105 protein-coding genes and 1 riboswitch (1 of these 106 only partly in view) are annotated in these 115,343 nt (G+C 51.1%); of the genes, 70 read left to right on the forward strand and 35 right to left on the reverse strand.

All coding sequences use genetic code 11. From position 1 onward, the window contains the following. The 3 genes from eat to fumC form a co-directional block, all read right to left on the reverse strand. On the reverse strand, positions 1-245 hold the start of the coding sequence (gene eat / locus ACYVAM_RS20020; RefSeq protein ID WP_461070257.1) for an ethanolamine permease. It extends 1,090 nt beyond the left edge of the window; only the first 245 of its 1,335 coding nucleotides appear in the window; it begins with the start codon at positions 243-245; the stop codon falls past the left edge of the window. Positions 246-396: 151 nt separating this feature from the next. Beyond that, positions 397-1,566 carry a toxin-antitoxin system YwqK family antitoxin gene (locus tag ACYVAM_RS20025; RefSeq protein ID WP_461070259.1) on the reverse strand — a complete coding sequence of 390 codons (1,170 nt, stop codon included), beginning with the start codon at positions 1,564-1,566 and terminating at the stop codon, positions 397-399. Positions 1,567-1,670: 104 nt separating this feature from the next. Further along, positions 1,671-3,071, reverse strand: coding sequence for a class II fumarate hydratase (gene fumC / locus ACYVAM_RS20030; RefSeq protein ID WP_461070261.1), 1,401 nt, complete (start codon positions 3,069-3,071; stop codon positions 1,671-1,673). A 205-nt stretch (positions 3,072-3,276) separates the two neighbouring features. On the opposite strand from fumC, the gene parS reads away from it, so the two are divergent. The 5 genes from parS to ACYVAM_RS20055 all read left to right on the forward strand — a co-directional run bounded on the left by parS (position 3,277) and on the right by ACYVAM_RS20055 (position 6,597). Next, positions 3,277-3,717: a type II RES/Xre toxin-antitoxin system antitoxin gene (parS, locus tag ACYVAM_RS20035; protein WP_046574544.1), complete on the forward strand. Its 441-nt coding sequence runs from the start codon at positions 3,277-3,279 to the stop codon at positions 3,715-3,717. A 3-nt stretch (positions 3,718-3,720) separates the two neighbouring features. Next, a complete protein-coding gene (locus tag ACYVAM_RS20040; protein ID WP_461070264.1) occupies positions 3,721-4,170 on the forward strand; it encodes an RES family NAD+ phosphorylase in 450 nt (149 codons plus the stop codon). 79 nt (positions 4,171-4,249) lie between these two features. Further along, positions 4,250-4,666 (forward strand): helix-turn-helix domain-containing protein, encoded by a 417-nt coding sequence (locus tag ACYVAM_RS20045; RefSeq protein ID WP_461070266.1) that lies wholly within the window; start codon positions 4,250-4,252, stop codon positions 4,664-4,666. Positions 4,667-4,737: 71 nt separating this feature from the next. Further along, positions 4,738-5,502, forward strand: a complete 765-nt coding sequence (locus ACYVAM_RS20050; RefSeq protein ID WP_461070268.1) for an SDR family oxidoreductase — start codon at positions 4,738-4,740, stop codon at positions 5,500-5,502. A gap of 237 nt (positions 5,503-5,739) precedes the next feature. Continuing rightward, positions 5,740-6,597, forward strand: coding sequence for a dienelactone hydrolase family protein (locus ACYVAM_RS20055; protein ID WP_461070270.1), 858 nt, complete (start codon positions 5,740-5,742; stop codon positions 6,595-6,597). Positions 6,598-6,864: 267 nt separating this feature from the next. Here the strand turns inward: ACYVAM_RS20055 and ACYVAM_RS20060 are convergent, their stop codons facing one another. From ACYVAM_RS20060 to zwf, 4 genes are all read right to left on the reverse strand, one after another. Then, entirely contained in the window at positions 6,865-7,086 is a 222-nt protein-coding gene (locus tag ACYVAM_RS20060) for a hypothetical protein (RefSeq protein WP_461070272.1), read from the reverse strand. Between the two features lie 68 nt (positions 7,087-7,154). Then, positions 7,155-7,880 carry a 6-phosphogluconolactonase gene (pgl, locus tag ACYVAM_RS20065; protein ID WP_461070274.1) on the reverse strand — a complete coding sequence of 242 codons (726 nt, stop codon included), beginning with the start codon at positions 7,878-7,880 and terminating at the stop codon, positions 7,155-7,157. A gap of 44 nt (positions 7,881-7,924) precedes the next feature. After that, positions 7,925-8,263, reverse strand: a complete 339-nt coding sequence (locus ACYVAM_RS20070) for a cupin domain-containing protein (RefSeq protein ID WP_461070276.1) — start codon at positions 8,261-8,263, stop codon at positions 7,925-7,927. 197 nt (positions 8,264-8,460) lie between these two features. After that, the gene (zwf, locus tag ACYVAM_RS20075) at positions 8,461-9,960 is read right to left on the reverse strand and encodes a glucose-6-phosphate dehydrogenase (RefSeq protein ID WP_461070277.1); all 1,500 of its coding nucleotides are present in this window, start codon (positions 9,958-9,960) and stop codon (positions 8,461-8,463) included. A 129-nt stretch (positions 9,961-10,089) separates the two neighbouring features. On the opposite strand from zwf, the gene rpiB reads away from it, so the two are divergent. The 7 genes from rpiB (at position 10,090) to ACYVAM_RS20110 (ending at position 17,677) form a co-directional block, all read left to right on the forward strand. Further along, on the forward strand, positions 10,090-10,521 hold the full coding sequence (gene rpiB, locus ACYVAM_RS20080) for a ribose 5-phosphate isomerase B (protein ID WP_461070279.1): 432 nt from the start codon (positions 10,090-10,092) through the stop codon (positions 10,519-10,521). A gap of 11 nt (positions 10,522-10,532) precedes the next feature. Next, positions 10,533-12,299, forward strand: a complete 1,767-nt coding sequence (locus tag ACYVAM_RS20085; RefSeq protein ID WP_461070281.1) for an ABC transporter ATP-binding protein — start codon at positions 10,533-10,535, stop codon at positions 12,297-12,299. A gap of 113 nt (positions 12,300-12,412) precedes the next feature. Beyond that, positions 12,413-14,545, forward strand: a complete 2,133-nt coding sequence (locus tag ACYVAM_RS20090; protein ID WP_461070283.1) for an FUSC family protein — start codon at positions 12,413-12,415, stop codon at positions 14,543-14,545. Between the two features lie 160 nt (positions 14,546-14,705). Next, complete coding sequence (locus ACYVAM_RS20095; protein WP_461070285.1) at positions 14,706-15,323, forward strand: 3'-5' exonuclease; 618 nt, start codon at positions 14,706-14,708, stop codon at positions 15,321-15,323. A 4-nt stretch (positions 15,324-15,327) separates the two neighbouring features. Continuing rightward, on the forward strand, positions 15,328-16,443 hold the full coding sequence (locus ACYVAM_RS20100; protein ID WP_461070287.1) for a helix-turn-helix domain-containing protein: 1,116 nt from the start codon (positions 15,328-15,330) through the stop codon (positions 16,441-16,443). Between the two features lie 102 nt (positions 16,444-16,545). Then, entirely contained in the window at positions 16,546-17,055 is a 510-nt protein-coding gene (locus ACYVAM_RS20105) for a hypothetical protein (protein WP_461070289.1), read from the forward strand. 25 nt (positions 17,056-17,080) lie between these two features. After that, the gene (locus ACYVAM_RS20110; protein WP_461070291.1) at positions 17,081-17,677 is read left to right on the forward strand and encodes a YceI family protein; all 597 of its coding nucleotides are present in this window, start codon (positions 17,081-17,083) and stop codon (positions 17,675-17,677) included. Positions 17,678-17,880: 203 nt separating this feature from the next. Here ACYVAM_RS20110 and ACYVAM_RS20115 read toward each other — a convergent pair whose 3' ends face one another. From ACYVAM_RS20115 to ACYVAM_RS20130, 4 genes are all read right to left on the reverse strand, one after another. Continuing rightward, on the reverse strand, positions 17,881-19,032 hold the full coding sequence (locus ACYVAM_RS20115; RefSeq protein WP_461070293.1) for a site-2 protease family protein: 1,152 nt from the start codon (positions 19,030-19,032) through the stop codon (positions 17,881-17,883). A 79-nt stretch (positions 19,033-19,111) separates the two neighbouring features. Next, positions 19,112-19,777, reverse strand: coding sequence for an HAD family hydrolase (locus tag ACYVAM_RS20120; RefSeq protein ID WP_461070295.1), 666 nt, complete (start codon positions 19,775-19,777; stop codon positions 19,112-19,114). A 260-nt stretch (positions 19,778-20,037) separates the two neighbouring features. Beyond that, complete coding sequence (locus tag ACYVAM_RS20125; RefSeq protein ID WP_461070297.1) at positions 20,038-21,006, reverse strand: acetyl-CoA carboxylase carboxyltransferase subunit alpha; 969 nt, start codon at positions 21,004-21,006, stop codon at positions 20,038-20,040. Between the two features lie 64 nt (positions 21,007-21,070). Continuing rightward, positions 21,071-22,516, reverse strand: coding sequence for an MBL fold metallo-hydrolase RNA specificity domain-containing protein (locus ACYVAM_RS20130; RefSeq protein ID WP_461070299.1), 1,446 nt, complete (start codon positions 22,514-22,516; stop codon positions 21,071-21,073). A 134-nt stretch (positions 22,517-22,650) separates the two neighbouring features. On the opposite strand from ACYVAM_RS20130, the gene dacB reads away from it, so the two are divergent. Then, a complete protein-coding gene (dacB, locus tag ACYVAM_RS20135; protein ID WP_461070301.1) occupies positions 22,651-24,213 on the forward strand; it encodes a D-alanyl-D-alanine carboxypeptidase/D-alanyl-D-alanine endopeptidase in 1,563 nt (520 codons plus the stop codon). 60 nt (positions 24,214-24,273) lie between these two features. Here the strand turns inward: dacB and ACYVAM_RS20140 are convergent, their stop codons facing one another. From ACYVAM_RS20140 to ACYVAM_RS20155, 4 genes are all read right to left on the reverse strand, one after another. After that, complete coding sequence (locus ACYVAM_RS20140; protein ID WP_046574576.1) at positions 24,274-24,735, reverse strand: response regulator; 462 nt, start codon at positions 24,733-24,735, stop codon at positions 24,274-24,276. After that, positions 24,692-26,167, reverse strand: coding sequence for a sensor histidine kinase (locus ACYVAM_RS20145; RefSeq protein WP_461070304.1), 1,476 nt, complete (start codon positions 26,165-26,167; stop codon positions 24,692-24,694). Before ACYVAM_RS20145 ends, ACYVAM_RS20140 begins: the two co-directional genes overlap by 44 nt. Before the next feature lie 55 nt (positions 26,168-26,222). Beyond that, entirely contained in the window at positions 26,223-26,762 is a 540-nt protein-coding gene (gene hslV / locus ACYVAM_RS20150; protein WP_461070306.1) for an ATP-dependent protease subunit HslV, read from the reverse strand. A 78-nt stretch (positions 26,763-26,840) separates the two neighbouring features. Beyond that, positions 26,841-27,320, reverse strand: coding sequence for an Lrp/AsnC ligand binding domain-containing protein (locus ACYVAM_RS20155; RefSeq protein WP_461070308.1), 480 nt, complete (start codon positions 27,318-27,320; stop codon positions 26,841-26,843). A gap of 657 nt (positions 27,321-27,977) precedes the next feature. Between ACYVAM_RS20155 and lepA the strand changes: the two genes are divergently transcribed. Continuing rightward, positions 27,978-29,765, forward strand: a complete 1,788-nt coding sequence (lepA, locus tag ACYVAM_RS20160) for a translation elongation factor 4 (RefSeq protein ID WP_461070310.1) — start codon at positions 27,978-27,980, stop codon at positions 29,763-29,765. A 64-nt stretch (positions 29,766-29,829) separates the two neighbouring features. On the opposite strand, the gene ACYVAM_RS20165 is transcribed toward lepA, so the two are convergent. Next, positions 29,830-30,246: an OsmC family peroxiredoxin gene (locus tag ACYVAM_RS20165; RefSeq protein ID WP_461070312.1), complete on the reverse strand. Its 417-nt coding sequence runs from the start codon at positions 30,244-30,246 to the stop codon at positions 29,830-29,832. A gap of 135 nt (positions 30,247-30,381) precedes the next feature. On the opposite strand from ACYVAM_RS20165, the gene ACYVAM_RS20170 reads away from it, so the two are divergent. The 12 genes from ACYVAM_RS20170 to ACYVAM_RS20225 all read left to right on the forward strand — a co-directional run bounded on the left by ACYVAM_RS20170 (position 30,382) and on the right by ACYVAM_RS20225 (position 46,571). Then, positions 30,382-30,975: a Crp/Fnr family transcriptional regulator gene (locus tag ACYVAM_RS20170; RefSeq protein WP_461070314.1), complete on the forward strand. Its 594-nt coding sequence runs from the start codon at positions 30,382-30,384 to the stop codon at positions 30,973-30,975. A gap of 575 nt (positions 30,976-31,550) precedes the next feature. Further along, positions 31,551-31,832, forward strand: a complete 282-nt coding sequence (locus tag ACYVAM_RS20175; protein ID WP_461070316.1) for a hypothetical protein — start codon at positions 31,551-31,553, stop codon at positions 31,830-31,832. Between the two features lie 142 nt (positions 31,833-31,974). Continuing rightward, on the forward strand, positions 31,975-34,974 hold the full coding sequence (locus tag ACYVAM_RS20180) for a SusC/RagA family TonB-linked outer membrane protein (RefSeq protein ID WP_461070318.1): 3,000 nt from the start codon (positions 31,975-31,977) through the stop codon (positions 34,972-34,974). 19 nt (positions 34,975-34,993) lie between these two features. Then, complete coding sequence (locus tag ACYVAM_RS20185) at positions 34,994-36,334, forward strand: RagB/SusD family nutrient uptake outer membrane protein (protein ID WP_461070320.1); 1,341 nt, start codon at positions 34,994-34,996, stop codon at positions 36,332-36,334. 23 nt (positions 36,335-36,357) lie between these two features. Beyond that, positions 36,358-37,245 (forward strand): cyanophycinase, encoded by an 888-nt coding sequence (locus ACYVAM_RS20190; RefSeq protein WP_461070322.1) that lies wholly within the window; start codon positions 36,358-36,360, stop codon positions 37,243-37,245. Between the two features lie 208 nt (positions 37,246-37,453). Beyond that, positions 37,454-38,800 (forward strand): DoxX family protein, encoded by a 1,347-nt coding sequence (locus tag ACYVAM_RS20195; protein ID WP_461070324.1) that lies wholly within the window; start codon positions 37,454-37,456, stop codon positions 38,798-38,800. A 12-nt stretch (positions 38,801-38,812) separates the two neighbouring features. Further along, a complete protein-coding gene (locus tag ACYVAM_RS20200) occupies positions 38,813-40,519 on the forward strand; it encodes a hypothetical protein (protein ID WP_461070326.1) in 1,707 nt (568 codons plus the stop codon). 78 nt (positions 40,520-40,597) lie between these two features. After that, positions 40,598-42,052, forward strand: a complete 1,455-nt coding sequence (locus ACYVAM_RS20205; protein WP_461070328.1) for a phytoene desaturase family protein — start codon at positions 40,598-40,600, stop codon at positions 42,050-42,052. A 112-nt stretch (positions 42,053-42,164) separates the two neighbouring features. Continuing rightward, complete coding sequence (locus tag ACYVAM_RS20210) at positions 42,165-42,908, forward strand: OmpA family protein (RefSeq protein WP_461070330.1); 744 nt, start codon at positions 42,165-42,167, stop codon at positions 42,906-42,908. Between the two features lie 86 nt (positions 42,909-42,994). Next, positions 42,995-43,750 (forward strand): oxygenase MpaB family protein, encoded by a 756-nt coding sequence (locus ACYVAM_RS20215; protein ID WP_461070332.1) that lies wholly within the window; start codon positions 42,995-42,997, stop codon positions 43,748-43,750. Between the two features lie 164 nt (positions 43,751-43,914). Beyond that, positions 43,915-45,312 (forward strand): L-serine ammonia-lyase, encoded by a 1,398-nt coding sequence (locus ACYVAM_RS20220; RefSeq protein ID WP_461070334.1) that lies wholly within the window; start codon positions 43,915-43,917, stop codon positions 45,310-45,312. A gap of 191 nt (positions 45,313-45,503) precedes the next feature. Further along, positions 45,504-46,571, forward strand: coding sequence for an AI-2E family transporter (locus ACYVAM_RS20225; RefSeq protein ID WP_461070336.1), 1,068 nt, complete (start codon positions 45,504-45,506; stop codon positions 46,569-46,571). A gap of 93 nt (positions 46,572-46,664) precedes the next feature. On the opposite strand, the gene ACYVAM_RS20230 is transcribed toward ACYVAM_RS20225, so the two are convergent. The 3 genes from ACYVAM_RS20230 to ACYVAM_RS20240 all read right to left on the reverse strand — a co-directional run bounded on the left by ACYVAM_RS20230 (position 46,665) and on the right by ACYVAM_RS20240 (position 50,984). Then, on the reverse strand, positions 46,665-47,858 hold the full coding sequence (locus tag ACYVAM_RS20230; RefSeq protein WP_461070338.1) for a hypothetical protein: 1,194 nt from the start codon (positions 47,856-47,858) through the stop codon (positions 46,665-46,667). 135 nt (positions 47,859-47,993) lie between these two features. Further along, the gene (locus tag ACYVAM_RS20235) at positions 47,994-50,540 is read right to left on the reverse strand and encodes a PspC domain-containing protein (protein WP_461070340.1); all 2,547 of its coding nucleotides are present in this window, start codon (positions 50,538-50,540) and stop codon (positions 47,994-47,996) included. Between the two features lie 36 nt (positions 50,541-50,576). Next, complete coding sequence (locus tag ACYVAM_RS20240) at positions 50,577-50,984, reverse strand: PadR family transcriptional regulator (protein ID WP_461070342.1); 408 nt, start codon at positions 50,982-50,984, stop codon at positions 50,577-50,579. Between the two features lie 347 nt (positions 50,985-51,331). Between ACYVAM_RS20240 and ACYVAM_RS20245 the strand changes: the two genes are divergently transcribed. The 8 genes from ACYVAM_RS20245 (at position 51,332) to ACYVAM_RS20280 (ending at position 55,991) form a co-directional block, all read left to right on the forward strand. Beyond that, entirely contained in the window at positions 51,332-51,523 is a 192-nt protein-coding gene (locus ACYVAM_RS20245) for a hypothetical protein (RefSeq protein WP_461070344.1), read from the forward strand. A gap of 102 nt (positions 51,524-51,625) precedes the next feature. Continuing rightward, a complete protein-coding gene (locus ACYVAM_RS20250) occupies positions 51,626-52,546 on the forward strand; it encodes a helix-turn-helix domain-containing protein (RefSeq protein WP_461070346.1) in 921 nt (306 codons plus the stop codon). A 71-nt stretch (positions 52,547-52,617) separates the two neighbouring features. Further along, positions 52,618-53,082: a hypothetical protein gene (locus ACYVAM_RS20255; RefSeq protein WP_461070348.1), complete on the forward strand. Its 465-nt coding sequence runs from the start codon at positions 52,618-52,620 to the stop codon at positions 53,080-53,082. Positions 53,083-53,090: 8 nt separating this feature from the next. Then, complete coding sequence (locus tag ACYVAM_RS20260; RefSeq protein ID WP_461070350.1) at positions 53,091-53,417, forward strand: DUF3817 domain-containing protein; 327 nt, start codon at positions 53,091-53,093, stop codon at positions 53,415-53,417. A 546-nt stretch (positions 53,418-53,963) separates the two neighbouring features. Continuing rightward, a complete protein-coding gene (locus tag ACYVAM_RS20265; protein WP_461070352.1) occupies positions 53,964-54,512 on the forward strand; it encodes a DUF4468 domain-containing protein in 549 nt (182 codons plus the stop codon). Positions 54,513-54,539: 27 nt separating this feature from the next. Then, positions 54,540-54,830 (forward strand): osmoprotectant transporter permease, encoded by a 291-nt coding sequence (locus ACYVAM_RS20270; protein WP_461070354.1) that lies wholly within the window; start codon positions 54,540-54,542, stop codon positions 54,828-54,830. Between the two features lie 71 nt (positions 54,831-54,901). Next, on the forward strand, positions 54,902-55,321 hold the full coding sequence (locus tag ACYVAM_RS20275) for an Imm63 family immunity protein (RefSeq protein ID WP_461070356.1): 420 nt from the start codon (positions 54,902-54,904) through the stop codon (positions 55,319-55,321). Between the two features lie 61 nt (positions 55,322-55,382). Beyond that, entirely contained in the window at positions 55,383-55,991 is a 609-nt protein-coding gene (locus tag ACYVAM_RS20280; RefSeq protein ID WP_461070358.1) for a hypothetical protein, read from the forward strand. A gap of 9 nt (positions 55,992-56,000) precedes the next feature. Here the strand turns inward: ACYVAM_RS20280 and ACYVAM_RS20285 are convergent, their stop codons facing one another. Next, positions 56,001-56,423, reverse strand: coding sequence for a hypothetical protein (locus ACYVAM_RS20285; protein WP_461070360.1), 423 nt, complete (start codon positions 56,421-56,423; stop codon positions 56,001-56,003). A 24-nt stretch (positions 56,424-56,447) separates the two neighbouring features. Between ACYVAM_RS20285 and ACYVAM_RS20290 the strand changes: the two genes are divergently transcribed. The 4 genes from ACYVAM_RS20290 (at position 56,448) to ACYVAM_RS20305 (ending at position 58,464) form a co-directional block, all read left to right on the forward strand. Further along, positions 56,448-56,780, forward strand: coding sequence for a hypothetical protein (locus ACYVAM_RS20290; protein ID WP_461070362.1), 333 nt, complete (start codon positions 56,448-56,450; stop codon positions 56,778-56,780). Between the two features lie 32 nt (positions 56,781-56,812). Then, positions 56,813-57,058 (forward strand): hypothetical protein, encoded by a 246-nt coding sequence (locus ACYVAM_RS20295; RefSeq protein WP_461070364.1) that lies wholly within the window; start codon positions 56,813-56,815, stop codon positions 57,056-57,058. Positions 57,059-57,131: 73 nt separating this feature from the next. Then, a complete protein-coding gene (locus ACYVAM_RS20300; protein WP_461070366.1) occupies positions 57,132-57,821 on the forward strand; it encodes a hypothetical protein in 690 nt (229 codons plus the stop codon). 76 nt (positions 57,822-57,897) lie between these two features. Then, positions 57,898-58,464, forward strand: a complete 567-nt coding sequence (locus ACYVAM_RS20305) for an antibiotic biosynthesis monooxygenase (protein ID WP_461070368.1) — start codon at positions 57,898-57,900, stop codon at positions 58,462-58,464. Between the two features lie 8 nt (positions 58,465-58,472). Here the strand turns inward: ACYVAM_RS20305 and ACYVAM_RS20310 are convergent, their stop codons facing one another. Next, on the reverse strand, positions 58,473-58,925 hold the full coding sequence (locus ACYVAM_RS20310) for a RidA family protein (RefSeq protein ID WP_461070370.1): 453 nt from the start codon (positions 58,923-58,925) through the stop codon (positions 58,473-58,475). Positions 58,926-59,072: 147 nt separating this feature from the next. After that, on the reverse strand, positions 59,073-61,550 hold the full coding sequence (locus ACYVAM_RS20315; protein WP_461070372.1) for a sialate O-acetylesterase: 2,478 nt from the start codon (positions 61,548-61,550) through the stop codon (positions 59,073-59,075). Between the two features lie 288 nt (positions 61,551-61,838). On the opposite strand from ACYVAM_RS20315, the gene ACYVAM_RS20320 reads away from it, so the two are divergent. The 4 genes from ACYVAM_RS20320 to ACYVAM_RS20335 all read left to right on the forward strand — a co-directional run bounded on the left by ACYVAM_RS20320 (position 61,839) and on the right by ACYVAM_RS20335 (position 65,877). Beyond that, positions 61,839-63,566 (forward strand): M14 family metallopeptidase, encoded by a 1,728-nt coding sequence (locus ACYVAM_RS20320; protein WP_461070374.1) that lies wholly within the window; start codon positions 61,839-61,841, stop codon positions 63,564-63,566. 62 nt (positions 63,567-63,628) lie between these two features. Beyond that, positions 63,629-64,618: a helix-turn-helix transcriptional regulator gene (locus ACYVAM_RS20325; RefSeq protein WP_461070376.1), complete on the forward strand. Its 990-nt coding sequence runs from the start codon at positions 63,629-63,631 to the stop codon at positions 64,616-64,618. A gap of 79 nt (positions 64,619-64,697) precedes the next feature. Continuing rightward, positions 64,698-65,090 carry a RidA family protein gene (locus ACYVAM_RS20330; protein WP_461070378.1) on the forward strand — a complete coding sequence of 131 codons (393 nt, stop codon included), beginning with the start codon at positions 64,698-64,700 and terminating at the stop codon, positions 65,088-65,090. A 163-nt stretch (positions 65,091-65,253) separates the two neighbouring features. Beyond that, a complete protein-coding gene (locus ACYVAM_RS20335; RefSeq protein WP_461070380.1) occupies positions 65,254-65,877 on the forward strand; it encodes a YdeI/OmpD-associated family protein in 624 nt (207 codons plus the stop codon). Positions 65,878-65,884: 7 nt separating this feature from the next. Here the strand turns inward: ACYVAM_RS20335 and ACYVAM_RS20340 are convergent, their stop codons facing one another. Continuing rightward, complete coding sequence (locus ACYVAM_RS20340; RefSeq protein WP_461070382.1) at positions 65,885-68,905, reverse strand: sensor histidine kinase; 3,021 nt, start codon at positions 68,903-68,905, stop codon at positions 65,885-65,887. 213 nt (positions 68,906-69,118) lie between these two features. Between ACYVAM_RS20340 and ACYVAM_RS20345 the strand changes: the two genes are divergently transcribed. The 19 genes from ACYVAM_RS20345 to ACYVAM_RS20435 all read left to right on the forward strand — a co-directional run bounded on the left by ACYVAM_RS20345 (position 69,119) and on the right by ACYVAM_RS20435 (position 87,302). Then, complete coding sequence (locus tag ACYVAM_RS20345; protein ID WP_461070384.1) at positions 69,119-70,207, forward strand: glycoside hydrolase family 5 protein; 1,089 nt, start codon at positions 69,119-69,121, stop codon at positions 70,205-70,207. A gap of 287 nt (positions 70,208-70,494) precedes the next feature. After that, positions 70,495-71,415 (forward strand): hypothetical protein, encoded by a 921-nt coding sequence (locus ACYVAM_RS20350; RefSeq protein ID WP_461070386.1) that lies wholly within the window; start codon positions 70,495-70,497, stop codon positions 71,413-71,415. 81 nt (positions 71,416-71,496) lie between these two features. Further along, a complete protein-coding gene (locus ACYVAM_RS20355) occupies positions 71,497-72,408 on the forward strand; it encodes a Clp protease/crotonase-like domain-containing protein (protein WP_461070388.1) in 912 nt (303 codons plus the stop codon). A 12-nt stretch (positions 72,409-72,420) separates the two neighbouring features. Continuing rightward, positions 72,421-72,852, forward strand: a complete 432-nt coding sequence (locus tag ACYVAM_RS20360) for a GPW/gp25 family protein (RefSeq protein WP_461070390.1) — start codon at positions 72,421-72,423, stop codon at positions 72,850-72,852. A 3-nt stretch (positions 72,853-72,855) separates the two neighbouring features. Next, complete coding sequence (locus ACYVAM_RS20365) at positions 72,856-74,721, forward strand: hypothetical protein (protein WP_461070392.1); 1,866 nt, start codon at positions 72,856-72,858, stop codon at positions 74,719-74,721. 12 nt (positions 74,722-74,733) lie between these two features. Continuing rightward, a complete protein-coding gene (locus ACYVAM_RS20370; RefSeq protein WP_461070394.1) occupies positions 74,734-75,663 on the forward strand; it encodes a hypothetical protein in 930 nt (309 codons plus the stop codon). A gap of 17 nt (positions 75,664-75,680) precedes the next feature. Beyond that, positions 75,681-76,838, forward strand: coding sequence for a hypothetical protein (locus tag ACYVAM_RS20375; RefSeq protein ID WP_461070396.1), 1,158 nt, complete (start codon positions 75,681-75,683; stop codon positions 76,836-76,838). A 66-nt stretch (positions 76,839-76,904) separates the two neighbouring features. Then, positions 76,905-77,825 carry a hypothetical protein gene (locus ACYVAM_RS20380; protein WP_461070398.1) on the forward strand — a complete coding sequence of 307 codons (921 nt, stop codon included), beginning with the start codon at positions 76,905-76,907 and terminating at the stop codon, positions 77,823-77,825. A 22-nt stretch (positions 77,826-77,847) separates the two neighbouring features. Continuing rightward, complete coding sequence (locus ACYVAM_RS20385) at positions 77,848-80,391, forward strand: ATP-dependent Clp protease ATP-binding subunit (protein ID WP_461070400.1); 2,544 nt, start codon at positions 77,848-77,850, stop codon at positions 80,389-80,391. Positions 80,392-80,394: 3 nt separating this feature from the next. Further along, positions 80,395-80,697, forward strand: a complete 303-nt coding sequence (locus ACYVAM_RS20390) for a PAAR domain-containing protein (protein WP_461070402.1) — start codon at positions 80,395-80,397, stop codon at positions 80,695-80,697. 45 nt (positions 80,698-80,742) lie between these two features. Beyond that, entirely contained in the window at positions 80,743-81,189 is a 447-nt protein-coding gene (locus ACYVAM_RS20395; RefSeq protein WP_461070404.1) for a hypothetical protein, read from the forward strand. A 22-nt stretch (positions 81,190-81,211) separates the two neighbouring features. Beyond that, entirely contained in the window at positions 81,212-82,582 is a 1,371-nt protein-coding gene (locus ACYVAM_RS20400; protein WP_461070406.1) for a DUF5458 family protein, read from the forward strand. Between the two features lie 38 nt (positions 82,583-82,620). Then, positions 82,621-83,001: a type VI secretion system tube protein TssD gene (gene tssD / locus ACYVAM_RS20405; RefSeq protein WP_461070408.1), complete on the forward strand. Its 381-nt coding sequence runs from the start codon at positions 82,621-82,623 to the stop codon at positions 82,999-83,001. A gap of 28 nt (positions 83,002-83,029) precedes the next feature. Beyond that, positions 83,030-83,575: a type VI secretion system tube protein TssD gene (tssD, locus tag ACYVAM_RS20410; protein ID WP_461070410.1), complete on the forward strand. Its 546-nt coding sequence runs from the start codon at positions 83,030-83,032 to the stop codon at positions 83,573-83,575. 55 nt (positions 83,576-83,630) lie between these two features. Further along, on the forward strand, positions 83,631-84,032 hold the full coding sequence (gene tssD, locus ACYVAM_RS20415; protein ID WP_461070412.1) for a type VI secretion system tube protein TssD: 402 nt from the start codon (positions 83,631-83,633) through the stop codon (positions 84,030-84,032). Positions 84,033-84,050: 18 nt separating this feature from the next. After that, positions 84,051-84,602 carry a type VI secretion system tube protein TssD gene (gene tssD, locus ACYVAM_RS20420; RefSeq protein WP_461070414.1) on the forward strand — a complete coding sequence of 184 codons (552 nt, stop codon included), beginning with the start codon at positions 84,051-84,053 and terminating at the stop codon, positions 84,600-84,602. Between the two features lie 3 nt (positions 84,603-84,605). After that, positions 84,606-84,977, forward strand: coding sequence for a type VI secretion system tube protein TssD (gene tssD / locus ACYVAM_RS20425; RefSeq protein ID WP_461070416.1), 372 nt, complete (start codon positions 84,606-84,608; stop codon positions 84,975-84,977). An 18-nt stretch (positions 84,978-84,995) separates the two neighbouring features. Continuing rightward, positions 84,996-85,502, forward strand: a complete 507-nt coding sequence (tssD, locus tag ACYVAM_RS20430; protein ID WP_461070418.1) for a type VI secretion system tube protein TssD — start codon at positions 84,996-84,998, stop codon at positions 85,500-85,502. Positions 85,503-85,505: 3 nt separating this feature from the next. After that, positions 85,506-87,302 (forward strand): type VI secretion system Vgr family protein, encoded by a 1,797-nt coding sequence (locus ACYVAM_RS20435; protein ID WP_461070420.1) that lies wholly within the window; start codon positions 85,506-85,508, stop codon positions 87,300-87,302. Between the two features lie 9 nt (positions 87,303-87,311). On the opposite strand, the gene ACYVAM_RS20440 is transcribed toward ACYVAM_RS20435, so the two are convergent. Continuing rightward, positions 87,312-88,073, reverse strand: a complete 762-nt coding sequence (locus tag ACYVAM_RS20440) for a TssN family type VI secretion system protein (RefSeq protein WP_461070422.1) — start codon at positions 88,071-88,073, stop codon at positions 87,312-87,314. A 271-nt stretch (positions 88,074-88,344) separates the two neighbouring features. After that, positions 88,345-88,571, forward strand: a riboswitch (cobalamin riboswitch). 156 nt (positions 88,572-88,727) lie between these two features. On the opposite strand from ACYVAM_RS20440, the gene metE reads away from it, so the two are divergent. Both metE and ACYVAM_RS20450 read left to right on the forward strand, forming a co-directional pair. After that, positions 88,728-91,055 (forward strand): 5-methyltetrahydropteroyltriglutamate--homocysteine S-methyltransferase, encoded by a 2,328-nt coding sequence (gene metE, locus ACYVAM_RS20445; protein ID WP_461070424.1) that lies wholly within the window; start codon positions 88,728-88,730, stop codon positions 91,053-91,055. Between the two features lie 70 nt (positions 91,056-91,125). Next, positions 91,126-91,479 (forward strand): hypothetical protein, encoded by a 354-nt coding sequence (locus ACYVAM_RS20450; RefSeq protein ID WP_461070426.1) that lies wholly within the window; start codon positions 91,126-91,128, stop codon positions 91,477-91,479. A gap of 147 nt (positions 91,480-91,626) precedes the next feature. Here ACYVAM_RS20450 and ACYVAM_RS20455 read toward each other — a convergent pair whose 3' ends face one another. After that, complete coding sequence (locus ACYVAM_RS20455) at positions 91,627-94,785, reverse strand: TonB-dependent receptor (protein ID WP_461070428.1); 3,159 nt, start codon at positions 94,783-94,785, stop codon at positions 91,627-91,629. Positions 94,786-95,224: 439 nt separating this feature from the next. Between ACYVAM_RS20455 and ACYVAM_RS20460 the strand changes: the two genes are divergently transcribed. The 4 genes from ACYVAM_RS20460 to ACYVAM_RS20475 all read left to right on the forward strand — a co-directional run bounded on the left by ACYVAM_RS20460 (position 95,225) and on the right by ACYVAM_RS20475 (position 101,033). Further along, positions 95,225-97,849, forward strand: a complete 2,625-nt coding sequence (locus ACYVAM_RS20460) for a DUF7133 domain-containing protein (RefSeq protein ID WP_461070430.1) — start codon at positions 95,225-95,227, stop codon at positions 97,847-97,849. Between the two features lie 284 nt (positions 97,850-98,133). Continuing rightward, positions 98,134-99,087, forward strand: a complete 954-nt coding sequence (locus tag ACYVAM_RS20465) for an SMP-30/gluconolactonase/LRE family protein (RefSeq protein WP_461070432.1) — start codon at positions 98,134-98,136, stop codon at positions 99,085-99,087. Between the two features lie 252 nt (positions 99,088-99,339). Continuing rightward, on the forward strand, positions 99,340-99,537 hold the full coding sequence (locus ACYVAM_RS20470; protein WP_461070434.1) for a hypothetical protein: 198 nt from the start codon (positions 99,340-99,342) through the stop codon (positions 99,535-99,537). A 140-nt stretch (positions 99,538-99,677) separates the two neighbouring features. Next, positions 99,678-101,033, forward strand: coding sequence for a glycoside hydrolase family 2 TIM barrel-domain containing protein (locus tag ACYVAM_RS20475; RefSeq protein WP_461070436.1), 1,356 nt, complete (start codon positions 99,678-99,680; stop codon positions 101,031-101,033). Here ACYVAM_RS20475 and ACYVAM_RS20480 read toward each other — a convergent pair. Next, a complete protein-coding gene (locus ACYVAM_RS20480) occupies positions 101,030-103,585 on the reverse strand; it encodes a glycosyltransferase (RefSeq protein ID WP_461070438.1) in 2,556 nt (851 codons plus the stop codon). The two genes, ACYVAM_RS20475 and ACYVAM_RS20480, sit on opposite strands and share 4 nt — an antisense overlap. A 292-nt stretch (positions 103,586-103,877) precedes the next feature. Then, positions 103,878-104,354: a DUF3347 domain-containing protein gene (locus ACYVAM_RS20485; protein ID WP_461070440.1), complete on the reverse strand. Its 477-nt coding sequence runs from the start codon at positions 104,352-104,354 to the stop codon at positions 103,878-103,880. 202 nt (positions 104,355-104,556) lie between these two features. Between ACYVAM_RS20485 and ACYVAM_RS20490 the strand changes: the two genes are divergently transcribed. The 3 genes from ACYVAM_RS20490 to ACYVAM_RS20500 all read left to right on the forward strand — a co-directional run bounded on the left by ACYVAM_RS20490 (position 104,557) and on the right by ACYVAM_RS20500 (position 106,288). After that, on the forward strand, positions 104,557-105,087 hold the full coding sequence (locus ACYVAM_RS20490) for a DUF4269 domain-containing protein (protein WP_461070442.1): 531 nt from the start codon (positions 104,557-104,559) through the stop codon (positions 105,085-105,087). Positions 105,088-105,172: 85 nt separating this feature from the next. Then, positions 105,173-105,745, forward strand: coding sequence for a Crp/Fnr family transcriptional regulator (locus tag ACYVAM_RS20495; protein ID WP_461070444.1), 573 nt, complete (start codon positions 105,173-105,175; stop codon positions 105,743-105,745). Positions 105,746-105,841: 96 nt separating this feature from the next. Then, the gene (locus tag ACYVAM_RS20500; protein WP_461070446.1) at positions 105,842-106,288 is read left to right on the forward strand and encodes a carboxymuconolactone decarboxylase family protein; all 447 of its coding nucleotides are present in this window, start codon (positions 105,842-105,844) and stop codon (positions 106,286-106,288) included. Between the two features lie 223 nt (positions 106,289-106,511). On the opposite strand, the gene ACYVAM_RS20505 is transcribed toward ACYVAM_RS20500, so the two are convergent. From ACYVAM_RS20505 to ACYVAM_RS20540, 8 genes are all read right to left on the reverse strand, one after another. Next, entirely contained in the window at positions 106,512-106,904 is a 393-nt protein-coding gene (locus ACYVAM_RS20505) for a hypothetical protein (protein ID WP_461070448.1), read from the reverse strand. An 83-nt stretch (positions 106,905-106,987) separates the two neighbouring features. After that, positions 106,988-108,952: a hybrid sensor histidine kinase/response regulator transcription factor gene (locus tag ACYVAM_RS20510; protein WP_461070450.1), complete on the reverse strand. Its 1,965-nt coding sequence runs from the start codon at positions 108,950-108,952 to the stop codon at positions 106,988-106,990. Between the two features lie 119 nt (positions 108,953-109,071). Then, positions 109,072-109,479, reverse strand: coding sequence for a hypothetical protein (locus ACYVAM_RS20515; RefSeq protein ID WP_461070452.1), 408 nt, complete (start codon positions 109,477-109,479; stop codon positions 109,072-109,074). Positions 109,480-109,708: 229 nt separating this feature from the next. Beyond that, positions 109,709-111,070 carry a hypothetical protein gene (locus ACYVAM_RS20520; RefSeq protein ID WP_461070454.1) on the reverse strand — a complete coding sequence of 454 codons (1,362 nt, stop codon included), beginning with the start codon at positions 111,068-111,070 and terminating at the stop codon, positions 109,709-109,711. Positions 111,071-111,167: 97 nt separating this feature from the next. Beyond that, positions 111,168-111,563, reverse strand: a complete 396-nt coding sequence (locus ACYVAM_RS20525) for a hypothetical protein (protein ID WP_461070456.1) — start codon at positions 111,561-111,563, stop codon at positions 111,168-111,170. 64 nt (positions 111,564-111,627) lie between these two features. Beyond that, the gene (locus ACYVAM_RS20530; protein ID WP_461070458.1) at positions 111,628-112,446 is read right to left on the reverse strand and encodes a DUF4190 domain-containing protein; all 819 of its coding nucleotides are present in this window, start codon (positions 112,444-112,446) and stop codon (positions 111,628-111,630) included. Between the two features lie 180 nt (positions 112,447-112,626). After that, positions 112,627-113,262 carry a response regulator gene (locus ACYVAM_RS20535; RefSeq protein ID WP_461070460.1) on the reverse strand — a complete coding sequence of 212 codons (636 nt, stop codon included), beginning with the start codon at positions 113,260-113,262 and terminating at the stop codon, positions 112,627-112,629. A gap of 37 nt (positions 113,263-113,299) precedes the next feature. Beyond that, the gene (locus ACYVAM_RS20540; protein WP_461070462.1) at positions 113,300-115,261 is read right to left on the reverse strand and encodes a tetratricopeptide repeat-containing sensor histidine kinase; all 1,962 of its coding nucleotides are present in this window, start codon (positions 115,259-115,261) and stop codon (positions 113,300-113,302) included. Positions 115,262-115,343: the final 82 nt, after the last annotated feature.

Here is a 115,343-nt window from a genome sequence, read left to right on the forward strand (position 1 = left end):
TGCAGGGCGTAGGCAAACGGCCCACCCGCATTCGGAATGGCCGTTGTGAGTTCGGTGAAGCTAAAAATAAACGTAAAATAAAGCAGGGTAATAAACAACGTAGCCAGCAACAGTCCTACGGTTCCAGCGACTCCCCAACCATAATTCCAGCCGAAGTATTCGCCGGAAATGACTAGTCCCACGCCAATGGCCCATAAATGAACCGGGGTCAATGCCTTTTTTAGTGCCGGAGATTCGTTAGCCATTGAGGTTGTGTAGCGTTGTTCACGGACAATGAAGAAATGTCAATCCGCTAAAAGTAAAAACAAAAAGCGATCAGCCAATAAATAGCCGATCGCTTTTTGCAACTGCTCTCCGATTGTAGTTAAAGGATTAGGCAATAAGTCTAAACTTGCCTTACTTTTTCCCATCGTTATAGTGTTTTTCTTCCAGAACTGTCTCTATACCGTTCTTAATGAGTGTTCGTCGTATCAGTCTCCCCTTTCGATCATTATAAAATCCTCTTTGGGTTCCGTCTTCGCTATAATCAATTTCTACCAGCGTTTGCCTAGTTGAACCATATGGCTGAGACTCAACCCTCTCAGAGAGACTAGTCATCTGAATAAGCCCATTTTCCCGGAAGCGAGTTACATAGTCAATGCCTTTATCGGGCAAACTAATTGTTTCAAGCATTATTCGTCCGGTGCGGTAATAACTTTTACTATATAACTGGTGGCCCTGTTGATCATACAGAGTAGTATTTAATAATTGATGACCGCCGTACAATCGCTGTGTAGAATCCAATGATTGTTGATACATATCGCTTAACATCCTTAATGTCGGGAGATATGTCTTGCTTTCATACCAACTCTGGCTGGTATCAACCAGCATACCTCTGCTATATTTTTCTTTATGTGCTACATGTCCATCATCAAACCATTTTTCGGCAACGCCCTCTTTCAACCCATGTACATACGTTTCACGCCCCCATAATTGACCATTCGGATACCAGTATAGTCGCTCCCCTTCATATTTACCCAGTGTATAGAACGCTGATGTTTCTTTTTGTCCGGTTGGGTAGAAAGATTCAACACGTCCGTTTCTAACAATATCCGGTTTTACGTTAAATGCCTTGCGAAGACGGTTTATTGCGGCATCACCAGAATCGTCAGCTAAATCACGCTTGCCATCCTGGTCTCGATATTGAAACGAGTAATTGCAAGAAAATACAGTAGCATAATCCTGTGAATCATTCACGAATATCACCCATTCCTGGCCCGGTCGCAAGCCAATATCGCACGAGGTCTTATACCCACCCATGAGTAGTGTATCAGGCAAGGGGGCCTTATAGTTTTCTAGTATATCAACCGTGAACATAGCTAGATCACTATACTGATGGTCTTTTTGGGTTTGTGCAGGTATTGAAAATGGAGCAAATGTTTTAATTTTAACGAAGGCTATGTATTTATACTTTTTATACGTGGCCTCATTTAAAGGATCGTAATTACTGCAATAACACGCAAAAACAGACCCACCGTGTAGGACTAATAAACTGATAACGATCCTACTCCATAAGGTTGATTTCATGGCTCATACATCTTTGATAGTCGTTCAAATCAAAGAAAAGTATGGGTAAATAAAAAGGCCGGAAGAACTAACTTCCGGCCTTTATTAAATTTTAGAGGAATGATTTACTCAATCTTTCCTACCATATCTTCCGGTTTCACCCACTCATTGAACTCCTCTTCCGTCAGGTAGCCAAGTTTGAGGGCCGTTTCTTTCAGGGTAGACCCGTTTTTGTGGGCCGTTTGGGCAATTTCAGCAGCTTTGTAATAGCCGATCTTCGTATTCAGGGCGGTTACCAGCATCAGCGACGAATCGACGTGCTTCTTAATGTTCGCTTCGATGGGCTCGATGCCTTCCGCACACTTGTCGTTGAACGACACACAAACGTCGCCGATGAGCCGGGCCGAATGCAGGAAATTGTAGATCATAACCGGTTTGAACACGTTCAGCTCGAAATGGCCGCTCATGCCCCCAATGTTGATGGCTACGTCGTTGCCCATTACCTGCGCAGCGACCATCGTCATGGCTTCGCTTTGGGTAGGGTTTACCTTACCCGGCATGATCGACGAACCCGGCTCATTGTCCGGAATGTGCAGTTCGCCGATACCCGCGCGCGGGCCGCTCGACAACATGCGAATATCATTACCGATTTTCATCAGGCTGGCGGCTACGGTTTTCAACGCACCGTGGGCTTCCACAATGGCATCGTGGGCGGCAAGCGCTTCAAACTTATTTTCGGCCGTGATGAAGGGCAAACCCGTAACCGCAGCAATGTGCTTAGCCACGTTCTCGGAATAATTCAGGGGCGTGTTGATGCCGGTTCCCACCGCGGTGCCACCCAGAGCTAGTTCGCTCAGGTGAGCCAGCGAATTGTTAATGGCGCGCAGACCATGATCGAGTTGCGAAACATAGCCCGACAGCTCCTGCCCTACCGTCAGTGGCGTCGCATCCATGAAGTGCGTCCGTCCGATTTTGACGATGTGCATGAACTGCTTTGACTTGGCGGCCAGTGTGTCGCGTAGCTTAGTAATGCCCGGAATCGTTACGTCGACCAGGATCTTATAGGCGGCAATGTGCATCGCCGTCGGAAACGTATCGTTCGACGACTGCGACTTGTTTACATCATCGTTGGGGTGCAGAAATTTTTTCTCGTCGGCGAGTTGACCACCATGCAGAACGTGTCCGCGATAGGCAATCACCTCGTTTACGTTCATGTTCGACTGGGTACCGGAACCGGTCTGCCACACGACGAGGGGAAACTGGTCATCTAGCTTTCCGTCCAGAATTTCGTCGCAGGCCTGCCCGATCAGGTCGCTTTTTTCCTGCGTCAATGTACCCGCGTCGAGGTTGGTCAGGGCGGCTGCTTTTTTCAGGTAGGCAAACGCCCGGATAATTTCGCGGGGCATTTTATTGATATCCTGAGCAATTTTAAAGTTCTCGATCGAGCGCTGGGTCTGGGCGCCCCAATAAACGTTGGCCGGCACCTGTACCTGGCCCATCGTGTCTTTTTCGATACGGTATTCCATGAATAAAGAGTAAAAGAGTGTGAGAGCGAACGAGCGATTTAGAGAGACGACGGGTTTCGCTCAGTCAAATTTCGCTCGCTCACTCGGTAATAGGACTGCAAAGGTAGAACTGAAAAACAATTCTCGCCTATCGTTTTGGGTTGAACTGAATTCTTACCTTTAGCCTATTGTTATCATTTAACAGGAACAAAACTATCAAATTACTATGCAAGTATCCATTCCTCAAATAATGACTGCTCTGGGGGGAGAATCGGTTGTAAAGCGACATGTAGAAAATACGTTTGACTTAATTGACTTGGTCAATGAAGGCTTGCCAATGCAATCAGTCAAGTTTTTGCAAGACAGGCTTGGCTTTTCGAACCGTACAATGAGCCATTTATTAGCCATTTCTGAAAGTACCTATCAGCGTCGAATTAGGGCCAAGTCATCTTTAACTAAAGATGAAACCGAAAAAGCTATTTCCCTCTCAGAACTCTACGCCAAAGGGATCGATATTTTTGGTAGCTCAGAAAAATTCCACTATTGGTTAGACAATCCTAACTACGCGCTGGGAAATCGAAAACCTGTCGATTTACTGGACTCAACTATTGGACGCCAGGAGGCAATGGAAATCTTATTTCGCATCCAATACGGTATTTATTCATAGACCATGCGATTATATCGTTTCTCGCCAACCGCTTTTGCGAACGATCTTAGCGGCACCGGTGGCCTCTACAGTGCTGGGCGATGGAATCGTAAAGGAACCAGAATTTTGTATACGTCAGACTGTGTCTCGCTCGCAAAACTTGAGCTACTGGCCAACTCGACAACATTACCGGATAACCTTATGTTAGTAACCCTTGAGGTTCCGGAGGATGCTACCTGTTTTAACGTTCCGCTAGGCACGCTCCCTACAAATTGGCGAGCAATTCCATACCGTTCTGAATTGGCTGTAATCGCGGAACAATGGCAGAAAGCAATGGCCTATTGGCTTTTGCAAGTCCCATCCGTTCATTCCCCAACTGAGTTCAATTATCTTCTCAATCCGCTTCACCCCGAGCACAAAACACTTAAATTGATTAGCGTTGAACCACATTCGTTTGACCCAAGGCTGAAATAAGCTCAGGAGTATTGGTCTATACGATCTAAAATCGAGTAAAAACGGTTAGTATTGACGAAAAGGCCAAACGGACTTCAGTATGCCTCCTTACAAACTACCTCAGAAAATAGCGGCTCGTCAGCACGAAATAACGGCTGATTTTCTACGCATCATCGACCGGCATCTGGCCGATATTGTCGACGGTCGTGTGTTGGACATGTACGAAATCCGGGATATTGCCGACGAGATGAACATCCACCCAACGCACCTAAGCAACACCATTAAACTGACAACCGGCAAAGCGCCCTGCTTCTTTTTTGAAGAAAAGATCATGGTCATTGCCCGGGCCATGTTGCAGGAAAACCAACGCTCTATCGCCAGCATTGCCACCACACTCACCTTCGATCCATCCAACTTCACCAAGTTCTTCAAACGGTTTCAGGGCCTGACGCCCAAACAGTATAGGGAATCGATTTTGCAGGAAGAATGGGCAAAAACTGAACTGCTCACCATTTAATCTGAAGCTGTCACCATAACCCGACGGGTTATAAGCCCCAATTTTGTGTCATCATATTTGAACACAAGACGATGGCAACTGAAAACAAAATTGCGTTAGTGACCGGCGGTAGCCGGGGTTTGGGCAAAAACATGGCCCTCAGTTTGGCAAAAAAAGGCATTGGCGTCGTGCTGACGTACTTTAGCAAACAGGACGAGGCCCAGGCCGTCGTGGCTGAAATAGAAGCCCTCGGCCAGAAAGCCGTGGCCCTGCAACTTAACGCCAGCGATGTCCGAAGTTTCGACACGTTTTATGGACAGCTAAGTAGCGCCCTGCAGAACACATTTTCGGCCGGTCACTTCGACTTTCTGATCAACAATGCTGGTACGGCCGCGTATGCGTCGTTCGCCGATACAACAGAAGAGCAGTTTGACGAGATGGTGACTATCCATTTGAAGGGTGTTTTCTTCCTGACTCAAAAAGCCCTGCCCCTACTCAACGACGGTGGTCGGATCATCAACATTTCAACAGGGCTGGCTCGCTTTGCCACGCCAGGCTACTCAGCCTACGCCAGCATGAAAGGGGGAGTCGAAGTCTTCACCCGATACCTGGCCAAAGAGCTGGGCGAACGGGGAATCGCTGTCAATGTAGTCGCTCCAGGGGCTATCGAAACAGATTTTGGCGGGGGCCTTGTGCGGGATAACACTCAGATCAACAGCCAAGTGGCCTCGGTTACGGCGCTGGGTCGCGTTGGTCTGCCCGATGACATCGGCGGGGTGGTCGCATTTCTGTGCACCGAGGAAGCCCGCTGGATCAACGCGCAACGGATTGAAGTTTCGGGCGGTATGTTTTTGTAATGCCGGTCTTTTAAGGTAACCCGATTATTTGGGAGATCATCAGCCAGGGTCTGTGTCCGCACAGACCCTTTTTTTATTCAGTAAGCAGTCAGGCTGACGCATAGGGATATGTGAGGACATAGGACCCGTGAAATACAAATACGCTGACGTACGATTTTGATAACCGGCGTTGAGCGCGTTTGTATTTCCGTGAACGATTCGTCAGTTTTACGGGATAAGCCTTTAACCAGATGACTCATGGATCAACGCATTATTAATCTCTTCGACGAATACACACACAAACCGCTAAAACGGGACGATTTTCTGAAGCGACTGGCGCAGCTAACGGGCAGTATGGCCGCAGCATTAACCGTTTTACCGCTTCTGGAAGTCAACTATGCGCATGCCGAAACGGTACCTAAACAGGACGATCGTATCAAAACAGAGTCGGTTACATTTCCTGGTTCAGACACGACCATGAAGGGGTATCTGGCCCGGCCAACAGCGGCCGGGAAGTACCCTTCCGTCGTGGTCATTCACGAAAACCGGGGCTTGAACCCGCACATCGAGGACGTAACCCGCCGATTGGCGCTGGCCGGCTTTCTGGCCCTGGCCCCCGATGCTCTTTCTGCTTCAGGCGGAACACCGGCTGACGAAACGCAGATGCGCGAACTTTTCGGTAAACTAGATGCCCAGAAAACCCGTGAGAACTTCGAGAAAGCGCTCGATTACCTTAAAACACGTCCCGAAAGCAATGGTAAAGTAGGGTGCGTAGGTTTCTGCTGGGGCGGTGCCATGGCCAACCAGCTCGCGGTTCATTACCCTGACCTCAAAGCCGCGGTCCCCTTCTACGGTCGCCAGCCCGATGCCGCCGATGTTTCTAAAATAAAAGCAGCCGTACAACTCCATTACGGCGGTCTCGATGAGCGCATCAATGCCGGAATTCCCGCTTACGAAGAAGCCCTGAAGAAAGCAGGCGTTCCCTACGAACTATATGTGTATGAAGGCGCTCAGCACGCATTCAATAACGACACCGCGCCCACCCGCTATAATGAAGCCGCTGCCAAATTAGCTTGGGAACGGACAACTAAATTCTTAAAAACGAAACTGGCTTGATGAACCAGCCACTGGCCAATTAATCATAAACACTAACAAGTCAACCGCCATCAGCTTATCAACCGGTAGCCTCATCAGCCACTGCATACAGGCTATGGGCCATTGGGTTAGTACATTTATCGTTATCCAATGGCTTCTAGCACAATTTTTTATCTGTCTTTATCAAAAATAGTAGCCAAAAAATTGGTAGTACTGAAAATTAAGCCATTACGGTGGGTTACTTTCTTCCGTATGGTGTATTAACAATGTATAAATCTACTAACTACTTCAATTCACCAACGACATGGCAAAATCTGCTTTTTTCTTCCTGTCAATGATGGCTTTGGCCACGGCCTGCTCCAGCTCGAAAACAGAATCAACTACATCGACAACGACTGTATCAGACAGCACGTCTATGATGAGCGACTCCACCAAGATGATGAGCGACTCTTCATCGACAATGATGAGCGATACCACGAAGAAAGATTCTATCAAATAGTCTCTTTTCATACGCCTTATACTGACGAAGCCCCTCAACATTGAGGGGCTTCGTCAGTATAAGGCGTACGAGAATGAACTTATTTTTTCAACAGAGCTGCCGCTTTTTCATCGACCAGCCAGACAAGCTCCCCGTCAACCGGCTTGATTACCTGCGACGGGTATTTATCCGGATTATAGTCTCCTTCGAGTACTTCTTTTAACGGTTCCGCTTTTTTAGGACCGGCCACCAGAAAGGCGACACACGAAGCCCGATTCACGATGGGTGCTGTCAGTGTCAGCCGATACATGTCCTGCTGGGTCAGGAAATAAGCGTCGGTCCAGGCCGTTGTTTCGTGGATAACCTCGGTGCCGGGGAATAAAGAAAGCGTGTGCCCATCGTCACCCATGCCCAGCAGAACGAGGTCGAAAGAGGGTCCCGTAGCACCAAAATAGTCGTGCAGAATCCGGTCATAGTCAGCGGCAGCCGCGTCGGGTTCGAGGTCCGTACGCCAGACATGAATCTGCTCTTCGGGTGTGTAGACATGCCCAAGCAGGGTATCATACGCCATACCCGCATTGCTTTGCTCATCGTCGATGGGCACATAGCGCTCATCGCCCCAGAAAACATGCAGTTGAAGCCATGGAATCTGGTCAACATAGGGAGCCTTTGCCAATAACTCGTGTAGCGCTTTGGGCGTACTTCCTCCCGACAGGGCAATCGTGAAGCGGTCCTGTTTTTTAAGGACGTCTTTTATACGTTTTGTAATGAAATCAGCCGCAGCATTGGCCAGATCGGCCGGATTCTTTTTTATAATGAGTTGCATAGCAGACATTTCAGCTATCGCTCAAAATACTGAGCAACAGGATATTAGACGAAATCTTCACGCATAGGTGTAAACACATCGACCAGCACACCAGCCTCTTCACAAACGGCTCCATGCCAGACATTGGGTGGAATATAATAAGCATCTCCCGCCCGAACGGTTCGCGTTTCATCACCGATCGAGATGGAAAATGCACCGCTGGCCACGTAGCTCATCTGGGTATGAACATGGCTATGGGCCGCGCCAATACCACCCGTTTCAAAGGCGACCTTAACCATCATCAGGTTCGCATCATAGGACATGATTTTGCGTTTCACGCCTTCAGCTACCTGTTCCCACGGCAAGCTTTGGTCATCAACAAATAGGGTAGCGAGTTGGGACATGGGTTACGGTTTGTAGTTTGCAGTTTACGGTTGGCTAACGAATGAGTGGTCCGTGTCCCCACGGACCACGGAGAGATTGGGACCTGTGTTGTGGTTTGTCGTTTACGGTTTGTAGTTGGCTCTATCTAGGATCTGTATCCCCACGGGCCACTCATTCGTCAGCCAACCATAAACGACAAACCACAACCCATTAACGTCTACTTCATCATCCACTGAAAGCCGTCTTTCTCAACCAGTTGCTGAGCCGCGTCGGGACCCCACGAACCGGGTGCATAGTTTGGAAAATCGACGGTGTCGGATTCCCAGGCTTCCAGAATTGGGGTAACTACTTTCCAGGCGGCTTCAACCTGATCGGCGCGCATAAACAGCGTAGCGTCACCCGTCATCACATCCAGCAAGAGTGTTTCATATGCTTCCGGCTCCTGCTCTTCATAGGCTTCTTTATAACTGAATACCATTTCTACGGGGTCGATAGCGAGGGTTTGGCCCGGCCGCTTGGCCTGAAACCGCAACCGAATGTCCATGGCCGGTTGAATGCCGATCGTCAATTGGTTCGACGACCAATTTTCGGTGGCTTCGTCGGGGAAAGCGTAGTTTGGAGCGGGTTTGAACTGAATATTGATGACCGTTGCTTTTTCAGGAAGCGACTTGCCGGTACGCAGGTAAAACGGGACATCTTCCCACCGCCAGTTGTCGACAAATAACTTGACAGCGGCAAAGGTTTCCGTTTTCGAATCGGGCTTGACGCCTTCCTCTTCGCGGTAGCCGGGAATGGCTTTCCCGTCTTTCTGACCGGGTCCATATTGTCCCCGAACGGCTACATCCTTCACCTGCTCGGGCTTGATCCGGCGAATGGCATTCAATACATCCACTTTTTTGTTTCGAACCTCATTGGCGTCGAACGAAATGGGCGCTTCGGTGGCTACCATACAGAGCATCTGGAGCAGGTGATTCTGGATCATATCCCGCAGTGCCCCCGACCCTTCGTAATAACCGCCCCGCCCTTCGAGGCCTACCGTTTCGGAAGCGGTGATTTGCACGTATTCGACATAGCGCCGGTTCCAAATCGGCTCAAATAGCGAGTTGGCAAACCGAAGGGCTAGAATATTCTGAACCGTTTCTTTCCCTAAATAGTGGTCGATCCGATAAATCTGCTCTTCGGCAAACAGGCCACCCAAGAGTGTATTAAGCTCCTGCGCCGTTTTAAGATCGTGCCCGAAAGGTTTTTCAACGACAATCCGAACGCGTGATTTATCACAGCAGAGTTCGAGTTTACCCAGGTTGGTCGCAATGCCGGGCACCAGTTGGGGCGCTACGGCCAGATAAAAGACAATGTTGGCCGGGCCGCCCCATTCGCCTTCTTTTTTGGCGACGAAGTCAGTTAGTTTCGAGTAAGCGCCTGCATCACCCGCATCCATTTGCAGGTAAGAGATGGCTTTCGAAAATGACCCCCATGTGGTTTCCAGGTCGTCTTTTCGGCGGGAAAACGATTGTACGCCTTCGAGCAACCGCTCCCGAAACGATTCATCTGTATACTCGCTTCGACCCAATCCAACCACCGCGAACTGGTCTGACAGGTAATTATCAAGCGACAGATTATAGAGTGCGGGGGTCAGTTTGCGGAGATTCAAATCTCCGCTGCCACCAAAGATAAATAAGATCGTTGCCGATGGGCGCTGATTAGTAGCTGGAATCATAGTCAGTAGTATTGACGGGCTGCAAATTACCGCCAGTCTGTTTTCCGAACAAGTTTACTCCGTTAAGGTTTCATCTTAGCACATGATTCTGCTACTTTTGGCTGTTGTTTTACTTCCTATCGTTTACATATGAAAATTGCCATAGGCTCCGATCACGCTGGTTTCCGTTACAAAGAAGCGATCAAACAATTTCTCACAGGTCTGGGACACGAGGTTATTGACAAGGGCACGTATGCCGAAACGCCCTCCGTCGATTATCCACTTTTCATCCGTCCCGTTGCCGAAGCTGTTGCAGCCGGCGAAGTTGAGCGGGGCGTTGTACTGGGTGGTTCAGGCAATGGAGAAGCCATTATGGCCAACCGCATCAAGGGTGTGCGTTGCGGCCTGTGCTGGAACGAAGAGTCGGCCCGATTGTGCCGCCAGCACAACGACGCCAACGTCATATCCATTGGCGAACGGATGATGAGCGAAGAGACAGCCCTTAATCTGGTAAAAATCTGGCTCGATACACCCTTCGAAGGCGGTCGGCACCAGGCTCGTATTGAGGAGCTTGATCGGTAATTGATTCGACCATGCTGATACTCTGGAATTACCTGAAACCGTACCGCTGGCTGGCCGTGCTGGCGTTAGCGTTGGCGGGTGTTGCCCAGATATTGGCTCTGGTCGACCCCATTATCTTCGGTAAGCTTATCGACGAATACGCAACCAACCCTGGTCAGAAAACCGATACGCAAAAGATCAACGGAGTCTTGTTCCTGCTGGGAATAGCCGTTGGCGTGGCTCTGTTGTCCAACATAACGAAGGCTTTTCAGGAATACACCACCCGGTTGGTGGTTCAGAAATTCGGTACCGACATTTTTAATGACGGGCTCAAACAGACGCTTCGATTGTCATACCAGGAATTTGGCGATCAAAGCAGCGGAGCGACGCTCTCGATTTTACAGAAAGTCCGTACCGACACCGAGAAGTTCATTAATGCCTTCGTGAACATCCTGTTTTCGTCGCTGGTCGGCATTGGCTTTCTAATCTGGTACGCCGTTACGAAACACTGGGCGCTGGTTCCGGTGTTTCTGATCGGCGTCTTGCTGCTGGGTGGCCTGACGGGTTTGCTTAGTACACAGATCAAAACGACCCAGCGGTCGATCAACCGCGAAACAGCCCTGTTATCGGGTGTCATTACCGAGTCGCTCCGCAACATTGAACTGATCAAAAGCTTAGGCCTGACGTTTCCGGAAATCAGACGATTGAAAGTTCAGACCGGGCGCATCTTCGACCTGGAAATGTTTAAAGTGAAACGGGTTCGGCTGCTCTCGTTTTGGCAAAGCACAACCCTGAATATCCTCAAACAATCGGTTCTGTTTACGCTCCTCTGGCTCATTTTCCGCCATGTGTTAAGCACCGGCGAGCTGATTTCCATGCAGTTCATTTCAGTCGCCATTTTCAATCCGCTCCAGGAACTGGGCAACATCATTCTGGCGTATCGCGAAGCCGAAGCGGGCCTCCATAGTTTTGACAAGTTGATGCAGAAACCCATCGAACGAAATCCGGAATCACCCATAGTCGTTGGACCTTTGGAACGATTACGCTTCGACGACGTGGTTTTCCGGCATAATGGCGCGGGTCAGAATGCCATTGACGGCGTGTCGTTCGAAGCCGGGCTGGGCGATACCATTGCGTTTGTAGGACCGTCCGGTTCCGGGAAGTCCACGATGGTCAAGCTGCTGGTCGGGCTTTACCGGCCCGTTGGCGGGGAAATTTATTACAACGACATTTCCACCAAAGACATTCGGTTTAATCCCATGCGTCGCCAAATCGGGTTTGTTACTCAGGATACGCACCTATTTGCCGGAACCATCCGCGAAAATCTGTTATTCGTCAAACCCGATGCTACCGAAGCCGAAATGCTCGACGCGCTGGACAAAGCCGCCTGCGATCACCTGCTGGCTCGTTCGGCCGATGGGCTCGACACACAAATTGGCGAAGGTGGCCTAAAAATGTCGGGGGGCGAAAAGCAACGGCTGTCCATTGCCCGCGCCCTGGTTCGGCACCCGCGGCTGCTGATTTTCGATGAAGCTACGTCGGCGCTCGATTCACTAACTGAAGAAGAAATTACGGATACCGTTCGGAGTGTATCAGCTCTGAATGAGCAGATTACTATCCTGATTGCTCACCGGTTGTCGACTATCCTGCACGCCAACACCATCTTTGTGCTGGAGAAAGGCAAAATTGTCGAGATGGGTAGTCATGATGTATTGGTTGCCCAAAAAGGCCTATATTATGCCATGTGGCGGCAACAGATCGGCGAACGCCGAACAAGCCTGACAACCGCCGGGCACTAAGAACGGCCCGCGTTTAACAGCATAGACGTTGATAAACAGCGGACTACAATTACTGATCAGACCACAAAATCGCGGCCCGGCTTTTAGGCCAATACCTGATAGGAAGTTTCTTTATGAACAAGCGTGGTCGGCAGGTCAGTTATTTTCTGTCCAGCCAGTATTTTTCTGATGGTTTGCGCATAACGCTGTCCATTCTGTTGCCTTCTTTACTGCTCGCTCAGTTCGGACAGCTTCAGGCGGGCATGGCCATGTCGCTGGGGGCGCTGAACGTCAGTTTGAGCGACGCGCCAGGCCCGGTCATGCACCGACGCAATGCGATGGCCATCAGTGCCTTAATCAGCTTTTCAGTAACGTTCATAACGGGTTTCGCCCGGATGCACCCATACATTTTAGGCGTTGAGCTATTCCTGTTCAGTTTTTTCTTCTCCATGTTTGCCATCTATGGCAGTCGCGCAACATCCGTCGGGACAGCAGCCTTGCTCATCATGATCCTGATGATCGACCGGCCACTCGACGCGCGGGGTGTCGTACATGAGAGTACGTTAGTGCTGGCCGGGAGCGTCTGGTACAGTACCATCAGTTTGATAGCGTCGCGGTTGCAGCCGTATCGGTTGGCACAGCAGGCGTTGGGGCAATGCATTCATGAGATCGCCAAACTGATGGCCATTAAAGCAGACTTTTACGATACCAGTACCCAGTTGGACGATGACTATCGCCGACTGATTGCCCAACAAGTCGATGTAAGCGAAAAACAGGACGCGGTGCGGGAAGTGTTGTTCAAGAGTCGGCGTATTGTTACCGAATCCACAAGAACAGGCCGGTTATTACTCCTTACGTTTGTGGATGTAGTCGATTTGTACGAACAAATTATTGCCATGTATTATGACTATTCCGATATCCGCGAGCGTTTTGGAAAGTCGGGCGTACTGGATGAAATTTCCCGCTCCATTCGGCGGTTGTCGGTCGAGCTGGATCACATCGGTTTAGCCATTCAGTTGCCCGTACCGTTTCACAGGCCTGTTCACAACAGGCCTGAACTGGAAAACCTGAAACGCAGCATCGACGCCATCAGCGATCAGGATGGTAGTACCCTCGTACTCAAAAAAGTGCTGGTTAGTTTACGAACAATCAGCCAGCGGGTCAGTACGCTGCAAAAAAACCTGGCCTCCACGAAACTGAACCCCGTCGACAACGAAGCCATGGAATATGGCCGGTTTGTTTCGCATCAGGAAATCGACCTGAAATCATTTCTGGATAATCTGACCTTCAGTTCCTTAACGTTCCGTTATTCGATACGGGTAGCGATTGCCATGCTTCTGGGGTTTATCATTACCAAACTACTGCCCTACGGACACCATAGTTACTGGGTGCTATTAACGATTTCCGTTATTCTGAAACCCGCTTTCAGCCTGACCAAACAACGAAATATCCAGCGGATCAGCGGCACACTGGCCGGCGGCATCCTTGGTGTTCTTGTGTTAACTTTTTTCCCCAACAAGTACGTACAGTTCAGCTTTATGGTCCTATTCATGCTGGGCACCTACAGCGCCCAGCGGATCAATTACATCGTTATGGTGATCTGCGTAACTCCTTTTGTGCTCATTCTCTTTAGCTTTCTGGGTGTAAGCTATCTGGGCGTTGCCGAAGAGCGTTTTTTCGATACATTGCTGGGGGGAATTATTGCTCTGGTGGCAGGCTATTCCTTTTTTCCGCAATGGGAGTCCGATCAGTTGATCAAACCTATGAAAGCCATTCTGCACGCCAACATTCGGTATTTGCAGTTACTGCTCGATAGCCTTTCGGGTGGAAAGATCAGTATGATTGAGTACAAGCTGGCCCGCAAGGAAGTATATGTCACATCGGCGAACCTGTCGGCGGCTTTCGAGCGAATGCTGTCTGAACCCAAACATAAACAGCGGAATGAGAAGCTTATTTACGAATTTGTCGTCCTGAATCACATTCTCTCGGCCAATATCGCTACGATCACATCGGCTCAATTGACCGCACAGCCTACGGTTTACCCAACCACATTGTTGCGCCCGGTCAAACGGGCTCTGTTTACGCTGACTGAAAGTCTGCGCCGTTTAGGAACAACAACCGAACGAACTCTTCAGGATTCACCCACTTCGTCAGTGCCTTCCCTTGTTATCGACACGCCAACCGACCCACTATTGAGCGACCAGTTAGCATTTATTCAACAGATTAGCAGTGATATCGGAAAACTGGTGGAGCGGGTTGACAAATAAAAAATCCCCGGTAGGTTAGCTACAGGGGACTTTTCTGGTTTGTTATAGGGTAAACGCCATTAAGGCCTGATTTGTTCCAGCATCGAAAAACTATCAAATAGTTTTTCGATTTATAATTGACTTTTTTAGACTTCATTCTACCATATTAAAGCTTAAAAATATGCCTTACTTAGTTCTTGACCTCGAAATGACGGGACCCGAGCCTGATTACAACGAGATCATTCAGATTGGTGCTGTCTTATTCGACGATAACTGGGTTGAGAAAGGCACTTATCTAACAAATGTGTATCCGGAGAATAAGGAAGCCTTTTCTTCCTCTTCCGAAAAGATTCATAACTTGTCACTGGCTGAGCTGGAAGATGCTCCGATGATTTATGACGTACTGCCCGAACTGGAAGAGTGGATTTGTACGCAACTTGGTCTTCGCGTGCCCAAAGGACAGCTGGACCGAACCCCGTTTTTACGTGATGTGATCATCTGCGGTCAGAGCGTTATAAACGACATTAACTTTCTCAAAGAGGCTTACCGCTATGAGAAATTGAAATGGCCCTATTCGCGCGTCTTACTTGATTTGCACACGCTGGCTTATTTTAGCTTCCGGGTTTTAAAAGCGAACGGACAAAAAGTACCGGATCGGCTGAGCCTCACGGCTATTGCCGGTTATTTTGGGTTCACCCGCGAAGATGGCTTCCATAATGCGCTGGAAGATGCGGTGCTGACGGCCAAATGCCTGAAAAAAGTCTTTAAACTGGCCGACGAGATGAAACTAATTGGCTAACCGCATGCAGATCCGCTTCGCGTTTGAAGTAATTTTGGCGTTGTCCATCATCAATATCGGTTTTTTTTCGGCCGGGCTGCTTTGGTTTACCCATTATAATCGGCTGGCTAATCGATTTCTTGCGGGGTTGATGGCGGCCATTTCCTGCTGGCAAATCGATGGTTTCTTCCGGGTATCGGGCCTGTACAGGCAAAATGCAGACCTGTATTTTCTACCCATTTTTTACTCGTTCGCCTTTGGCCCGCTTATTTATTTTTATGTCAAGAGCCTGACGAACAGCAATTTCCGTTTTGAGCGCAAACACGGATTGCATTTTCTGCCGGTTGCCATTCAGGCCGCGCTTTATCTCTTTCTTACGGGCCAGTCCTACGAATTTCGGAACTGGTTTTGGGCCACGATTCACTATCCATATACCTACAGCATCGAATTCGACGGCACCTGGCTCTCCTTGCTAATCTACCTGCTTTTATCCTTACGTCTACTCCGGAATTATGGCCGTTATGTACAGGAAAATTTCTCGGAAACCAGCCAATTGACTTTGCGATGGCTCCAGGTTTTACTGGTGATCTTAGCTGTGGTATGCGTCCAATGGGCTGTTGAGCTTGTTCTGCGCGATGTTTTTCATTCGTTTTACCAGTATGACTATTCATATTGGCTGCTTTGTTTGCTCCTGATTGTGTTGGGCGTGGCCGGTTTGAAACAAGGCAACTTAGCTAATGTGCACTTCAAGAACGATGCCGTAGCCGGTATGCCCCTTAGTCCCATCAAAGTAGCCGTGGACGTAAATCCAGACCACGTTGCGCGCATTCGTCAGGCTATGGATAATGACAAATTATACCTCAACCCCACCCTGACCTTAACCGAACTTGCCCAGCATGTTGATCTGAACCCTAAAGTTGTTTCGCAGGTCATCAATGCCGGTATTGGCAAGTCGTTCAATGATTTTGTGAACGACTACCGGGTCAGTGAAGTAAAGCAGCGGTTGCGGTCCAATGACCTGGCCCGACTTACCTTACTGGGTATTGCCCTGGAATCGGGATTCAATTCCAAAACGACTTTTAACCGGATCTTTCGTCAGCATACCGGGCAATCGCCAAGCGAGTTTGCTCAGCCCGACTAAGCCCAAATCATCCGTTGGGACGCCCCAATCCTTTTCTGGGGCGCTTGGGGCCCCTTGAGCCGCCACCTTTGTATCGTTCAAACGAACCAAACACGTTCAACGATGCGCTCATTTCTTCTTCTCACAACTCTCGTCACCGGCCTGCTCATGGGCCCAATGGCTACCGCACAGCGCCGGGATTCCGGCTGGTCCGACAAAAGTCGGCTATTGCCCGACAAGCTCCGGTCTTTACCGGTTGGACTTACGCTCTGGCACACCAACAACCCCTGCGTTCCTACGCTGGAAGGCGATACCTATTACTGGAAACATTCCACAATGGTTCGCGCCGAAGTGAGCGACCTCGAACTGGTCGAAGCGGGTAGTTTTATCTGGTACGATTCAACGGGATGGCATCCGAATATGCAGTATGACACCAACCTGTTTGCAGAAAAATTTAACTGCCCCAGCGGAAAATTAAAGAGTGGGCAAACCTATACGTTCGGCAAGAACTGGCGATTCGGCAAGCAAGCTTATGGGGGCGACGCGCTCTGGTACATTATTGCGCGGGATCGCTCGGGAAAATTGTACAAAGGTTACGGCCTGATCGAGACAGAAGGAAACCTCATCAAATAGTCATTCCATCAAACCAGATACATACATGAAAACGCTGACAAACATCATCTCCGCCTTTATTTTCGTACTTACCTTATCAATATCAGTTCGGGCGCAGTCCCAATCGTTCAGCATTGACACCGACGCCAGTAAGCTTACCTGGACGGGTTACGCTGAAGTGGGTTCATGGGCACCCACTGGCACGCTCCGCCTGTCCAGGGGACAGGTAACCCGAACGGGCAACCAGATCAGCAGCGCTACAATGACCATGGATATGACCAGCATTCAGCACGAAAACGACCGATTACAGACGCACCTTCGGGATGAAGCGTTCTTCGATGCAGCTCGATTCCCAACGGCCACGTTTGTGTTACGGTCGCTGTCGGGTACGGTGGCTACGGGACAACTTACTCTAAAAGGTATTACAAAGACGGTTTCATTTCCCGTTACCGTTGGTCAGGATGGCACCGGTCTGCGCATCAAGGGCCGGGCGCTCATTGATCGAACCCAGTTCGGCATTCGGTATAATTCGACAAGTTTCTTTGCCGATCTGGGTGATCAGGCGATCAAAAACGAATTTGCCTTAGCGTTCGATGTCCTTGCCAAACCGGTTACATCCGCCAAACGAAGCGCTACCCGGTAAAATAGCTTCAACTTGGGTTGCGAGGAGTCCCAGAGGAACTTAATGTTTATAGAAAGGCCACCTGGAGACGCTTTGATCGCTATGCGATCAGACAACAGTACAGTTAGATCGCTACGCAACCAAAGCTCTCCCCAAGCTATCTTTTCTAAAAACATGTGATCGCTAACGCGGCCGTACTGGTGTACTGTGGACTTGAGGTAGGCTTAATAAATGAACGGACGTGGGCTAAAGCACAGGACAAAAACAACCAGTGCCAGCCAGCCCAGTAATTGCCGCTTGAGATTAAGGGGTTCTTCCAGTTCAGTTTCTGGATGATAAATCCCCAGGAAACGCCCCAATACGAAGGCAAACGCCAGAAATCCCGAATACCCTTCTATATCTGGGCGCGCCCAGACAACTACCAGCTGAGTAGCCACCACACTAAGGGTAATGATCAGGGACGTCATCCGGTTTTCGCTGATTCGTGAAAAAGCCAGGTACAGGAAACCAATGTAGAGGCCAAAGTTACCCAATTCGGAGTAAAAAGCCTCGTCGGTTTGTACGGCAAAATCGCTGGGTTTAAACATACCTAATCCGGCATAAAACGCAAAGACCGTAAACAGGACAGGCGACACCCACTGAAACCGTTTGCGGCCAATGAGTGCATACAGAATGTGGCCACCATCCAGCTGCCCAATGGGAATGAGGTTCAGCGACGTAAAAAACAATGCCAGATAGCCCGCCATCAGATACGGATAATGAATCATCTCGTACGGGTGCGGTATTCGGGCAGGGTCAGCTACGTGATTCTTGAAAAAGTTAAAGAGCAGATTATCGCCAAGAGCTAGCGGAGAAACGCCTTCGGGCAGGTTTTGATAGGCATAACGACCGTAATCGAGTCCCCATTTCTGATATTCCGGGTGAATGGTAAAGATGAATTCGGGCGGTGGCAAATGGGTGAAACCGTACCACAGCACGACCAGCGCCAGAACAAACCCGGCCAGTGGACCAGCAATGCCAATATCGAAGTATTTCTGGCGGCTGTTGATGTAATCTTTAATCCGAATGAACGCCCCCAGCGTACCGATACTTTGCCCAATGCCAATCCACAAGGGGATATAATAAGGCAAGGTGACCCTGACATGGTTGGCTTTGGCCGTAAAATAATGGCCAAATTCATGAACGGTCAGAATGGCCAGAAAGGGAATCGAAAAATTAAATCCGTCCACAAACTCCGCCCAGCCGAGCGTTTTCATACCCTCGATTGGAATGAATAACCGGCCAAACATCCACTCGGCTCCCGCCATAGTGGTCGTAATCAGGGTAATTAAAAAAAGACCTCCGTGGAGGAGGTAGGTACGGGTACGTGGGCTCATTTATGATGTAGAGTGTATGTGATGGCTGTAGGCTATCGGATGTATCGCTGGAAACGTATATATCCGATAGCCTACATCATTATACATCTTTTAAATAGTCTAATATGGTCAACGGTGGCTGAACATGTACGGCCTGAATACCTAACCCGGCAGCAGCCTTGATGTTCGCAGCGTTATCGTCAAAAAAAGCGGTTTCTTCGGCAACCAGTCCGCCCTCAGACAGTACATGCTGGTAGATTTCGGGCGATGGTTTTGCCAGACGAACCTCGTATGAATAAAACACCCGTTCGAAAAGTTCCTCCAGCGATGGCTGGCCCATGCCAGTCAACACGCTATTCACTTTCCGGATGTGAATTGGACTGGTGTTGCTCAGCAGAAACAACCGATAACCCGCCTTCAATTGCTTGATCCGTTCGATGCGCTCAATCGGTAAATCGAGAAGAATCGTATTCCAGGCGGTATCGATTACTTCGTCGGCCCACTGATCGGACGATACCGTTTCAGCACCGGGCTCGCTGGCCCGATTTTTCAACAATGTTCGCACATGCGCCCGGAAAGCATCATCATCGATGAGGCCGGTTTCATATTGCCCAACGATGTCGTGTTGCATCCAAAGTTCCCGTACCTGCTCTTCGGGCAGGTTGGCCAGCATGGCAAAGTTTCGAATGGGAGCGGTCAGATCGATCGGGATGATCACATCGCCGAGGTCGAAGATAAGGTTTTTGAGCGTTGATGTATTGAGCATAACCTGCACGTATGGCGTCGGTTCGGGCGTTGCGTGAACCGGAAGCCAAAGATAACGTTAGATTTGCAGACAAACGGTGAAACAGGATGGCAAAGTTGACAGTAAAGAACGTCGGCCCGATTAAGGAGGCTGAGGTAGAGGTGAAAAACATACCGTATTCATCGACCCGCGACAAACGCTTTGCCTGAACGAAAGAAGCCGCTGAGAATCTCCCGGCGGCTTCTTTCTTAACTCTACGACCAATTTGTGGGGGCCGGCACTTATTCCAGAACGACACCCATTTCGCAGAATTTGTCGATGCGCTGATTGATACGCTCCTGCGGGTCGATGGCGTTTAGCTGTTCGATCGTATCTAATATGACCTTTTTCAGTTGGTTGGCCATGGCCTGATGGTCATTGTGCGCCCCGCCAAGGGGTTCTTCCACAATGTCATCGACCAGTTTATTCAGTTGCATGTCGCGGGCCGTCAGCTTCATGGCTTCGGCCGCCTGTTCTTTAAAGTCCCAGCTACGCCAGAGAATGGTCGAACAGTTTTCGGGCGAAATAACGGAGTACCAGGTATTTTCGAGCATAAGCACTTTGTCGCCGATTGCAATACCCAACGCGCCACCCGAAGCGCCTTCGCCAATGACGATGCAAATAACGGGCACCGTCAGCATGAACATTTCTTTCAGGTTGCGGGCAATTGCTTCACCCTGACCACGCTCTTCGGCTTCCAGACCCGGAAACGCACCGGGTGTGTCGATCAACGTAATAATCGGTTTGTTAAACTTTTCGGCCAGTTTCATCAGGCGAAGGGCTTTCCGATAACCTTCGGGGTTGGGCATACCAAAATTCCGGTACTGGCGCTGTTTGGTATTCCGGCCCTTTTGCTGACCGATGATCATCACCGTTTGGCCTGGTTCGCCGGGGCGTCCCAATTCGCAGAAACCGCCTACCATCGCCGGATCGTCGCGAACAGTGCGGTCGCCGTGCAGTTCGATAAACTGGTCGCACATGAGCGAAATATAATCGAGCGTATACGGGCGATCTGGATGACGCGATAATTGAACGCGCTGCCAGCGGGTAAGATTCTGAAAAATTTCCCGTCGCAGTTTATCGATGCTCTGCTCCAGCACGTTAACCGCTTCACTGACGTCTACATTGCTGGTTTGCGCTAATTTCTTAGTCTCCTCCAGCCGTGCTTCGAGGTCAGCAATGGGCTTTTCAAAGTCAAGATATGTTCTCATGTATACTAATGACCGGGTCGCCGGTACGATTATGACTGATGAGGTATACCTCATCAGTCACCATTTATAAGTCAAAGCGTTCGCCCTTTTTCGGGATAATAACCTGTGGGAAGCCTTCTTCGGCCAGTGTGGCCTTAAACGACTCCATGCTCTCGTACTCGCCGTGAACGAGGAAGATATTTTTGAGCGTTTCGGGCGACTGCATACGCACAAAGTTGATCAGGTCGTTCCGGTCACCGTGACCGCTGAATACGTCGATCTTTTCGACGTTAGCCAGCACCTGATGGTCCGTCCCTTTGATACTGAGTGTTTGTTGTCCATTCAATAATCGCCAGCCAAGCGTTCCTTCGGCACAATAGCCAATAATCAGAATCGTCGCATACGGATTACTAATGTTTTCGGCCACGTGGTATTCGACCCGACCGCCCTGCACCATGCCCGACGAGGAAATGATAATGCAGGGTTCACCAAAATTAGAGACGGCTTTACTCGCCTTCGATGATTCCAGAAATTGAAAATTCTGAAAATCGAACAACGTTTCATTTTCCTTATAAAACTCCCTGGCCTCCTTATTTAGCATGCTGATGTGCTGCATGTAAATTTTGGTACTCTCAAATCCCATCGGGCTATCCGAAAATACCCGGATAGGCGGGAAATTCCGTTCCGTATAAAGCCGGTTGAGCGTATAAAGCAGCGCCTGCGTCCGGCCAACACTGAACGATGGAATGATGAGCCGCCCCGGAATGTCGATGCAGGTGCGCTGAATAATATCAGCCAGCGCATCTTCGGGCGTCATCAGGTTCTCATGAAGGCGATTGCCGTATGTGCTTTCACAAACCAGGTAATCTACGGCGGGCACCGTAGCCGGATCGACCAGCAGCGGGTAGTTTTTCCGGCCAATGTCTCCCGAAAAGCAAATGCTTTTTCGTTCGCCATTTTCTATCACGTTGATCACAATGTGCGCTGCGCCGAGTAAGTGTCCCGCCGGAATGAAGGTCACATCGACGCCATCGGCAACCCTGAACTTGCGGTTGAAGCCAATAGGCACAACATTCTCCATCGTCTCCCGAACCTGTTTATCTAAAAACAAGTCTTTCTGCAATTGCACCTGCCGATCTTTTACCCGCTGTTTTTTGCTGGCATTCAGTTCGTTGATGCGTTTTTGATTGAGCGATGCTGAATCTTTGAGCAGCACATTCGTCAGGGCGAATGTTGGTTCGGTACAAAGTATCTGACCTTCGTAGCCTTCTCGAAATAAATTGGGCAGATTACCTGAGTGATCCACGTGAGCGTGGGTCAGCAGGACCAGATTTATACTTGATGCCTCAAACGGAAAAAATCCCGGATGAGTAACGGCGGGGGGTGTTTGACCGTTTGAATTGGCCTCTTGTGGCCTAGAGCGTTCCAGATCGGAACCACAGTCAATCAGGATGCGGTAATCATCCTCCAGTTCCAGCAGATACATACTGCCAGTTACCTGACGGGCCGCCCCCAAAAATGATAATTTCATGCGTGCAACTTTAACTATTCGGTGTCGTTTATTCGATATCTTAGGATAGGTGCTTTTAACGCAAGTTGGGTGGCGCAAACTTCGTAAGTTTGCAAAAGTACGAAATACCCTTCGAATCGCCTAACTGTTCCTTAATGCGCTTTATTCCCCATTTTCGGGCTTGCCTCCCATTTGTTTTGGTAGCTAGCCTGCTCACTTTTTTTCCTTTTTCACCTACTCTCTCCCAGCCCCGGCAAGCAACCGATTCGCTGGCTATTCAGCAACTGCTCAGGCAGGTAGAAACGTTCCAGGGGAGCCCGGCTGTTCGGTACGGGACTGTGTCGCTGTCCGTTCGGCGCGTGCGTGATGGGGAAGAAGTTGTCAGCTATAATGCCCGAATGAGCCTGCCATCGGCCTCTACATTGAAACTTATTACGACGGCGACAGCCCTGGCCGTGTTGGGCCCCAACTATACCTACGCGACAAATCTTGAATACGATGGCACGATAAAAGACAGTGTATTGACCGGTAATATATACATCCGGGGCACCGGCGACCCCTCCCTGGGAAGCTGGCGATTTCCGGCTTATTATGATTTGCCAGCCCTACTCAAGAACTGGTCAGACGCGGTTCGCACGGCGGGCATTCGAAAGATTCAGGGCATGGTTGTGGGCGATGCTAGTTTATATGAGGACCTGACAACGCCCGGCACCTGGCCATTTGGTGATTTGGGAAATTATTACGGCGCCAGCTTAAGTGCGCTGAACATAAATGAAAACCTGTTTCGCGTATTTTTCAGACCAGGGAAATCCGTTGGCGCACCCGCCAGTGTGCTGCGCACGGACCCGCTGCTCCCCTACCTCGCCTTTCGAAACACCGTTACGACCGATGCCGCCAATACCGGCGATCAGGTGAATATTTATGGGTCGCCGTTTATGAATCAGCAATGGCTGACCGGCAAAGTCCCCCTGGGCGAACCAGCCAACGAGTTCAGTGTGAAAGGCTCCCTGCCCGACCCCGCTTTTTTTGCCGCTTTTGCGCTTCAAAATCAGCTTATACAGGACAACGTATCGATCAGCAGTCCGGCCGTATCGGAAGGGGGCGGGTTACCCAAAACGGTTGTGTCAACCGGCAAACGAACGCTGCTCAATCAACATAAGTCCCCGTTGCTAACCGAATTGATCCAGCAGACAAATTACCAGAGCATCAATTTATACGCCGAAGCTTTTCTGCGAACAACCGCGCTGGCATTAACGAAGCCCGTCCGGTCGATGGAGGCTAGTGTGGATGCCTTGACGGCCTACTGGAAAAGCAAAGGGGTTGATCTGAACGGGTTTCGAATCCGGGATGGCAGCGGCCTTTCGACCGTAGGTGCCCTAACGGCGGATAACATGACCGGGATTCTCAGCGCCATGGGTCGGGAGAAAGTTTTCCCCCAATTCTATGAAACGATTCCGATTGTCGGGCAAACCGGAACCGTACGAACGCTGGCTCGCGGAACAGCCGCAGCGGGAAACATTCGGGCCAAGAGTGGTTCCATCGAGGGCGTTCGTGCCTATGCGGGTTACTTCACGGCTACGGACGGCGAACGCATGAGTTTTTGTGTGCTGGTCAATAAATTTACGCCTGGCCAGAACCGCGCCGTAACCAACGCGCTGGAAAAGATTTTCGTCAATCTGGTCGGGCTGACTGGAACGAGTGAACGAGCGAAAGAATAAACGAGCGAAAATGGCTGGTGTCAGCATTTGACTCGTTCACTCTTTCGCTCGTTCTCCTTTTTACTCGTCTTCCGAGTGTTCGCAAACGGTTACCACATTGAACCAGTACTGGCCAATGGCTTTGGTCACTTCGCTCAGCCGCTGAAAGGTTGGTGGTTTTGTGATAAAGCTGTTGGCACCGTTAAAATAAGATGTTTCAATGTCATCTTTGGCATCCGACGTGGTCAATACCAGAATAGGAATATGACGGAATGCATCGTTCGATTTAATTTCCCGCAGGGCCTCCCGGCCATCTTTGCGAGGCATGTTCAAATCAAGTAATATGAGTTCAGGCAGCGTATGAGCTGCTCCTGCATACCGCCCTTCATAGCGCAGAAAATCCAGTAAGTCTTCGCCATCTTCAGCAAATGAAATACGGCTTGCGGGATAATGCTGATGAAATGCCTCCCGGGTGAGGTAACGGTCGTCTTCGTCGTCGTCAACCAGCAGGATATGAATAGGTTTCTGAAGTTGGTCGGTCATACTGTTGTTGTGATTGGCTTTCTGGTAAAACGACTACAAACGTGGTGCCTGCATTTGGTTGGCTGCGGGCCGTAATGTAACCGTGGTGATACATAACAACGCGCTTGCAAATGGCCAGTCCAATACCGGTCCCTTCAAAAGCACTTTTGCCATGTAATCGCTGAAAAACTTTAAAGATGTGGTCAACATATTTCTCCTCAAACCCAATTCCATTATCCTCGATGGTAATTTCGAAATAATTTCGGCCGGGTATTAATCCGGTATAACACTCGCCATCGATGGCCTGAACGCCAATCCGAAGTAGCGGTTGAACATCAGACCGGACAAACTTCAAGGCATTGGAAATCAAGTTATTGAACAAATGATCCATTTGACTGGCAATACCTTCGATAATGGGCAAATTACTCACTTCCAGCCGAACATCTAACCCTTTGACCCGTAGTTCCTGATCATCCAGAATCCGCTGCACAATGTCACTCAGCGAAACCGACTCAAAATTCTCCCGGTGGCTGGAAATACGGGAAAAATTCAACAGGTCCTTTATAAGTTTGGACATGCGCTCGGCCGAATTCGAGATTTTGCCCATAAACAGCATACTATCGGCATCGAACAAATTACCGTATCGATCCGTAATTAAATTAGCAAAAGACTGAATTTTACGCAACGGCTCCTGCAAGTCGTGGCTTGCTACAAATGCAAACCGCTCCAGTTCTTCATTCGAGGCTTCCAGTTGTCGAATCTGGCCTCTTAATTGAGATTCATACGCGCGCAACTGGTCTTCAGTCTCCTGCCGGTGGGTCAACTCCTGCTCCAGCAACCGATAGAGAACAACTAATGTTAAGAAGGTTAGCAGCGATAAGGCGGCAATAATAATAAGCGTATTCCGAAAGGATCGATCGGCCTGCCGGTTTCGTACATCCATTAATGTTTGCTCCGTTTCGACCATCAAAGCTACATGGGTTCGCAGCAAATCCATTCGGTGTTTACTTTCCTTATTAAGTACCAAACTGCCCGGTTCTGAAAGCTTCGTCTTTAAAGGAGACGTTGTAATGGCCAGCTTGTCTTTGATGAGCTTCTCCAGCAGAAATCGACGTCGAATCTGAACACGATTATCGGTAGTCAGGTTTCGTAATTTGCTAATTTCTGCGGGCAATACCCGAAGCGCGGTTCGATAAGGCTCCAGATAGGTAACGTCATTCGTTATCGTGTAGCCTCTTGAACTGGTTTCAACATCCTTGATTAACGAGAGAATGTTATTGAGAACCTGGATAACTTCATAGGTGTGGCGAACCTGTTTTGTATCGTCACCATACCGGATATAACTGTAGAACGAGATGGTAAATCCTGAACCAATCAACACCATAGCCACGACAAAGCCCATCGCTATGCGACGGTTCATGAGCAATGAGCCAATTACGTTCACTTTCTGCATACCGTAGAGTTAATCAGTGACAAAGATAGACAACGAACACAGGAGCTGTCTCTTTTTACAACGTTTCAACAACCAAATTATGGTTGGTATAGATACATACATCTGCAGCAATGTGCAGGCTCTCACGAACCATTTCTTCGGCCGACAGGCCCGACGCATGTTTCTTCAGGGCTAACGCTGCCGACTGTGCATACATACCACCAGAGCCGATGGCGGCTACATCAGCATCAGGCTCAATTACGTCGCCAGTACCCGACACCAGCAAGAGGTCATCTTTGGAAGCGACAATTAACATGGCCTCCAGTTTACGAAGGTAGCGATCCGTCCGCCAGTCTTTCGCCAGTTCAATAGCGGCCCGTTTAAGGTTTCCACCATAGGCATTGAGCTTTTCTTCGAAACGTTCGATCAGCGTAAACGCGTCGGCGGTAGACCCGGCAAAACCAGCCAGCACTTTTCCGCCCATCAGTACGCGCACTTTACGAACATTGCTCTTGGCAACGGTATTGCCCATCGTAGCCTGCCCATCGGCACCAAGCGACACCTGGCCGTTGTGCCGAATGCCGACTACTGTTGTTGCATGAATTTTGGGTTGCATGAATTATAATTTGTTGATATGTATAACACCAAGTCTGTGGGTTGTAGTTCGTCGTTGCATTGATCGACGACTGACAGCCTACAAACTGTTTTCCGAAAAGGGAATAGGCCGGTTTACGCTCTCTTCGAGCGAAATAAATGTTTCGGTGCGCTGAATGCCACTTACTTTCTGAATTTTATCGTGCAGCACTTCGCGCAGGTGTTGGGTGTCCCGGCAGACAATCTTGGCAAAGATGCTGTAGATACCGGTTGTATAATGGACGTTGACAACTTCCGGAATTTTTTCCAATTGCCGGGATACCTCTTCATACAACGAGCTCTTGTCGAGGTAAATGCCCAGGAAGGCACTAATGTCCCAGCCGAGCTTCGCGTGGTCGATGACCAGTTGCGATCCACGAACAATGCCCATCTGTTTCAATTTGTTCATCCGAACGTGAACCGTACCGCCTGACACGAAGATGCGTTTTCCTATTTCGGTATAGGCCATGTTGGCATCCTGCATCAATATACTTAGTATTTTCAGATCAGTATTGTCAATTTCTAAATTTTTCTCCGTCATTTTAAAGCATTTTTTGATGAGTGCTAACAAAATTATCCCCTTTTTGAATAGTTTATAAATTTTCGGAAATTTTTATATAAAATTTGCAACGAATGACCCTTCTCTACTATCTTTGTATTGTCAAGTTGATCGAGCGGGGTCACACGCCGGTCTTCTTGATTCTTTTCCTCACACTGTAGGATGTCGAAATTGGCAGACGTGCCCTCCTGTCTCGGGGGTGGTGATAAAGGATAAACGCAGCATAATGCCGCCCGCAAGGGCGACTGGGGTTGACCACCAGAGTTGTACTGTAGCTAACTGCACCGTGGGCGGTTCGAGTCCCCCTCCTACAGCAAGTTTCCGCCTTGGCGGGCAATGATTTTAGTTTGTTGATGAAGTGTAATTGAACACGCCGGCTCCCCGATGAGTCCGGCGTTTGTTTTTTTACAGCCACTCCTAAAATTTTATCTGATTGACCCCGCTCGCAACCCGATGAATCTGGTCAATGGGCTAATTCTGGCCGACAAAAAAACCAGTTTGCTCCTCTTTATAGACAAGCAGCCACAAACTTGTCGTACTCGCTCCGCCTATACCTAGCTTAAACGCGGACTTTTTTGCGTATTTTTGCCGTTTATTTAAGATAGACTCCCCGTCGTAACGACGATCCGATATTCCAACGTGAAACATATTCGTAATTTTTGCATTATCGCCCACATTGATCACGGTAAGAGTACCCTGGCCGACCGTTTGTTAGAATTTACCAAAACAGTTGGCTCCCGCGATATGCAGGCCCAATTGCTGGATGATATGGATCTGGAGCGTGAACGTGGCATCACCATCAAAAGCCACGCTATCCAGATGGACTACATCCACAAAGGGGAAACGTATACCCTGAACCTGATCGATACACCAGGCCACGTCGATTTTAGCTACGAAGTCTCGCGCTCTATTGCCGCTTGCGAAGGCGCGTTGCTGTTGGTCGATGCGTCGCAGGGAACGGAAGCCCAAACGATCTCGAATTTATATCTGGCTCTCAATAACGATCTGGTTATCATCCCCGTCCTGAACAAAATCGACCTGCCGGGTGCCAGACCCGAAGAGATCAAGGACGAAATGGTGGACCTTCTGGGCTGCGAACGAGACGACATTATTCCGGCATCGGGTAAAGAAGGTATCGGCGTTCCGGAAATTCTGGCCGCCATTGTCGAGCGGATACCGGCCCCAAAAGGGGAGCCCACGGGGCCATTACAGGCGCTTATCTTCGATTCGCACTTTAACTCATACCGGGGTATCGAAGTTATTTTCCGGGTCAAGAACGGCCGTATTCGCAAAGGCGACAAGGTGAAGTTCATGAACACTGGTAAGGAGTATTACGCCGATGAAGTTGGAACACTTGGCTTAGTCCAAGTCCCCAAAGACGTAATCGAGTGTGGCGACGTAGGGTACCTGATCTCGGGCATCAAAGTAGCCAAAGAAGTAAAAGTCGGCGATACCGTTACGACGATCGACAACCCCGCCACGGTGGCTATTCAAGGTTTCTCAGAAGTGAAACCGATGGTTTTTGCGGGTATTTATCCGGTAGAAACCAGCGAATTTGAGGACTTGCGCGATGCCATGGAAAAGCTGCAGCTCAACGATGCCGCCCTTGTGTGGGAACCCGAAACATCGGCCGCGCTGGGGTTTGGTTTCCGGTGTGGTTTCCTGGGTATGCTCCATATGGAAATTGTGCAGGAGCGCCTGGAACGCGAGTTCGACATGACCGTGATCACCACGGTACCCTCGGTACGTTTCGAAGTTATGACCACCAAAGGGGAAGAACTTCAGGTATCGGCCCCCGCCGAAATGCCCGATCCAAACCTGATCGACTACATTGAGGAACCGTTTATCCGGGCACAGATCATCACCAAGGCCGAGTATGTGGGTGGTATTATGGGGCTCTGTATGGACAAGCGCAGTTTGCTCAAAAATCAGGTATACCTGACCGCCGACCGCGTTGAACTTCAGTTCGAGATGCCTCTGGCCGAGGTCGTATTCGACTTTTTCGACAAACTCAAAACGATCTCGCGCGGGTATGCCTCTCTCGATTACGAGTTTATGGACAACCGCGAATCGGACATGGTAAAGCTCGATGTGATGCTCAACGGCGATAAAGTCGATGCTCTCTCCGCCATTGTTCACCGCTCGAAGTCATATGAATGGGGCAAGAAACTGTGTGAAAAACTTCGCGAGTTAATTCCCCGGCAACAGTTTGAAATTGCGATTCAGGCAGCCATTGGCCAGAAAATCATTGCCCGCGAAACCCTGAGCGCCCTGCGTAAAGACGTATTGGCTAAATGTTACGGCGGTGATATTTCCCGGAAACGTAAACTGCTCGATAAACAGAAGAAAGGCAAGAAACGAATGCGCCAGGTTGGCAACGTGGAGATACCACAGGAAGCCTTTATGGCCGTGTTGAAGATCAACTAAAAAAAAGACCAGCCCGAAACGAGCTGGTCTTTTTTTTGATATGCCTCAATAAATGAATCGAGCCTTACGCCAGGGTAGCATCTACCTTGATCGTTGTGTTGAATAATTTTGAGATTGGGCAGTTGTGCTCAGCATGATCCACCAACTCATCAAACTTCGCCTTATCGAGGCCGGGGACGGCCGCTTTCAGGGTTAGAACGGAACTGGTGATGCCGCCGTCTTCCAGGGTAATCGCGCAGTTCACATCGAGCGAATCGGCCGCAAAGCCAGCCTGCTGAATATTGAACGCCAGTTGCATGGCAAAACAGCCCGCATGGGCCGCTGCCACTAACTCTTCAGGGTTGGTGCCTACGCCGTCCTCAAAACGGGTTTTATACGAATATTGAGTTTTGTTTAAAACGGTACTGGCCGTCGTTACTGTGCCCTGACCATCTTTACCAGTTCCGGCCCAATGAGCCTGTGCATTGCGGGTAATTTTCATAATTTTATCGGTTGACTTTGTTTGTTAGTCCATTTTGTTGGGTCAAAAGTAAGAAGCATCCGCCTGCTTATTTTTCACCTATGTTAAAAAGTAATCGGTAATCAAAAAACGGAGTCGCCGTTTCGAATCCAGCCCATGACATCCCCGCAGCACGTTATCCTCCATCAGCAATTACACCAGTTCGCTCAGCTTTCAACCGCAGACATTGAGCTCTCCAGCGCATTCTGGCAGGCCAGGACTGTAGGTCGACATGATTTCTTTAATGTCCCTAACTCCCTCTGTCGGCACATCGGCTTTATTGTCAACGGAATTTTTCGGGTTTATTATGTAGATCCGAAAACCGAACTTGAGCACAACCTGTACTTTGCTGCCGAAAATAACTTCATCACCTCACTAAAAAGTCTATTAACCCGAACAACCTGTCCCTATATCATAGAAGCACTGGAAGATTCTGAATTATTTGTGATGCCGTATGACCACCTACAGCAACTGTACGAACGCTCGCACGGCTGGGAACGCTTTGGCCGACTGCTGGCAGAGCAGTATTTTCTGATGAACCAACTCCGATCCGAGAGTTTGCTGACCCAGACAGCCGAAGAACGCTATATCGACTTATTGACGAATCAGCCGGATCTTCTCAACCGAGTTTCGTTGGGTCATATCTCATCGTATCTGGGCATAAAAGGGCCTTCTCTTAGCCGGATACGAGCCCAGGTAGCCCGAAAATAGTAGTCGTCCATCCTGGAGGATCACTGGTAAGAATTACTCTGTCCCAACTAAGCCACAGCCTGTATAATATCCTCAAACTCTAAATCTTAGCTCTTAGTTGTTTCTTTGCCTCTACCGTAAGTTGATGCACCAATACCTTTGCAGACAGCTACGAATAACCGTATATCCCGATAGAGTATTAGGTAATTGCCTGATACTCATTTTTTTACATTTATTTTGGAAAAACGAATTACGCTTTTCACCTTTGCCTTGTAGTTAACAAAGCTAGCCTAGCTTTACCCGTTCGATTCGCATGATTACGTTACACCAACCGGCACAATTCGTTTCAATCATCACCGCATCTCCTTTCCGGGATTCAGGAATGTGCCGAATGCCTATGCATCCCTGTTGTTGCCGCTAAGGTCAACTCCGCCCTGTATCAGGTGACCGTTTATCGAACGGAACTCACGGTTACCCTACCTAGTCAAACATATACCCACAACCACGCCCGATGCAGTAAAGGGAATATTACCCTAGTTAATCAATAGAATAAATAAACATTTAATGAACGATCCCTTTCCATCAGCAAGTCAACTATGCACGCTTCATTCATTTCCTCTCCACCCGACAGTCAAGGGCTCGTTGCGCACGTGACGTACCAGATAGCGGGTTTCGACCGGCTGAACTTCGTCAGCGATATTGCCGGTACAGTCCCTCAGGATGGTGGTTATACCATTCAAGCTCTATTCTTTGAAGGCGATGGAATACAGGCCAGTGGCTTGCTGACCGTTCAGATGCAGGAAGAGCACCGACGCAACGGCTTCCTGGTGCAGCGGCTGCGCTCCGTACGGGGCATGGTCAGTGTGCGGGAAATCTGACACATTCTTTTCGATTACCGGCCTGTGAATCAGCGGCAACTGATTGGCTCGCCCATAAAAAAGCCGAAACGGCGGCAACCGTTCCGGCTGGCTAACAAAAAGGCTCTGACAAGCCTGATTTTAACATAACCAAGACAAAGTAATGCAAAAACTTTTATTTGCGGGAGTAGTCTGGCTACTCTTCGGCGGAGGATTGCTGGCACAATCAACCGCAACACGACTATCGGGTACCGTTCGAACCGATAATGGCGAGCCACTGCCAGGCGCAAACGTGGTCCTAAAGAACCAGACAAAAGGAGCCACAACAGATGCCAATGGCCTTTTCAGCCTGGAAGCCCGCTCGGGCGATGAGCTCGTTATCTCGGCCATCGGCTACCAAACGACCCAAGTCAAAGTTGGCTTAAAAACAACCCTCGACATCTCACTACGGGAATCTGCTTCGCAGCTAAATGAAGTAGTGGTGGTGGGGTATGGCACCCAGGACCGTAAAAATCTGGTCGGTTCAGTCACGCAGGTCAACGCCGACGAAATCAAGAACCGCCCGGTTGCCAGTTTCGACCAGCAGTTGCAGGGCCGGGCGGCTGGCGTGCAGGTGGCGGCCAACACGGGCGTACCAGGCGATGGCATTTTCTTCCGCATCCGGGGAACCACGTCCATCAACGCCAGTAACGATCCGCTGTATGTGGTCGATGGCGTATTCGTCAATAACCAGTCGCTCCAGAAAATTACGACCCAGGGCCAGTCAAACAACCCATTGGCCGACATTAACCCCGCCGACATTGAATCCATTTCGATTCTGAAAGATGCCGAAGCGACCGCTATTTACGGAGCACGGGCTGCCAACGGGGTCGTCCTGATTACGACAAAACGGGGTGCTTATAACAGCAAAACGAAAGTTAGCCTGAACGCATCGGTGGGGCAGGCGTGGGCACCCAAACTCTGGGATCTGGCCACCGGGCCCGAGCACGCTACGATCATCAACGATGCCTGGATCAACGATGGCAAATCTCCTGCTACCCGGCCGTTTCGTCCCGTTTCGGAAGGAGGGCGCGGACTGCCGGAAGAACAGCCCACCTATGACCGGCTGCACGATATTTTCCGGACGGGGGCGCTCCAGAATTATGACCTGGCCGTGTCGGGTGGCACCAAACAAACCCGTTTCTACCTGGGTGGCGGCTACACCAGTCAGCAGGCAACGCTTCGTACCAATGATTTTAGCCGGGCCAGCTTCAAGCTGAATCTGGATCAGGACATTACCGATAAAATCCGGATCGGTACCAGCAATATTTTCTCCCAGTCGAACCGGACCAATGCGCGCGTTGGCGATGGACCCCAGGGGGGCATTTTGCAAGCTGCGCTACATACACCCACCTATCTGCCCAAGTTCAACACCGACGGCACGTATGCTAAATGGGCGGGTTTCGATAACCTCGATGTGCTGATTAACAATACCGACATGCACTCGACCAGCACCCGCTACATTGGCAACATCTACGGTGAATTCGACATCACCAGTGGCCTTAAATTGCGCAGTAGCTGGAGTATCGACTACAACAATTATGACGAATACGAGTACTGGAATACACTGACCAACCGGGGCAGCGCCAGCAAAGGATTAGCCACATCGAGTGTGAGCAAAAACACGATCTGGATCAATGAGCAGACGTTATCCTACCGGAAAAGTTTTGGTACCCAACACAATTTTGGCGCTTTGGTGGGTAACACGCTACAGGGTAACGTGTCGACCCAGACGCTGGCGCAGGGCACCAATTTCCCGTCGGATGCCTTTAAACAGATCGCGTCGGCTTCCGTAACGACGGCTTCGTCGAATCGCAACCAGTACAATCTGGTTTCCTTCTTTGGTCGGGTCGATTATAATTTCGCAAAGAAATACTTCGTTGAAGCCAGCCTCCGGGCCGATGCGTCGTCAAAATTTGCTCAGGGACACCAGTGGGGCTATTTCCCATCGGCCGGGGTCGCCTGGCAGCTCAAGCAGGAGAATTTCCTGCGGGATGTCAATTTCGTCAGTGATCTGAAAATCCGGGCCAGCGTGGGCTGGACGGGAAACCAGAATGGGATCGGCAATTACGCGTCGCGGGGATTATGGGGCGGGGGAAATAACTACCTGGACAACCCGGGAACGACGCCGGTGCAACTGGCAAATCCTGATCTGAAGTGGGAAACCACCCGACAAACCAACATTGGGCTCAACCTGGGCTTATGGAATAACCGCATTGGCGTCGAACTCAACGCGTATTCGAAATACACGTACGATCTGCTCCTTCAGGTGCCGCTTGCCCAAAGTTCGGGCTTCGCCAGTATTTACCGGAACGACGGCGAAATCAGTAACCGGGGACTTGAGTTTGCCATTAACTCCCAAAACATCAATAAAGCGGGCTTTCAGTGGAACACTAGTTTCAACATTGCTGGCAACGTTAACCGGATCGAGAAATTATCTATTCCCGTCGATGCCAGCTACGCAGCCGAACGCATGGCGCAGGGCCAGTCCTTCCACTCGTTCTATGTCTACAAGCAGTTGTATGTCGACCCAAAAACGGGCGATGCAGTCTATGACGATGTCAACAAAGACGGGAAGATCACTGTGGCCGACAAGCAATTCTACGGGACTGCACTACCCAAATTTTTCGGTGGTCTGAATAATACCTTTGCTTATAAAGGCTTTGATCTATCAGTCTTTTTCAATTTCACCTACGGCAACAAGGTCTTTAACAACAACCGATTCTTCCTTGAATCGGGTGGTACACGTGATGACCGGCGGGCTATCAACAAGAACCAGTTGACCCGCTGGCAAAAAGAAGGTGATATTACGGATGTGCCACGGGTCACTACCATTGGCAATAACTACAACCTTAGCCCAATCAGCCGTTTTGTGGAGAATGGTTCGTTCCTGCGACTGAACTCGCTGGTACTGGGTTACACGATTCCCAAATCGGTGCTTCGCCGGGTGGGCATTTCATCGGCCCGCGTTTATTATAGCGGCTCGAACCTGTGGTTATTAAGCAAGTATCAGGGGCCCGACCCTGAAGTGAACGTAACGGCCGACCCAACTACCCAGGGGTATGATTTGGGTACGCCCCCGCAACCCCGAACGGCTCAGTTCGGCCTCAATCTGACCTTTTGATCGTTAGCGCTCATTCACCATGAAAATCAACATCAAACTAGTACCCTTCCTTCTCCTGCTAACGGGCTGCCAATCTTTTTTAGATGTGCAGCCGGAGTTACAGGTCGATGAATCGCAGGCCATCACCAATGCCAGCACCGCCGAAGCGGCCTTAAACGGCCTGTACAATCGCCTGGGTAGCGACGGCTATTATGGCTCCAACTTTCAGTCACTAGCCTATTTATCGGGTGGCGATATTCAATGGACAGGGTCGCAGGGTGCGCCCCAGGAGATCACGGCCCGCAAATTAACCGCTGACAATGGCTATGTGGGTTCTGCCTGGTCGGCTATTTACCGGACTATTCTTCAGGCCAACTACCTGCTGGAAACCGTACCTACACTCACGGACCCGCTACTGATCGCTGACCGGAAAAACCAGATTCAGGGCGAGGCTTATGCCCTACGGGCCTTGTCTTACTTCGACCTGGTTCGGGGCTGGGGCGGGGTGCAGGTAATCCTGAAAGCAACCCGTACGCCATCCGACAATACGGGTATTCCCCGCGGTAGTGTCGATGATACCTACGCTCAGGTGCTCAAGGACTTAATCGCAGCCGAACCATTACTGAGTGCCACGACCAACCGAAACAAGGTGACCCGGAAAACCGTCTGGGCATTCCGGGCGCGCTACCATCTGTACCGGCAGGAGTGGGATCAGGCAGAAACCTACGCCAGTAAACTCATTGATGATGCGAACTACAAACTGGCCAAACCCTACAGCGCTTTTTTCGCGAACAACGCTGTAGCTACGCCAGAATCGGTCTTTGAAATTGCTTATAGCAACTCGTTCAAGAATGGGAATTATAACTGGTGGCTCCCGCCAGCCCTTAGCGGCCGTCGGGAATGGGCACCAAACGACAAGCTTGTGGCCCTGCTCAACGACCCCAATGTGGGCGGCAATCGGAAAGAGCTGATTGCCCAGACCAGTCCGCCGGGAAATTTGTGGTATGGCAAGCTCTATTACCGCAACCCGCTCGGCACCGATCCGGCCTATGTCATTCGCATTGCTGAATTGTACCTGATTCGGGCTGAAGCCCGGGCCCAACTCGGCAAAACAGCAGCCGCACTGGCCGACCTGAACGCCGTTCGGGACCGGGCGGCCGTACCCGCGTCGCAGGCCGCTACGAAAGACGCCCTATTGCTGGCCATAGAAACAGAGCGACAGGTAGAGTTTCCGTTTGAAGCCGACCGCTGGTTCAATCTAATTCGCACGGGCCGGGTGGCAACCGTATTGGGCATTACCGATGCCAGTAAATACGTACTGCCCATTCCGAACAGCGAAATTCTGGCCGATAAAGCGTTGACGCAGAACCAAGGGTATTAAATTGGTATCAAAAAACTCCTGTCATGAAAAAGCAATTCGTTTTACCACTTCTTATTCTGACGCTACTCGCCGGGAGGCTTGCAGCCCAGGCACCTCAGACAATCGGCCCCGACAAAGGTGCCCTCGTTATTGTCGGTGGAGGCACCATGGGTCCCGAACTCTGGAACCGGTTTGTTGAACTGGCCGGTGGACCTGCCAAAGCCAGCATTGTTATTATCCCAACGGCCGGCGAAGATTCGTCGGCGAACAGCACCCCGCGTGAAAAGGAAAAACTGCTTAGTCTGGGGGTAAAAGACATTACCGTCCTGCACACCCGCGACCCCAAGGTTGCCAATCAGGAATCATTTGTCGCTCCCCTACGCAAAGCTACCGGCGTCTGGTTTGTGGGCGGGCGGCACTGGCGACTGGCCGATTCGTATCTGAATACATTGGCCCATAAGGAGTTCAATGGCGTATTGAGCCGGGGCGGAGTGATTGGCGGTACATCGGCAGGCGCGACCATTCTGGGCTCCTTCATGGTGCGGGGCGACACCAAAGGCAACTCGATCATGGTTGGCGACCACACCCAGGGGCTGGATTTCATTCATAACGTCACTATTGATCAGCACTTTCTACGCCGGAACCGTCAATTCGATCTAATCGAGGTGATTAAAGCACGACCCGAATTACTGGGCATTGCCATTGACGAAGGCACCGCCATTGTCGTTCAGCAAAATACCTTCGACGTTATCGGCAACTCCTACGTGGGCATCTACGAAGCGGGGCAAATTGCGAGTAATGGGAAATACCCATCCGGGCAGAACAGTAGCGGAGGGCCTTTTTACTTTCTCGGCAAAGGACAAAAATTTGACTTAAAAAGCCGCAAAGTGATTAGTCCACAGCCCCAACGAGCTAACGAGCCGGCGAAATAGAGCAGCTATTTTAGTTTTATCATTCCGACAACAGAGGAATGATAAAACTAAAGTTGTCAGTTGTTCGGTGATGTCGATTCCTGATTGTGATATCAGTTTTTAGAAACTGATATCACCAAAACAGCACAGCATTAACTCGGCAAATTGATCAATCTGTTTACCACCCAAATAATCTATATATCCTATAGAATATATTACCAATTGACCTATGCCCAATACCAGCCATACCCCATCCGAGCCAGCGTGGACCCAACCGCAAAAGGCACTCTTCCGTTTTGCCTTTATCTATTTCCTGCTTCAGGCCATTCCCCTCGACTGGCGATTTTACCGAAACCTGTTGTCAATCGATTGGGGTGCTTACTACTACCGCGACCTATTCAATCTGGCGCGCTACGCTCCCCATTTTTTCGGTCCGACTGACACGTTTATCAATTGGATCGTTGTGGCCTCGATCGCGCTGGTGGGCGCGGTAATCTGGACTCTTCGCGATCAGAAACAAATTGCTTACGACCAACTGTATTATTGGCTGCGGGTCATTGTCCGGTATCGGCTGGCGGTGGCTATCCTCGCCTATGGGTTCATCAAACTCTTTCCCATGCAGGCGCCCCTTCCATCCCTGAGCAACCTCAACACGCCTTATGGGGAATTTACGGCCTGGAAACTTTTTTCGCTTAGTCTGGGCATTACGCCTTCGTATGAATCCTTCCTGGGCCTGGTCGAAATTCTGGGCGCAATTCTACTGCTCAACCGCAGGACAACCGTTGTTGGTACGCTGATTATCCTTCCGTTTCTGGGCAACGTTTTCGTGTCCAATCTGGCCTATGAAGGGGGCGAATACGTGTATAGTTTACTACTCATTACGTTTGCATTGCTGCTGTTTTCCTTCGACGCGATCCGTTTGTTTCGGCTGGTTTCACTTGGAAAACCCGCCCTGCCCAACCACTATAAACCCGTTTTTGCCGAAACCTGGCAACGCTATGGCCGGCTGGTTCTTAAGAGTAGTTTTGTCTTTTTTGCCGTATTCCTCTACGGCTACAAGACCTACGCAGCGTATAAAACGGGCCCGTATCAATTCCCCCAAACGCCGGGGCTAGCCGGAGCAGCGGGCGTGTATGACGTACAGACCTTTAAACTAGCTGGCGAAACCCTCCCCTATTCCAGAACCGATTCGGTGCGCTGGCAGGATGTCGTATTCGAAACCTGGAACACGATCAGTATCAAATCGAACCGGCCGGTTGTTCCAGATCGCTCAAATACGGAGCAGATTCAGGTCGATGACGCCAATCGAACCTACGAACAGGCGGGCACAACGGGACGCCACTATTACCGCTACCAGATCGATTCCACTCAACACGTACTGACGCTTACCAATCGCAACCCGAATTACCCGAATCAAACGCTGAAGCTCCGCTATCAGCAGTCGCTCAATCAACTTGTCTTATCGGGACTCAATGAACGTCGTGATTCGGTGTACGTAGTCCTGAACAAGCTCAACAAAAAGTACCTGCTGAACGAGGCTGCCAAAGCCGGTCGGCGGGGCACCCTTACCCTCTAATTACGCAAACCAATGGCACTCCCAAATAGCAATCCCGACCGGTTGGACCTCGGCCTGCTTTCGCCCGAAGAACTAACCGCCCCCCAACGTGCAGATAAGAAGACGGTAGACCCTGGCCAGTCGTTTTCAGATAAACGGCCGCCCCTGAACGATAAGCAAGAAAGCCGCTATCCGGCCTGGACACGAAGTCAGAAGATTGCCTTTCGCATTGCGTTTGTTTTCTTCCTTGTCATGTCCATACCGACCAATGCGAGCTGGTATAAAAATGTAGCCTCGCTCGACTGGCTGCACCTGCACTACCGCGACCTGTATGACGTAGCCCGTTTTCAGCCAAACCTACTGGGGCGGGTAAGCTGGTGGCCCGCCTGGATGGGCTATGGGGAGTGGGTCTTCATCCTCCTTGCTTCCGTGGTGGCAGGCCTGATCTGGACTGCCGTAGTGGCCTTTCGGCGGACAGATCCGCGCGACTATAACTGGCTCTATTACTGGCTTCGGGTGGTGGTGCGCTACCGGGCAGGCATTGGCATCATTGGTTTTGGCTTCACCAAACTGCTGCCCACGCAGTTGCCTTACCCGTCGCTCGGCTTGCTGAATACCAATTTTGGTGATCTTACGGCCCAGAAGATTTACTGGCTATCCATCGGCATTGTGCCTTGGTACGAAGTATTTACAGGCGTCGTGGAAGTACTGGCCGGTGCGTTTTTATTCTTTCGGGCAAGCACCTTCTGGGGCGCCGTCCTGTTGTTTGGTGCTCTGGCCGATATCGTCTACGTCAACCTGGCCTATGATGGGGGCGTGCATGGATACAGCTCCTATTTTGTGGTCCTGTCGGGTTTCCTGCTGGTGTATTACATCCGGGATCTATACACCCTGCTGATTCGCGAACAACTCACGACTCCGGTTCATTATTACCCTTCATTTACAGGTTGGCAGCAGGGGGCCCGCATCGGGTTGAAAACCGCAACCATTGGCATTTTCCTCGTTCTCCTCTTCTGGATTCAGTACGTTAACTTCCGGTATGATCCCTATAAACAACCCGCTCAGAAGGGCGTTCGGGAGCTTCGGGGCAATTACGCCGTAACTGAATTCAGGATCAACAATCAGGAAATCCCATACTCGCCGGCAGACTCCGTTCGGTGGCAGGAAGCGACCTTCGAAAACTGGTCGACACTTACGTTCAAAGTAAACCGGGCCGTCCCGCTCGACCTCTCCAACGGGGGCGGCTCTCCCATGCGCGACATCAATCGAACATTCGAATTAACGGGCGTGGCCGGCGGTCAGCGGGTATTTTATTATGATGCAGATCCGGTCAATCATGTCCTGTATTTACAGGACAAATACCGACCCGCCACCGGTCGGCGGGGAGAAGGCGCAGAGGGTGAAGAAGGAGCCTCGAAAAAATCATCAACCATAAAAAGTAAACGGACCAACGCTAACGAGCCTTGGATTCCGGCTTCGGCGCTGGCCAATATTGGCCCGGAAGATCCAAAAATTGCGGCCATTGCCCGCAGTACCCGACGTACCAAAGGCCTAAAATCTGAAGCCCGGCAGGAGGACGGAACCCGTAAACGCATGATTCTCAACTATCAGACAACCGATGGATCACACGTGGTGCTGACGGGCCTCAATGAAAACAAAGAAGCCATTTATGTCGTGCTGGACCGGATAGATCGCAAGTATGCCCTGTCGAAAAGCACCCTGAACGCGGGTGAATATTAGGCAAAAAATAGATCACGCCTGCGTCGGAACAGTTAAGCGGGCAACGGCTGTTATACTCTTGATTCCTAAATCTGCTACATGGCTAAACCTGAATTTGATGCCGTGGTTGTCGGCTCGGGCCCTAACGGACTGAGTGCGGCAATCACCCTGCAACGTGCTGGCCTGTCGGTCGTGGTGCTGGAAGCAAAAGATACCATTGGCGGGGGGCTTCGCTCGGCTGAGTTAACCCAACCCGGCTTTGTGCACGACATTTGTTCGGCTATTCATCCGCTGGCCGTTGGTTCCCCTTTTTTCCGGGCCTTGCCCCTTGCGGAACATGGCCTGGAATTCATCAGCCCACCCATTGCAGCGGCTCATCCGTTCGATAATGGTACAGCCGCTGCCCTCAGGCGATCGCTGGTCGAGACGGCTCAATCACTCGGAGTCGATGCACAGACGTACCAGAACCTGATGGAGCCGATCGTTCGTGACTGGCCGGCCATGGCCCCCGATATTCTGGGTCCACTACGCTTTCCTAAACACCCCATCAACATGGCCAGTTTTGGCCTGGATGCCCTTTTGCCCGTTACGCAACTGGTCAAACGGTTCAAAACGAAAGAAGCACGTGGGCTTTTCGGGGGCATGGCCGCGCATGCCATTCAGCCCTTGAGCAACCTGACCACCTCGGCGATTGCGCTGGTGCTCATGACTGCGGGACACCTCTACGACTGGCCTATGCCCAAAGGTGGATCTCAAACCATAGCCAATGCGTTGGCATCTTATTTTCGATCCCTCGGCGGAAAAATAGAAACGGGCCGATTAGTCCGCTCGCTGAAGGATATTCCTGCCACGCGGGTTGTCCTGTTCGATGTGACGCCCCGGCAACTGCTTAGCATCGCTGGCGAACGTTTTTCATCCATTTACCGCAACCAGTTGGAACACTACCGGTATGGCATGGGTGTCTTTAAAATAGACTGGGCGCTGGACGGCCCCATTCCATTCACGGCGCCTGAATGCCAGCAGGCAGGCACAATTCATATTGGCGGTACATTCGAGGAGATCGCTGACGCGGAACAGGCCACGTCATCGGGTAAACACCCCGACAAACCTTATATTTTGCTGGCGCAACAAAGCCTCTTCGACCCCAGCCGTAGCCCCGACGGCAAACAGACAGCCTGGGCGTATTGCCACGTACCAAACGGCTCAACGGTAGACAGGACCCAGATTATCGAGCAACAGGTTGAACGGTTCGCCCCCGGTTTCCGGGACCGAATTCTGGACCGGCATACGATGAACACCGCGCAAATGGAAACGTACAATCCCAACTACATCGGGGGCGACATCAACGGTGGGATCATTGACATTGGGCAGTTGTATACGCGTCCTGTCGTTAGCTTCTCGCCCTACAAAACATCGGCACCAGGCCTGTTTATCTGCTCCTCCTCTACCCCGCCCGGTGGTGGCGTGCATGGCATGTGCGGTTATCATGCGGCCAGGGTAGCCCTGCGCGAAGGATTTGGATTACCCGTTCCAATAACCCTGGCGACAACCTAAAAAGTCGGTAACGTTGCCGATCTGGTAATTGGCTCATCAGCCAGTGTAGGGAACTCAACATATCCGGCATTTTTTTTGCAGTGAGGGTTCTTACCCCACTTAGTCTCCTAAAATGCGCACCCTATTCACCCTATATTTCCTTCTATTGAGTCTGCATTATGCTTGCGGTCAGGCAAAAGTATCCCTTGTCCCCCAACCGGCTAAAACGCAGAAAACATTGTTCAGTATTTCCGCGGTCGACGACAAAACATCGGCCCAATTGTCCGCACAATTTACCATTCAGGCGTTACAGGCAAAGAAAAAATTCGTCGGAAAAAGCGAGCTGAACAAACCCTTTGATTTCGTTTTAACACGCACAGATACGTTGAATGTCATTGCCAGTGCACCGGGCTACTACGAATCCGAAGAATTGATGGTTGTTTCATGCGATACCTGCGCTGATTATGGATATGTAATCCGGCTTGAAAAAGAAGACCCTAAGGTTGACAGCGTGTTTCGAAACCTGGCAGTCAATCAGGCATTCCGGCTAGACAACGTCTATTTCGACCAAAGCAGTTATGTGCTCCGGCCAGAATCCTACCCGCAGCTGAACAAACTGGTCAAAACCCTGATCACCACGCCAAAACTGGTCATTGAAATTGCCGGGCATACCGATAATGTAGGCGACCGACGGCTCAATCAGGCACTATCCGAAAATCGGGCCCGCATTATTACCAACTACCTTGTCAGTAAGGGTATTCCGGAAAGTCGACTGCGCCATGCAGGTTATGGCAGTAGCAAACCGGCCGCGCCTAACGATACAGAAGATAACAAACGAAAGAACCGACGCGTTGAATTTGTTGTCTTGTCATTGTAGGGATTGGTTTGTTTCGTCAGCCTATTCGCGAATAGGTACCACCAACGAACGATCTGATCACAAATGACCACCGAGACTGTTCATCAATGAGTTTTTTTGTTAAACCCGGCTCCGTTACGCGTCAGATATGGGGCGATGCCGATGTCATTCTTCTCGTATTTGCGGGTTCAGCCGCCGAATTTGCCCTAAATCGGGCGGTAGACTGGTTGTTTTTTACGGGCAAACTCCCGGCAGATCCCATAGCCCGGCTCTTCTCGACGGTTCGCTATGCGCAGGATATCGTCTTTTCGACCGACGAAAAAGCCCGGCAGGCCATTGCCCGGATGAGTGCCATTCATGGGGGCGTTGAACAGAAGCGAGGCTATCAGATTCCCGACTGGGCCTACCGCGATGTCTTGTATATGCTCATCGACTACTCCATACGAGCTTTCGAAACCCTTCACCGGCCCCTGACTGACGCCGAGCGGGAAGACGTATTTTCTACCTTTCGGGAAGTGGGTGCGGGCATGCATGTTCCCGATCTGCCAACGAATTACACTGACTGGCAAATTGACCGGGAAACCCATCTGAACCGCGACTTAGTGCGGAGTGAATTTACCGATAAGCTTTTTCAGCGGTACCGCGAACAATTGGGAAACTGGCGGTATGATCTGCTCCGGCAGGCGCAGGCCGTTCTGGTTCCCAGGCAAGTTAGCCAGCGACTGAACTTACCCGAAAAACCATTTCTGGCGCATACAATTGGCTTATATAAAATCCTGAATATGCTTGGTCTTCGCTCCGTCGTGCAACGTGTGCTCCTGCCCACAGAATACCTCCATCAAATCAGAGGTTTGGACCGTTGAGTTAACCATAGTAGGTTTACGGTGTTCACCAAATGATGGCGCCAGGCTCCAGCCTGGTGTCTACTATTTTCCGGCCTCTGGCCGGTATTGACAAACCGTAATTAATACCTGGACAGAGGCCGAAAAAAATAGTAGACACCACCGGCGCCATCAACTTCATCAACATGACTACATCGCCCATTACCACCTCTGTCTTCGACCTGTTCAAGGTCGGACCAGGCCCGTCGAGTTCGCATACGATTGGTCCTATGAAGGCGGCCTTTGATTTCCGACAACGAATGGCTCAATTGCCTACGGATACACAGCAACGGGCCGACGCTATTCATGTGTATCTCTATGGTTCGTTGAGTGCAACGGGTAAAGGACACGGCACCGACCGCGCTGTGGTGGCTGGTTTACTGGGCTGGCAACCCGAAACAACGGATCCTGCTGCTATGCTGAAGCTCTTGCGTGATCCGGAGGTTTTATACCCCATTTTGGTGGGCGACCGAACGATTGATGTTGGCGCATCACAGATACATTTCGAACGAAAACGGTATGACTCGCCCCATGCCAACACAATGGTGCTCAAACTAACATTGGACGATCAGGTGCTGGCCGAAGAAGAATATTACTCGATCGGGGGCGGCTTTATCAGTCGCAAGGGGGAGCCGGAAGCCAGCACCAGCCTCCACAGTCTGCCCTACCCGTACAGCACAATGACCGAGCTGAAAGACCACCTGAAAACCCATTCCATTTCGCTGGATGAGCTATTAATGGCGAATGAGATGGCGTTGACAAACCGTAGCCGCGCAGACGTGAACCAGCGTATTGACCAGATCCTGGGTTTTATGCATAAAGCCGTTCAACGTGGCCTCAAGCACAAAGGCGTATTGCCGGGCAACATCAGGCTGAGTCGCAAAGCGCCTATTTTATTTCAGCAGGCGAAAAGCATGAGCCAGCCGGGGGCAGCCCTCCGCTCGGACAGCTTTCTCATTTTTTTAAACGCGTATTGCCTGGCCGCTTCGGAAGAAAACGCAGCGGGCGGTATTGTTGTGACGGCCCCAACCTCGGGTGCATCGGGCGTGATTCCAGGCCTGACTTATCTGGCCAAGCATCATTTTCATTATAATCGGGCAACGATGCGGGCGGGCATGCTGGCCGCAGCCGTGATCGGCTTTCTGATCAAGCATAACGCCAGTATTTCGGGAGCCGAAATGGGCTGCATGGGCGAGATTGGTTCGGCTTCTGCTATGGGAGCAGCTTTCCTGACGCGTTGCACCCAGTCTGTCAGCGACATTGGTCCAATTGAAGCCGCTGCCGAAATCGGCATTGAGCACCACCTGGGCATGACCTGCGACCCCATTGGCGGATATGTACAGATTCCGTGCATCGAGCGCAACGCCATGGGAGCCGTGAAGGCTTACAATGCTTATTTACTGGCGACATCAGGAGCGGCTTCGTTTCAGAAAATTTCACTCGATGCGGTGATCAAGGTAATGAAAGCCACCGGCCGCGATATGTCGACCAAATACAAAGAAACATCGGAGGCCGGGTTGGCGCTGAGTGCAACCGAGTGCTAAGTAGTTCTACTCCTTATGTTCTTGCAGACATAAGACGCATAAAAAGCGAGGGTAAAAAAGAGACGACGATAAGCCTTACTCTTTTTTACCCTCGCTTTCTTTTAGGGCCGCCCAGGCATTGGGCTAAACAATTGCCCCTATTTAATACTTTTTTAATAAATACGCTTATTAATGCGGCATTACGCAAACCTATGAATACTATTTATACACCCCAGCAACAACGTATTTTGCTCATCACCAGCCTGATCATTATCGCAGGCTTCATTATATATGGCTTAAGTGGTTATGTATCGGCTTTTCTGGGAGCCGGCATTCTTTATGTGGTTTTCCGGCCCTGGTTTACAGCCCTGGCCATTAAACGGCACTGGAATCGATCGCTGGTCACGACACTCCTGATTATCTTCTCTGTCGTTGTCATCATCATGCCTTTTCTCACACTGAGCTTGCTGTTGATCGATCGCATCCAGTACTATTCTCAGCATACGGAAGACATCCTGAATCTGGCCAAGAAAGCCGAAGAGTTAACCGGTTATCAGATTACCAGCCAGCAGAATATCCAGGCTGTTCTTCGGCAGGGCGGTACGTATGCCAGTCGGCTACTGCCTTCGCTGGCCGGTGGCGCGCTGGATTTTATCGTCATCCTGGGCCTGATGTTTTTCACCATGTACTTTATGTTTGTGCAGCAGGAAGCTTTTCAGAAAGGGCTTAAGAAATACCTTCCCTTCAAACACGATACGCAGAAAGAACTCGGTGAATCCCTCAAAAACAATGTAAATGCCAATGTGCTTGGTCAGGCGTTGGTTAGCCTGGTACAGGGAGTGTTAACCGGGGCCACGCTCTGGATATTTGGCGTTCCCGATGCGCTATTCTGGGGGACAGTGGCCTTTTTTATGGCTTTTATTCCCGTATTGGGAACGCCACTGGTTTGGGGACCAGCCGGCCTGATTCAACTATCGCAGGGCAACACGAGTCAGGGTATTGGTATCTTGGTGGTGGGCGTTGTCGTTATTATCAATATCGACAACCTGCTTCGGATCATGCTGGCCAAACGCATGGGTGACATTCACCCGCTGGTGACCTTAGCGGGTATTGTACTGGGCGTTCCCATTTTCGGCATTCTGGGGCTGGTCGTCGGCCCCTTGCTTCTTTCCTATTTCATTGTTCTCATTCAGGTATTCGAACGGGAAAATAAGAAACAGGAAAAAGAAGTAGCCGTAGCCCAGGAGCAGGTAGAAAAAGAAGCCGAGTTGAAGAAATAAAGAGGAGCGCTAAAAAGGGATGAACCACATCGGCGGTCCGATGTGGTTTGAAAAAATTCACGGTTCACGAAAGCGTGATGTAGTCGAACGTCATCAATTCAAGCTGTGCGATGGATGCGCGGTTGGAAAAATCACCAGGGCATCGTAACCCAGAATTGTCCTGCGCAGATCGGCATCGTCTATTTTGAGCTTTTGTCGCTGTAACGCTTTCCGGATGGGCAACAGGTTAAAAACAACCCAACTCTCGGTGGACGTAGCGTCAAAAAATGGCTTCACGAACTTTAAATCCCCATTGTCAGGGTCTAATTTTTGGGCAGGCAAGGCCTTGAATGGACTGCCCTGAATCCCGTTTTTCCCGAAAATGGCAATGTGGTACGAACTTTTGTACTCACTTTCGGCCAGGTTGCTGAGCAGGTTTCCGCAGTCGTAAACGGTGAGATAGCTTTCCCCACGGGCGCAATGCATAGCTCCCATCTTGACGAGTACCTTCTTGTTTTTTATAGCTGGCTCATAAGCCGTCATCAGTTGGTGCTTCATGAGTTGCACACGCAGGGCATGGCTCTGCGTCTTGTAAATACGGGCCGACAGTTGAATGGCATCCAGTATTTCCTTCTCATAAGCGGTCATCGGCTCTTTTTTTAGAGCCGTCACATTCTCGTCGAAGGCGGCACTCTGCATATACATGGGGTGATTCAGGTCCAGTGTCGCTTTCGTTGCCGAGATGGTAGCCTGTTCGGCCATCGCGGCATAACGCTGGCGCGTGCCGGAACGAGCGGCTTTGTGCGCCAGTTCATCGTAAAGTAACTGATCAGACATCATCATTATCTGGTCCAGCCCGATCAGAGAGGTATGCAGGCGGCTTGCTTCCCGAAGCATGTGAAACTCTTCCTGCAGGCTGTAAAATGAGAGTGCAGGGCCAGCCTGTACGGCCCATTTCATCAGCGAAGCCGTATCCGCCCTGGTAAGTTGCTGGTTCAGTTGCCGTGCCATGTAAGGGTCTATCTCCAGCGCAAAGGTGTTGAACGAAGCGGTTTTCAATACCTGCTCGGTGAAGTAAGGAATCTCCGCCATGAAATGATCCTCCCCGATCAATACATACGGGTTGTCCTTAACACCGGCCTGAATCAACTCCCACCCTTTGCCCGTAAAACCGGTAGAAGCAGGTTGTAACAACAATGTATTTTCCTTTAACAGACGCGCCCATAGCGTGTCGGGTTGTTGGGCAAATCCGCGAGAAAGGGTGAAGAGAAAGGTGATGAACAGGATAAAGTAATTGATTCGAGACATGCGGTCAGGTGGGCGACAGGCCCATTTATGGAAACTGTTTTCATAAAAAATGGCTGCGGATCGGGGGTTGCGATGCCTGACACGTTCAGACAAAACCCGGCCAATTCCACAGCCATTTTCACTATAGGTTACTCTTTATTGACGCGTCACTTTACTGGCACCCGACGTTTCAGAATCCAGTGAACCCACATGACCGAGTGTCGCGTGGCTGGCTCCGCTGGCATCCACCGATGCTTTGTCGACGTTCAGACCGGTTGCCTCGATTTTACTGGCTCCGCTCAAATCAGCTTCCAGTTGATCGACATGTCCCCGCAGCACGGCATTGGATGCTCCCGACAGTTGAATGGTTAGTTTTTCTACCGTTCCGTCGAAGACAGTCCGGCAGGCACCGCTCATGTCGATGTCCAGGTTTTTGTAATTACCAAAACCAACCAGGCTCGCTTTGGAAGCGCCCGACAGTTTCAGTTCGTCGATGTTTGGTACGGTAATGGTCAGCCCGACCCGTTTGCGGTTGTTCCAGTCGAACAGACCTCCTTTCCGATCGATTTTGACTTCCAGCGTGCTTCCATTCACCCGAACGTCCATGTCGCTCATATCATCCTCGCGACCGTCGGCAATAACTTTATAGGTGTCCCCTTTGCGGAACCGGACAACAAAAGCACCGGCTACATCTACCTTCGAGAAGGCCGTCACGTTGAACTGGCGTGTGTGGTCGCCGATGCGGTCAAAATCATCACCCAGCTCACTGGCGACGGCACTTTGCACATCGTCGGTCAGATCTGTAACGTCGTTATCTTCATCGTTGCGGTTATGGTCTTTTTCACGTGGGTAGTTGATACAGACGAGGCCATTTTCCTTGGTAAATTTCCAGATGCTGGCTGACATCCGCTCCAGTTCACGTTCGCCAAACTCGTTGCGGATATACCGGGCGAAATCTTCAGTCATTCGAAACGGCTTTTCATAGGGAATCATCAAGTCCATATCCAGATCCTGCGCCCGGAAACGCGCTTTAGGCAATAACTCCATCGAGTTATCGAATCGGACAACCGAGTCTTTAATGGCATAGACATAACGAACCTGCTTGGCGTTGGCCTGAGCTTCGGCACGAGTGCGCCCCTGCGCCCGGAAGGATTGGACAAGGCTCAGCGTCGTGCCTTCGTATCCTTTCAAATCAATTGATGGACGCGTGTTCCAGTTGTCGCTGTCATCGTCGACATCATTCAGCGCGAACAGTGGGATGGCCGCCGGAACGTTTAGAACTTTGGTTTCTTCGACCGTACCCCGACGCTGAAAGCTGCTGATCAATGGCGTTACCGTTCCGCCAAAAACAACCAGGCCCACCAGCCAGATACCGCCCAGCGTGAGGGCTGTACGCGTGGTGATGACCGACCGCGTAGTAATCAGCATGATACCCAGCACGGCCAGCGCGAAGGCAGGAATAAGACCCACCACAATACCAGACAGAATCATCGGAGCGGTTACGTCGGCCCGAATCAAGTCGGAAGGAAACCCGCCGGGTCCAATAGTCGTGCTTGACCAGATACCGATAGCCGCTCCAATAAAGGCAAGACAGGCGATCATGAAGGCAAAGGCCATCAGAAGCATAATTACCCCGGCAAAAACCCGGATCAGCGATACAACACCATTTAAGAGAGGCCCCAACGCCCGCCCAAGTCCACCAAGAATGGTGGCAATAGCGCGGAAAGGGAACAGCAGAATCCGTGTCAGGGCACTTTCGTTGGTTGTCGTTTCGTTGATATTCAGGTTTTGTTTGATGCTGTTCTCAATGTTGGACAAGGTGATAGGCTGGCCCTGCATTTCCATCTTTTCGGTCAGCGTTTTGGCCGTCGGCGCAATCATCCAGAGAACCAGATACAGTAGGAAACCTACTCCAAAGAACACAATACCCAGCACAAACAATAACCGAACAATACCCGTGTCGATGCCAAAGTAGGCGGCAATCCCGGAAGCAACGCCCCCAAGCACTTTATCTTCGGGGTTACGGAAAAACTTCTTGACCGTTTTATCGTCTTCAATCGTCACCACGCCCGGCAGGGCAATCCACATGGCAATGTAGACGATGAAGGTAAACCCACTCAGGCCACCGAAAAACTCACCGGGTCCGTTGGAAGCGCCACTCAGGGCTGGTAGACCAATGAACAGCGCAACGAAAATGAGCCGTACCCATACCACGTCCATGTTGAAATAGTGAGCCAGTCCGGCGCAAACGCCACCCAGTGTTTTCCGGCGCAGGTCACGCACCAGCCGACGGGGTTCGTGCGACACCCCGGGGTTGGGCTGTGGGGCAAACGTCGTTGTCGTTGCGCCACTTGCCTGATTGCCTTTTGCCTGAGCGCTGCCAGCCGATGTTGCCGAATGGCGACCACCGTTGGTAACCAGCACTTCTTCTTCTTCTACGGCTTCGAAATCAGCAACGGTACCCATAGCGGCAACGAGCTCATTCACATCCTCAAGCGACACGACCTGCTTGTCGGCCGCTTTCAGCTTAGCCAACAGCTTTTCGGCAATCCGGTTTTCAATATCCGTTACAATCTCCTGGCTGTCTTCGTAGGTCGAGAAATACTGCTGAACCGTAGACAGGTAATTTTTCAATTTGTCGTAGCCATCCTCTTCGATGTGGAAGATGACGCCACTAATATTAATACTGATGGTCTTTTTCATTGCAGTCCGATGTTTCGGTTTTATGAAGGGAATAGGTTAAGCGTTGGCTGGAGGAACGGTTGGATCGGGTGAGGGCGAAACGGTAACAGCACCGTTCGTAATCTTTTTATGAAGATCGACTTTTCCAATGATCGCATTAACAGATTCGGCAAGCTCCTGCCAGGTGTCGTTGAGGGCTTCCAGTGAATTTCGGCCCAGATCGGTCAGAATATAATATTTGCGTGGTGGCCCCGACGTTGATTCTACCCATTTGTAATCGAGCAGACCGGCATTCTTCAAGCGGGTTAACAGGGGGTACAGCGTACCCTCTACAACCATGATTCTGGCGGAAGTCAGCTCGTCGAGCATATCGGAGGCATATATTTCACCTCTCGATATGATGTGCAAAATGCAGAACTCCAGAATTCCCTTCCGCATTTGCACCTGAGCATTTTCTATATTCATTGGTGTATTTGATTTCGTTAATTTCTTGTATCAAAGGTACAATAAGGTACTATGCGATGCAAGGTACCTTATATTTTTTATTCCAATTTCGGTATTAATGGCAAAAAATGGGGATGAGTGGTCGTGTACTACTGGAGTTGCCAGCAGGCTACTGGGGCCACACAAACAAGAGATGCCAGGTGAGCACGCAGACAATCTTAAAACTTTGCCAAATTAAGCGGCCCCTGTTGCAGAGTACACAATAAACCACTAAAATCGGCGTTTTATAGCTGTTACGTTTCTTGTCAGGCCTCCCCTTTTCACTGGTGAGGCTTTTTTCGTGCCTTATACATCTTGACGAAGCAACCATGGAAGCACTGTCTGATCAACAACCTCAGCAGCCCGATCCACTGATCGCCCTGAAACTACAGGTGGAAGCAGCGACTGATTTTCTTAGCATCTGCGACAGGCTATCCACCGGTTATGACAGTGGCTATTACTGGGAAGATGTCCAGCGGGCCCTGCGGATTGCGGCTGGCCTGGAAAAATGGCCCGACTGATTTGCCATTGGCAATGGTGATTGACCGGCCTGCGTCGTTTGGCCGGAATTGGGGTTTAAGGCACCCAGCGTCTATCTTGGCGCATCGTTAACAGCTACTCCCATGCGTTTTCTTCCCGATAGCTCATTCCCGGCCATTAGTCCGGCCATGGCCCGCGACCGTTTCCTGATACAGGACGAATCATGGACCAGTCGGTTTAAGCCTAACTTTAATCAGTTTATTATCACCTCGCTCGAATACAGCCGACCCGTCATTAAGCTCCCCCTCCCTCCTTCCCGGACAAGTAATCATGCGCTGCTATTGGTGACCACGGGCCAGCTAACGGCAACGGTCGGACAACATGCCTATACACTGACGGCGCAGGATGTACTGATAGTGCCCGCCATGCAGATTTTTTCGCTCATTGATATTCCGGAAGATGCCCAGGGATTTATGTGTTTCTTTAGCAATGAGTTGGTGCTCAACGCAACGAGTGATGCTGATTTCGACTTTCTGAAACTAACCAGCCAGCCACTTATCCCGCTGTCGACACGACAAACACGTTTCGTTGCCCACATACTTGACCGGCTAACGATTGACTATACTGAAAATGGGGCCGACAAAACAGACCTGATTCGGCCTTATTTAGCCGCGTTGCTCAACGAAATCAACCGGGTCTATACCAGCAAAACCTCATCTAAAATTGATGCCGGAGACCACCTGGTCCAACGGTTCATGGACTTACTTACCGAAAACGTTCGCCAAAAGCGGCTGGTCAGCCAGTATGCCGATCAACTGAATATTAGCCCTAACCACTTAAATAAAGTCGTTAAAGCCCAGACCGGCCGGTCGCCATCGGTCTGGATCGATGAACGAATCATTCTGGAAACGAAAGTCCTGCTGTTCCAGTCAAACCTGACTGTCGCTCAAATTGCCCTTGAGATGGGCTTTAGCGATCAGTCGAGTTTTGGGAAACTGTTTCGTAAGTATACGCACGTCAGTCCGACTGACTTTCGAAAAATGATTGATTTAAACCAACTTTAGCCGAATCTGACCTAACAGCTTATGCTTGGCAACTATGAACTTTGCGGAAACTATAACCTCGCTATTCATCAATGCTTTATCCGTTTATCTTAGTTATTCATAATGCCTTTCGCTGGCTCGTGTTGAGCAGCTTGCTGGCCGTACTGGCCAGTGGCTATTCAGGCTGGTTAGGGGGCCGCTCCTACCAACCTGTTGACCAGACGTTACGGGTTGTGGCCACCTCCATTGCGCATACACAACTCCTGATTGGTTTTTATCTTTACGCCATTAGTCCGATTGTCAGCTATTACTGGCACGTTGGTGCGGGCACCGACGCGCCCGAGTTTACGTTCTTTGGGCTGGTTCATATTGGCTTAATGTTCACCTCCGTAATCATACTGACGATTGGCTCAAGCAAAGCGAAGCGGCAAACCGACGCCGGGCAGAAATTTAGGACCACGGCGATCTATTTCACCATCGGTCTTATCCTCATCCTGATTGCTGTACCCTGGCCCTTTTCCCCCTTAGCCGCACGCCCCTGGACACGAACGTTTTAACACTATACATGATGACCGATACGCTTTTTAATTCTCCGAAAATTCGCCTGCGGGTTGTGGGTTTGGCAGAGGGAGTTTCTTACTTACTGCTTTTATTCATTGGTGTCCCGCTGAAACGCCTGGGTGGTCACCCGGAAGTTGTCCAAATCATTGGCCCTATACATGGTTTGCTATTTTTGCTCTACGTATTAACCGTTATTCAGGCGAAGACAGAATATGACTGGCCATTGGGGAAAACATTGTTAGCGCTGGTGGCTTCCATTATTCCGGGAGGCACCTTCTATGCAGATCATAAGATTTTTCGTCACTTACCCGGTCGGCCAACCCCTCAATGACTATACGGGTGTTCAAGTTGCGCCGGGTGCAGGTTATCATCCGGGTGATGCATGAAGCCTGTTTCTGTGTAAAGAGCTTACTATGATGTGGATAACGACCTGATTAGGGTTGACGTTAGCTTTCAGGCAACTGGTACTCACGTTAATTGAGTGAGTCAATTAAAAAGTAACGACCGAGCCACCCCGTGCACGGCGGTTTATCAGGGAAGAAAGTAACCCTGGTGAACTGCTGTGCAAGGGGTGGCTCGGTCGTTTAGACTTACTGTCTTTCGCCTGCATCCTGCTCTTAACTTGATCAAATGTCAACCTGTAGCAGACTATGCGCGGCACACACGACCGCACGAGGTACTCCAGGAGGCTGGCAACCTAACAACTCCCCAATACGAAAATTCCGGATACGGCTCATCGCCAATTCTCTACGATTCGACACCAGAAGGGTAGTCACTCATAGCAAAATTTTTGATCGGCAGAATCGCCCATCACACCTTTGCAGCCTACTCAATCCAGACAGAGTAGGCAAAAAACTAACCGTTTATATCCATCCCTATGCGCCTTTTCCTTATTGGCCTGTTTATGGCCTGCTTTGTCAATACCGGTTACGGAATCATGGACTGTCCACCAAGTATCACCAATGGAAAACTGTACGGCATTCTGCCTGTCGTAAATCAAAATGTAATTTATTCGGAGGTGATCGACTGTGGTGCCGTCTCGCAGGCCGATTTGTTCCGGCGGGTCCGGCTGTGGACCGCCCAGACCTGCTACTCACCCGGCGATTCGTTCTCGCTGAGCGACAAAGAAACAGGTGATCTGGTCGGGCGGATGACGCAGGTGGTTGTTATGCCCCGTTCCGCAAATTCGGCCGGTGGCGTTTACACCGTTCATTACAGCCTTGTTATAGAGTGCACAAACCGCAAATACCGGGCAACCATCACGCACCTTGACGTGCAGGAAAGCGGAGCCCGATCAATTCCCATCGAGGGCTACTGCCAGAAAAACGAAGTGGACCTTCAGGCCCTCTATTCCACCCTTGACGGGCAACTCCGCAACCAGCTGGCTTCGCTTCAGGAGGGTGTAAAGAATTACAAACCATTTTAACGGCCAACACTGTCCAATCTATCCATCATGTACTTATTCTGGACCTTTTGGGGTATCGATGCACTTGTTGCCGCCACCCTCGTTTACTTCTTTTTCGTCGGCCTGGGGGATGGCACCATATCCTCGTATAACATTTTCCTCTGGCTGATCATACTTCTCGGTATGGCTGCGGTCTTACTGGGTGGCTATTGGCTGTTTGCGCATCAATACACCATTCTCGCTAAACTCCTGGTGTCTTTAATAGCAATACCAGGGATACTATACGGCCTGTTCATCGGGCTTATGCTGATGGGCGGCAATGCCAGCGGCTGGAAATGAACAGGGCCGAGTCCGAGTACGTTGCCCCGGATCACCTGGCAGACATACGACTAAGATCAACAAGTAAGATCATGACACTCGCCGAACTTGAGGAACTGGTAGAAATCCTGGGTGAGCGTATAGAGGCACCCAAAAATCTGTACCCTACGTATGGTCGTTCGCGGGATGGTGCGTTGCCGCATATTGAACTTGACGACTCTGGAAGTTTTCATTTTGTGGTGGTTGAGCGCGGGCGAGAACTGGAACGACAAACGACAACGGTCCTCGACGATCTCCTGTTCTGGGTTTTTAACACAATGACCTTTTCCATGGCCTGCTCTTTTGAGTTGAAAAACAGGATTAGTACTCAGGATTTCAGGCGAATCCTGTTTAGTAAACAGGAAGAACTATTAGGAATTCTCAACAGCGACTGGCAGGAAAAGGGACGCAAAAACCACAACCTTATTTTAGCGAAGCATCCCTTTACCGATGAGATCATTGATGCAACATAATGGGCATGTAGCCCAGTAGCCACTCAAAAGCTAACCTTCTTACTCACAACAACATAACACTATGTCAACCAATCCATTACTCATTACCATCCTTACGCTGCTCTCGCTTTCAGGAGCGAGTTATGGGCAAGCAAAGAAAAGTGCCGTTAATTTCCTGGGGATCGAGGGGCCGCTTTCGGTCCAGAAAAAGGTCTATCAGTTAGCCTGGTCAGCCCACCCCGATGCGTCGCTTTATAAACAGGAGTATATAGCCGCTGGGGATCGTTTCCCTAATTTCAACTCGTTGGTTATGGTTGACTTCGTTCTGACAGCCTCCACTGTCGATCAGGTAGTATCGACAAAGATTCACCAGTTAGAGACCCTGAAAGCAACAAACCCCAGCGTTAATTTTAATCTGTTGAGCAATGCCGCCACGGGCGAAAAAATGATTGATTGTCTGATCGGACAGACGGCGGCCGATGATCAGAATAGCCTGGTTGAACGAACTGTGTATCGATTCAAATCGGTCAAGACAAAGGCAGGACAGTCGGGTGTGCTCTTATTCGCCGTCAGTACGCGGTCCTACGGAAAAGACGTTACCCCTTTTCTGGTCAGGCTGAAAGCGGATAAACCGCTCCTGGTCAATGAAGTGGCAAAACTAGCCATGCCAACGATCCGCCTTACTGAATAATAGCCTGCCTCATGCGTAACGAAGGCTAATGGAACTGCTCCCGCCTTTTGGGTCGTAAGAAGCCCACACTTCTCCCCAATCAAACTTGCCTTCGCGTCCCAATTCATTTCTGAGCCAGGTACGGAGTTTTTTCAGGATGACAAGCTCGTTTCGCTCCGACCAGGAATGCCAATCGTCCGATAAATCAAATCGATTTTCTGAAACAATTAACTCAATCTGCTTGAGTGCATCGGCATAAAAGCAGAGCGAGATAATGACGTAATCTCCCGCCACTTCCAGATTTTTAATGGTCAGCCATTTCCAGCCATTGTTTCTGTCGGCGACCTCCTGGCTTTCCCCCAATTGTAAGGCCAACAATTCACTAAACGTGTCCCCTGCTTTAAGCTGGCATGTGGCCGAAAGGGTAATCGAGCCGGTTGTTCTGTCAATCATAAGCAACCAAATAAATGAACGATCATGAAAAAAACTACACAGTCAACCGATAATCTGCATGCCCAAACAAATGCGCAGGTAAGCTACGCCGACAACGGTCGAAGCGGGACAATTTACTACACAAGCTCCGAAACGCGTTTCGATTTGTGGTATGAATTAGCCTTGGAGCCTGCCATAGCCATCATCGGCATCCCGAAACCACAGTATTGGGAAGCGCAAACAAAAACGCCCTTGTCGCAACGAACAGCTATACTGAATTTTATCGGCCATCAAGTGGTAAACGACAAGGTAGGAGGAGAAGGGAGCTTTGGAATCGAACAGGACAATATTATGACGATTTATCGGGCAAAAAAGTAAAGCCGCAACTACCTTTTCTCCCGTACGCATACATGATACCAACGATCGCCATCCAGGAGTTTTTCGAAGAGTTAAACTCCCTCTTGAAGAGCCAACCCGACGAGTGGCAAGCCACACCACCCGACCAAAAAGAGTTGGTGGTCTCAGTCTCTGATTTTGATTATTACAGAACGATACGGCAACAGATTGAGGCCCCATCGGCACTTGAGACAGATGCCGAAGGAATGCCGATACTATTTTTTAGCGGTATCCGCGTAAGGCCTATTGTGAGTGAATGATTTAGTCAAGGTTTATTAGTTCTGACTGAAAATAAACGTCAACCCATGTTCTCCTCTACACCTGCTATCATTCATGGAACGCTTTTTGACCGCCTTCGTTTTAGCCCTTTGTACCGCCCCCCTATTAGTTATCCTGACTCTTCAGTTTATTGATACCAGTAACCGATTGGATCCCAGCCAACGCCCAAACCTGTCAGACAGTCTGCTTCTGGGCGTTGGTATGGCCTTGATTGGCTTCGTATTGATTGGTGGAATCGCCTGGTTATTAGTCACAAATGGCTATCTGCGCCCTGTCCAGGTCGGAACAGCCCTGATGCTGGCTGGCTGGAGTTTGACCGGGGCCGTGTTTGCCTGGAACGAACCCCGTTCATTGGACTATAGCAAGCAGTGGGCAGTGCTCGAGGCAGAAATCCGGGTGGCGAAATCGCTGCTTGAAAACCAACCGCTTACCCGGGCCGTAATACCCTCTTTTACGGGTGGCAATTTCGAACACAGTGACGCCAGGCGCGTTCGGGATGAAGGAAACTTTCTGGTTATGCCCTGGGAAACAACAGTAACCGTTGTGTATAACTGGTCCATCTGGATTACACTTCTCCAGGCGAAGCACGTGTACTTCTCCCTGAACTTACCGTATCGCCCTACCCAATCGACCAGTTGGTCGGCCTGGCAAACACCTTCCACCCATAAAAACAGCCTCACGCCCACTGGGATCACCTTACGCTACCGGTTCCGCCTGGTGACCCAACCGGCCGAACGCCCATAGCGCTATGAGGAAGATCTTACCCTTTTTCTTACTTTTAACCGTAAGAACTAGTCCGATCTAAACTACCCTCCCGATTATGTCAGTCAATACTTCGATTCAGCTCGATAGCGCCGTGACGACAATTATTATCCATCGTCCCTACAAAAGTCAGATGGTCGCTTATGAGAACTGGTTAAAGGAAATGGTACCCCTGGCCCAGAACGCCGACGGCCATCGGGGCGTAAATGTCATCAGGCCACACGGCCAGAGTGAGCAGTACACCATCGTCCTTCATTTCGCGTCGGAGACTTCGCTGCGCCATTGGCTGGAGTCTGACACGCGCAGGCAGATGATCGAAAAAGTAAGACCTATGCTAAATGAGGAAGAAACGATTGACATCAAGACCGGCCTTGAATTTTGGTTTACACCACCAGCCACTAAGAAGAATGCTCCTCCCTACAAACAGTTTCTACTTACCTGGTCGGCAATCTTTCCGCTCTCCCTGCTTGTTCCCCGGCTGCTATCGTTCGTGCCTTTTCCATCGCCTTTTCTGTCAGGTTTTTTGGTTAAGCCTTTTCTGAGCAGTCTACTGATCGTTGGGCTTATGACGTTTGTGATCATGCCCCGTTATGCCCGACTTATGGCTAACTGGCTTTATAAGTAATTGAAAAATTATTTCACAGCCACGACTTCGACCTCAATCAGCACATCTTCGCGAGCAAGCTGGGATACATTTTTCATCTCGACGATACCGGGTATCTGCGTAAAATAGCCCGAAGCCAACGTGTTAAGCACCCGAATGTTGGTTGTATCCACGGTGGTTGACGAACCTCTGATGGAGTAAGTAACCTGGGTTACATTTCGGAGCGTCATATCGACACTTTGGAGTGCGGTTCTTATGTTTTCAAAAACCTGCTGGGCCTGTGCCCTTAAATTCCCAGGTCCTACCAACTCACCCGTTACGGTGAACGGCCGTTGGCTGCACACGTACACCTGCTTACCGGGAATACCCGGTTCAACTTTATACAGATAGCCCGTTGGAACGCGGGGTGGCTCAATGGGTTGAGCCCGGCCGCAGGAGGCCAGCGCCAGGCCAATAACTAGAGCAAACAGGAGTTTTGTCATGATTTATAGTCGTTTTTTATACAGGCTTACTTTACAATCAGTTCAGTTCTTTTTACACCCTATTCACGTAGAGCCGTTTACCTTGTAGCGAAAGATAACGATCTAAAACCTTTATCTATCGCTTTGTGAGTGAAGCAAAGCGATAGATCAGCTGGATGTGCGTAGCGTAACGCGGCACTGGTCATCTTCCCCATTCGTATAGCCATTGCCGGGCCTGGAGTCCGGATCCGATTGAGTGACACTCATGATCTGCGCCTGATTAGTAAAAACACCCTTACTGGTTACCCGGATGGTGAATGTCAGACTCATCGACTCGCCAGCGGGAATAGAGCGAATAGACCCGCTAAGCACTGACCCACTCAGCGTCATGCCCGACGTAGAAGAAACAAATACGACACCCGAGGGCAGGAGATTGTTTAGTAACACATTCGTCGCCGTTAAGCCTCCCTGATTGGTTACGATCAGGCTCACATCAACCAGCTGGCCCGTCAGGGCCGTCGGCCGACTGAGTTGCATCCGTAAACTTAAGTCTGCCTTGGTCGAATCAGGTTTTGGCTGGTTCGATCGCACAATCGGTAGCGCGACCTGACCAGGGTTGGCCGACTCATACCGTTCGGGGGCAAACGTAAAGGTTCGTACATACGTTTGCGCTTCGTCGTCTTCCCCATTCGCCGTACCATTATTCTGTGTCGAATTAAGATCGGGATTGACCGTCGACGTAATTTCAGCCGTTGTGCGGTAAGTCCCCGCCGTTGTTACACGGGCAATATATCGCTGACTGACGGTTGCGCCAGCGGATACACCCGCTATCGTGCCACTAACAATATTATTCGAAAGCCGGAGCGGGTTGGTGGCTGAAACAAAGGTCAAATTGGGCGGCAAGCGACTTTGAACGCTTACGTTACCCGCATCACAACCACTTTTATTTTGAACCAGCAGGCGAAACCCAACTGTGTCGTTGAGCGCTACGGCCAGTCGCGAAGTCTGGAGGGAGATGCTTAAGTCGACAGGGGCTACCGTGATGGTTCGTCTGGTCTCCACCGATAAGCAGCCATACACGGGCTCTATGGACTGAACGCTGTAAACCCCGGGTGTGGTAACAACAATCGACGACGAGGTAGCGCTCGTACTCCACAGATTCGGGCCCGAATAAGACGAACTCAGCCGTAGTCCGGTCCGACGGCAAATACTCGCTGTACCGTTGTCTGTAGTCAAGACGGGTGGAGCAGGCTGCACAACGGCTGGCACCACCGTAGCAGGTGGGAAAAAAGTTCGTTTCCGCGCATCCATGATGCGGGCCGAATAGGTACCTGTTCCCACCGTTATCCGCTGGAGCGAGCTGCCCGTGCTCCACCGGTAGGCGTACCCGGCGGGCTGGGCGATGACCACTCGATTGGAGTCAGCGCAACTCAGGCTTGTCATTGGCTGTGCCTCTGCCGGATAAGGGGAAGCAGACGCCCAGACCGCGCTGATCGCTGCTGCCCATAAATCACCGGCTTTTACCTGGCCCGTTGGGGAGAAATGGATGCCATCAGGCCGGTCGTCGATCGAGCTGATCTGGTCAAGGTCTGGCCCCTGAAAAGCTTTGTAATTGGTCCGATTTATAATTTGCGTTTGGGCCGATCGTACGTTCTCGAAACGACCGCCCACAAAGGAGGATAACGCCACAATACACCCCAAATCAGGCTTGTTAAACTCCGTCCTCATTTTGTCAATCACCTTACCATAATACTTATAGGTCGAATCGGTTGGGTTTCCCCGATCGTTCTCACCATGTTGAATCAGGACGGCCCGGATGCCCGTTGTTGGCACGTAGAGATTCATTAAGTTGCGCAGGTTAGCGTAAGGCATGCGCAGATCATACCGCACAAACGAATGTTGAAAGGGAATGTCGTAGGCAGCCCAGTAATTAAACTGGATGGTGGTCCCCCCAAACCCGGCATTGTAAAGCAGGACGGGCACGTTCAGACGGCGGACCAGTTCATCGCCCATATGCCCCCATAACCAGGCATATTCGCCAAAGGGTGAGCTGCCGTTATGGGTCAGTAACTGATCAAAGTTAAGGCCAGGGATATATTGCGTATCGGCCGTATTCAGGTATTGCTGAAACGTACTGGTATTGGGGTCTACGGCAATCACCGTCACCCGATCGTCGCTGGCTCCGTTTATGGAAGGGCATCGATTAACCCCGTCGACAATACAACTCGACCCCTGGGCATTGGAATGGCCAATAATTGCAAAGACCTCGCCCACGCCAAACCGGTCCACCGAATCGACTGCCACCAGATTTCCCCCTTTGGATCCCCGGACCTGAATTTTATACCATCCTCCCGTCACATCCAGGTTACCACTGAACTGGCCGTTTGTTGGATTAACTTGTAAGGTGGACCAGGCCGTCGTTGTGCCTTGCCCATTGGTCCGGACCACCGCCCGGGCCTCAACGACATCCAGCGGTCGGCTATAACTACCGGCAATTTGTACTTTCGCCCGGTTATTGACATCCCGCTGAAGAACCATTCGATTCACCGGAAAGGTGATTTTTAGTTGGGCATATACGGCGTCGGATGTTCCCAGGCAACCCAATATTGCCCAACAAATCAAGATTGTTTTATACGTTGCGCTCATTCGTCCCCTTCCTTTAACGTGTTACATATTACCCGTTATTAGTCAGTATCTGAGCAATTTTGATACCGTTCGAACAAAAAAATAAATATATTATTATCAATATATTTTTTAATTTAACTAATTCGATAGTAATCAACTAGTTCTATAAATAAAATCATTTACTAAACAACTCGTCGTTTTCACGCCTATTCATCAGGGCTGACCATTCTGCTGAGTAGCAGACAGCATAACCCAAACTGGTGATTGTATGGGTTTCCAGGTAATTTAGGGCCAGAATACGCCCTGCTCATGAGAAAACCACTTCAGTTACTGCTTTGCCTGCTTGCCACGTCGGTTTTTGCTCAGCCTAAACCATCCTCCTTCATTACGCCCTATGAGCGTAGCCAGGGAAAAGAAACGGCCACTTACGCCGAAATTATTGATTACTACCAACGGCTGGATAAACAATTTGATCAGGCCAAACTGGTCGAAGTGGGTAAAACAGATGTGGGTAAACCGCTGCACATTCTCCTTCTCTCGGCAGATAAGGTGTTTACGGCCCGGCCCGACCGGGTCACGTTGCTGATCAATAACGGCATTCACCCTGGTGAGCCGGAGGGCATCGATGCCTGCATGATGATGGCACGCGACCTGCTGCTGGCCAACAAGTTGCCGAAAAATGTGCTGCTGGCGATCATACCGGTATTTAACGTAGGCGGCTCGTTGAACCGGGGCGTATCGCGGGTGAACCAGAACGGCCCAACTACGTATGGCTTTCGGGGCAATGCCCGCAACCTGAATCTCAACCGCGATTTCATTAAGGCGGAGGCTGAGAATACGCGTTCGTTTCAGGTAATCTTTCAGCAATTAAAACCGCAGGTGTTCATTGACAACCACACTAGCGACGGGGCCGATTACCAACATGTCGTTACGTATTTTGCTACCCAGAAGGACAAGCTTTACCCGGCTGTGTCGGGCTACATGACGCAAACCTTTCAGCCAGCGCTGGATAGGCGGCTTACGGAGAACGGATTTCCGCCAGCGCCCTATGTAAACCATCCGAAAGACACGCCCGAAAGTGGCCTGTTGGGCTACAACGACTCTCCCCGCTATTCGACGGGCTACGCGGCCATGTTCAACTGTTTTGGCTTTACGCTCGAAACGCACATGTGGAAAGATTATCCCGCCAGGGTAAAGGGCAGCTATGCCTTCGACGAAGCCGTCATGCGCTTATGCGAGCGTGATGCCCGGACAATTCTGGCCAACAAGCAACGCGCCGATGCGGCCGTCAGCCAGCAAACGACCTTTGCCCTCAACTACCGGCTCGACCGGACCCGGACGGATTCGATCACCTTCCTGGGTTACGAAGCAGGATACAAACCCAGTGACGTATCGGGCCTGAAACGGCTTTACTACGACCGGACTAAACCCTTCACCAAACGTATTCCGTACCAGAACACGTTTGTGGCCGACCTTCAACTGAACAAACCCAGCGCATACGTGATTCCGCAGGGATGGCGAGAGGCCATTGCTCTGCTGAAACGAAACGGCGTTAGCATGCAAACGCTCGCTAAAGACAGCCTGATTACCGTTTCAGCCTATTATCTGGAGGATTACAAAACAGGCGCTCGGCCGTATGAAGGGCATTATATTCACACGAGCGTGAAGGTTCGGTCGGAAACCCAGCGCATCCAGTTTTATAAGGGCGATTATGTCATTCAAACCAACCAGCCCGCAAACCGCTACCTGATCGAAACGCTGGAACCACAGGCAGCCGACTCGTTTTTTGCCTGGAACTTCTTCGACAGTGTGCTGGATCAGAAGGAGTATTTCTCCGATTACATTTTTGAGGACACAGCGGCTGAACTGCTCCGCAAGGACCCCGCCCTTCGTCAGCAACTGGCCGATAAACGAGCCGCCGATAAAGCGTTCGCCGAAAACGGCGATGCTCAGTTAGCGTTCATCTATAAACAGACACCCTATTTCGAAAAGACGTTTAACCGGTATCCGGTGTATCGGCTGGAGAACAGGCCCTGAATGGCCTCGTTGGCACATCGTCCCATTATGAGAATCAGGCACCCCTTGCAGCAGGCTACCCCATGATTGACCACGAACTCACCCGCCTTTCCCGCCTGGTAGCCCTACTGACACTACTGCAAACCAAACGGCTCCTGTCAGCGACCGAACTAGCTCAGCGCTTTTCGGTCAGCACGCGCACCATTTACCGCGACATCCGAACCCTCGAGCAGGCGGGCGTTCCGGTGGTGACCCAGGAGGGAAAAGGGTATACACTGGTAGAGGGCTATCGGTTACCGCCCATCATGTTTACCCGCGAGGAGGCCATCGCTCTGCTAACTGCAGAAAAGCTGGCCGCCGGTCTCACCGATATACCAACGGCCCAACTTACTGGCACAGCTATGGAGAAGTTACGAGCCGCGCTGCGCCGGGTCGACCGCGACCACCTGGAAATCCTTGCCCCCCACATCCAGGTGTTGGGGCCAGTCGAACAGCCCAACCACCCAAATACCTATCAGCAACTGGTGACCGCCATTACGGCCCAACAAGTTGTCAATCTGCTTTATCATGCTGCTCATTCCGACCAGATCATAACCCGCGACGTGGAGCCGATTGGCCTTTACCTGAGCCAGCAATGGCACCTGGTCGCCTTTTGCCGCGTGCGGCAGGCATTCCGTAATTTCCGATTGGACCGGATCAAAAATTTAACAATCCGTCAGGAAGTCTTTGCCGCCCGCCCCCAAGCGTTGCAGCAATACTGGGTCGATGAGGCTAACCGACGGGGCAGAGAAAAGGTCATTATCCGCTTTCAGCCTACGGGCATAGCGCCCGAATCGATTCAGCGGCTGCACGACACCAAACACCAGTATGGCTGGGCACTGGAGCAACGTTTGCCCGATGGTCAGGTAGAAATGACTTTTTTTATTGGCTCCCTGCCCTACCTGGCGGCCTGGCTGTTACCCTATGCCGGTGCCATCACCCTACTCGAACCACCCGCCCTGCGGGATCACCTGCGGGAACTAGCCCAACAGGCATACGATTTTTTTTGCGTCCCCAACGAAGGTCTGACATAGGGCTGTCAGTAGCCGCGCTGACCTTTGTAGAATCAGGCGATAAACATCCCTGACTACACAAACGTAAAAAGCAAGGTAAATGGAAAAGCGAACAGTTGATCCCTGGAAATGGGGCGAGCGGACGAATTCGGTGCAGGCCGTTGAGATCAAACAGGCCGAAGGTACACTTTATTGTTCAGGGCAGGTAGCCATCGACGCGGATGGACAGGCAAGTACTGGCGACATGAGAACGCAGTTGATCCAGACTATCCAAAATTTAGAACAGCTTATCCGCGAGGCTGGGTACGAATGCCAGGGTATTGTGCGCCTGAACATTTTCACCACGTCGGTCGCTGAGTTTTTCACGACTTGCACGGATGTCTACCAGGATTGGATCGCTGCTCATGGAATCAGGCAAGCGACTACGTTGATCGAAGTGAAAGGGCTATTTCAAACGTTAACCGTTGAGCTGGAAGCTACGGTGGTGAAATAATCACCGCACACGGGACTGGTCTTCGTGCGGGTGGTTTTCCTCGCTGTCCAGGATCTCACGTTCAGTCAATATCCGTATTTATTCGTCGGTTAATTTTACTCCTAAAGTCTCTTTCTGGTAAGACTAACCGACGAATAGCCTTAACCCTCTAACTACCAGGCAAATGAGCATACCTGAAAAAGAAATTGACATGTTTTGCCCAACAAACCGGCAACACTGGCGCGAATGGCTGCAGGAGAACCACGACAAAAAACAATCCGTTTGGCTCCTTTACCACAAGAAGAAATCAACCGTTGACCGGCTAGCCTATAGCGACGCGGTGGATGAAGCACTTTGCTTCGGGTGGATCGATAGCCTGGCAAAACCGGTGGACGATTACACCTACCGGCAATTTTTCAGCCGTAGAAAACCGAAAAGCGTGTGGTCGAAAGTCAATAAAAAAAAAGTTCAACGACTCATTGACAGCGGATTGATGACCCAGGCCGGTATGCGGGCTATTGACATCGCCAAACAGAATGGCTCCTGGACAATTCTGGACGACGTGGAAGCGCTGATCATTCCGGCAGATCTGGAAGAGGCTTTTCAGAAGAGGCCGAATGCGAGAAGCTTTTTTGTAACGCTAAGCCGGTCAGACAAACGCGTACTTCTACAATGGCTCGTTCTGGCCAAACGGGCAGAGACCCGACAAAATCGAATCGCAGAACTTGTTGAACAGGCAGACCAAAACCTGAAACCAAAACTAATTCAGGGCAAACCCAGTCGACAACTACCCGAGAACCCTGTATAGCAATGACTTAGAACATTACCGGAAAACTGAGTTTCAGGGATGTCCCCTGTCCCGGTGCCGAGGTGATGGCCAACTCACCGTGCAGGTTTTTAGCCCTCGTCTGCATATTCCGGACGCCATTTCGTTCCGTTTCTGCGTTTGGGTCGAAACCGACCCCATTGTCACAAACCTCCAGATAAAGGCGCTGGTGTTCCAGACTGATTTTCAAAGACGCCTGGGTGGCCTGAGCGTGTTTAACCAGATTGTTGACGGCTTCTTTCGAGATAAGGTACAGGTCCTGCCGCTTTTCCATGGACAAGGTCAGGTGCTGAATCGTATCGGGCACGCTAATCTGGTAGGTTATCCCCGAGGCTTCGAATAACTCAGCGGCATAACGGTTCATGCGGGCAATCAAATTACTGAGCTCATCATTATTCGGATTGATACTCCAGACAATATCGTCCAGAGAATTACTGACGTGCCGGGCTTCAGAAACGATCCGCTCAACCATTGAGCCTGATGGATGCTCGGCTGGAAGGTTTTGTTTGATCATGGTTCCCAATATGCCAATACCACTCAGGGATGAGCCAATTTCGTCGTGTAGGTCAGCTGAAATTCGGTTGCGGATGTGCAGAACGCGCATCAGTTGATTGATCCGGTACCGGTACAAAGCATATAACAGACTGGCAACCAGTAGCAGCAGCAGTGTCCTGAACCACCAGGTTTCGTAATAGGCCGGCAGTATTTCAATAGATAGCAGAAGCGGCTTGTGACTCCAGTTGCCGAATGAATCGGCGGCCTTCAAATGCAATGTATACCGGCCGGGATCCAGGTTGGTGTAGTAAGCCCGGTGCAACGACCCACTGTAATTCCACCGCTCATCCAGCCCTTCCAGAAAATAGGCATATCGCGTGTTGGCTAATCGGCTGTACCGTAAGGTCGTAAAATCAACACTGAACGCGTTCTCCGTTCGGGACAACCGGATCGGGCGCGTGGGATCGAACGGCCGCTCCTGCTCATGTACACGAAAGGACGTAACAACAACCGGTGGCAGGGTGGTCCGACGATGCAACTGCGTTACATCGAACTGATCGATTCCGTTTTGCTGACCAATAAACAGCTCGGTACCCCGGTGAACATAGAGCGCAGCCGTAATGGTATTCTGGCTCAGGCCATCATTGGCCGTTAGCCGTAAAAATCGCCTGGTTTTTGGATTATAACTATGCAGCCCGTCGAAGTTACCAATCCAGATCGTGCCTTCTTTGTCCTCAGCAAGCTGACGGTTTTCGCGGTCATACAGGCCATCCCGGGCGGTCAGAATCGTCGTCAATCGCCCGTTTGGCAGGCTTTCTGTTACACTTCCCCAACGGGCTGCCCACACATGGCCATTTTTCGCCACCAGAACAGCATTCGTGGCTAGATCATCGGGGCGTTTCGTGGCTGGCTGGCCACCATCGACCCACACAAACCGATGATTGGGCTCGGTTACATAATACAGACCCCGGTACGTCGATAACCAAATGCGACCGGTGGCGTCGATGGCCAGCCCCGTCAGAAAATTATTGTTTCGATGCAGAGCCGCGCGAATGGAATCAGACCAGTAGACCAATGGCTTGCCGGTACGCATATCCACTACCTGAAGACCTTCGTCATTGTTACCCACCCATAATCGTTGCTGCCTGTCAATGAGCCCATGGTCGACAAAGGGTACCGAAAACAGCGTTCCGGCGCGTTTTCCCGCCAGTGTTTCGACAAACCGGTTTAAGCGGGTATCGTAAACGATCACCCCGTCGCCTTTGTATCCCCAGTTCCGCAGCCCTATCCAGAGCTGAGCCGTGTTCGTCTGCTGAAACCACATGGCTTCTGACTCGCCGTGCGGAAACCGAATGAGGGTGAACCGGTTCGTTGGACGATGCCATCGGAGAATGCCGGTATGGGATAAGCCCAGCCAAAAAGTTTGACCCGTCGTATCCTGTTGATCGGTAGCGATCACCTTAACCACCACGGGCTGACGAACCAAAGAAGGGGGCAGCGCAATGGTTCGAATCAGGTTGTCCTGAGGGTTATAGCTGAAAACGCCCGTTGAGGTACCCACCCATAAAATGCCACTGTACGGATCCCGATACAACACATTGGTTTGAAATGGCGCCGACTGAATGTTCGTCAACCGAAAAAACTGATGCTGCTCCGGCCGGAATACCAGCAGCCCATTCTCGTCGCCAACCCAGAGAATCCGCTTCCCGCTTTCATCCTGTCCTTCCTCGACGCAGGTAATCCGGTTGGGCTCATGGGGCAATTTGAAGAACGAAAATTGCTCCGTGTCGGGATCGATTCGCAGGAGGCCATGCCCATAGGCACCAATCCAGAGAATCCCATTGGCATCGACGCACCCCCGGCTGAGGTACAGTTGTAGACTGCGTTTCGGATCGGGACAATCGATTCCTAACACGCATACAAAGCGGTTGGCCCGGCTGTCGAAGCGAAATACACCATTATCACTGCCAATGACCCACAGCCGGTGTTGTTTGTCTTCCAGAAACCCCTTTGCCTTTAGTCCCTGGTAGGTCGTTTGCCGAAATGAATACAGATCGACGTGGTGGGTGCGGAGGTTGATGCGGCCAACGCCGTTGACCGTGCTGAACCAGCCATCGCCGGTTGAACTTTTGTAGAAATGACCCGTCGTTCTGGGTGTTTTGGATATCGATGTCAGGCGGAGCGTATGCGGATCAATGCGGCAGATACCCCGCCTGTCGCTGGCAACCCACATCCGATTGGCCGAATCAGCAGCCATGCCATTGATCAAATAGGTCTCCGGGAAGAGGAAACTCCGGACTGACTGGCCATCGTAGCGAACCGGGCAACGGCGCGTACCGAACCAGATAAACCCCTGCCTGTCTCTGGCTATGCTATAGACGGTCTGACTCGGAAACTCGCCTTTATCCAGCAGGCGACTAAACACTACGTTTGGCGGCTGGGCATGAAGTAGGAATAACGATCGGCCACTCAGCAACAGGTGTAACAAAGCAGTGACCAATAGCTTTCTGTTCATAGTAACGGCCTGGTTAGAAAGCTTTAAGAAGCCGCCCTGACCATAAAAAGAGGTTAGTTAGTATGAGGCATTACCTGCCGTACTGTGTAGCAAGTTACACACTCATCAGGGAAAATAAGCAACTTATCTGTTAAATCAATGGGTGTAAAGGGTTATTGCATATTCGTGGCTGTCGAATGAATTTTGTGAACATTCATGTTAGTACGAACAGCCATGAAAACAGAAATCACCACGTTGCTTTTTCTGACAGGCATTTTACTACAAAACTGCACCCGTACAACCGACGATTCGATGACCACGATGCCAACCTCTACCACAACTGATCATGCGGGGTTTTATGTAAACGATCGGTTTCTGTACGATCCCTGCGGCACTAAAATCACGCTGCGGGGCGTGAACAAAATGAACTTCTGGACGGACCGTTCGGGAGCTTCCTTTGCTGAAATTGCCAAAACGGGGGCCAACAGCGTGCGAATCGTCTGGCAAACACGGGAAGATAACGGTCAACCCACCAAAGCCATCGACCTCGATAACCTGATTACGGCCTGCGTTGCGCAAAAGATGATTCCCATCGTGGAAGTCCATGATGCGACCGGCAACTGGAGTATGCTGGACCAGATGGTCAATTTCTGGAAGCGCCCCGACATCGTAGCCGTCATCCAGAAACACCAGAAGTATCTGCTGGTCAACATTGCCAATGAATGTGGCGACGACCAGGTTACCGATACTCAATTTACGCAGGGGTATACCAGCGCGGTTCAGCAGCTTCGGCAGGCGGGCATTCACACACCCTTGCTTATCGATGGAACGGATTTTGGTAAAAACCTGGAGCAGTTGGTTCATCTGGGACCAGGCCTGATTCAGGCCGATCCCGACAAGAACCTACTCTTTTCCGTGCATATCTACTGGCCGATGGCCCAGGGCGCTACTCCCCAATTTATTAAAACTCAGTTTCAGAACGCCGTGAACGCTGGCTTGCCGTTCATCGTGGGCGAATTTGCTGCGTACGGCGCCTATGTTGAAAAAGGAAAAGGGGATAGCTGCGGACCCGAAGGGCAGGTCGATTATAAAACAATACTGACGGAAGCTCAACGACTGGATATTGGCTGGTTGGTATGGGAGTGGGGACCAGGCAACGATGGTGGAGGTAATCCCCTTTGTGTCGTCATGGATATGACGACCGACAGCCAGTTTGCCACCTTGAAAGGCTGGGGTAAAGACGTAGCGCTTACGAATGTTGCTGGTATCCAGAAAACATCGGTCCTCTCCCCTTTCCTGGTCAATAATCAGCTTTGCAAATAAGGATCACAATCGGCATACCACCTGCCTGATTTCTAAAAACTACCTGGTATTGTTTATCGCCAGCCCTGACCAAATCAGGGCACGGGAATCCTATTGCCGGTAACTACCCGAATCGGCGGTATCGAAATAGCACCCAACCATCCAACTAAATAGCTCTATATCATCGCATTACCTGTTAACAAATAACCGTTTACCGTTCGCTCAGTGGGTGTAAAGGGTTATGGAAAAGGCTTCTTCGATTGAAGACCTTTGAGGCAACCAATCAGGATACAATCCCTTTAGGTAACATGAAAAATCAACAGCTCTATCTTCTTGTACTCCTTGGCCTGCTCGTCCGGGTTTCGATAACCCAGGCCCAACCGGCGGTGAACGCAACCGGCGTAAACCGTACGGACGAATCGGCTATCACAGAAACCGCTCCGCGCAAAACAAAAGCTGCGGAGTCTTCCATTTACCTAAAAGCGTATGGATTCTATAGCCTGTTAACGCCTGGGACGCAGATCAACTACAACTACTCGCAAAGCCAGTCAAGTTCACCGAACGCTTACCAGCCAGTCAAAACACGGCTGGGGCAAGGGCCACGCGCAGGCATTGGCCTTGGCCTGATCGCCAGTGACTTTATCAACGTCGGCCTTGATGCCGACATCCTTTTTGGCACCGCGCTGACAACCAACTATGATGTATTCGTAGGCAGCGGCAGTAATTTAAGTCGGTATGTTATTTCGAACACGACGACCCTGAAGGTACTGTCGGTTATTCCTAACGTCACGTTTAAAGCCCTTTCGCGGCCGAGCTATTATATCTACAACCGGCTTGGTCTGGTGGGAGGAGTCGTGCTGGACTACAAGACAATCGATAATAGGCTGGAAACTCCCACAATAGGAGCAAGCACGACATCGGTAGGCACCACCAACTACACAAAGAACTCACTGGCAATCGGGTATCAGGCGGCCCTGGGAATTCAGTTCCGACTAAGCCAGGCCATTCGGGGATTTGTTGAGGTAGTGGCTTACAATCAGTCCTTTAAGCCAAAAGAAATTCAGAGTACCACGGTCAGCACCAAGAGTGGAATCAGTACGACACAAAGTTCTACCACGGAATATAAAAGCCAGGGTGACTTCAATAAGTCGGACCCATCTGAGCAACCCAATTTCAACGTTGCGATCAACAGTGTCGGTGCCGGAGCAGGGCTGGTATTCCGATTTTAAACACGACCGGATCAGTCAGGCGGATGCAGTTCACAACCTGACCGCAGTCCTATGTTTCTATACATCTTAAATCAGATAGCCATGAATCGATTCTTCGTCCTACTCCTTGGCCTGCTTGTGCGGGTTACGATAGGGCAAGCCCAGTCCACTTTTGCCGTAAACACAGTAAACCCTTCAGGTCAATCAGCTACGACAGGGGCAGTTCCTCACAAAGCAAAGGCCACCGAAGCCCCTTTTTATGTAAAGGTTTACGGGCTTTATGGCCTGATCACACCGGGTGTACAGATTAGCCACAGTGAGTTACAAAGTTCAGATGGGTCAGTATTTACCTTTAAGACGGCCACTAAAGGCTTGGGGGCTGGTCCACGGGCTGGTATCGGACTTGGCGTTATCGTCAGTGACTTCATCAACCTGGGCATTGATGCCGACATCCTCTTCGGATCAGACCTGAAGATTGTCAATAGCTACACTGACGGTAAAGCTACCTATGGTAATACGGAGACCTCTACACTAAAAGTTGTGTCGGTGATACCAAACATTACGTTTAAAGCCTTGTCGCGCCCAGCCTACTACATCTACAACCGGCTGGGACTGGTGGGCGGAGTCGTGCTGGACTATAAGACGGTTAGCAACTCCCTTGAGGCCCCTACAGTCGGGGTCAGTACTACGTATGGGTCCACCAGTAATTATACAAAAAACTCACTGGCGCTGGGGTATCAGGCGGCCCTGGGAATTCAGTTCCGGCTAAGCCAGGCCGTTCGGGGGTTTGTCGAAATCGTTGCTTATAATCAGACATTTAAGCCGGAACGGCTCGAATTTACGAGTAAAACCCCGACCACCACACAGGTTACAGTTACTGAGTACAAAGATCAGGGCGTCGAGATACCGACCACAAATCCGACAACCCGCAAACCGCAAACGGGTCAGTTGGCCAGCTTTACGGTTCCCATGAATAGTATCAGTGTAGGTGCCGGGCTCGCCTTCCGGTTTTAATCGCGACAAGCTATGCCACAACCTTATTATGCCCTGCCGCTCCGCCTGGACGAGGTGATCCATCACCGGCCGCACCCTACCTGCTCGCTGCCCCAGTCGATTGCCCAGAACCTGTACCTGATGCTGACGACGCACTTCGCCGAGTCCCGCTTCGACGAAACGTTTGGGTGTAGCCTGTGGGATGAAGATTTTTCCAATCAGGCCAACAGCCGCTGGAAAGAAGCTATCCGGCAGTCGATCGAAACGTCCGTGGCGCAACACGAAAAACGGCTCATGCAGGTACACGTACGCGTCGACCTGGCCGATCAGGAAATACAGATCAACCGAACCAACCGGCGAATAAAACGGCGGCTGACGGTCTGGATCGATGGACTTCTGACCCGTACAAATGAATCATTCTCCTTTCACCGGAGCCTGTTTTTGGCTCCTCTCTCAACCGAATAAACAATGGCCACTACTGATCTGGTTTCGGAAGGATTCGCTCGTGAGCGGGTGAAAACCCGGATGCTTCGCCGGGCTGCCGACCTGTGGGGCTATGCCGAGAGCGATCTGGATAGCTTCGACCCACTTGTGGCCCTGCTCATCGAAGCCTGTGCGATGGAGTTCGAGCGGATGGCAGTGGACATAGGAAATACCCAAACCCGGCTGCTCGACCGACTGGCCAAGGTGCTACACCCCGAGCCCGACGTAGCCCGGCCCGCTTTTGGGGTCGCGCAGGTGCGGTCGGTTGAGCCTCGGGCAACGGTATCGCCCACGACGCAATTGAGCTACAAACGAGCCACGACGGCCCGCACCGAACCGTCCAACCCGACCGAAACTTACCTTTCACCCGTTGGCACCTACCCAATTGTGGATGGGGCGGTCCGGTATATCGCGACCACCGACGCCCTGTATCGGATCGATGAGGCTACCCAGAAAACGCCGGTAGCCCAGCGGCAGGGTGCACCGGTTGTCCTGCCTTACCAATCCCTGTGGCTGGGCCTGGAGCTGGCGGAGAACCTGCCGTCGCTGGATGGTCTGACGTTCTTTTTCGACTGGCCCATCGATGAGGGCCGGGTCGATTACGGGTCGTTGCCAGCCCAAAGTTCATGGTGGCTAGCCGGGCAGGCGCTACCGATCCAGCCGGGTTTGACTCACGTGACTACGACCACGCCCGCCGATTCGCCGTTGGCCGATGTGTTCGACGGGATGGGCAAGGTGGAGAGACAGGCCGTTCTGACCTATGATCGTCATTTTGTTACGATAACCGGTGCTCCCCCGTTTAAATCGTCCGGACTGACACAACAACTGTATCCGGCACCAATGAGTCAATGGTTTGCCGACCGGGATTTGCGTGTCCTTAAAGAGCCGCTCTGGTGGATCGAAATCCGATTGCCCCACACGGTTAGTTCACAAGTGCTGAGCGGAATGAGCGTAGGTATAAACTGTTTCCCGGTGATGAACCGGCGGCTCCATCGAATCACGTACCGGCTTCAGCAAACCCTCAACATCATTCCGCTCGAAACAGACCGGTGTTTTTTAGCCATGCGGGACGTACGGACCAGTCAAAACCGCCAGCTAACGGCCCTTCCGCTCGGAAACCTGTCGGATATGGCCACCGACACCTATACGGTGCAATATGGTGTCAGTCGCTTCGACGAACGCGACGCCCGCCAGACCCTGATTAACCTCCAGGATTTACTGCACGACGAAAGTGCCTCGTTTGCTGCGCTGGGCGAAGATTTTCTAACGTCAGTCATTCGGGAGCTCAACCAGGCGCTGGCCCGGCTTGAGGCCAAAGTAGACCAGAAAACCCGTAAACGGGACACCATTCCCTACCTGATCATTAAGCCAAAGCAACCCGGCGATACAGTTTTTATTGACTACTGGACGTGTGAGGGTGATGCAGCCAATCGATTGCCCGTCGGGAGTCGACTTAGTCCATACGCAGATAATTCGCTCCGTAAGGACGGCGGATTTCTCATGACCACCACCACCGGCGGTCGGGAAAGGCCAAATGAGTCGGAGAAAATCACCCAGTATAAACGGGCTTTGCTGACTCGAAACCGGATCGTTACGCTGGAAGATGCCCGGGCCGTTTGCCGTGCCGAACTCGGAGCGCACCTCCAGTCGGCGCGGGTGGAGCGCACCTTTCAGGTTGATCCCCAGCCGGGTAACGGGTTTCAGCGGTGCATTCGGGTGAGTCTGGAGCCGTCGGACCTGAGTACCTATACAGCCGCTGACTGGCAGCAACAGGCGCGGTGGCTGCAAATCAGTCTCGAACAGCAATCGGTAGCTGCGCTGCCGTATCAGGTTCTTGTTTTACCCGTTTGACCCAAAATCTGCATGAAACCAGTAGCTGATTACGCCGAACGCCTGAATCACCTCCCCGTTGACTTACGGGCCGAAGTGGTGCTGGCCGATATGCTCGAAGACGGCATCTCACCCGACGACTTGATCATCAATCCGGTGGGCTTGTTTAAACGGGCATTTTCGCGCGACATCGACCGGGTCCACTGGGTAGAATCGCAGCACAGCACGCAACGGTGGTTGCAGATCGACCTGAACCGCAGCGGCTTGTATGACCTGTTGCCCGAGGGCGTCTTTCACCAGCCAACCAGCCCCGATGCGTCAGCGTCTACGGAAACGACCCTGCGCGAAATGGCTATTCAGCAGGAGCGCGAGCGGGCTGCCCGGCGTTTTTTCCTGCCGATCGAGCAGGAGTTTTTTCGGCAACGCATTCGGATCGAGCAGGAGCAGCGGGCATTCCAGTTCGGCTCCCTCCTACCCGATGACATGCTGAGCTGGTTTTGGACATTGCCGGATTTTCTGACCGCCACGCAGCGAGAACGCCTGCACTATCTGCTGCCCGTCATACATCAGATGGCGGGTAATCTGGTAGCTATGAAAACATGCTTCGGCCAGCTGATCGAAGAGCGCGTGTCGCTGCAGCTGGATGCACCTGGAAAAGCATTTGTTCACCATGACGGGTCAGCGCTGGGCCAGTGGCAATTGGGAGCCGACTCCGTGTTTGATGGCTGGTTGTATGATGGCGAACCGTTGCTCCGGATCACCGTGTCCATCGACCAACCAGAACGCCTGACCGACTACCTGCCGGACGGCAATGGGCAGCGGCTGATCGATTGGCTCGCGGGCTATCTGATGCCCCTGGATGTTGGCACCCGTCTGGTGCTGGATACCTCGGCGCTTGCCGATACTTTTTTATTCACGGAGGAGGATGCCTTCGGACGACTGGATTTTGCGACGACTATATGATCGATACCCCTACTGCTATGACCGTACCACAACTCAACTATCCGCCCGTCAACTGGATTGACGGCATGAAGATAGCCCGCCGACATTTTAACGAGTGGGAAAACTTCATGCATGATCAGCTCCGCGATAGTAATGCGCTGGGGCTATCCCGGTTTCGGTATGGTATTTTGCCCGCCGACGACGCCCTCGACCTGCAGATTCAGTGCGATTTCAACCAGCAGATTCGGGTGCAGTTGCGGAGTTGCCGGGGCATTAGCCCGCACGGTGCCCGGATCGACTATTACAATGCCACCGACTCGCTGACTTGTACCACCTCGTTTCCGGCCCTGGCCGAAACCTACGGACTGCAAACCGGAAAGCCCCAAACGTTCGACGTGGTGCTGACGGTCGATCCGTTTACCCGCGTTCCGACGGGCGAACCCATCCTGACCGAAACCCCGCCCCGCCATCCCCACACCCGCCCCGAATACCGGCTCGACATCGTGCCATCGGCACAGATACGCCCCGCCGAACTCAGCTATCAGCTAATTGTTGGGCGGGTGCGCTATGGCAATGGTGAAGTACAAGCCGACACGAGTTACCTGCCCGCCTGCACGTCGACCTACAGCCTGCCCCGGCTTCAGCAATGGCACCAGCAATTCGGCAAGCACCTGGAATCCCTGGAAACAAATGCGTATAAGATCACGCAACGCACGAAAGAACGCGACACGAAAAACGCCCTGCAAAACAGCACCCTGCTGATGGCCGAACGGATGGCCTTTATTTTGGGCGACATCAGTACACGCTTTAGCTGGATCATTCCCTACGAGCCGCCCATTCAGATGGCCGAAATTCTGCTACGACCCATTCAGGCTGTGCGGGTGGTGATGACCATGCTCAGCGGCCGCGAACGGGAAGAGTTCATTGGCTACATCAGCGAGTGGGCCGACCTGACGCCGGGTGCTTTTGAAGCCCAGCTAAATGCCACACTACAACTACCCTACCAGCATACCGAAGTAGCAACCCTGCTGACGGAAGTCGATACGTTTTACCAGACCCTGTCGAACGTGTTCTATAAACTGGCGCAACTGGATTTTATTGGCAAGCGGAAAGGGCAAAATGTGTTCATCATCGAGCACGAAGTCAAAGACACACCACCCGAAAAACCCCGATCGCGCTGGAGTCCGCTGGGGTAATCGTACCCGACAAAACAGCGATTACACCCTGATTAAGTTTCCTTTTCAACTCAAGAAAACGTACTGATGGAACCGCTTAACAAACCCGAACGAAAACAGGCATTAGGCCGCTTCCTGGGTGTTTACTGCCTGTCGCTCAGCCTGCCCCTGCTGGCAGTCTACCTGCTGTTCAGTGCGCCAAACTACATCTTGAAGCAGGAGAACGCCCGGCTCAACGAAACATTGACCGAGCAGACCCAGAAACTCCGGAAGCCAATGAATAGCGTAACAACTGACCTTCGAACACTGCAAACGACCGATCAGGCCTATCTGAAAGCGACCGACATTGAAAAGGGAAGTCTGAAAGCACAACTCTCTGGCCTGGAAAGCGGGCTGCAACATCAGGTAAATGGGCTCAAGGCGGATACGGCCAATCTGCAACCACTCAACAAACAATTGTCGCACGACATTATTGGCGCCTACGATGCTGTATTAACCTACCGCAACAGCATTAGCTACCTGCGTGAGTTGCTGGAAAAAGAAGGCATCGACGCCAGCCAGGTCGATAAGTTGACGGCAGCGCTCACCCAGGCCCGGCAGGAAAATGAAATGCTGAAAATTCTGGCGGCTAAACCGGCCGCACCGGCGGCCGCTCCTCCGGCTGGCGGTGGCGGCCCCAATTACCTGCCGCAGTTTCAGGAGTGTTCGGGCAAACTGACGCTGGCCCAGACCCGCATCAATCAGCTTCAGGATCAGCTAAAAGCAGCGGGCAGTGCTCCCGCTCCGACGGTTACGGCCCCCATTACCGCTGGCGCTTCCCGAGCCGATGTTGAAATGGACATTGTTGACCGGTGCGAGAAAAAAGCCGACGCCACCAATAAACCCCCACTCTGGCGACGGCCGCTCTATGAATTCGCCATGGAAACCCTCGAACGAAATACCCGTCCCGATGCCAAACAACGCATCTCCACGATCAATGATAAACTGCGCCGGTTAGGTTCCGACTGACATTTATAAACCCCTGATTCTGATGGCATACACCGAAGACGTTAAACGGGCTATCCAGATTGCTCAGTCGCTCTCCAAAGAGTATCGGAACGAACTGTTCACCCCGGCGCATTTACTGATGGGCCTGCTCCACAACGAGGTCGGACTGGCCTCGTGGCTGGCCGTGATCGGGCAGGACGTGCCTTACCTGCTCGAGTGGGCCGAAGTTCGTCTGGAAGCCAGCCCCAAAGCAAGTCGGCTGTCGCCCAACCCGCCGGGCGACGAGCAGGTGAAAACCGCGATGGAACTGGCCGATCTGGTGGCCATGCAGTTGGGGAAGGCCCAGACCGATCCTGTTTGTGTGCTGGTCGCGTTGCTTAAGCCCGGCGTAGCGTTCAGCACCGAGCAACTGCGGAGTTTACCCCTAACCCAGGCCGACCTGATGCAGGCGGCTCTGGCTGATACCGACGTTGAAAGGGCGGTTTCAACGAAGACGAACGAATCGAAGCCTGCCAGCCCGTCGGGTACCCTGGGGCAGGCCCTGCTGCGCTTTTGTGTGGATAAAACGGCTATGGCGGCCGAGGGGCGGTTAGATCCCATCATGGGCCGCGACCGCGAGGTGCGTATGATGACCGAAACGCTGGGCCGACGAACCAAACCCAACGTCATTCTGGTGGGTGAGCCGGGGGTTGGCAAAACGGCGCTGGCGGATGGCTTTGCGCTCAACATCGTGGCGGGTCAGGTGCCCGATTACCTGCAAAATGCCCGGCTGCTTGAACTGGACCTGGGGGCGCTGGTTGCCGGAGCGTCTTACAAGGGCGAAGTTGAAGATCGCCTGAAAAGCATTTTGAATGAGGTAAAAAAAGACGAGAAAATCATTCTGTTCATCGACGAAATTCATCAGTTGCTGGACAGCCGGGGACCACTCGGTACCGGGGTAGCCAATCTGCTCAAACCCGAACTGGCCAAGGGAAACCTGACGGTCATTGGCGCTACCACGCTGGACGAATACCGGAAATACATTGAAACGGATGAGGCCTTCAGTCGGCGGTTCGATGTGCTGCGCGTAGACGAGCCGACCGTAGCCACCGCCATCCGGATGATCCAGCGCCTGGTCCCCTTTTACGAGCAACATCACAAGCTGAGCGTTGGTGCCGATGCCGTATCCGAAGCTGTTGAACTGGCCAAACGCTACAGCCGAAATCGTCGGCTACCCGACTCGGCCGTCGATTTACTCGACCGAACGCTGTCAGCCGTGCGGATGATCAGCGAACGAACCCCCGCCGAAGTCGTCCAGCTATCACAACAGCTCGATCAGTTGACGGTCAGTACCCACAGGACCGATACGCTGAACGACCTGCGGTATCTGTATCAGGAGCTGGAAAACAAAATCAGCCCCATCCTGCTGGCCAATCTGATCGCCGATACGCCCTCCGACGAGGAGCGGGCGGCCGACCCATTTGCGTCGGCTCCGGCGCTGGCTGATCATATCAGGCAAACATTGAGTCGCCTGACGGACCTGACGGCAGTAGCCAGAACCAGCGTAGATCGGCATGATGTGGCTGCGGTAATCTCTCATAAAACAGGAATTCCGCTGGGAAAAATTCAGAGCCAGGAGCGCGATAAGTTACTAGCCATGGATGAGGTGCTCAAAAAGCGGGTGATTGGTCAGGATCATGCCGTAAAAGCCGTTGCCGACGCCATCCTGGAAGCCCGGTCCGGCCTGACGAAAGCGGGTCAGCCCATTGGCTCCTTCTTTCTGCTCGGGCCAACGGGCACCGGCAAAACCGAGCTGGCCAAGTCATTAGCCGATTTTCTGTTCAATGACGAGTCGTTTCTCATCCGGTTCGACATGTCGGAATTCAAGGAAGAACATTCGGCGGCTCTGCTCTACGGGGCCCCTCCCGGCTATGTCGGGTATGAGGAAGGCGGCCTGCTGGTGAATAAAATCCGCGAAAAACCGTATTCGGTCGTGTTGTTCGATGAGATTGAAAAAGCGCATCCATCGGTATTCGACATTTTTCTACAGATTCTCGACGAGGGTCGACTCCACGACCGGCTGGGTAAAGAGGGCGATTTCTCGGACGCGGTGGTACTCTTCACGTCCAACATCGGCAGTCAGTTGGTTATCGAGCGATTCGGGGCCGGACAGATTCCAACGACGGCCGAGCTCATGGAGGCCATGAGCCGCCATTTTCGGCCGGAGTTTCTGGCCCGGCTAACGGAGATTGTGCCCTTCGCTCCTATTTCCGAGGAAAACGCCGTGCGCATATTCGACCTGCACCTGCGCGGGCTGACCGATCAGTTACTGAAACAGGGAATCACCCTTACGCTCAGTCCCGAAGCCCGAAAGTACATGGCGCTGTCCGGATTTACGCCCCAATACGGCGCCCGGCAGCTCAAGGGTGTGATCCGGAACCAGCTACGGCGCCCCATTTCGCGGATGATCATAGCGGGTGAGGTAACAACGGGATCGGTGGTAACGGTGGACTGGCAAGGCAACGAATTGCAGTGGACCAATACGACTGACGAAACGCCCAGCATACCGCTTACTCAACCAGCCAGTAAGATGGCACAACTTACCTGAACGATGCCACAACCAGCCGCCCGACTCCTCGATATGCACGTTTGCCCGATGCAAACACCCGCCGTCGTGCCCATTCCGCACGTGGGAGGCCCCATTGTAGGACCCGGTAATCCTACGGTACTGATTGGTGGTCAGCCAGCCGCCACGGTAGGCGACATGTGCACCTGCGTTGGTCCACCCGATGTCATTGTCCAGGGATCAGCCACGGTGCTGGCCGGGGGCAAACCGATAGCCCGAATGGGCGACATGACCGCCCACGGCGGCAGTATTGTAGTGGGTTTTCCAACAGTTCTGGTTGGAGGATAGGCTACTACCCAATTGATTTTTAACCACTTAACTAATACATAAATTATGTTTGACTACGGAATCGGTGGACAGGAGCGCAAGCTCAACACCAGCGAAAGCATCGTTGACATTGCCCCGAACAAGACGCTCCTGATTGAGAAACTAACGGCCGATCCGCCCCTCCGCCCCGAGGTGGTTGAAGGGCTGAAAACAGTGGGCGAAGTCTTCGCTCATTTTAAGCCGGAGCAGGAAGTGGAATTCGATACGGCAGAAGGCAGCACCATCAGCGAAACGCTGCGCTTCAGTTCACTCGCCGATTTTGGCCGGAAAGGCATCATTGCCCAAAGCAACTACCTCCAGGAGCTGAATATGACATTCGAGGATTTTCAGCGGTACGTGCGGCAGCTCAAATCGAATAAAATCCTGAAAACCATGCTCGACAACCCGGATGGCAAAGCAGCCTATATAGCGGCCATTCAGGCTATGATCCGTGAACTGGAAGAGGCTCAGTAACCCTTAAACCTACTCAAAAACTATGGAAGCACAAAACCAACATAAACCGCTGAAAACGGCGGAACAAAGCGCTGTAACGTCAGCGCCTTCACTCGAAGAAAGCTGTACCAAACTAGCTAAATACGGCGGTTTCGGTATTCTGGAAACTACACTGGAGGGCGTTCAGAACCTAAATCCCGAGAAAAAAGCCCGTAAAAAGATCTTTCTGACCGAAGAGGCCAAAGCCGACGAACGCGCCGAGCTCAGCAAGCGCCTGCACCTGATGCTCGATCTGCTGAACGGTGCCGACTCCGTAGCCAGCCTGATCGAAACAGCTCAGACGAAGGCCGAAGCGGCACAGACGCTCCTGAGTACCAACCTGCTGCGGGCGTTTGATGCCAACCGGGGGCTGGAACAGGCCTATCGGTCGGTGGCCAGCTTCTACGCCAACACCGATCAGGATAAGGCCAAGAACGTCAACATTATGAACGCCGAACCGGAGCAGATTACGGATCTCGACAATACAACGTTCATTGATGCCGTAGCCGAAGAATTCTCCCGCACATTTGACCGGCTCGATCTGCGGGACAGCTACTCGTTGCTGGTCCTGCCGGGTTATCTCGGCTCGAAAAAGGTAATTGACAAATGGGCACAGATCGCCTATAAGAATAAGGTGATGATGGTGACTGATTTCCGGCACCTGGACGCCCCTAACGACGTAGTCGACCTATTCGAATCGGCCGATCTGACGGGGGGCGATGCCTATCTCTCTAACGTCATGATGACCTGCAACTGGCTTACCGGCCGTGGCCGGCATCAGGATGTGGGCGAAGAAGACGACCTCTACATACCCGGCTCCAGTGCGCTGGCGGGTAAGGTCTATGCCACGGTCATGTCGCAGGTGACCGCCGGGCGCAAACATGGGGCGCTCAACGAGGCCGACGGCGTACGGTTCCCGCTGAAGAAAAGTGAAATATCCACGCTCGACAAAATGGGGCTCATTCCCATGGTGAACGAATATGGCAAGGTGATGCCCTTCTCGGCCAAAACGCTTTTCAATGGCGACAATATCGGCTTGCAGACGTACTCTGTAGTGCGCGTATTTGATTACATCACCAAAGTACTCATCGACTTTCTGAACCGGCGGGCGTTTGAAAACTTCAATACGAATACGCGCATGGACATTCAGAAACAGATTGTAAAGTTTCTGGACAGCGTGACCGGGCCGGGTAAACTGATCGAGAAGTTTAAGCTGATGCGGTTCGAGCAGGACCCCAAACAGAAGGACCGCATTTATCTGGACATTCACATGATTCCTTACTTCCCGGCCAAAACATTCCTGCTTAAACTGGACGGACAAAAAGGCGAAGATCCGGATTCGGCAGCGTGGAAAGCCGACTACGACCAGCAGTAATACACGCAAAGAAATAAACCGTCTAAACGCCACTATATATGGCTTCTTACATAGCAAAATTAAGCGTCAGCAATACGGAGTATACACTGAGCAGAATCAATTTTTTCGCGGTTCGGGACCGGGATAAAAAAGGCCGTCCGGTACCCGACATGGCCTGGACAGTGATGATGTCATTATATGCCATTCGTGATACTTTTTTCACCGACTGGATGCTGGACCCTACAAAAAAAAGAGATGCAAAAATAAGCTTCTATTCAGGGACTGATAAAGAAAAAGAATGGGAGTTAAAAGACGTGTACTGTGTAGGCTTTGAAGAGAATTTTGTGGATGATCTGGGTATCATGGAGACCCTGGTTATTCTCGCCGGAAGTACTATTTCCAACGGCAATGCTACGCTGACGTACCAGTGGTCATCCTAAATATCAACCTTTCTAATTCCTTAGTAAAATGGCTAAACGAGCAGTTTTGTCTGTATGTGGCAAAGACTTCGACTTGCTGGAATTTAATATTAGTCTCTCTCAGAAAATAAACAATATGGGTAAGCCTGCTTCGGGCGTTTATCTGGGCGATTTTTATTTTATTATCCCTGGCGGTGATGATCTTTTTTTTGAATGGCTCAGCGACCCTACCCGTATGGAAAGTGGTCTGGTCAAGGTGTACTACAAAACATCTTCTTCACCATTTGTTGAGTATGAATTTGTGCAGGGTTTTGTGACAACAATTATGGAAAACCTGTATAATAACGAAGGAATCGGCAATGCGTTTAACCAGGTGAGTATGCTGGAAGACGACAGCGAAGAATTTGAACTATGGACAAATTTTTTCTCGCACCAATTTGATGGTACCAAGATCCTGTCGAATACAGTAGCAAAAACTCGTCAGTTCCAACAGCGAACCGGTATCGAGCATGTCCTGATGGTAACGCTCTCCTGCGAGCAGGTAAAAATCCGCAATATAGTTTTAGATAATAGATGGACAACTGAGCGTAAATAGTCAGATACACCGTCACAAAAAAAGATTATTTTTTCAACCTTAAATAACGTTAGATATGGCCTCGTTTCGCGCTGAAATGGAGATAGATAATGCTTTATTTATCCTGAACCGATTTTTTTTTACGGCTTCCCGGAAACGAAATCGGAAAGGTGAACCCGCTTCAGGAATAAGCTGGCGCTTGCACATAGCCATGGATGTTCTGGAGCAGGCTACGTTTGCCGAATGGATGTTCGATTCGAACATGAAAAAAGATGCCAGCGTCATTTTTTATGCGACTGACGATGAAGGCAACGGAGAAAAAAGACTGAAAGAATGGAAAATGGAGGCCGTTTACTGCTTTGGCCTGCTCGAATTGTTCGTGGGTGATGCCTCCTTCGAGACCACAAATTTCATTTTCAAAGGCAAATCGGTAGCCAATGGGAATGCTACTCTGAATACCGATAAAAGCAAGAAATGATCGTTAACAAATACAACTATGGCACATAAAGCAGTGTTAACGGTGGCTGGCCAGGATATTCCAGTCCTCGAATTTTTAGTTTCATTTAAACAAGCCTCCAACCACCTGGCACTACCCGCTTCGGATACGATGCTGGGTGATTTTTACCTGATTGTTGAGGGGGGACCTGATTTTTTCTTCGAATGGCTGGCCGATGAAGATCGACTTGAAAATGGTATCATTCAGACCTACCGGAATAACCAGCCTTCCGTTTTTTTACGGTATGAGTTCGAAAATGCGTTCGTTACGGATGTGTCAGAAAGTTTTTATGATGACGATGGAGGAAGTCAAAACCAGTTCAATCGAATTAGTTCAGCGGAAGATTTAACCGATGATTCGTACGAATATGGGTATAATTTAACCCGGCTCAGTAGGCAGGAAAGCGTACTGGTCCGTAATATGTGGAAACGAGTTCGCCAATTTCAGATGCGTACCAATATGAATTACTGCGTATTTGTTACGCTATCCTGCGAAAAAATAAAACTGCGGGATGTTCAATTAGATAACCAATGGCCCACTGACGAAAACTAACTGATGGCTTACGAAGGAATACTGACTGTAGAAGGAACCGACTACCCGATCAACTGGATGTTGTTGCGGGTAATTCGCGATGAAGACAAGCGGGGGGTGCCCGCATCCCGCCCCGACTGGGGGGTTCTTGTAGGATTGGATGCCATGGAAGATAGCACGATCAAAAACTGGATGATTGACCCACACCTGCAAAAAGATGGCAAAATCGTTCTGACCCGGATTGACGAAGATGCTACCTACAAAGAGATTGACTTTAAAAAGGCACATTGTTCCTACTATAAAGATGAATTTTACGCCGACATGAATTACCTGAGTACGACTATTTATATAGTCGGCAGTGAAATTACATTTAATAAAGCTACTCTAACTCCCTAACATTTAAGGCCGCTCCCAATGTCATTCAACGCTACATTGACCGTAGAAGGTAAATCATTTAATTTGTTGCAGTGTTCTCATACCTTAAAGCAAAAAAGTGAACGGGGAAAAGTGACATCCGGCGTACGCGGTGGCACCATCACGTTGATTATAGACGGCACAGAGGATGAACTTTTGGGAATCTGGGCAACAGGGCCAACGGCCAAAAAAAATGGTGAAATTGTCTTTGATCGAGTCGATCAAAAATCATCGCTTCAAAAACTCGAATTTGAAGACGCTTATGCTCTTTTTTATTTTGAGCTAATGTCGGCTAACCCTGTTTCTAAAGTCGATGCTATTCTTGAAGTTTGCAACGATATTTTCAGCTTCGATCAAACAGAGAAGAACGTTTTTATTGAGCGGCTGATAAATAATACCACAACAATTTTGCGTTTCGCCGAACGAACGCGCATCAGCAATTGCATTCTGATGCGACTGTCAGCCGCAAAAATCAAACTCGACGGTATTGACCACAAAAATACCTGATCAATGGCCAAGCAGGTTATCCCGCATATTGAACTCGAAGGCGGTAAAGAATTGAAAAATGTTTCGTCGCTAACCATCGAGCAGGACCTGTTCGGTCATCACCAGTTTGAGCTTTCGGTCCCCTTCGAAGACCTCGAAGACGCGAACGAGTTATTTTTTCACGAGTCGCACCGGAACGTGGTTGGCAAAACGATTCAGTTTTCGTTCGATCCCCTACTCGAAAAAGGCTCGTTCCAATTTAAATTCAAAGGCCTTGTTACCGAACTGGCCCTGAAAAATACCAGTGATACGTCGAATGTCTTCGCTCTGAAAGGCAGCAGCCTGACCATTCTGCTGGAAGACAGCCGGTTGCGTCGGACATTTCTTCAGTGTAGCCTGACCGATATCGTCAATCAGGTGTTGACTCCGTATCCCAGTAATTTGTTGAAGCGATCAGTAAACCCTAAACGATCGGAAACACTGCGCTATGTCGTGCAGTATGACGAAACGAACTTTGAGTTTCTGGCCCGCCTGGCTGCCGAATATGGAGAGTGGTGTTTTTACGACGGTCAGCAATTGGTATTTGGCAAGCCTGATAACCAGAAAATTGATTTTAAGGTCGATGGTATGCAAACCTTCGCCATGAGTCTGCGGCTTCTGCCCGCCAAGTTTTTGTATACCCGATATGATTATGTAGCCGATGAAACGTATCAGAGTCATTCCAGTGATCAGTCCGTCAGTGGGTTAGGCCAATGGGGCGATTTTACCCTGAACGAGTCCGAGAAAACCTTCAGCCAGGAATCGCAGCTTCCTCTGCCCAAACTTGTATATGGCCAGAGCGAGTTGAATGAGGTCGCCAAGACACAGAAAGCCATGGAAGCGAGCCGGTTGGTGGAGTTTCAGGGCTTTGGTGAAAACCCGGATATTTCGGTTGGAACAGTAATCTCCGTAAAAGGAACGCGCCTTACCGAACAGGGCTCGTCGGAGGAAAACTTCGGCAGCTATCGCGTCACGCACGTATCGCACACCCTGGATAGCAGCGGAAACTATGCCAATACATTCCGGGCCGTGCCCGATTCGGTCACCTATCCGCCCCCTAATCCGTCGTTCCGGCTACCCGTTGGCCAGCCGGAACTGGCAAAAGTGACCGACAATCAAGACCCGAACAAACTGGGACGCGTAAAGGTGGCCTTTATGTGGCCCGGCACCAATAAAGAATCGGACTGGCTGCGGGTGGCTATGGCCTATACAGCCAGTGGCGAAGGGATGCTGTTCGTTCCCGAGATCGGTGCGCAGGTCATGATTGCCTATGAGTCCAATCTGGCCGAATATCCCTTTGTGCTGACCAGCTTATATCCGAAAAAGGACGGCGTAAAGTACACCCAGCGCGACAACGTGCAAAAGACCATCCAGACCAAAGGGGGCAACCAGATCAGTCTGTATGATAAAGATGGAGAACAGAAAATTGAGTTGACCAACGTTAACAAAACGGATACGCGCCTGTTGCTTTCGTTTGCCGATGATGGGAAAATAACGATCGAAACGCCGGGCGGCATCGTCATTTCGGGGAAAGATATCCAGCTAAAAGCGTCGAATGATTTAACCCTCGAAGCGCAGAACAATATTGAGCTGAAAGCGACCAACGCCGTGAAGATTGACGGTACGGCCAGTGTGGAGATCAAAGCTGTCGAGATCAACGCCGAAGCGGACGCCACCGCCAGCATTAAGGCCAAGGCGCAGCTCTCGCTCGAAGGCACTCAAACGTCGCTCAAAGGCGATGCCATGGTAGAGGTGAAGGGTGGTGTAATTATGCTGAATTAACGGGCGGGATTAGCTCACTCGCCGGGCGATAATGGTGGCGTTATCGCTCAGTTTGTTCTGGCTGAAATCAAGATCCGGGTCCAGGTAAACCGGGCGCTGCCACCAGCTGCTTTTCGTGGTAAATATCCAGCCAAATGGCCGTCCGGCTTCGTCGGTGAACTGGATCGGGTTCGTGGGCGTGCGCTCATTATAATCATTGATAAAGATTAAAAACAGATCGCCCAGCGTCATCGTAACGGGCGCTTTCGCCTTGAAATTCGTAAAGTTCGCATCGGCAGGCGTTTTGAGAAACTCAAACTGGATAACAAAAATGGTCGACAGGTCAAGCAGATCCAGGTCAGGCATCGTCCCGTTGATTGGGTAATACCATTTCCGGTAATCGGCTGGCGGAATGTTCAGGTAAAATTGATAGGCCTGGCCAACGAAAAAAGGAATCAGGAATGGAATCAGGCTCGTTACGAATGGCCAGCGGTCGGCCAGGTAACCCGTTTTCCAGTAGAGTACCAACGCCAGTGCCATGGCCAGCAGCAGAAGGCCTGCTGTAGCCAATCCCCCCCGGCCAAATGGCACGAAGAGCAGTGGCGCAACCCGTCGGCTCAGAAACAGGTGCAGACAACCCAGCCCCAGCGCCAGCACCTGAATCAAAAAATAATAGCGCTGGAAAAGGGTGCTGTCCAGCGTACCTACAAAACTAAAGGCACTTAGCACCAGGACAATGACAAGCCCATAAAGAAAAACTGGAGATCGTTTGGCGATAGCTAAAGGAGGCATTAGACGAACCGTTATTACTCGTTGCAGCACTAGTTTATTCGATATGCAATATGGGCTAAAAATTAAAAGAACACACTACAAAAGTAGCTTGTCTTATGGCCATGAGCCCGACAGCGTTCATTTTCTACCAATTTGGGCACTCAGCAGGTCTATCCTGGTCCGTGCCCGCTATCAAACGTAAGGATACCGCGTCAATCAACGGGCTGGCTCAGGAGCGCTTCCTTGTTTTTACCAGCTCAATACGGTTTCTTTGTCCCAACGTTCTTTGTTTTCCGTCAAACAAGCTAATGGTTTTCCTGAGAGGTTCAGGAAATGAAAAAGGAATCGTGTGAGAATCACGAGCAGACGTTGCTACTGTCAGTGACCCATAAAAAGGGTTTGCCCTCGATGTCCATTGTCCCACAAACGGTTCGCCCACTCCGGCGAACCTGCAACGGGATGAGAAGGACGGCAAATACCGTCACAAGCCAGGAGACTTGCCTTTAGCTTTGCTGATTACGCCCACACGCGATTGGGTTTCATCACGATTGACTGCTTCGTCCCTGCTTCTCCCCGAGGCTGGGGGTAGTTTGTCGTATTGTGTAGATTCTGGATCATGTGGTAGGCGTATGGAGTTCGGCATCGAACGCGATCAACCATTTATCCATTAACAACATGATCGCACACAACCTCGGCTATCCACGAATCGGTAGCCACCGCGAACTCAAGCGTGCCCTCGACCAGTTCTGGGCAAAAAAAATCACCCCACAACAGCTTCAGGATGTAGCCCGTCAGATTCGACAGGCCAACTGGCTGACCCAGCAGCAGGCGGGTATTACCCTGATTCCCTGCAATGATTTTTCACTCTATGATCAGGTACTGGACATGTCCCTGACGGTGGGCGCAATTCCGAAGCGCTTTCAGCCCCTGCTCGACAGGCCGGAGCCCGACCTGCTGGCCCTGTATTTTGCCATGGCCCGTGGCCAGCAGCAAGGTGGACTGGACCTGAAAGCCATGGAGATGACCAAATGGTTCGACACGAACTACCACTACATCGTTCCTGAATTTTCGGCGGATCAGACGTTTTCGTTACTTTCCGAAAAGGTCTTTACCGAGTTCGACGAAGCGAAACAAACGCTGGGCGTAGTTCCAAAGCCCGTTTTGCTTGGGCCCGTATCGTTTCTGTTGCTTGGAAAAGCGAAAGAGGCAGGCTTTGACCGACTGGAATTGCTGGACCGTTTATTGCCGGTGTATGAACAGGTACTCAGCCGATTACAGGAGCAGGGGGCCGACTGGATTCAACTCGATGAACCCTGCCTGGCGCTGGATTTGACCGTTCATCAGCGGGACGTGCTGGCTTCGGTTTACCGACGGTTCCACGACAAGTTTCCAACGCTTAAGCTGCTACTGGCCTCGTATTTCGACTGTTACGGGGACAACCTGAATCTGGTTCTTCAACTGCCTGTCGAGGCCATCCACCTGGATCTGGTGCGTTGCCCCAACCAGTTAGCCGACATGCTGGCTACCGATTTCGTTCACCGGAGAACCCGCCTGTCACTGGGTGTGATCGACGGCCGGAACATCTGGATCAATGAGCTGGAAAAGTCACTCGCGATCATTCAACAAGCCACAGAAGCCATAGGTCCCGAGCGAATCCTGATTGCGCCATCCTGTTCGCTCATGCACGTTCCCTGCGACTTGTCGACCGAAAGCGACAAAGCAGGCCTAAACCGGCAGCTCAACCAATGGCTGGCTTTTGCCCGGCAGAAGCTGGACGAGGTAGCTATCCTGACAACCCTTAGCCAGGAACCCGACAACCCGAAAGTCGTTGATCTGTTGACGGCGAATCAGGCTGCGATACGGGCCCGCCGGGAATCAAGTCATGTCAATCGGCCGTTGGTTCAGCAACGCTTGCAGCAATTGAGTGAGCGGGACGCCCAACGAGGGCATGCGTTTGCTCAGCGTCAGGCAGTACAGCATGACCGGCAGAAGCTGCCGCTCTTCCCTACGACAACGATTGGGTCATTTCCCCAAACCGATGCCGTGCGGGCCAATCGGGCAAAATTTAAAAAAGGCGAAAAGACACTGGCCGAATACGAAGCCTTCATTGCGTCAGAAACCGAACAGGCCATCCGTTGGCAGGAAGAAGTAGGCCTGGATGTACTGGTACACGGGGAGTTTGAACGGAATGACATGGTAGAGTACTTCGGGGAGTTGCTCGACGGGATAGCCTTCAGCGAAAATGGCTGGGTTCAGAGTTACGGATCGAGGTGCGTCAAACCGCCTATTATCTTCGGTGATGTTCACCGGTCGGCTCCCATGACCGTTCGTTGGGCACACTATGCCCAGTCACTGACGAGTAAACCCGTGAAAGGGATGCTCACCGGCCCCGTCACGATCCTGCAATGGTCGTTCGTTCGGGATGATCAGCCACGAAAGGACACTTGTCTGCAACTTGCGCTGGCCATTCGTGACGAAGTCGTGGATCTGGAAGCGGCTGGCATCGGCATCATTCAGATCGACGAGCCCGCCCTTCGGGAAGGGTTACCGTTGCGCCGGGAGAACTGGGATACGTACCTGAACTGGGCGGTGATGGCCTTCCGGGTGGCAGCATCCGGCGTACAGGATCAGACTCAGATTCACACCCATATGTGTTATGCGGAGTTTAATGACATCATTGGTGCCATTGCCGATCTGGATGCCGACGTGATTACGATCGAAACGTCCCGTTCGCAAATGGAGCTGCTGGATGCGTTCGCCCGGTTTGCCTACCCGAACGAAATCGGGCCGGGTGTGTATGACATTCACAGTCCGAGGGTACCCTCAGTGGCCGAAATGGTCGACCTTCTTCAAAAAGCGACGAATGTGTTACCAGCCCGGAATGTATGGGTCAATCCGGATTGTGGACTAAAAACACGCCAGTGGCCGGAAACCACGGAAGCGCTAAAAAACATGGTGCAGGCCGCCCAAACCGTTCGTGAGGCCGTCCTGGAATCGGTCTAAGGTATACAGGTCTTCTGCCTTCGATAAGCAGAAGACCTGTTTTTATTCTCCATGCAGGCAACTCAGCAGAATGAATTATAAAGCGATAACTACCTTAAAAAAAGCGGATACCGACGGCCGAATCCCTCAACAGACACTGGATCAGTACGTTCGTACTGATTTAGCGTTTCAGCTTATGAAGGCGGTGACACCCGCCCTTGCCATTGATCGTATTGACCAGACAACAACGTCCGCTAGCCCGGCAAACCAAGTGACGGTTGACTTCACAACCGAACTGTTCATCCTTACCCCTCGCCAATGGCAACACCTGAAAGATTCCCTGAGCGCAACTATTGATGCTCTGCCCATTGACGGGCAACGTCTCATTCGCCGACTGATTGATGACATTGAGATGACTCAGTTGAGTTTACCGGCTTCTGGTTGACGAGGCAAAACGCATGGCGATTCGATTGCCCATGAATTCCCAAAAACTGCATAAAAAATAGGCCACCCCATTCGGGTGGCCTATTTTTTATGCTCATTCAGGAACAGGAATTCGTCTTTCTATCCTTAATGAACTCCGTTTGTGCGTTTAGAACCCGTATCGGGCACCTACCTGGAATTGATAGGGGCTGCCACTTAAGCCAGACACACCGGCATTGGTGTTGACGGCGTACTTATAGTTGTTCGTGGCGGTATCGAAGCCCGATCTGGACAGTAAGGATGTTGCCCCTAAGGCATGGTTAACGCCCCAAGACTTATTGATCAGGTTGGCGGTGTTAAACAGATCCCCGGACAGTTCGAGGTACTGCTTTTTGAGCGTTTTGACTTTGTAGGTCAGCCGTAAATCTACCGTTCCATAAAAGGGATTGACACCGCCGTTTCTTTCGGCAACCTTCCCAAAGCTATTCCGGATATACTCTTTCGCGCTTTTTTCCACGTTTGGGTTATTCAGGATTGCATTAATGCCATCTCTCAAGTATTGTGGCGTTTCAGCGCTGTTCGGGTCATAAACAAAAGCCAGGTCGTTCGTTTCCACAAAATCACCGTTGATGTTGCCATTCACAATCATGGAATAGCGCGTGCCACTCAGGCCCGAAAAGCGGAAACCCAAGTTAAATCCGTAAAAGCTGGGCGTATTTCCATAAACGACGATCTTACTCCGAAAATGGTTATCGGAATACCCCATTTGGTTCAATACGCGCGGATCACCGGCGGTATACTGGACCAGCGTTGCGGTATTGGCTACGTTTCCGTTATAGGAGGTATTGTCTTTGGTCTGGTTCCAGGTATACGAAAACGCAATCTCCCCATCCTTGAAATATCGGTAGTCGCCATCGATCACTACGGCGGCCTGATTGACTTTACCCAGACTTTCCAGTTCCAGCACGCGGCCTACCTCTTTCGTCTTACGGCCCAGGGTCCAGTCCTGCGAACCATTGGTAACGTTAATGGTCGAAGCAGGAACGTAGACGGGCCTGTTGGCTTCCTTTGAGAGCGTGAAATAGGGCTGATCAACTATATTCTTATCAATGTACGTGTAGTTGTTGCGGGCAAAAGACATATATCCCGCAATACTCATTCTAAAATTGGGCGTGAAGAAGTGGCTATAGGAGCCATTGATTTTATAAACGGTGGGTACTTTGGCATCCTTGCCATTCATGTTGATGGTGTAGAGTTTGGGAACGTTGGGGTTGTTCACCAGATCCAGGCCGGGAGCAGAAGCCGGATTGTTGCGGTAGGCAGGGAAGTTTGGCGTCGGCACCAGGTTCCCCGTTACGTCAATGCTGGCGATGTGGCTACCATCAAACAGCATGTTGTTGATCATGGAGTAAGGGTTCAGGGCAGAACCCAGAATACCACCCCCTATCCGAACGATGTCTTTCCCATCCTGCCGAACATCCCAGGTCGCCTGCACACGAGGCTGCACCTGAAGCGTAGCCAGTTTATTGTCGGTCCGTAACCCCAGCGTGTTAAATACCGTCTGGTTAAACGTAGGTTTGGTCAGGTAATCGGTATAATCGACGCGGATGCCGCCCGTAACACTTATACCCGGCCCGACGGTAGTCTGTGCCTGCGCGTACACGGTTGGCACCAGGATATTGAATTTAATATTGGGCGTATTACTCAGGTAGACATCGCGCGTATACCGGTAGGGTGCCAGGTTGTCAAAGGCAGTCAATCCCGTATACCAGAAACGCCCGTTGGTTTCACTTCCATAAATGGAATTCTGGTTGGTAAAAGTCAGGCCAGCCCCAAACGTAAAGTTGAATTTGTTGGTGTTTACGTATAGGTTATCAACCAGTTGAACGAGGTTATTATTGAAATAATCGCCACCGTAACGCTGACCGCCCAACTGAATACTCGTGTACAAGGTCTTCGTCGAATCCAGCGGACTCACAGACGGTACGTTAGCCACGGTTGCTCTTGGAATGTTGGCTTCGGGCAATTGTGGATTGGCGTATAGTTTATTGTACTCCCAATAGTGCTGAATTTTCAACTCGTTGGTCACCTTCGGGTTAATGGTTGTCCGCAACGAGGCCATCAAGCTGTTGTTCGCGCTTTTACGGGTGCTGTACACTTCATACATGTTGATCGCCGTATTGTCGCCGTCCGACTGATTGTCCAGATCATAGATGTAATTGTCGCGGATGGTCAACAGGTTTTTGGCGTTGATCTGCCAATCGATCCGGGCAAACAGGGCCTGCGTATTTTTGAACCGGGTAAACTGGCCAAACTGCGGGGAATTCCCAACACCATATTTGCTGCGGGCAATACTCAGAAACTTGTCTTCAGTGGCCTGCGTAACGTTATACCGCAAGGCGTCGGCCGTCGATTGAATGGGGGCAATCAACAGCGGCTGTGTGCTGGCCTGCCGATCCCAGGCGACAAAAAAATGCAGCTTGTCCTTAATGATGGGACCGCCCAAGGAGAAGCCATACTGGGCCGTATTGAAGGGCAGGTCTCTTTTTTGTTCATTCAACCCATAGGGACTCGATAACCAGCTGGTTCTCAAAAAGGTAAAGGCGCTGCCGCTCAGTTTGTTCGTTCCCGATTTGGTTACTGTACTGATCGTACCACCCCCTGCATTTCCGTAGGTAACGTCGTATTGGTTGGTCACTACCTGAAACTCCCGAACGGCTTCCATCGTAATGGAATAGGCTCCGCTGGGCTGTCCGCCCGCGATCGTACTTCGGGCAGCCATACCATCAATGGTAAAATTGGTAGCCGATCCCAATTGCCCGCCCAGGCTGGTTCCCGTACTCAAGGGCGAAAGATCGGCCAACGTCGAGAAGTTACGGCCATTTACGGGCAGGCGATTGATATCTTTCGCCGTGATGGCCGTTGAGGTTCCGATGTTTTCGATCTTGTTACTTAAGGACGTAGAGGAGATCACGACCGTTTCCAGTTGCTGTGTCGTTTCGACCAGTTTGAAGGCTACCTGTAGCAGATCGCCCTGGTTGAGCGAAAAGCCCGTTTGTGCCTGCGTCGCCATCCCAATAAACTGGACAGTGATGGAATAAGGAGAACCAAGGGGTAATTCTTTTAAACGAAATTCGCCTTTCTCGTTGGAAACTGTACTGGCCTTAAAACCAGTGGATTCATTTTTGACTTGGATGGTAGCCATGTCCAGCGGTTTGCCCGACTGGTCCGTTACCCTTCCCGAAATGCCCGCCAGATTAGTTTGGGCATTCGAAACGTGGACGATAAAAAGAAGAAATAAAACAAAAAGCTTTGAAAAGTTGGCCATTATTTGGGGGGTTAAAAAATCCCGCAAATATCCCTAGCCAATATTGCCTGACTGTGAAGCGTCGGTTACCATACTTTAAACAAAACAGGGGCAATATGTACAAATTGAGTAGAATCTGCACCTGAACGTTAAGTTTCAGCGGCATGAATGCCGGGCTCAGTTAACCTGCCAATAGCGGGCTAACGGCCGCAAGAGCAGGCAGGAATAACCCGTCTATCATAGGCTTAGCGTTTAACGGTCACGTGCAGGTCACCGCTGTTAGTCTGGCATTCAAACAACTCTACCAGTTTCTGCATATTGAGTCGGAAAACCGCTGTTGCCGGGTCATTCATGTAGCTTGTTTGGCCGACGCTTTAAATAAAAACGAACGAAACACATTAAAACCAGGTAGCCGACCAGCTTTTAATACAAGCCTGTATATTACGACACCCTATCACGCATGTTTAAAATTTCCATCAGCTTTCTTTCTCTCTTTCTGTTCACCTACGGAACAAACAACACCGGGACGTTACTAAAAAAACAGCCGGAGGTATCTACGCGGGTCAAAGGGCCTGATTACCCGCCTGAACTACAGGTCACGAACTTTTCCGGACCAGAGCTAACACCCAGTCCGGCCTGTCTGGCTGTAGCGCCAACGGGTGAAGTGTTTGTCGGTGTTGACAAGCAGGGATCGCTGGGTAAAAAGCCGAACATGGGCAGCATTGTCCGGCTGGTCGATACGAACAACGATGGCAAGGTTGACCAGCACACGATCTTTGCTGAGGTAGATAATCCACGGGGAATCTTCGCGCTGGGCGATCAATTGTTTGTGCTACATGCCACCTTCTCGACTGAAACCGGCAAAGCGACCGGAATGAATCTGGTGGTGTTTACCGATAAAAATGCGGATGGTGTAGCGGATGGTCCTTCCAAACCCCTGATCGAGAATATCAGCAATACCACGTTCATTCAGCAGCGGGGTGTCGACCATGCCACGAACGGAATACGAATGGGCATCGATGGCTGGATCTATATCGCGGTAGGTGATTTTGGCTTCCATAATGCCGTGGACCGCTCGGGCAAAAAGCTGACCATGCTGGGCGGGGGCATTGTGCGCGTCCGGCCCGACGGCACCGAAATGGAGATTTATTCGCATGGCATGCGCAACATTTACGATGTAGCCATCGATCCCTACATGAATATCTTCACTCGGGACAATACCAACGACGGAGGTGGCTGGAACATCCGGTTCAGTCATCAGCTTCAATCGGCCGAATATGGATACCCCGTGCTGTTCAAGCACTTCACCGACGAAATTATTCCCGCGCTGGTGGATGTCGGGGGCGGCTCGGGCACCGGTTCCCTGTATATGGACGAGCCTACCTGGCCCCAGGCCTATAACCAGGTGCCCATGATGGCCGACTGGGGTAGAAATCAACTGTACATTCACCGGGTCACGCCGGTCAAAGCTTCTTTTACTCAGCAGGAAGAAGAGTTTATCAAGCTGCCACAGATCACGGATGTGGACGTCGATGGATCGGGCCGGATGTATCTGGCGGCCTGGAACGGGGCGAGTTACGTGGGCAGTACCAGCAAAGGCTACGTGGAGCGGGTGGTTCCAAAGAACTGGACCTATACAGCCTTCCCCGACCTGAAAAAGGCTTCCGTGAAAAAATTAGCCGCCATGCTTACGGCCAAAAGTTCGGTTCTACGCTTACATGCTTCGCAGGAGATGCTGACCCGACCGGCCAAGCAAACGGCGAAAAGCGCCTGGAAAATAGCCGTCGATAAAAACCTGCCGCTGGCAAGCCGGGTGGCGGCTATCTATACGTATGCGCAGGCCGCTCAGGCAGCCGGGATCAATGATCTGGTCAAGCTCACGCAGGATGCATCGGTTCGGGAGTTCGCCCTCCGGGCCTTGGCCGACAGGAAGCCTTTTATAAATGAAGTACCGCTGGCTCCCTTCCTGGATGGCGTCAAAGATCCTTCGGATCGGGTACAGGTTGCGGCTCTGGTTGGCCTGGGTCGGCTAGAGAAAAAAGAAGCAGCGGCTACCTTATTGCAGGTGGCCGTACCCGCTTCGTTTGTGGCACCGGCGAAAGATGTTGAAGGTGCTCACGCCAGCCCAAATGCCGACATTGTGCCCGCTCATCTGGCCGTCCGCTCGCTGGTAAACCTTAACGCCGTAGCGGCCTGCCTACAGGCTATCGGTTCGTCAAACGCCACGCTGGCTCTGTGGGCATTGCGCTATATGCATACCCCCGAAGCGGCTGAAGGGTTGATGAAAGCCTATCAACAGGCGAAGGACGAAACGCTCAAAAAACAAATCCTGATCACCCTGGCGCGCCTGTACAAAAAAGAAGCGCCCTACGACGCTTCGTGGTGGTGGAGCACCCGCCCGGACACACACGGTCCTTATTACAAGGCCATTGACTGGGAGTCCTCTCCGGCTATCAGAAAGCTATTGGTCAGCGAATGGCAGCAAGCCCAGGATAAGCAATTTTATACCGATCTGAATAGTCGGCTTCGGCTGGAAATCGCGGAATTCGGTGTAGAAACGCCGGTGGTCGTTCAGGAAGACAACAAGGTCGATCTGGAAAAAATCAGAAGTAAAAAGGGCCAGGTTGGCGCCACTTCGATTGAAGACGTCATGCTGGCCATTGCTAAAATACCGGGCGAAGCCGCCCTGGGCAAGACCCTGTTTACACAACAGGGCTGCATAGCCTGTCATAGCCTGAGCAAGAACGACCCCATGAAAGGCCCCTTTATGGGCCAGATTGGCTCAATTATGAACCGGGAACAGATTGCCGAGTCGATTCTTAAACCGAATGCCTCCATATCGCAGGGCTTTTCTACCGTGCTGATCACGGCCAAAGGAAACAAGAGCTATACCGGGTTCATAACCGAAGAATCCTCCTCCCAAGTCGTCATGCGTGATATTACCGGGCAGGTATACACAATTAAAAAGGCGGCCATTATCAGTCGGAAAGAAATGGAAACATCCATGATGCCGACAGGGCTGGCCAACGCCTTGTCCTACGATGAGTTTGCGTCGCTCATTACGTTTCTATCGCAACAAAAATAAACGAGTGAGTAAGATCACTCCGGTTAACAAACAATGCCCACTTGACAGACGGACGGTCTGCCGGTGGGCATTGTTTGTTAACCGGAAAAGGAACAAATAGAGCAGGTCCCACCTGGCAATCACAAGTTGCCGCTGCCCGTTCCATACCGTAGGTTACCACTGAGTAGCGGTCTGGCCCGGCGACGAAAAGAAGGAGGCATATGTCGGCAGGATAAACAAATTTGATAAACACCACTTATTAAAATAAGATTAAAAGTACTGTATTACCATTAACCCTGTTCGTTATGAAAATACCCTTTATTGCCCGTTCACTTGCGGTCCTGTCCACTGCCTGGCTAACAACCGCCTGCGAAGATCACCGTGCCAGCCCCAATGCTCCCTTTCCGGAGCGCATTAATTTTGTTGCCGAACGTCAATATCCGGAAGGTATTGCCTACTCGTCGCAACTGGGAAAATTTTTGGTTACCTCTATTCCGCAGGGCAAGATCGGCACGGTCGATACCGATGGGCGATATGAGGATTTACTGACCGACCCCAGCTTTATTGCGGGCATTGGCATGAAAGTAGCCGATGGGCGTGTGTTTGTCTGTAATAGCGACCAGGGTCGGTCAGACAGAAGTACCCCCGCCACCACACGGCAAACGGCTGAACTTCTGGTCTTTAATTTAGCCACGCGCCAACTGGAAAGACGAACCGATCTGGACGCTCTGATTCCTGCAGCCGAGCCAAATTTTGCGAACGACGTAACGATTACTCCCGACGGAACAGCTTATGTAACAGACTCCTTCTCACCCGTAATCTATAAAGTTACGGCAGCCGGTGTAGCCACCGTTCTGGTGCGGGACGACGTTCGGTTCGCTAGCCCGACTTTTGGCCTGAATGGCATTGCTTACCATCCAAACGGCTACCTCATTGTCGCGAATACCGGGCAGGGGAAGCTCTACAAAGTAGATTTACAGAATGGAAATACCGTATCGGAAGTAGGTGGTACGGGATCTCTACCTGGCGATGGACTGACCTTTCTAAATAACGATCTGTATGTTGTAACAGGTGGCAACCGGGTCGCTCAAGTGCGCAGCACGGACAACTGGCAAACGGCTTCTATCGTAAAATACGATGCAGTTGGGTATGCAGGTGCCACGACGAGTGTCGCGGTGAATAACCAGATTTATACGCTCAACGCCCGTATTGGGGAGGTCGGGAATGCGCGCGATTTTAGTATTCAGCGATTCCGGTAAGCGAGAAAACGTATGAAATAGAAGCGAATTACCCAGTAAATTAATGGTTACTGGGTAATTCGTTTTATGCTGGTTAAGATTACCAAGGCTTCGATTGATTAACTACTTACAGGTGCCGAGCCAACTCACTATATTTTTATTTTGCTATATATAATACAACTACAATAGTTAGGTGTTATTTTTGAGCCATAAACAACTGCTGAGCAGGGTCAACAGACTACTTGAACCTTCCGCCTACCCTATTCATTTACTATGGCTACTAGAAAGAAACAGTTAATCCGGGTCGTATTCGATGTACTGGATGAAATGAAACAGAATCTTCGTCTCGATGAAGATCTATCCGTTGCCGCTACCGATCCGGACGAAGCGATTGATTGGGTGTTTACGGAAATGCAACGTCAACTGAACAGGTCGGATATCCGGCTGTCGCGGGTTCGCATCTGTGCCTGAAAGCGTTTCGTTTATTGAAACGATTTAACGTTGTCGCAGGTAATCGTATAGCCTCCGGTCAAAAGCCCGTGTCACCGGCCAGTCGCTCACAAAATTTCTGTAAGTAAAGTGACCAATGGCCGTTAACTGGTCATCATTATATGATGACGGCCTATTCACACCGACCACTATTTTTTCTAAAATGGTTTCTGATCACAGGACTCTGGAGCCTGTGCAGTTGCCAGGACACGCAGCAGAAACGACCTTTATCGACCAACCTGGCGGCCCCAACGGCGATTCGCTTCGATGGTACATCTTACCAGTTGCTTCGCTACGGCAAACCCTACTTCATTAAAGGCGCTGGAGGAGTCAGTCATTTTGATGAGCTCAACGCGTGCGGAGGCAACTCCATCCGGGTATGGGACGATATTGACGCCGGTCGCATTCTGGACGAAGCGCAGTCATTAGGCTTGACGGTCATGTTCGGGCTGTGGGTTGAGCGGGAAATCGAAGGCTTTGATTATGATGACCACGACGCCGTAGAACGACAATATGAGCGCATCCGCAAAACCATTCTGAAATACCGAAACCACCCGGCCCTGTTGCTTTGGTGCGTAGGCAATGAATGGGCGCAGGAAGCCAAAAACTTTAAGGTCTATGACGAGGTCAACCGCCTGTCGATGCTCGTGCACCAGCTCGATCCGGGTCATCCGGTCTCCACGGTTATTTCGCCCGATAGCAAACGGGCCATCTGGCTGGTCAGCAGGCGGTGTACCGATGTAGACATCCTAGGCGTGAACTCCTACGCCCTGACGGAAAAACTGGGTGAATTCTTCCAAAAAGGCGGCTGGAACAAACCTTACCTGATCTCCGAATATGGCGCACAGGCCTACTGGGAAACAACCACATCGGCCTGGGGGGCGCCCGACGAGCCCGACAGCCGGCAGAAAGTTGAATTTGTCCGCCCTTTCTATCAACGATTCATAGGTTCGCGGCCCCCCAACTGCTTCGGGTCCTATCTTTTCTACTGGGGGCAAAAACAGGAGGAAACACACACCTGGTTCAGCCTGTTCGATGAGCAGGGCCGTCAGACACCGCTCGTGGGGTTAATGCAGGAGCTCTGGTCGGGTAAAAAACCAGCCAATCTGGCCCCCGTGGTTGAGGGCCTGTTCATCGATGGCAAACAAATGGCGAACCATTCCTACGCATCATCGTCGGCGCTGCATCAGGCTGAAATCCGGGTTCAGGATCCGGAAGGCGATCCGCTCACGTTCTCCTGGGAAATTAAACCACACGCGCAACCCGGCGCCGATTTTGTAGGTGTTCCCCGGCCCGCCCTACAGGGTCTGCTGGAGCGCTCCGACACCCGAACCGTGCGCTTCCGCTTACCCGAAAAGCCGGGTGCATACCGGTTGTTTGTGAACGTATATGACACTCATCAACACGTAGCCACCGCCAATTTTTCGTTTGAGGTCGTGGGTACATCACCAGCCGACTCTAAACTAACCGACGACTAATGCCCAACTGGCTGATGTACGGCCAGCCAGGTAGCGGGCACAGCCTGTAGGTCGCTGGGTTTCGAGAAGACGACACCCCGAATTGTCGGATAGCGCTCCTTCATCAGTTCCAGCGCGTCGACTGTCCATTGCCGGTTAGGGGTGTGATCCGTTACCGATTCCAGGCGGGTAATCAGAATCGGTTTCTGCCGAATACTGTAGGCAACGTGCGAACGAACCGTGGTGTGGGGAAGTTGAAACAGGGCCGCAAACGAATGTTCTTTATGATCGGCGGCCATAGCCGGATTATTCACGACGGCGAAGCCCAGCCAATCGACATAGGCCGTGCCCGGATAGTAAGTCACCACGGTTGACGGCTGCGTGGGGCACCAAACCCAGGTAATATTTTGCGCCTGCTGTTGCCGACACAACCCGACGATGTGTTGCCACGCTTGTCGGTACACGATCAGGCTGGCTTCCTGCTGCAACCCATAGGCTTGAGCCGGATTGTCGAACTCCGGCAAAAAACTGATCAGCACCGGACGCTGCATCTGCCGGACATGTTGAGCCCAGGTCCGCAACGCTTCGTCGCGCTCCCCACGCACGATGCTTTTCAAAAATGTCTTCACATGGCTCTCGGTCATCTCTGGCTGTCCGCTCACGCTGATGTACAGCAGCGGCAGTTGCCCATCCACGGTCCTGGGCGGGAAACTAATGGACGAGTTAGACGCCATCGACCAGTCGACAGAATAGGGCGTTATCGGTGTAATGGACGCGGGAAGAGCGAGTTGAGCGGACGACGGGCTGGTTAGACCCACATAAAAAGGCTGCGTATTGGCAAAGCGCAGGTCAGCAGGCAACTCATTGGTTTTGATACGATATGTAAAAAACAACAGGCTCAGGGCCAGCAGCACCATTCCGGCAAACAAGGGAATCGCTCGGCGCTGGAGCCAGCCATACAGTCCATACCGAACAACCCAGGCCATTCGGCGCATCCGCCCGATCTGGGCCGAATGACCCGACGGCCGGGTGAGCCAGTTGGCCAGTTGAAGCAACATTTTCTCCTGACCCGCCACTATGTTAAGCGTCAGAATCAGCATGTTTAACACCCCAAACCCCAGCATCATCTGAAAGTAAATATTGTAGAGCGCAAAGCGGCCATACCAGTAAATGCTGTAGCTGATGGCCCCGAGAGTCGCCAGTACAAAAAGGAGATTGGGTAGAATGAGCCAAAAATTATTGCGGGGCCGGTCGTCTTTAGGCGTCGGGATGTACGGCACTTTTACCCGGAATATCGTGTAAATAAAGCCCAGCAAATACACCCACCACGTCCCACTGGCCAGTATGCCGCCAACAAGGTGAAACCCGGCCTCGTGGCGCTCGATAAGCCACCGTTGTGCGTATTGCCGGATCAGAAAACCCGTTAACAACAGCGGAATATAGACCGTGGCGAACCGGAGCAGATCCAGTTGCAACGGCAGCAGCATGGTCAGCAGAGACAGAATCGGAATGAGCAGGTCGAAAAGCTGAACCATTCCCAGCAGGTAGTATAAGGGCAGTGTTGTGTAATGCAGCTTCTGTCGCCAGGTCAGGCCCTTGAACACCCTGGGCAAGGTAGTCACCAATAGCTCGAACGTACCGCGCGACCATTTGAGTTGCTGTTTGTAATAGGCCGACAGCGTGGCGGGGACTAACCCGTAGGACAGCGTCAGTGGCACATAAACCGACTGCCATCCTTTTGCATGCAGCTTCATTGCCGTGTGCATATCTTCCGATAGCCCATTGGCATGACCGCCAATCGAATCCAGTGCTTTCCGCCGGAAGGTGCAGTTTGCGCCAATGGCCTGCGCCGTTCCAAAGCGGCCCATGCAGGTCATCATCGGGCCATAGAAGCTGTAGGTTTGTTCGGCTGCTCCAAACGCAACAACGCTTTCTTTCTGATTATAATAACCCTGTACGCACTGGACGAATCCCAGATCAGGGTTGTCGAAGTAGGGCAATACATGGTCTAGGAAGTCAGGGACAGGCACATGGTCGGGATCAATGACCAGGCAAATTTCGCCTGTTGCCTGCCTCAAGGCATTATTGATGTTCCCGGCTTTTGCATCGGTCTTATCGGTACGGGTAACGTGCACGACGCCCAGTTGGGCGCAAACCTGTTTGAGGTAGGGATCGTTGGCCTCATCACAGAGGTAAGTCGTATGCGGATAGGTGATCCGTCCGATAGCTTCCAGGGTATTAATAACCATCTCGGGTGGCTCACCGGGGCAATAGGTCGTCAGTACATCCACCGACCAGCTTCGGGTCACGACCGGTGGGACGGGCGGCACCACGTTCCAGTAATGATACCACTCGTGCAGGAGCCGCAGAATGCGAAACAGTACAGACACCGTTAGCAAACCAAATAGCCAGGGATAGCCTCGGTTCTGGGGCTGAAAAAACACCCCTAAGAACGCCACAACGAATAACAGGCCAACGCCAATTAAGGCGCGTATCAGCCGGACATCGCCTGCTTTATAGGAGAAGTTATACTTTTCATTGGGTGAGGACTGGGTAAATTTGGGCCATTTCATTCTATGTTGACTCAGTCTACCGAAAACGGTTACGCCAGAGTCTCCTAATCCAAAAATTTTATAGTTTGTACAGCGGCCACTGTGCTCCGTTTGCACCCTAGCAATAAAGTTATTAGGGTGCATCACCAAGATTGTTCTTAGTTCATTTTACCCCTAAAGTCCCCTTCAGGGGTAAAATGAACTAAGAAATTACGCTTAAACAACGCTGAACCTGATTCATTAGGTAAGTACAGCCCGACCAGACAGCAAAACACGCAGACCCTGGACGAGTTGTCTCCCGGTTCACCGACGCTTAGATTTCCTCTTTCACCGATCCGCACTTCAGCATTTTATCGCCATAATAAGGATTCCGGACTTCACGCTTGTTGCTGAGCCACGACGCTCCTTTTCCTTCGGCGGCCATCGGGCAGAACTGCACGTAGGTTTTAGCGGGTTTAGTTGCTTTAGCCAGGGCAATCATGCTGGACGAAAGGCCTTCAAACTGTTTGCGTTGCGCATCCACACTGGTGCTTTTGCCAATGGCCATAGCGTTGGTTTTAGCCGTAGCCAGCGCCTTCTTATCGACCGCCGTCAATTTGGCCGCATCGACCTTCCCCAGCGCTGCGACCAGGGCCGCTGCACCTGTTTTGGCTTTGGCCGCATCTGTGGCCACTAAGGCATCTTTGACCTGATAATAGGCCATGAGGGCCGGTTCAGTTGTCTGCGCCGAAGCCACCAGCGAGATGAGCGACAGGCCCAGGGCGGCTATAGTTAATTGACTTTTTCTCATTTTCGAAGCTACATTATACGGTTAACCATCAAGTGAACATTCAGCATGAGCCTCCCTGTATGGGTGCCCGTCATCGATTTTAATAAAAAAGACAATATGGCAAAAAGGATGCATAAGATGGTACTCCATACGACAATGTGCAGTATAAAGACGTACTTCGGTTATTTTTGCAGGACCTCGTCGATATGATTTCCATTTTACGATGACGACACACTTCGACACACTGGATTACCTGAAAGCTGGAAACGCTCGTCAAAAACAAGCGTATTGGATTCTGACACACCATAAAGTAATGGACAAGCTAGACCGGTTTACCCCTATTCTGGTGGGTACCATTCCTATAGACATTGCCATTGACACCAGTGACCTTGATATTATTTGTTGCTGGGACGAGAAACAACCATTTTATACGACCATCCTCGATTCATTTCACCAGCAAACGGGATTCCGTATTCGCGACTATTCACTGGCAGGCACCGACTGTGTGGTGGCTAACTTCAGGATTGATACGGTAGAGATCGAAATTTTTGGGCAGCCTATCCCCACCCGGCAGCAAATGGCTTACCGGCACATGCTCATCGAACATAAGTTACTTACGGAACGTGGCGAGGTTTTCCGGCAACAGGTCATCGACCTTAAACGACAGGGCTATAAAACGGAACCCGCCTTTGGCAAACTGCTTGGTTTTCAATCAAATCCTTATGAAGAGCTACTCACCTATGAACGCAACTAGCCGAACATACCGGTCGACTTACCCGCAGTAGAGATTCGTTTATAAATGACCAACCCATCGACCCAAAGCAAATTTCGGGAAACACATGTCAGAGCAGTTGATTCAGCACATCAGGAAAAATGTAAACATCCAGTTAGCCGATGAATCGTCGATTCTAGGCTATTTTCGGCCTGTGCACGTCAGCAGGAAGGAGAATCTGCTGGAAGCCGGACAGCCGTGCACCTCCCATTATTTTGTTTTGAAAGGCTGCTTACGACTATTTTTCCTGAACGAAAAAGGAACGGAGCAAACGACCCAGTTTGCTATCGAGAACTGGTGGTTAACGGATTACATGGCTTTTCAAAACCAGAAACGTACGGACTTTACCATTCAGGCGGTCGAACCGGCCGATGTATTAGTCATTGACTTCCAGAAACAGGAGCAACTGCTGGCCCAATTTCCCCAGATGGAACGCTATTTCCGGCTGATCTACCAGCGGGCGTATGCGGCTTCTCAATTACGGACAAAGTATTTGTACGATTTTTCGCGGGAGGATCTTTATCTCCACTTCATAAAAAACTTCCCGGACTTCACCCAGCGCGTTCCCCAATACCTGCTGGCTTCCTTCCTGGGCTTCACCCCTGAGTATCTGAGTGAGATCAGAAAAAAGCGTTCTTAAACTGGTTTAAGTTTTTTCGCTTCTGCGCTTTCGACCTTTGTCGTATCAAAAATTGATACCAAACGACATTATTTCTCACGATCAACAGCGAACAGAATGGAAAAGCGAATCGACATCCAAACAATTGAACCACAGGCCTATAAAGCCATGTATACTTTAGAAGGTTATTTGCAGACCAGCCAATTAACCAAGACCCATAAGGAACTTATCAAGATCAGGGCTTCACAGATAAACGGCTGTGCCTTCTGCCTGGCGATGCACACAAAAGATGCCCTGAAAGCCGGAGAAACCGCGGAACGAATCTTCCTGCTGAACGCCTGGAAAGAAACCCGATTATTTACCGATGAGGAGAAAGCTATTTTGGCGCTAACGGAAGAGATCACGTTAATCCAGAAAAATGGCGTAGCCGACAACACCTATCAACGTGCCAGAGCCATCTTCAATGAGACCTACCTTTCCCAGCTCATTATGGCCATTGTGACGATAAACGCCTGGAATCGCATCGCTATAAGTACCCAACTGGAACCGTATCCGGCTGGCTAGGCTTTCGCCAGAAATAAAAGTGACAAATAACGCTGCTCCTGTTTCAGGCCAAACAATAAACCTGTTTCAGCTACGTTTTATAGGTGTTACGCTTTTTTAGCTCCGTGGATAATCTCCACGGAGCTTTTTTATGCCTAGAACTTTATACGTGGTTGAGTTAGCCGATGGTCATAAAATTCCCTCCTATGCCCAGTCGTGTTGTTCGTGCCGTCTCCAAAAATGGTTAATAAGAGCCACGTGGAATTATATCTACTGAAATAGAATCAGTGTACACGTTTAAAATTAAGGTCTTCTCCAGTGGGTATCCATTTGTGTAATACCCAAATTCTTCAACCAGTGTATCAGCTGAATTAGAAAATTTGTAGCGTAGTTGATAGCTGCCGTCGGTCTTATCCACTTTGCCAAATTCAAGATCTACATTAACAGTAGCCTCTTTAGGAATAGAGGAACTAGCTGTTCTACCTTGCCCATTTGTTGTTGAAACAGTCAGAAAGTCGATATTTTCTTGGCCTTTATTAGTCACTTGAAGCGCCAGCTTACGATCTGGACTCAGTTGGGTACATGATACCCAGACAAGAAAACTTAATGCGACAATCTCTGCTCTAAAATAAGTCATGACTATGAAGTTAAGAGTTTCTTGATGAGAGCCTAAAGTTAGCAGTCATGCCCGTTACAAGGCCGGTACTCGCCTAAAGAATCCTACCCCTTGACATAAGCCGACGGGGTTTGTTTATAAAACTCCCGGAAGACTTTGGTAAAATACGACGGCGTCTCGAAACCCACCAGATAGGCCGTCTCGGCTGCGCTGTGTCCTAACCGCAACAGGTCGATCGCTTTGCGTAAGCGATATTGGCGGATCAACTCAACCGGCGATAGATGCGTCAGGTTATGCACCTTCAGATAAAGCGCTTTGCGGCTCATCGCCAGCTCATCGGCCAGCCATTCGACGCTCAGCGTCGAGTCGTCCAGGTGTGCTTCGATCAGCGTGTACAACTTGCGCAGAAACTGGTCGCTAACCGTTTGCAACGGTGTCGTGCTATCGGGCTGAGCCAATTGCTGGCGGTAATGCTCCTGCAGGCGCTGCTGCCGACTCAATAAGTTACGTAACCGCAACCGGAGTTCGTCCAGATGAAACGGTTTTGTTAAATAGTCGTCGGCCCCGAGCGCCAGGCCCTTCAGCCGGTGAGCGTCACCCGCGCTGCCCGATAACAGCACCAGCGGAATATGATCGGTAACGGGGTCGGCTTTCAGGCGCTCAATCAGCGCGTAACCATCCAGACGGGGCATCATCAGATCCGTAATAATGATCGACGGCAGTTCCTCTTTGGCCAGCACCCACCCATCGTAGCCGTTAGCCGCCGACCGTACCCGGTACGTGGTAGCCAGCTCAGCCACCATAAATTCCCGCAGTTCGGGGTTGTCTTCGATTACCAGAACCAGTGGTGGCGATTCGGCCACGCCCGATGGAGTCGCTGATTGACCACTTGCCGGGAGTGTCGGTAAGTCGACGAGTACCGACGGAGATTCGACCACCGGAGCTGTCTCATTCTCATTTGGCCGCTGAAGGGGTAACTCCAGCACAAACTCCGTACCCGACGTGCCCGGGGGACCATCGACCTGGCTCTGGACGGTTATCTGGCCGCCCAGCCGCTGGGTAAGTTCGCGCACCAGCGACAGACTGATACCCGTACTATCGTTGGCCCGAATGCGCTGATTATCACCTTCGTAATAGCGATCGAAGACGTGAGGAAGTTTATGCGCCGTTATCCCAATGCCCGTATCCCGTACAGACAAACGGGCACCCGTCGGCGTCTGGTGCAGCGAAACGGTAATGGTGCCGGTAGGGGTGAACTGGATCGCGTTGGTCAGTAAATTGGCGAGAATCATTTCCCATTTGCCTGCATCGAACCGGTAATAGCCTGTAGGCATATCCGTTTGGTAGACCAGCGCCAGTTGCTTGATATCCGCCGACGGCTTAAATAAGTCGACCAGTTGGCTGACAAAGTCGGGTAAGTCGCCCACTTGCTCGACCAGTTCTACCTGCCGGGCTTCGAGTTGGTTGATGGCCAGCAACTGGTTGAGCAGACGCAGAATTTGCCGGGCATTGCGCCGAACCGTAAGCAACTGCTGCTGAAGGGGCACCGATAAATCCGGGGTTTCCAGCAGCTTGTCTACCGGAGAAATGATGAGCGACAAAGGAGACCGTAACTCGTGCGTGATGTTGGTAAAAAACCGCGTTTTCATCGAATCGACGGCCTTTAATTCCTGCGTTTCGCGCAACTGGTGAACGTAACGACTGGTTTTCTGGATGGTCGCTTCGAGATCCTCGAAGTTGATGGGTTTGGTAATAAAATCGAACGCACCCCGATTCATAGCCGTCCGAATCGTAGTCATATCGCCATAGGCGGTAATCATCACCGTACGCACCATCGGATTGATGTGCTGAAGCTGGTCCAGCAAGGTAAGGCCATCCATGCCGGGCATATTGATATCGCTCAATAAAAGATCGATATCGGGCTGTTCTTCCAGCATCCGCAGGGCCTGTCGGCCATCCTGGGCAAAAACAAACTCGTAGGTGCCATTCTGAATCGATTGGCGGAAACGTTGCCGAAAGAGAGCTTCCAGATCGACCTCGTCATCTACCAGGAGTATTTTGGTCTTCATGGGTTGGTAGTATACTAGTCGCTAAGGTACGAAAGGAAAGCCATCTGAACCGCTTACGAGACGGCCTCCTTTGGTAAATCAGCCTCTGCAGGCAGTCCTGTAGACAGATCAGGCCCTTTCTAATTTAGAGCGATTTGTCGGGTTGGTAAACCTGGCTGCTGCGTGGCGAGCGTAAACTGGTGCACCGTCGTATCGACGCCATTGCTGATGGCCACTTCATAAACGCCATCGGGCAGGGCACTTACATCTACCCGCAGGCGAGCCAGTTTCTGGCGTTTCCCAACCCGTTGGGCAAAGAGTTCTTTTCCGGCGCTGTTGGTCATCCGAATCTCGACGGTTCCGCCGATTTGTTTTTCAACCGCGATATTGAGTTTGCCTTCGGCATTCGTATACATGCCGCTTTTGTAGGCTGCCGCTACGGCGGTATCCGCTTTCGACGGACTACCGGTCGTGTCAGCGCAAGAAGGAGAAAGACTAGCCAGTGTTAATGAAAAGGCAACGAGGAGAGGTTTGATGAGGGCTTTCATAGGAGTCGACAATTGATTTGGTTATCCGTTTTGGATAGGTCAAAGGTCGGCTACCTGCCGGAGACAGGCTGTCACAAATGAGTCAATCGCTGGCACTTTTGTGATAGCAGGAGGCAACGATTTAAACTAGATTTTGTCCGGGCCAATCTCTGGCTTGGCCTTTGTTATTTCCATGGCCAAGCTCTGGCTTGGCCCGGACTACCCGCACAGTCCTTTCTTTGCCCAAGTACTAGTCCGTATCGGTGTAAGCATATCCCCCGATGAAAATAAGCGTAACGGTTGGCTTGGGTGGAGCGCCCTGGGCTCCTAAAGCGAACGACGTTTTAACAACTTTCCCATCGGCATACGTCAGTTCCAGGGTATTTCCCTGTAGTTTGTAGGTACCCGATGCCTTACTCTTCTTCCAGCCAGCCGCATTTCCCGAGGAAATCCCGGCATTTAGCCCCTGACTAAAGTGAGTGGCGTCTAAAAACTGAATTTTAGTGACCGATAAGGCGCTGGTACCGGCTCCATAGTCTCCACCACTGACTCGCTCATACGCTCGTTTGAGAGGAAAGTTACTGGAGTAAGGATAGGCTGGAAACCAGTTTCCAGCCCCCAGTTTGTAGTCCGTTGAGTGGTGTTTCGAGTTGGTAAGCGAGTAGACTTCCCCTTTTTTTTGCCAGGTTCCCCAGGCCACCGGATTGCTTTGTTTGGTTTTTGCAACGTCGAGCATCTCCAGAGGCTGCTCCCCTACTTCATAATAATCGCCATTTTTGAATAAGACGATGGGCTCAAAGGTCACCGCAGCCGGATAGCCGCTGATGGCTCGAAAAAACCAGCCTTCAACGCCGGAGACGGCTAACGCGGGTGACGGTTTCGCTAACGGGCCGCTCTCTGCAGCCACCGGTTGACGACTTGTCGTGAAGCCCTGGCTGGTGAGATGTAGCGGAGCCAAATCAAGTCCTGACTGGGTTTTATACATGGTCGCAATGCCTTGTTGGTAAGCGGGTAACGTGTGCTCCCGGATAGCCGATTGCCAGCCGCCCTGTACAACAACGAACTGAAGTTTCAGCTCTTCACCCAGTTGGGCCGCAACACCGGGCGCATTTAGCTGAGCGTTCTGAATTAGCTGAGGGGTAATTTGCGTGCGCACTCCCTGCACCATGGCGGGGGTCACGGCGTTTCCATCCTGCACGTCATGAACGATCATATAGCCCATGACCAGATAAGCAGCCATCACATCAATAGCATCGTTCTCGCGGAGGCCGTTGCCTTTCACCAGACCGCTGTAGATCGTGCCGTAATCGTATTTACCCGTCCCAAAATTAGCCGCTATGGCCTGCGAGGCTACCGGATTCTTTTTCTGTAGCCGCTCAACATATCCGGCTACGGTTGCTTTTTTTAGCGCCGAAGTAGGCACATAGGACAGACTGGCGCTGGTCGTAGGAACGGTTTTCGGAGCGGTCTTGCTGGCAGTTGGGTTGGCGTTGAGCACCAGTACCGGCAAACTAAACAGCGGTTGACCAGAGTAGACGCTTATCTGTGCACGGGCCTCCGGATGAAAAAACAATACAAACACCGGAGCCATGACTTTCAGGAATGATCTCATACTACATAGTTTAGATAACGACCTGTGCATACCATACAGTAAGGCCAACCAGTTGTAATTCTTCAGTTAACAACCCACTGATCGACTATTCGAATGCCTATTTCCTGGCGTTTATTGAGAAACTTCCTGTATTGTCCGAATAAGCCAGAGAGAACGTAGTGCCGTCAATGGAACCGACGCGGTTGTTACCATCAAGGATGTCATAACTTGATCCACTGGCTTTACGGATGTCTGCCAATCCGAGATCAGCACTCGCGGTCTGTCCATTCGAGGTCGTTGAGAGTGAGATCGAAATCTGCGTATCACTTTTTTTTACGACGCTCACACTGCCGCTCACACCCGGGTTAGGAATCACCGGTCTATTGTTGTAATCAAAACTCGTCATTTGATAGATACCGGCCAATTCTGGCTCAGGGTCCTTCTTGCCTATTTTATCGGGCAGACACGAGGTCACGGCCAGCAATAATAGAATCGCAATGCCTATATGTTTCATCAGTTGACTGGATTAGACGTGAATCAACCGGTTGATACCTACACATCAACCGGTTTACTTGAGATTAAAACAATACGTACAGAAGAATAACGGCGGCTGAAACCAGCCCGGCGATCATACCACCCAGAGCGAGTCCTTTTCCCTTAAAGCGCGCTGGTTCCTTGCGAATCCGGCTTAAGCTCAACGCGCCAAACACAATGGCAGCAGCCCCCAACAGGAAAGCCCCGTAACCGGTCAAGATGGCCAGTCCGCCCGTAGCAATGGCAACAATGGCGAAGGGATCGGTGCGCGGGCCATCATCCTGTGAATTGGTGGGGCTGTTGTACGATGTCCGGCCACCTGACGAACTGCTGCTCGATGGGTTGGCCGCCGAATTAAAGCGCTCCACATCGCCGGTCGAATATTTGATACTCAATACATCGCGCTTGGAAATGGTGTAGTCCGGACCGTCGGGGCGTTCACACTTTTTATACTTGATCTCATTGACGCCCACTTCCTTTATTTTAGCCTCAATGACATCGCCATTACGAAGTACGATCTGATCGCACTGGGGCGGGGCGGGTTTTGCCGAACGCGTCCGCTTAGACTGATGCCGAACCGCAGGCTGGCCAATAGCTGATTCATCGACCGATGTGAGAACGGGCTCTGTCGCTAGCGCCCAAACGGGTTTCGTTGGCTGCGGCACCTCTTCCTGTAGCGAGGCCGTCAACAACGTGTCAGCCGATGGCTGTGGGACAGGCGAACTGACCACCAGCCGTTGGGCAGCCGGGTGGTAGGTAGGTGCCAGATAAGCGGTGGAAGCCCGTTGGCAGGACATTGTGCCAACAAACGTCAGTAGAGCAACGAAGAAAACAGCAATCGAACGGGGAGTCAGCGTTTGCATAACGTAGGTACCAGGTGGCAGTTTGGATGGTGATTACCGTCAATCACCGAGGCAAAACTACCGGCTGGGTCCAGGGTGGACAATACCGCATTTGTATGATTTTAACGCGTGAACTGCTAAAGGAACAACCGAAAAAAAAGGTCTGAAAGTCCCCTTTTCCGCTATTTCACGCATCGCCTTTTACTTCCGGCCCAGATACTTATTGACGGCCTCTACTTTGGAATGGACCTGCAACTTCTCATAGATATTGAAGATGTGCTTACGCACGGTAGTGGGGCTGATAAACAGCTCGTTGGCAACTTCTTTATGGCTATGACCTTTCGCCAGCCGGTCCAGAATTTCGCGCTCGCGGGAGGTCAACACATCCAGTTCGTTGGACGCCGACGGGTTGGTGTAAAACGAACCAGCAATTTTTCGAGCAATGGTACTGCTCATGGGGGCTCCCCCTTCGTGCAGCTCGGTAATGGCCTCCAGGAGCTTGTGGGGTGGGCTTCGTTTGAGGATGTACGCATTAGCACCAGCTTTGAGCGCGTCGAAAACGGTTTCGTCTTCGTCGTACATGGTGCACATCATGAACTGCATATCGGGGCAAAGCGCTTTTAACTGCCGAACACAGTCGATGCCGTTCATACCGGGCAAATCAATATCCATGAGGACAACATCGACGCAATGGCTCGGCAAATACTCGAGTGCCGATTCGGCATTCTCGAACGTGGCCTGACAACTAAACCCTTCGGCACCATCGACCAGAATGGCCAGCGATTGCCGGATTGGCTCTTTATCTTCAACGATTGCTACCGTAATGGAGGTTTTCATCCGGCAATATTGACTTTTTTTTCCCGTCGATGCTATACTACGTTTGTAGTATTTTGGTAGCAGGAATGCGTGGGTACGGATACATGATTTTCACCAGCGTGCCGGTCGCGGAGGGGATAATCGAAAAGGTTCCGCCCGTTTCGGCCATGCGATTCTGCATATTGGCCAGTCCATTTCGCCATCGGGTCTGTTCCGTGGGCGTAAAGCCGCGCCCATTGTCGCTCACCTCGATCAGCAGGCGGTCCGTTTCGGGTTGAATCAGGAGCGATACCTGAGTTGCCTGCGCGTGTTTGACCACATTATTGAGCGCTTCCTTCACGGTCAGGAAAACATTCCGGCGGTCGGCACCCCGGATGGTAATCTCATTAGGCGACTCGTTTACCTGCGTTTTCAGCGACAGATTGGTATTGTCGATAAATTCACTGGCATAGGCTCGGGTATAGGCAATCAGCCCATTGAGGCTATCATTTTTTGTATTCAGCGACCAGATGATCTCATTCATGCTGGCGACCATATCGGCCGAAATTGTCGAAATCTTTTCCACTTCGGGGATAATGGCCGTTCCCATCCGTGTTTTTGCCACTTCGCTCAACAGACCAATGGCGGTCAGAGAAGCACCCAGATCATCGTGCATTTCCTTGGCAATGCGCAGCCGTTCTTTCTGCTGACCCTGTAGTTCCGATTGCACCACTGCCAGCGTATGTTCGCGTTCGGCAGCCAGCAGGGCATTGTCGGCTGTTCGCTGGCGCTGGCGTGAGTACAAATAGGCAAACACCAACCCACTCACCAGAACGACCCCAACCAACGACGCGATCAAAAGCCATAAATTCTGCCGTTGACGAGCCTGCTCCAGCCGACTAATCTGCCGTTGTTTCTCGGCTAGTTTCTGACCCGCTTCGGCCTGGCGGAGCTTTAGTTCATAATCTTCCAGAAGGGTTTTTGCGTCCAGCGTCGAGAGCGAATCTTTCGTTTGCATGTAGCGGTCATACCACGGAATCGCGTCTTTGTACTGGCCCATTCCGAGGTTCGCATTCGCGTATTCGCGGTAAATATTCCGAAATTCGGACAGGCCAACGTTGTGCTCTTTTGCCAGCGCGTAGGCTTTATCGAGCAATGATTTTGCCCGGCTATATTGCTTCAGTTCGTTATAGGTTTCGGCCAGTCCGGCCAGCAGATGCAGTTCCTGAAGCGGATTGTTCAACTGCTTATTCATCTGCAAAGCTTCGTGATAATAATAGAGCGACGAATCAAAATGCACTAGTTCTTTATGCAGGTTCGCCATATTCCCGTACAGACTGGCGACAATGTGCCGGTCTCGGATTGGGTCGAGCAGGGCTTTCCCTTTTTGGAAATAGGCCAGCCCCCGTTTCAGCTGATTTTGTTTGACGTAAATACCAGCCATGCTCTGGTAGTCCAGCGAGATGTCTGAATCGGAACTTTTGGCCAGCCGATCATTGGCGAGCGCCCGGTCGAAATAAGCCAGCGCCTGCGGATACAGCTTCTCTGATTCATACATGAGACCCAGATTCTGGTAAAGAGCCGCTGCTTTTCGGCGATTCTTATGGGCTAGCATAAACGGAGCGGCCTGCTTAAAATGCTGAATGGCCTCTTTGTTCTTTCCCTGCCATTTGGCCGACTGCGCGATGGCAAAGTGGCAAATACTCCGGTACTGTTCCGATGTATCCCGCTCTGCTTTCTGCAATCCCTGCGTGGCTACCTTGTACGATTCTTCATGATGACCCAGTATATCGAGCAGATACGTTATCAACCGAATACTCTCGAAATAGCCTTTCGTATACCCGATCTTACTGGAAAATGCCAGGGCTTTTCGATAATCACGGAGAGCCGTTTCGGGTTGTTGCATTTCGATGGCTTCTGCCTTTTTCAGCAGCGTCATCACATAACTGGTGTCTGTCGGGTTGGGAACTCGCTGACCGAAGCTATCACCCGGATAAAGAAGCAGAAAACAAACAAAAAGCAGCCCTCGTTTGACTAGCATTCGTATGATCATTATGAAAAACGTTGATGCACAAATATACAGGGCAACCGGCTTATTACTCACCTGGTCAATGAGTTGCCGC

Source organism: Spirosoma horti (assembly GCF_054776595.1).

Coding starts and splice junctions, on each gene's coding strand:
- ACYVAM_RS20025 (WP_461070259.1), bottom strand. CDS start 1,566: ATGAAATCAACCTTATGGAGTAGGATCGTTATCAGTTTATTAGTCCTA.
- fumC (WP_461070261.1), bottom strand. CDS start 3,071: ATGGAATACCGTATCGAAAAAGACACGATGGGCCAGGTACAGGTGCCG.
- parS (WP_046574544.1), top strand. CDS start 3,277: ATGCAAGTATCCATTCCTCAAATAATGACTGCTCTGGGGGGAGAATCG.
- ACYVAM_RS20040 (WP_461070264.1), top strand. CDS start 3,721: ATGCGATTATATCGTTTCTCGCCAACCGCTTTTGCGAACGATCTTAGC.
- ACYVAM_RS20045 (WP_461070266.1), top strand. CDS start 4,250: ATGCCTCCTTACAAACTACCTCAGAAAATAGCGGCTCGTCAGCACGAA.
- ACYVAM_RS20050 (WP_461070268.1), top strand. CDS start 4,738: ATGGCAACTGAAAACAAAATTGCGTTAGTGACCGGCGGTAGCCGGGGT.
- ACYVAM_RS20055 (WP_461070270.1), top strand. CDS start 5,740: ATGGATCAACGCATTATTAATCTCTTCGACGAATACACACACAAACCG.
- ACYVAM_RS20060 (WP_461070272.1), bottom strand. CDS start 7,086: ATGAAAAGAGACTATTTGATAGAATCTTTCTTCGTGGTATCGCTCATC.
- pgl (WP_461070274.1), bottom strand. CDS start 7,880: ATGCAACTCATTATAAAAAAGAATCCGGCCGATCTGGCCAATGCTGCG.
- ACYVAM_RS20070 (WP_461070276.1), bottom strand. CDS start 8,263: ATGTCCCAACTCGCTACCCTATTTGTTGATGACCAAAGCTTGCCGTGG.
- zwf (WP_461070277.1), bottom strand. CDS start 9,960: ATGATTCCAGCTACTAATCAGCGCCCATCGGCAACGATCTTATTTATC.
- rpiB (WP_461070279.1), top strand. CDS start 10,090: ATGAAAATTGCCATAGGCTCCGATCACGCTGGTTTCCGTTACAAAGAA.
- ACYVAM_RS20085 (WP_461070281.1), top strand. CDS start 10,533: ATGCTGATACTCTGGAATTACCTGAAACCGTACCGCTGGCTGGCCGTG.
- ACYVAM_RS20090 (WP_461070283.1), top strand. CDS start 12,413: ATGAACAAGCGTGGTCGGCAGGTCAGTTATTTTCTGTCCAGCCAGTAT.
- ACYVAM_RS20095 (WP_461070285.1), top strand. CDS start 14,706: ATGCCTTACTTAGTTCTTGACCTCGAAATGACGGGACCCGAGCCTGAT.
- ACYVAM_RS20100 (WP_461070287.1), top strand. CDS start 15,328: ATGCAGATCCGCTTCGCGTTTGAAGTAATTTTGGCGTTGTCCATCATC.
- ACYVAM_RS20105 (WP_461070289.1), top strand. CDS start 16,546: ATGCGCTCATTTCTTCTTCTCACAACTCTCGTCACCGGCCTGCTCATG.
- ACYVAM_RS20110 (WP_461070291.1), top strand. CDS start 17,081: ATGAAAACGCTGACAAACATCATCTCCGCCTTTATTTTCGTACTTACC.
- ACYVAM_RS20115 (WP_461070293.1), bottom strand. CDS start 19,032: ATGAGCCCACGTACCCGTACCTACCTCCTCCACGGAGGTCTTTTTTTA.
- ACYVAM_RS20120 (WP_461070295.1), bottom strand. CDS start 19,777: ATGCTCAATACATCAACGCTCAAAAACCTTATCTTCGACCTCGGCGAT.
- ACYVAM_RS20125 (WP_461070297.1), bottom strand. CDS start 21,006: ATGAGAACATATCTTGACTTTGAAAAGCCCATTGCTGACCTCGAAGCA.
- ACYVAM_RS20130 (WP_461070299.1), bottom strand. CDS start 22,516: ATGAAATTATCATTTTTGGGGGCGGCCCGTCAGGTAACTGGCAGTATG.
- dacB (WP_461070301.1), top strand. CDS start 22,651: ATGCGCTTTATTCCCCATTTTCGGGCTTGCCTCCCATTTGTTTTGGTA.
- ACYVAM_RS20140 (WP_046574576.1), bottom strand. CDS start 24,735: ATGACCGACCAACTTCAGAAACCTATTCATATCCTGCTGGTTGACGAC.
- ACYVAM_RS20145 (WP_461070304.1), bottom strand. CDS start 26,167: ATGCAGAAAGTGAACGTAATTGGCTCATTGCTCATGAACCGTCGCATA.
- hslV (WP_461070306.1), bottom strand. CDS start 26,762: ATGCAACCCAAAATTCATGCAACAACAGTAGTCGGCATTCGGCACAAC.
- ACYVAM_RS20155 (WP_461070308.1), bottom strand. CDS start 27,320: ATGACGGAGAAAAATTTAGAAATTGACAATACTGATCTGAAAATACTA.
- ACYVAM_RS20165 (WP_461070312.1), bottom strand. CDS start 30,246: ATGAAAATTACCCGCAATGCACAGGCTCATTGGGCCGGAACTGGTAAA.
- ACYVAM_RS20170 (WP_461070314.1), top strand. CDS start 30,382: ATGACATCCCCGCAGCACGTTATCCTCCATCAGCAATTACACCAGTTC.
- ACYVAM_RS20175 (WP_461070316.1), top strand. CDS start 31,551: ATGCACGCTTCATTCATTTCCTCTCCACCCGACAGTCAAGGGCTCGTT.
- ACYVAM_RS20180 (WP_461070318.1), top strand. CDS start 31,975: ATGCAAAAACTTTTATTTGCGGGAGTAGTCTGGCTACTCTTCGGCGGA.
- ACYVAM_RS20185 (WP_461070320.1), top strand. CDS start 34,994: ATGAAAATCAACATCAAACTAGTACCCTTCCTTCTCCTGCTAACGGGC.
- ACYVAM_RS20190 (WP_461070322.1), top strand. CDS start 36,358: ATGAAAAAGCAATTCGTTTTACCACTTCTTATTCTGACGCTACTCGCC.
- ACYVAM_RS20195 (WP_461070324.1), top strand. CDS start 37,454: ATGCCCAATACCAGCCATACCCCATCCGAGCCAGCGTGGACCCAACCG.
- ACYVAM_RS20200 (WP_461070326.1), top strand. CDS start 38,813: ATGGCACTCCCAAATAGCAATCCCGACCGGTTGGACCTCGGCCTGCTT.
- ACYVAM_RS20205 (WP_461070328.1), top strand. CDS start 40,598: ATGGCTAAACCTGAATTTGATGCCGTGGTTGTCGGCTCGGGCCCTAAC.
- ACYVAM_RS20210 (WP_461070330.1), top strand. CDS start 42,165: ATGCGCACCCTATTCACCCTATATTTCCTTCTATTGAGTCTGCATTAT.
- ACYVAM_RS20215 (WP_461070332.1), top strand. CDS start 42,995: ATGAGTTTTTTTGTTAAACCCGGCTCCGTTACGCGTCAGATATGGGGC.
- ACYVAM_RS20220 (WP_461070334.1), top strand. CDS start 43,915: ATGACTACATCGCCCATTACCACCTCTGTCTTCGACCTGTTCAAGGTC.
- ACYVAM_RS20225 (WP_461070336.1), top strand. CDS start 45,504: ATGAATACTATTTATACACCCCAGCAACAACGTATTTTGCTCATCACC.
- ACYVAM_RS20230 (WP_461070338.1), bottom strand. CDS start 47,858: ATGTCTCGAATCAATTACTTTATCCTGTTCATCACCTTTCTCTTCACC.
- ACYVAM_RS20235 (WP_461070340.1), bottom strand. CDS start 50,540: ATGAAAAAGACCATCAGTATTAATATTAGTGGCGTCATCTTCCACATC.
- ACYVAM_RS20240 (WP_461070342.1), bottom strand. CDS start 50,984: ATGAATATAGAAAATGCTCAGGTGCAAATGCGGAAGGGAATTCTGGAG.
- ACYVAM_RS20245 (WP_461070344.1), top strand. CDS start 51,332: ATGGAAGCACTGTCTGATCAACAACCTCAGCAGCCCGATCCACTGATC.
- ACYVAM_RS20250 (WP_461070346.1), top strand. CDS start 51,626: ATGCGTTTTCTTCCCGATAGCTCATTCCCGGCCATTAGTCCGGCCATG.
- ACYVAM_RS20255 (WP_461070348.1), top strand. CDS start 52,618: ATGCTTTATCCGTTTATCTTAGTTATTCATAATGCCTTTCGCTGGCTC.
- ACYVAM_RS20260 (WP_461070350.1), top strand. CDS start 53,091: ATGATGACCGATACGCTTTTTAATTCTCCGAAAATTCGCCTGCGGGTT.
- ACYVAM_RS20265 (WP_461070352.1), top strand. CDS start 53,964: ATGCGCCTTTTCCTTATTGGCCTGTTTATGGCCTGCTTTGTCAATACC.
- ACYVAM_RS20270 (WP_461070354.1), top strand. CDS start 54,540: ATGTACTTATTCTGGACCTTTTGGGGTATCGATGCACTTGTTGCCGCC.
- ACYVAM_RS20275 (WP_461070356.1), top strand. CDS start 54,902: ATGACACTCGCCGAACTTGAGGAACTGGTAGAAATCCTGGGTGAGCGT.
- ACYVAM_RS20280 (WP_461070358.1), top strand. CDS start 55,383: ATGTCAACCAATCCATTACTCATTACCATCCTTACGCTGCTCTCGCTT.
- ACYVAM_RS20285 (WP_461070360.1), bottom strand. CDS start 56,423: ATGATTGACAGAACAACCGGCTCGATTACCCTTTCGGCCACATGCCAG.
- ACYVAM_RS20290 (WP_461070362.1), top strand. CDS start 56,448: ATGAAAAAAACTACACAGTCAACCGATAATCTGCATGCCCAAACAAAT.
- ACYVAM_RS20295 (WP_461070364.1), top strand. CDS start 56,813: ATGATACCAACGATCGCCATCCAGGAGTTTTTCGAAGAGTTAAACTCC.
- ACYVAM_RS20300 (WP_461070366.1), top strand. CDS start 57,132: ATGGAACGCTTTTTGACCGCCTTCGTTTTAGCCCTTTGTACCGCCCCC.
- ACYVAM_RS20305 (WP_461070368.1), top strand. CDS start 57,898: ATGTCAGTCAATACTTCGATTCAGCTCGATAGCGCCGTGACGACAATT.
- ACYVAM_RS20310 (WP_461070370.1), bottom strand. CDS start 58,925: ATGACAAAACTCCTGTTTGCTCTAGTTATTGGCCTGGCGCTGGCCTCC.
- ACYVAM_RS20315 (WP_461070372.1), bottom strand. CDS start 61,550: ATGAGCGCAACGTATAAAACAATCTTGATTTGTTGGGCAATATTGGGT.
- ACYVAM_RS20320 (WP_461070374.1), top strand. CDS start 61,839: ATGAGAAAACCACTTCAGTTACTGCTTTGCCTGCTTGCCACGTCGGTT.
- ACYVAM_RS20325 (WP_461070376.1), top strand. CDS start 63,629: ATGATTGACCACGAACTCACCCGCCTTTCCCGCCTGGTAGCCCTACTG.
- ACYVAM_RS20330 (WP_461070378.1), top strand. CDS start 64,698: ATGGAAAAGCGAACAGTTGATCCCTGGAAATGGGGCGAGCGGACGAAT.
- ACYVAM_RS20335 (WP_461070380.1), top strand. CDS start 65,254: ATGAGCATACCTGAAAAAGAAATTGACATGTTTTGCCCAACAAACCGG.
- ACYVAM_RS20340 (WP_461070382.1), bottom strand. CDS start 68,905: ATGAACAGAAAGCTATTGGTCACTGCTTTGTTACACCTGTTGCTGAGT.
- ACYVAM_RS20345 (WP_461070384.1), top strand. CDS start 69,119: ATGAAAACAGAAATCACCACGTTGCTTTTTCTGACAGGCATTTTACTA.
- ACYVAM_RS20350 (WP_461070386.1), top strand. CDS start 70,495: ATGAAAAATCAACAGCTCTATCTTCTTGTACTCCTTGGCCTGCTCGTC.
- ACYVAM_RS20355 (WP_461070388.1), top strand. CDS start 71,497: ATGAATCGATTCTTCGTCCTACTCCTTGGCCTGCTTGTGCGGGTTACG.
- ACYVAM_RS20360 (WP_461070390.1), top strand. CDS start 72,421: ATGCCACAACCTTATTATGCCCTGCCGCTCCGCCTGGACGAGGTGATC.
- ACYVAM_RS20365 (WP_461070392.1), top strand. CDS start 72,856: ATGGCCACTACTGATCTGGTTTCGGAAGGATTCGCTCGTGAGCGGGTG.
- ACYVAM_RS20370 (WP_461070394.1), top strand. CDS start 74,734: ATGAAACCAGTAGCTGATTACGCCGAACGCCTGAATCACCTCCCCGTT.
- ACYVAM_RS20375 (WP_461070396.1), top strand. CDS start 75,681: ATGACCGTACCACAACTCAACTATCCGCCCGTCAACTGGATTGACGGC.
- ACYVAM_RS20380 (WP_461070398.1), top strand. CDS start 76,905: ATGGAACCGCTTAACAAACCCGAACGAAAACAGGCATTAGGCCGCTTC.
- ACYVAM_RS20385 (WP_461070400.1), top strand. CDS start 77,848: ATGGCATACACCGAAGACGTTAAACGGGCTATCCAGATTGCTCAGTCG.
- ACYVAM_RS20390 (WP_461070402.1), top strand. CDS start 80,395: ATGCCACAACCAGCCGCCCGACTCCTCGATATGCACGTTTGCCCGATG.
- ACYVAM_RS20395 (WP_461070404.1), top strand. CDS start 80,743: ATGTTTGACTACGGAATCGGTGGACAGGAGCGCAAGCTCAACACCAGC.
- ACYVAM_RS20400 (WP_461070406.1), top strand. CDS start 81,212: ATGGAAGCACAAAACCAACATAAACCGCTGAAAACGGCGGAACAAAGC.
- tssD (WP_461070408.1), top strand. CDS start 82,621: ATGGCTTCTTACATAGCAAAATTAAGCGTCAGCAATACGGAGTATACA.
- tssD (WP_461070410.1), top strand. CDS start 83,030: ATGGCTAAACGAGCAGTTTTGTCTGTATGTGGCAAAGACTTCGACTTG.
- tssD (WP_461070412.1), top strand. CDS start 83,631: ATGGCCTCGTTTCGCGCTGAAATGGAGATAGATAATGCTTTATTTATC.
- tssD (WP_461070414.1), top strand. CDS start 84,051: ATGGCACATAAAGCAGTGTTAACGGTGGCTGGCCAGGATATTCCAGTC.
- tssD (WP_461070416.1), top strand. CDS start 84,606: ATGGCTTACGAAGGAATACTGACTGTAGAAGGAACCGACTACCCGATC.
- tssD (WP_461070418.1), top strand. CDS start 84,996: ATGTCATTCAACGCTACATTGACCGTAGAAGGTAAATCATTTAATTTG.
- ACYVAM_RS20435 (WP_461070420.1), top strand. CDS start 85,506: ATGGCCAAGCAGGTTATCCCGCATATTGAACTCGAAGGCGGTAAAGAA.
- ACYVAM_RS20440 (WP_461070422.1), bottom strand. CDS start 88,073: ATGCCTCCTTTAGCTATCGCCAAACGATCTCCAGTTTTTCTTTATGGG.
- metE (WP_461070424.1), top strand. CDS start 88,728: ATGATCGCACACAACCTCGGCTATCCACGAATCGGTAGCCACCGCGAA.
- ACYVAM_RS20450 (WP_461070426.1), top strand. CDS start 91,126: ATGAATTATAAAGCGATAACTACCTTAAAAAAAGCGGATACCGACGGC.
- ACYVAM_RS20455 (WP_461070428.1), bottom strand. CDS start 94,785: ATGGCCAACTTTTCAAAGCTTTTTGTTTTATTTCTTCTTTTTATCGTC.
- ACYVAM_RS20460 (WP_461070430.1), top strand. CDS start 95,225: ATGTTTAAAATTTCCATCAGCTTTCTTTCTCTCTTTCTGTTCACCTAC.
- ACYVAM_RS20465 (WP_461070432.1), top strand. CDS start 98,134: ATGAAAATACCCTTTATTGCCCGTTCACTTGCGGTCCTGTCCACTGCC.
- ACYVAM_RS20470 (WP_461070434.1), top strand. CDS start 99,340: ATGGCTACTAGAAAGAAACAGTTAATCCGGGTCGTATTCGATGTACTG.
- ACYVAM_RS20475 (WP_461070436.1), top strand. CDS start 99,678: ATGATGACGGCCTATTCACACCGACCACTATTTTTTCTAAAATGGTTT.
- ACYVAM_RS20480 (WP_461070438.1), bottom strand. CDS start 103,585: ATGAAATGGCCCAAATTTACCCAGTCCTCACCCAATGAAAAGTATAAC.
- ACYVAM_RS20485 (WP_461070440.1), bottom strand. CDS start 104,354: ATGAGAAAAAGTCAATTAACTATAGCCGCCCTGGGCCTGTCGCTCATC.
- ACYVAM_RS20490 (WP_461070442.1), top strand. CDS start 104,557: ATGACGACACACTTCGACACACTGGATTACCTGAAAGCTGGAAACGCT.
- ACYVAM_RS20495 (WP_461070444.1), top strand. CDS start 105,173: ATGTCAGAGCAGTTGATTCAGCACATCAGGAAAAATGTAAACATCCAG.
- ACYVAM_RS20500 (WP_461070446.1), top strand. CDS start 105,842: ATGGAAAAGCGAATCGACATCCAAACAATTGAACCACAGGCCTATAAA.
- ACYVAM_RS20505 (WP_461070448.1), bottom strand. CDS start 106,904: ATGACTTATTTTAGAGCAGAGATTGTCGCATTAAGTTTTCTTGTCTGG.
- ACYVAM_RS20510 (WP_461070450.1), bottom strand. CDS start 108,952: ATGAAGACCAAAATACTCCTGGTAGATGACGAGGTCGATCTGGAAGCT.
- ACYVAM_RS20515 (WP_461070452.1), bottom strand. CDS start 109,479: ATGAAAGCCCTCATCAAACCTCTCCTCGTTGCCTTTTCATTAACACTG.
- ACYVAM_RS20520 (WP_461070454.1), bottom strand. CDS start 111,070: ATGAGATCATTCCTGAAAGTCATGGCTCCGGTGTTTGTATTGTTTTTT.
- ACYVAM_RS20525 (WP_461070456.1), bottom strand. CDS start 111,563: ATGAAACATATAGGCATTGCGATTCTATTATTGCTGGCCGTGACCTCG.
- ACYVAM_RS20530 (WP_461070458.1), bottom strand. CDS start 112,446: ATGCAAACGCTGACTCCCCGTTCGATTGCTGTTTTCTTCGTTGCTCTA.
- ACYVAM_RS20535 (WP_461070460.1), bottom strand. CDS start 113,262: ATGAAAACCTCCATTACGGTAGCAATCGTTGAAGATAAAGAGCCAATC.
- ACYVAM_RS20540 (WP_461070462.1), bottom strand. CDS start 115,261: ATGCTAGTCAAACGAGGGCTGCTTTTTGTTTGTTTTCTGCTTCTTTAT.